Raw genomic sequence first — 113,602 nt, 5'->3', positions numbered from 1 at the left:
TTCGCCCTCGCCGACCGTTATATGCGCCTCGCCGCGACCGATCTCGTCGCGGAGATCGTCGATTCGGCCGAGATCGGTTCGGATTCGGGCCGGCAATTGCTGGCGGCCGGACTGTTCAACTATGCGGCGGGCGCGCTGCTGATGCCCTATGAGGCATTCCGGGCCGCCGCGCGCGCGATGCGGCACGATATCGACCGGCTGCGCCGGCGGTTCGGCACCAGCTTCGAGCAGACCTGCCACCGTCTCTCGACGCTGCAACGGCCCGGCGCGCTCGGCATTCCGTTCTTCTTCTGCCGGGTCGACATGGCGGGCAACATCACCAAGCGCCATTCGGCGACACGGCTCAAATTCGCCCGGTTCGGCGGCGCCTGTCCGCTGTGGATCGTCCACGAAGCGGTGGCGATCCCCGACCGCATCCTTGTCCAGCTCGCCGAAACCCCGGACGGGGTGCGCTATATCTCGATCGCGCGCGGGCTGGTGAAGCCGACCGAGGATTACGGCCGGCTGCCGCGACGCTACGCGCTGGCGCTCGGATGCGAGGCGTCGTTCGCAGCCGACTTCGTCTATGCCGATGGCCTGCGCATCGACGGCGCCGCGACACCGATCGGCACATCTTGTCGGATCTGCACCCGCCGCGACTGCGAGCAGCGCGCCTTCCCGCCCGCCGCCGGGCGGATCGTGGTCGATCAGGACCGGCGCGGCGCGGTATCGTACGAACTGGAATGATCCGGAGCCTTGCCAGGCTTTCGCGGCGAACGGGTCGGCGCGTACGCGGCACTCCTTGACCCTCGTCGTGCGCCTCGCGCATAGCGGCGCGATGGATCGCCCGATTGAAGACCTGACGTTCGAGGACGCGCTGCGCGAGCTCGAAACCATCGTGTCGCAGCTAGAGACCGGAACCGCGCCGCTCGACGAGGCGATCCGCCTCTACGAGCGCGGCGATCGGCTGCGCCGCCGCTGCGCCGAGCGGCTCGATGCCGCGCAGGCCCGGATCGAGGCGATTCGGCTCGACGCGGAAGGGCGACCCGCCGCCGTGCAACCCTTTGCCGCGAGTTGACGATGACCGCGCTTACCCCGCTTTCGCTCCGCGACGCGCTCACCCACGTCAGCGCCGATATCGACGCGCGCTTCGACGTGCTGCTCGCCCTGCCCGACGATCCCCGCCGCGACCTGTATGCGGCGATGCGCCATGCCGCGATCGGCGGCGGCAAGCGGCTGCGCCCGCTGCTGACCTATGCCACGTCGCGGCTGTTCGGCGTCGATCGCGATTGCGCGGGCCGTGCCGGTCTCGCGATCGAATGTATCCACGTCTATTCGCTGATCCACGATGATCTGCCCGCGATGGACGATGACGACATGCGCCGTGGCAAGCCGACCGTCCACAAGCTCTACGACGAAGCGACTGCGATCCTCGCGGGCGATTCGCTCCACGCACTCGCCTTTGAGGTACTGGCCGATCCCGCGACCCATGCAGATCCGTTCGTGCGCAGCGAACTCGTGCTCGATCTCGCCCGCGCCGCTGGCCCCGCCGGGATGGCGGGCGGGCAGATGATGGATATCGAGGCGGAGAAATCGAGCTTCGACCTGCCGACCATCACCCGCTTGCAGGCGCTGAAGACCGGCGCGCTGATCGCCTGTTCGGTCGAGGCGGGCGCGATCCTCGGGCGGCTGCCCGCCGAGGGCCGCGCGCACCTGCGCGGCTATGCGCGCGACATCGGCCTCGCCTTCCAGATCGCGGACGATATCCTCGATGTCGAGGGCGACGAGGCGGCGGTCGGCAAGAAGCTCGGCAAGGATGGCGAGGCCGGCAAGGAGACGTTCCTGTCGCTGCTCGGCCTGCCGCGCGCGCGCGAACAGGCGCGCATCCTGGTCGATCAGGCGGTGGCGCATCTGAACAGCTATGGCACGGAGGCCGATCTGCTGCGCGACATCGCGCGCTTCATCCTCGAAAGGGATCGGTGATTCACCGCCGCCCCGGCCTGCGCCGGGGCGACGCGCCTGTCGCATCCCCTGTCCTCCTACCCACGGAGCACACCATGACTCTCCGCACTGGCGTCTATCCCGGCACATTCGATCCGATCACGCTCGGCCATATGGACATCATCCGGCGCGGCGCGAAGCTGGTCGACCGGCTCGTCATCGGTGTCACCACCAATGCGTCCAAATCGCCGATGTTCAGCCTGAACGAGCGGCTGGCGATGGTGGAGCGCGAGGTCGCGCAGATCGAAGGCGACGTCCAGGTCGTCAGCTTCGATTCGCTGCTGATGGATTTCGCCGAGCGCGAGGGCGCGCGCGTGATCGTGCGCGGCCTGCGCGCCGTCGCCGATTTCGAATATGAATATCAGATGGCGGGGATGAACCAGCAGATCAACCCGCGCATCGAGACGGTATTCCTGATGGCCGACGTATCGCTCCAGCCGATCGCCAGCCGGCTCGTCAAGGAGATCGCGCTGTACGGCGGGCCAATCGGACGGTTCGTGACGCCCACCGTGGCCGCCGAAGTGGCGGCGCGGGTGGAGAAGATCGGCCGCAAGGGTTCGTGATCGCCGCTCCGGCGCCCGGCGGACGCGCCACAGGTTCAGATTGGCGCAAGCTGGGATTTGCTCTAAGCGCTTGGCCGCACTCATCTGCCTATCGCGGGGACATAATGCGTTTTCTTGTTCGGTTCGTCGTGTTCCTGCTCGCCATGCTCGCCGGCCCCGCCTTCGCGCAGATCATCGACACCCCCATTGCCGGCCGCCCGCCCATCCCCTCGCCGACCGATCCCGAGAACCTCTGGTATCTCGACCTGTCGACCGGCGGGCGCGTCGTCATCTGGCTGCGGCCCGACGCCGCGCCGAAGATGGTCGAGCGCGTCAAGATCCTCACGCGCCAGCATTTCTATGACGGCCTGCCGTTCCACCGCGTGATCGAGGGCTTCATGGCGCAGGGCGGCGACCCCAAGGGCGACGGCACCGGTGGCTCGACGCTCCCCGATCTCAAGGCCGAGTTCAACTGGCTGCCGCACGTGCGCGGCGCGGTCTCGGCCGCGCGCGCGGAAAAGGAGGACAGCGCCAACAGCCAGTTCTTCATCGTGTTCGATCCCAAGCTGACGCTCGACAAGAAATACACGGTGTTCGGCCGCGTGATCGACGGCATGCAATATGTCGACGCGATCACGCGCGGCGAGCCACCGGCGAACCCCTCGCGGATCGTCCACGCCTATATCGCCGCCGACAATCCGCCCGCCTATGTGCCCGCCCCGCCCGCTCCCGCCGCGACGCTGTCGCCGAGCAGCCTCGGCGGCGCGTTCCTGACGCCGCGTGCGCCCGCCAAGCCGATGAGGGCGCCCGCCGCCGTCAAGCCGACAGCGAAGGCCAAGTAACGCCGCCCGGCGCACCGTCATGAAAGTCGATCTGTTCGATTTCACGCTGCCGCCCGAGCGGATCGCGCTGCGCCCGGCCAACCCGCGCGATTCGGCGCGGCTGCTGGTGCTCGATGGCGACGCGACGCGCGATCTCGCCGTCACCGATCTGCCCGGTCAGCTTCGCGCCGGCGACATGCTGGTGTTCAACGACACGCGCGTCATCCCCGCCCAACTGGAGGGGACGCGCGGCGCCTCCGGCGATGATCCGCGAGGCGGAACGGGCGCCAAGATCGGCGCGACGCTCCACAAGCGCGAGGGGCCGCGTCGCTGGCGCGCGTTCATCCGCAATGCGCGGCGCATCCGCGACGGCGAGGCGATCGACTTCGGTGGCGGCGTCGCGGCCATCGCGAGCGAACGCCAGGAGGATGGCAGCTTCGCGCTGACCTTCGCTGGCGACGAACCGGTCGAACTGCTGCTCGAACGCGCCGGCCGCATGCCGCTGCCGCCGTATATCGCCTCGAAGCGCGCCGCCGACGCTCGCGACCTCGACGATTATCAGACGATGTTCGCGGCCGAGAAAGGCGCGGTCGCCGCCCCGACCGCCGCGTTGCACTTCACGCCCGGCCTGATGGCGGCGCTCGACGCGGCCGGCATCGGCCACGCGACGCTGACGCTGCATGTCGGGGCGGGCACCTTCCTGCCGGTGAAGGCGGAGGACACCGCCGCCCACCGCATGCACACCGAATGGGGCCGCATCGACCCCGCCACCGCCGCGCGGCTCAACGCCGTGCGTGCCGCCGGGGGTCGCGTCATCGCGGTGGGCACCACCAGCCTGCGCCTGATCGAAAGCGCCGCCGACCGCGACGGCCTCATCCAGCCGTTCGAGGGCGACACGGCGATCTTCATCACGCCCGGCTATCGCTTCAAGGGCATCGACGGGCTGATGACCAACTTCCATCTGCCGCGCTCGACACTGTTCATGCTGGTCTCGGCACTGATGGGGCTGGATCGGATGAAGGCCGCCTATGCTCATGCCATCGCCGACGGCTATCGATTCTATTCCTACGGGGATGCGTCCCTGCTGCTGCCGTAACGGCTTCGGGTCCGTAAATGGTGCGGGCGGTCGGGGTCGAACCGACACTCCTTTCGGAACGGGATTTTGAGTCCCGCGCGTCTACCAATTTCACCACGCCCGCACGGCATCCGGCGAAGCCGGTCAGCGAAGGCATGCGCTATATGCAAGCGCGACTAGGATTTCCAGACCGGAATTCGCGCTGGGGACGTAAATCCGGGCGGGCGCCTGATGAGCGGCTCCGCTACCCGCGTGCGCCTTCGCGCAGCAAATCCAGTAGCAGCGCGAACGCCGGGGTCGGCTGGCGCCGGCTGGGATAATAGAGATGATAGCCCGCGAAGGGCGGACACCAATCCTCCAGCACGCGCACCAGCGCGCCGCTGGCGACATCCTCATGGACATATTGATCGGGCAGAAAGGCGATGCCGAAGCCGGCACGCGCGGCGCGCAGGATCATCGGCACATGGTTGGAGGTGAATTGCCCGTCGACCCGCAGCCGCAGATGCTGGTCGTCGCGGTCGAGCTCCCACGCATAGAGATCGCCGAGCGTGGAAAGCCGCAGGTTGATGCAGCGATGCGCGGCGAGATCCTGCGGGCTGGCGGGCGCGGGATGGCGCGCGAAATAGTCGGGCGCGCCGACCGCCGCCATGCGCAGATCCGGCCCGATCCGCACCGCGATCATGTCCGCCGCGACGCGCTCGCTGAGCCGCACCCCGGCGTCGAACCGCTCGGCAACGATATCGCGCAGGCCCGAATCGACGCTGATCTCGACCTTCACCTCGGGATAGTCGGCCATCAGCGCGCTGACGGCCGGCCACAACACCGTTTCGGCGGAATGCTGGGTCGCGGTGATGCGGATCGTGCCCGCTGGCCGTTCACGCAACGCGCCGAGCGCGGAGAGTTGCCCCTCGATTTCGTCGAACGCCGGGCCGAGCTTGGCGACCAGCCGCTCGCCCGCCTCGGTCGGAGCGACGCTGCGCGTGGTGCGCGACAGCAGCCGCACGCCGAGCCGCGTCTCCAGCCGGCGCACCGTATGGCTGAGCGCCGATTGCGACACGCCGAGCCGCGCGGCGGCGCGGGTGAAGCTGCGCTCCTCGGCCACGGCCAGAAAAGCGTTGAGATCGACGAGATCGTCGCGGCGCATTGATGAACCCTCATCATGAAATCAGGCGAAGGTACCGCCGGATCGTCATGAGGGAAACCGGCGATACCGCGTCGCTAGAACTTCATCCCGCCGCGCAGGCCGATGGTTCGCGGCGTGCTGGTGACGACATAGGGGCGCTGCGTACAGACGCCGCAGACCTGAAAACGTGAAAGCTGCGCGCGTTCGTCCCACAGGTTCTGCGCAAACACCTCCAGGCTGAACGTCGCCCATTCCGCGCCGACCGCGAGATCGCCGGTGGTATATTGCTTCAGCCGCCCCTGCGTCGCCGCGTAAGCGACGCGGATGTCCGACGACGCGGAACTCTGATGCGCGACGAGCATCTGCGCATAGGCTTTGGCCTCGCCCAGCGGCACGGTGTAGCGCGCGGTGCCGTTGATCTTGAAGCGCGGCGTGATCGGCAGGCGCGTGCCGGTCGGCGCGAGCACGTCGTCGCCGCTACAGGTTGAGACGGCGGTGGTGCAAAGCGTGCTGGTCGTCTTAGCATCGGCATAGGCTCCTGCCGCCGTCAACGAGAGGCCGCCGAGCGTGAGCGCCGCGTCCGCCTCGACCCCGCGGATGCGTGCGTTCGGGCCGTTGTTGATGATCGTGAAGCTGTTCGGCCCGAGGAAGCTGAACTGGAACTTGTCCCAATTCTGCTGGTAGATCGCCGCGTTTACGCGCAGCTTGCCGCCGAACAGCGTGGTCTTCGCGCCGATCTCGTAATTGGTCAGGTAATCGGGGTTGTACGGCGGGATGTCGCCGCGACGGTTGATGCCGCCGGGGCGGAAGCCGCGCGACCAGGTGCCGTAGAGCAGGAACTCCTTGCTCGGCTTCCAGGTGAGGTTGAGCTTGTGGGTGAAGCCCTGCCCGGACGCCTTGATCGGCTCGAGCCCGCGCCCGACGACGTAATTGGCGAGGTTGGTGCAAGGCCCGCCCGCCACCGCTGCCGGCAACAGCACGCGCGTCGTGCTGCTCGGCTGGTCGCCGTAGCCCGTCAGCCGCAGCCCGTCGGTCGCGAAACAGCGCACCACGCCGGTGCCCGAACTGAGCGCGCCGTTATACGGCTCGGCGGTATAGCCATCGCCGGGATTGCGGCCGAAACCATAGAAGCCGATCAGTGAGTTATCGTAGATGAAGCCGCGGCCGCCGGCGGTGAAGGTCAACGTCGGCAGGATATCGAAGGAGGCTTCGCCGAAGATCGCATAATCCTTGTCGACGCGGTGCTGCTGGGTGAGCCAGAGCGTGCCAGGGTGGCCGTTCACCGACAGATCGGGCGCGAGATCATCGACCTTGTAGTCTTGGTGGATGAGGTTGCTCTGCCGCTGGTAGAACAGGCCGGAGACGACACGGAAGCGCTCGTCCTGGGGCGACTGGACGCGGAATTCCTGGCTCATCTTCTTGAAATGGTCGGTGCCGACGATGCGCTGGCGCGGATCGATCTGATTGCCCGCGGCGTTGCTGTAGTCGCCGTAATAGAAGATGCCGCCGACATTGTGGTAGATCTGGTCGTAGGCCTCGGCATAGTCGGTATAGTCGCTCGACTGCTGATCCTGCCGGTCGAGATAGGCGCCGGCATAGGTCACGTCCCAATTGCCGATCTTGCCTTCGATCGTCAGTGCCGCCTGGATGAAGCGATCGTGGCGATATTCCTGGAAGAAGCGCTGCACCTGCAGATCGCCGACCTGCGGGTCCATCGCATAGGCGCCGTGATATTTCGCCTCCTGGTAGAGAACGGTCGGCGTCGCGGTCCAACTATCGTCGAGGTCGATCTTGAGCGCGGCGCGGCCGCCCCACAGGTCGGACTCGTTATAGTCTTTCTTGACGAACGCCTTGTTGTTGACGGTGAGACCCGGCTGGCAGCCGATCCCATTGCCGTCGGCATCGTTGATGACCGCGCCGCAGAAGGTGCGCGAGCCGGGTACGTTGTCGATGAAGCCCGCATCGCGTTCGTAGAAGCCCGAGACGCGCAGCGCCATGATCGGGTTGAGCGGCGCATTGACCATCCCTTCGATCTTGCCGCCGACGCCGCCCTTGTGAACCGTGTTCACCTCGCCATCGACGCGACCGTAGAAGTGGCTCAGTTCGGGCTTGTTGGTGATGATGCGGACGGTGCCCGCTTCGGACGAAGCTCCGTAGAGCGTGCCCTGTGGACCGGCGAGGCTCTCGATGCGCGCGATATCGTAGATGTGGATGTCGAGCGTGCCGCCGATCGTGGTGATCGGCTGTTCGTCGAGATAGAAGCCGACCGAGGGCAGCGACCCCGAATGGTTGCCGTCCCCGCCCGAGGCGACACCGCGCATATAGACGGTGGTCGAACCCGGCTGGGTCGTCTGGAACGACACCGAAGGCAGCAACTGGGTATATTGGTTGAAGTTGCTGATGTTGAGCTGGTCGAGCTTCTTGGTGCCGATCGCCTGGATGCTGATCGGCACGCTCGACAGGCTTTCCTCACGCTTCTGCGCGGTGACGACGATGTCGCCATTGTCGGGCTGCTGATCGGCGGCAGGCGCGGACTCCGGCGCACTTTGCGCCTCGGCGAGGGCGGGAAGGAACGCCGACGACGCGAGCAATACCGACGCGACCGCGCGAACCCCGAACTTCATTCCCCATTCCCCCCAGGAAGCAAGCGTTCCCGACAGGGTGTTCCGCGCCGCAACAATCGTCAATCGGGTCCGTCACGGTTCCGGCATTTCGGCACAGACGCGTGGCAGATTTGCAACGTTATGTGTCCGGTCGTGGACGACCATCGGTCTGCACGCGCATACCATCAGCTCGACACGCCCACGCGGGGGTGGAGGTGCTACGGCGCGACCTCGGGATAAGTGGGCAACACGTCGCCTAGCGCGCCCTTGAGCGGACCGAGCCACGGATCGAACGGCAACCAGGCGGACTTGCCCTCGCTGAAGATCGGGCGCCGGACCTGTTCGGAACTGGCGGTACGCACCGCGCGCTCGGTTTCGTGGAACGCGAGACAGGCGGGTTCGAACGCCAGCCCGCAGGCGGCGAGGAGCGCGCGGACCTGCGCCTCGGTATCGTCGACCATCGCCTCATAGAAGACGCGGTGCGGCGGGCGCGGCATCGCGGTGTCGAGATGCGCCATCAACCGTACGTAATCGCGATAATAGCGCCCCATCTCGGCGAGATCGTAGCTGAACGCCTGACCGCGCGCGAAATGCTGCTTGAAGTTGGAGAAGCAGCAGCCGAGCGGATGGCGGCGCGCGTCGATGATCGTGGCGTTGGGAAGGATGAGCCGGATTAGCCCGGCGCGAATCCAGTTGTTGGGCAGCTTGTCGATGAAGAACGGCTTGTCGGTGCGCCGTTGCACCGCCGCTCGGCGCAGGTATTCCGCGCCCAGTTCGGCGAGCCGATCGGCGGAGAGCGCGGCGACGCCGGCCGGATAGCCTTCGATGCCGCGGGCGACCGCGGGCAGATCAGGCAGTTCGGACGTGCCTTCGACGAGGCTGTGGCTCGACAGGATCTGCTCGATCAAGGTCGAGCCGGCGCGTGGCATGCCGAGGATGAAGATCGGATCGGGCGCGGGATGCCCCTGCCCGGCCCGCGCGGCGAACAGATCGGGCGTGAAGGTGGCGATGCTGCGATCGACGTAGCGCTCGGTCTCGTCAGGGTCATATTGGACGGAGTGGCGCCGCAGCGCATTGCCGGCGGCATAATGCGCGAACGCGCGCCCGGCCTGGCGGCGATCCTCATAGGCCTTGCCGAGCGCGAAATCGAGATGGAAGCGATCCTCGTCGGAGAGCTCCGGCCACGCCAGCGCCGACTCCATCGCCGCGATGTCGGCATCGTCGAACCGGATTGTCTTGAGGTTGGCGAGGCTCCACCATACCTCGCCGAGCGCCGGTGCGAGATCGAGCGCGCGACGATAGGCGGCGATGCCGTCGGCCTGCCGCCCGACCGTCTTGAGCATGTGGCCGTAGCTCATCCAGATGCGCGGCTGGTTCGGCATCTTCGCGAGCACCTGCCCGTACAGCGCGATCGCCTCGTCGAACCCGCCGAGCCGGCCGAGCGCCGCCGCCTTGAGGTTGGCGTGGCCGGGATGATCGGGTTCGTCGATCGTGACGAGATCGAGCTGCTCGATCGCCTCGACCGGACGGTTGAGCCGGTGGAGCACGACCGCGAGGTCGGCGCGCGCGGCGGTGAAGCCCGGCGCCAGTTCGAGCGCGCGGCGCAGCAGCGCCTCGGCGTCACGGTAGCGCCCGATCCGCCCGGCGAGTTCCGCCATCATGCGGATCGCCGCGACATCGAACGGATCTTCCTTGAGGTGCGCGCGGAGCCTTGGCTCGGCATCGGCCAACCGATTGTCGTGCAGGGCGAGCGCCGCCTCGACGAGACGCCGTGGCCAGCGCGAGTTGGTCGGTTCGGCGGCGTTGAGATCGGGCATCATCGCGCGCGATCCTAGCCGCTAACGGCGGGCGTCGGCCAGCCTGATCGCGCGGCTGCGACTCGGGTTGCGAATCCCCGATCGCGGTGGGGGCGGTGAGTCGGCAAAGCACGCGACTCGCTCCCGACACGCTCAGAGCGGCCAAGCGAGCCGTCGACGAGACGAACCGAAAATAAATATATCGCTCGGGTGTGGCAGCGCAAAATGGGTAGGGGGGCTCAGGCTCGCTCCGAAATCGCCGTAATCGGCTGTTTCAAAGCGAAGAAAGCCTGACATAGGTACTTAACCTCATCCTTTACGCTGCACCGCAATAAAAGTGAGCAAAAGCAGCACCTTCTCCGTAGATTGACGGGCGATCCCGCTCAGTACAGATTTCGAACTGTAATGATATCCACCCCCAAGGTCGCTCCAATGAAATATCTCAACAGCTCCAATTCGGCTGAATATTCCTCGCTCCCCGCCCGGATCACCCGCCGTGCGCGCCGCTCGGTCTGGACCTCCGCGCCCGTCGCCACTTCGGAGGCCGCGTTCGACCTCAGCCACGAGACCGAGGTGGTGCGCGCGCTTTCGCTCGCGGTGCCGATTTCGCTGTTGCTGTGGGCGCCGCTGATCTGGTTGGCGGCGAACTGCCTCTAGGCGCTGGCGCGGGCGCAACGGCAAGCCGCGCCCCCGCCCCTGCCGCTACTTGGACAGATCGGTGAACACCGAGAGATAATAGCGGATCGACGGCGCGATGTTGGCGATCGGCGTGCGCTCGTTCAGGCCGTGGCTGAATTCGTCCGACGCCTTGATGAACACCGGGCTGGCGCCATAGCTGTCCACGCCCTTGGCGCGGAACCACATGCTGTCGCTCGCCCCTGACGACTGGCTCGGAAACACCGGCACGCCGGGATAGACCTGCCCCATAGCCTTCGTCACCGCCTGAACGAAATCGGCGCGCATCGACGAGGCCGGCGTGGCGACCGAGCCCTCCGTCACATCCTTGAACGTCACCGCCGGGTCCGCGGCGACGCGTGCCAGTTCGGCCATGATGTCGGCGGGCTTGTGGCCGGGGAAGATGCGGCAGTTGATGTTGGCGGTGGCGCGCTGCGGCAGCGCGTTTTCGGCATGACCGCCGCTCACGAGGGTCGCGACACAGGTCGTGCCGATCTTACCGATCGTCGCGGGGTTGGCGGTGAGCGTCGCGATCGCGCCCCTGTCGGCCGGATTGGCCGCGAAGGCGCGCATCGCCGCGGCGGTTTCGGGGCTCTCGTAGCGCGCCGCCTGGACGAAATAGGCGCGCGTCAGATCGCTGACCTCGGGCTTGAACTGATACTGGCCGATCCGCACCAGCGCGACGGCGAGCTGGTTGATCGCATTGTCCTTGCGCGGCGCCGAGGAATGCCCGCCCGGATTGGTGACGGTGAGCTGGAAATCCGCATAGCTCTTCTCGGCGCCCTGCCAGGTGAAATAGAGCGGCTTGCCGCTTTTCTCATCGAGCGCGCCGCCGCCGCCGTCGATGTTGAGCACGATATCCGCGTTGGCGAGCTTGGCGGCGATGATCTCGCTGGTCTTCATCACCGTTTCCTCGTCGCCCGAGAATTCGATGACGATGTCACGGCGCGGCCGAAAGCCTTCGCGCTTCAGCTCGAGCAGGGCGGCGATCGCGATCGTGCCGTCGAGCTTCATGTCCGTGGCGCCGCGCCCGAAGAGATAGCCGTTCTCGACGACGGGCGTGAACGGATCGCGCTGCCAGTCGGCGGGCTTGGCCTCGACCACGTCCATATGCCCCGAGATGACGAGCGGCTTGGCCTTGCGGTCGCTGCCCGGCCAGCGCGCGATCATGTACGCGGTGTCGTCGACCGGGGTGATCTCGACATCGTCGGCCTTGAAGCCGCCCGCGACGAGTTGCTCTTTCAGATAGGCGAGGAGTTGCGGGGTCTGGTTGCCGGGGCCCCGCACCGAGCGGAAGGCGATCGCCTTCTTGGCCATGTCGAGCGCCTGCGCCTCGGCGACCGGGTGCGCCCCCGCCCCCATCTGCGCCCTCGCCTGCGCCGGGGCGAGTGCCGTCGCCGCCATCATCGAAACCACCGCCACGCCGCGCACTACCGCCACCCGCATTCTCCCTGTCGAAGCGTGCAAGCTATGCGCCTGCCGCGGCGCGTCAATCGGAAAGCGGCGCCGCGGGCGGGAGCGGCTCGGCACGCAGCAGCGCGTCGAGGTCCGCGAGCGTTTGCCCGCAGGCGGCATCGGCGAGCGCGGTCTCCAGCGCGCGATAGGCGGCCAGAACCGTGGCGCCGGTTTCGGTGAGCCGCGCGCCGCGCGCTTTGCCGCCGCCGGGCATCGTCTCGACCAGCCGGTCGCGCCAGCAGCGGTTCATCTCATCGACGAGCAGCCAGGTACGGCGATAGCTCATCCCCATCGCGCGACCAGCGGCGGAGATCGACCCCTCGCGCGCGATCGCCTCGAGCAGATCGGCCTTGCCCGGCCCCATCGCCAGCGCCTCGCCGCAGTAAAGCTGCGCTTTCAGCTTGAGCGCGCCGATCCTCATCCGTGGCTCCATTCCCCGCGCCGCGACGTTTAGCACGCGTGGCAATCATGCGCGAAGGCGTTTAGGACGCGAACCTATGGCGAATACACATCCGTTTCTCTCGATCCACCGTCATCAGATGATCCGCGCGGGCGCCTGCACGCCGCGCGCGAGCGTCGGCGATCCCGCCGCCAACGCCGACGCGACGATCGCACTCGCCCGCGCGGGGGATGCCGAGGGCGCGGACCTGCTCGTCTTCCCCGAACTGAACGTCACCTCCTATGCGATCGACGATCTGCATTTGCAGGACGCGCTCCAGCGGGCCACCGATGCGGCGCTGGCGACGATCGTCGCGGCGAGCGCGACGCTGCGCCCCGTGCTGATCGCGGGCGCGGCGCTGGTGCGCGACGCCCGGCTGTACAATTGCGCAATCGTGATCGCGCGCGGGCGCGTGCTGGGGGTGGTGCCGAAGACGTTCCTGCCCAATTACCGCGAATATTATGAGAAGCGCTGGTTTGCGAGCGGGGCCGGTCTTACCGGGCTGGAGATCGCGGTCGCCGGACAGACCGCGCCGTTCGGCACCGACCTGATCTTCGCCGCGAGCGACCTGCCGCATTTCCTGTTCCATGCCGAGATCTGCGAGGATTATTGGGCACCCACCCCGCCCTCCACGATGGGTGCGCTCGCGGGCGCGCTGATCTGCTGCAACCTTTCCGCCTCGAACATCGTGATCGGCAAGGCGCGCGAGCGCGCGATGCTATGCGCCTCGCAAAGCGCGCGCGCGGTGTGCGGTTACGTCTATTCGGCCGCCGGGCCGGGCGAAAGCACCACCGATCTCGCCTGGGACGGCCAAGGCATGATCCACGAACTCGGCGAACTGCTGGTCGAATCGGCGCGTTTCGCGGCGGCGGACGGGGCGGTCTATGCCGATATCGACTGCGGGCGGCTGATCCAGGAACGGTTGCGCGCGCCGACCTTCAACGATTCGAGCCTTCTCGCCGGCCGGCCCGAGGCGCGTTTCCGGCGGATCGGGTTCGAGCATCGCCCTGACTACGCGGACGTGGGCTCGCGGCGCGAGATCCGGCGCTTTCCGTTCGTGCCGAACACGCCCGAGCGGCTCGACGAGGATTGTTACGAGGCGTTCAACATCCAGGTGCAAGGGATCGCGAAGCGCCTGGAGGCGGCCGGGGCGCAGCGGCTTGTCATCGGCATTTCGGGCGGGCTCGATTCGACGCACGCGCTGATCGTCGCCGCCAAGGCGCTCGACCGGCTCGGGCGGCCGCGCACCGACATCCTGGGCTATACGATGCCCGGCTTCGCCACGAGCGAGGGCACTAAGGGCAACGCCTGGGCGCTGATGCGCGCGCTCGGCATCACCGCGCAGGAGATCGACATCCGTCCGGCCGCGCATCAGATGCTCGGCGATCTCGGCCATCCGTTCGCGCAGGGGCAGCCGGTGTATGACGTGACCTTCGAGAACGTGCAGGCGGGCTTGCGCACCGATTATCTCTTCCGGCTGGCCAACCACAACAACGGGCTGGTGGTCGGCACCGGCGATTTGTCCGAACTGGCGCTGGGCTGGTGTACCTACGGCGTGGGCGACCAGATGAGCCACTATGCCGTCAACGCCGGCGTGCCCAAGACGCTAATCCAATTCCTGATCCGCTGGTGCATCGCGAGCAACCAGTTCGACGCGCAGACCGATACGGTCCTGGCGGCGATCCTCGATACCGAGATTTCCCCCGAACTGGTGCCGGCGGGCGCGGACGGCGCGATCCAGAGCACCGAATCGAAGATCGGGCCATATGCGCTCAACGACTTCTTCACGCATTATGCCGTGCGGCACGGCATGGCGCCTTCGAAAATCGCCTTCCTCGCGTGGCACGCGTGGCGCGACGCGGCGGCGGGGCGCTGGCCCCGCGACGTACCGGAGGCAGCACGCGTGGCGTATGATCTCCCGACGATTCGCGAATGGCTGGAGAAGTTTCTCGTCCGCTTTTTCGCGACCAGCCAGTTCAAACGCTCAGCGATTCCTAACGGGCCGAAGGTCTCGGCGGGCGGCGCCTTGTCGCCACGCGGCGATTGGCGCGCGCCATCGGACGGAACCGCGGCAGTGTGGCTCAAAGAACTGGCGGACGCGCTGCCCTAACCACGTCGTCCGGCGAAGGCCGGGCCGCTGCGTGGCTGGTCCGACGGCTCGCCCAGCAACGAGCCGGCCCCGGCCTTCGCCGGGGCGACGACAGGGTTATTTCTTGCGAGCTTTCCGCGCCGCGTACTTCGCGTCGCGCGCGGCCTTTTTCTCGGCCTCAGTCATCTGCGCCTTCTTGGCGGCTTCCTCGATCGCGCGCTTGGCCTCTTCCGCCTTGGCGATCTTGTCGAGCTTGGCCTGTTCGATCGCGGCCTTCTTCTCGGCGCGCTTCTGCGCCTCGGCGGCTTCCTTCGCCTCGCGGGCGGCGATGCGTTCGGCAACGACGGCCGGATCGAGCACCGGCTTGGCTTTCAGTTTCTCAAGCGCACGCTGCTTCGCGTCGGCGGAAAGCGCGGCGCGATCCCGGAAAGTCGGTTCCTTATAGGCCATGCGGCGGTCTTACGATCCTATGTGACGAAAGGAAATGGCGGAGAGGGTGGGATTCGAACCCACGGTGAGCTTGCACCCACGCCGCATTTCGAGTGCGGTACATTCGACCACTCTGCCACCTCTCCGCGAGGTCTTATGATGCGCGTTCGCGGCGATACCGCGAACCCGCACCGGTCGGTGAGCGGGCGCCTCTAACGCAACACCGTTCAGGATACAAGACCGATCGTCGCTATCTTCTTGTGCGCCCGCGAACACGCCCTAGATTGGCATCATGCACCGCACCACCCTTTCGGTTCCGCCGTTCGATTCGGCGACTCCCCTGCCCCCGGTCGCGCATGCCCGCTTCGCCATCGGCGATGTCGTGCGCCACCGCAGCTTCGATTTCCGCGGCGTGATCTTCGATGTCGATCCGATCTTCGCCAATAGCGACGAGTGGTACGAGTCGATCCCCGAGAGCGTACGCCCGCGCAAGGACCAGCCGTTTTACCATCTGCTCGCCGAGAATATGGAATCGACCTACGTCGCTTATGTCAGCCAGCAGAATCTGGTGGCGGACGACACCGACGAACCGGTCGACCACCCCGCGATTCCGGGGCTGTTCACCGACTTCGCCGACGGCCGCTATACGCTCCGGCGCGAGCATCGGCATTGATGCGTCGTGATTGAGGCCATCGACTGATTCCATCAGGGCGCGCCGTTCTCGGTCGGCCGCGGCGACATCGCGGGACCGAAAACACGCGCAGGCACCGCATAGCCGCCGTTTGATATCAAGACGGGATCTTCGCGAAAGCGGGCCGCCGTCGCGGCGGCCCGCCCACCACATCACCAGGTCAGGTTCAACCGCGCGTAATAATAGCCGCCATTGATGCCGAACGGCGAGAACAGCGGATATTTGTCGGTCGAATAGCCGCGTTCGTTGTTCTTCAACTCGGCGTCGCGGATGAGCGCCTTGCTGCGCTGGGTCGGATATTTGTTGAACAGATTGTTCGCGCCGAACGAGATCTTGATAGGCTTCGCGATCTGGTAGCCGACCTCCAGATCGGTGAGGAACGAGTCTTTCACCGGCACCTTGAACAGCGAGCCGGCGGCGATGTTGCCCACCGTGGTGCGCGCCGTTTCAAGCGCATAGACCTCCGAATAAAAGCTCTCGCGCAGATTCACGCTGAAGCCGCCGAGCTGCCAATAGCCGTTGAGCGTGCCACGGAATTTCGGCGTGCTGTTTTCGAGCTGCGTCACGTCGCTGGTGGCGATGAGCTGCGTCAGACCCGGGTTCTGCGTGCTCGAATAGAGCGCGGAAGGCAGCGGGTTGATCTTGAGCACCTTGTTTTCGTTGTAATTGCCCGTGAACGTCAGATCGAGGCTGCCGAAATCCCCGAGATCGAACGGATAGTTGATGACCATGTCGACGCCGCGCGTGCGCATCTTCACGCCGTTGACGAAGCTCTGCACGGCGACGGTGCCGTCGGTCGCGCGATCGACGCCGTTGGGGGCGTACAGCACATAGACTGGGATCGCGGTCGCCTGCGCCAGCGAGGTCAAGTTGCCGCTTCCGCCGAGCGCGGTGTTGACCGCCGAGAGCACGGCGAGCTGGTTGTTGATGTTGTACAGATCCTGATCGAACGGGAGGCAAGCGGCGGCGTTCGAACCGTTATACCCCTGCGGGCAGCGGTTGCCGGTGAAGCCCGCGAAACCCGACGAGATCATGATGCGGTTGCGGATCGTGATCTGATAGGCATCGACCGTCATGCTGAGCTTCGGCACGGGATGGAAGACGAAGCCCGCGCTGAAGTTGGTCGATTTTTCAGGTTTCAGCCCGCCGAAGCCGAGCGAGGCGGCGCCCGCCGAGGACGGCGGCAGCACGCCGCTGATCGAACTCGGGCCGACGTTGAGGCCGGAGTAGCCGCCTTCCGCGAGCGTCGGCGCGCGGAAGCCGGTGCTGACCGTGCCGCGTAGCGCGAACGCCGCCGAAAAGTCGTAGCGGGTGGTCAGCTTGAAGACGGTGGTGTCGCCGAAATCGCTGTAATGCTCGTGGCGGACGGCGCCGTCGATCAACCAGGCGTCGATCGGCTTGACGCTGACATCGAGATATTGCGAGAAGTTGTCGCGCTTGTACTTGCCGGCGTCCTTGGGGCTGTAGCCGAAGAACGATTGCGTGCCGCCACCGTAATAAGACGCCGGATCGCCCGCGCGAATGCCATATTCCTCGTGGCGGAATTCGAGACCGCCCGCGACGTTGACCGGGCCGGCGAGGCCGATGTCGAAGGGGTGCGTCAGGTCGAGCGTGTTGGTCCACTGGGTGTTGTAGAACGAACCGTCGTGGATGTTGGTCGGCGTGTAGCCGGTATCGCGATAGAGCTGGGCGTTGGCGGTGTTGATGATATCGACGCTGATATCGTCGTTGCCGTATGTGCTCGCGATATCGAAGGTCGTGTCGCCCACGCTGCCGCTGAAGCCGCCGGTGAACGAGTAATCGGTCTCGTCGATCGTCTCCTGCGGCTGGAAGCCGCCGGGGTAGAAGGGCACGCCGGCCACGCCGCCGGCCGCCGTGGTGCCGGCACCGCTCACCACCGTCGTCGGCGGGCGCGTGTTCTCATAGGCCTTGGCCTTCTTGTGGCCGTAGCTGCCGAAGCTGTAGAGCTTGAAATCGCCGAACTCATAGCCGGCATTGTAGCTGACGACGGTCTGTTCGATCTTCGGATCGCCGATGATCCGGTTGGTGTACGGATAGCCGGGCAGATCCTTGATCGCCGGATATTTGGTCGAGAGGCTGGTCGCCTGCGGGTTGATGTCGCCGCGGAAGCTGTAATTCTTGTATTTCTTCTGCGCCGCGACGTTGAAATAGGCGCCGTCGAATGGCGCGATGCCGATATTGCCGCCGACCGCATAGGTCTGGCCACCTTCATCGTAATATTTGCCGCCGGTCGCATCGAGCGAGCCGCCGTGGTCCGATTTCTTCTGGATGAAGTTGATGACGCCAGCGATCGCGTCGGTGCCGTATTGTGCGGCGGCGCCATCCTGCAACACTTCGACGTGGTCGATCGATTCGGGAACGATGAAGCTGATGTCGGGCGCGGCGCTGCCGCCAAAGGGGCCGCCCGCAACCGAAACGTTGGCGGTACCGTGGCGGCGCTTGCCATTGACGAGGATCAGCGTGTGATTGGGGCTGAGACCGCGCAGCTTCATCTGCAGCGTGTGCGCCTGAAGATCGCTGCCGAACGATTGCGCCTGGATAGAGGGCAATTGCTGGGCGAGGCTTTGCAACAGGTCGGGCGAGCCGGTGTGCGAGAGCGCGTCCGCGCCCAGGATCTGGATCGGCGCGGGGCTGTCCGCCGCGCGCATGCCGGTGGTACGCGTGCCGGTCACGATGATGTCGGTGCCGCCCTCCTCGGCCTGCGGCGCGGGATCGGCCAGCGGCGCCGGTGCCGGCTCGGTTGCGGCGAGCACGGGTACGCTCCAGGCGCTGGCGACGGCCAGCGCGAACAACGAAATCGAGTTCCTTACCATTGATCTCAGTCCCCCAGGTGAATCCGTAACAATCAGACATCCGCTCCCAGTATTTTCCCCTACCTGCCTGTAACCGCCGGCTTGCTTGACCGTATCGGTTCCGACCGGACGCACGCACGCCTCCCTGCCGCAAAGCAGCATTCAAAGACGTACGACGCTTGACCTTACACCCCTTCGACGAGCCAGCCTGATTACGGAGCGACTCGCCTGCCGGACTTACCGCCCCGGACCGGAGACTTGCCCCGGCGGTATGCGAACCCTGCCGACGACATGAAGACGCCATAACCTTCCCCGCATTGCAACATAAACTTCATGTCTGAACGCGACTATCGTCAGGAAACTCGTTTTCGTGTTGATGTGGTGCATCGATGCAACGCTTTCGCGCGCGCGGCTTACCGCGTTCCGGGCTACGCATCGGCGCGCGCTTCTGCGGTTGACAGCGGAGCCACCTTCGCATAGCTGGCGGCTCTTTCCCGCGCCGGGCATGCCTGAGCGTGGGACACCGCTGTTTTGAAAGTGATGAGGGCCATGTTCGCAATCGTGCGCACGGGCGGCAAGCAATACCGGGTTGCCGCTGGAGACAAGATCGTCGTCGAGAAGCTCGACGGCGAAGCCGGTTCGTCGATTACGCTCGGCGACATCCTGCTCGCGGGCGAAGGCTCGGAGCTGAAGTCGGTCGAGGGGCTGACGGTCTCCGCCGAAATCATCGCGCAGGCGAAGGCCGAGAAGGTCATCGTCTTCAAGAAGCGTCGTCGTCACAACTATCGCCGCAAGAACGGGCATCGTCAGCAGCACACGATCCTGAAGATCACCGCCATCGGCGGCGAGTCGGCGCAGGCGTAAGGAGTCTCACGAGATGGCACATAAGAAAGCAGGCGGTTCGTCGCGAAACGGTCGTGATTCGGCCGGCCGTCGTCTTGGCGTGAAGAAGTTCGGTGGCGAGATCGCCATTCCGGGCAACATTCTCGTGCGCCAGCGCGGCACCAAATTCTACCCGGGCACCAACGTCGGCATGGGCAAGGATCACACCCTGTTCGCGCTCGTCGAAGGCCGCGTGACCTTCAAGGAAGGCAAGCTCGGCCGCAAGTTCTGCTCGGTGGAAGCGCTGGCGCAAGCCGCCGAATAACGGGCGACCGGCCGGGTCGCCCACCAGGGTGATCCGGGTGTCCGAAAGGATGCCGAAACAAGGGAGACGGGTCGCCCCGGCTCCCTTTTTTCATGCTCCCTCCACGGCGTTGTCGCCCCCATGTCATCCCGGCATGGCAAGGTGACCGCGCGACGACGAGGAGAGTTTTCGAAATGTTCGCCCGGACTCCCAGATTGACGCTGCGCCCCGGCTGGCCGGAAGATGCCGCCGCCGTGACGCAGGCGCTCGCCCATGAGAGCGTCGTGATGAACCTTTCGCGCGTGCCGTGGCCCTACATGCCGGCCGATGCGCGCGATTGGCTGGCGATCCCGCGTGGTTCCACCGACGTGACGCTGCTGATCCACGCGCATGATGGCCCCGCCCCGGGCCGAAGCTGTCCGCGGCTGATCGGCACGATCTCGCTCGATCGCGAAAGGGGCGATGCGCCGGAGCTCGGCTATTGGCTGACGCCGTCCGCCTGGGGACGCGGCTATGCGACCGAAGCCGGACGCGCGGTGCTGCACATGGCGCGCCATTCGCTCGGGCTCAAGCGGCTGCGGGCGCGACATTTCGTGGACAACCCCGCCTCGGGCCGGGTGCTCGGCAAGCTGGGGTTTCATGAGACCGGGCGCGGAACGACCTTCTCACGCGCGCGCGGACGCGAAGTGGCGAGCGTGATGCTCGCGTGCGACCTGGAGGATGCGCGAATCGGGGACCAAGCGCTCAGCCTCGCCGCCTAAACACGTCTCGCGACATCTGACACGCATGATAGCGCAGCGGCCCCGGCCTGCGCCGGGGCGACGGCTATGCTGGCAGCACCGCCGCCGCGTAGTCGCTCTCCGCGCGCGAGATCAGCTTACGGTCGTCGTGCCGCCACGGATGAAAGCCCGGCAGGAAATAGCTGATCCACGCGCCGAGTACCTTACGCACCATGCCGGGGCGCACGAAGGCATAGTGCAGCACGCCGAGATGCGCGCGCAGGCCGGTGATACCATCCTGACGCAGCAGTTCGATGGTGCCGAGGTAGCGACCGCTGAGAAACTTGCGCGTCGTGGTCAGCATCACCAGCGCCTTGACGGCCCAACGCCGCAAACGCGGCCAGTCGCGCGTGGCATGGAGCCATGTGTCATAGGCGACCCCCTTGTGCTCGATCTCCTCGATCGCATGCCAGCGCCACATCGCCGCCGCCTCCAGCTCCGCACCCGCGAGGTGGCGCGGCGCGGCGAGCAGTTCGTGCGCGAGGATCGCGGTGAAATGTTCGAGCGCCATCGTCGCGGCGAGCCGCGCGATCGCCGGCTTGCCCTCGGTCAGCGCGATCGCCTCGTCGACATGCCGGTCGAGCAGAGACACGTCATAGCCCTGATCGGTGACGTGGCGGTTGAACGCGACATGCTCGCGCGTGTGCATCACCTCCTGCTTGATGAAGGCGTTGATCTCGGCGTTCAGACGCGACGGCGTACCGGCGCGAAACGCGCGCACGCTATCGATGAAAAAGCCTTCGCCCTTCGGGAAGGTCACCGACAGCGCGTTGTAGAAGGCGGTCGCGATCGGATCATTGTTCATCCACCAGCGCGCGCGGCGCACGCCCCGGCCAAACCGCAAGTCGCGCGGGGTGATCGTCAGATCGGTAGGCGTGGTTGCTTTCGTCATGGAAACCTCCAGACAGCTTCTGCGGGACAGTGAAATAGGCGTTACTTACAATCGTGTCAATAACACCAAAACGACTAAGCCCCGAACGCTCGCGCGTCGCCGCGATCGAAGCCGCGCGCGATATCCTCATCCACGACGGCCCGCAGGCGGTGACGCTCAAGGCGGTGGCGCAGCGGATCGGGCGCACGCACGCCAATCTGCTCCACCATTTCGGCAGCGCGGGCGGGCTGCAGAGCGCGCTCATCACGCACCTGGCCGACACAATCACCGCACGGATCAGCGACGCCGCCAAACGCGCCCGCGCCGGCGAGGCCGATCCGCGCGAGGTGGTCGATCTGACCTTTGACGCCTTCGCGCAGGGCGCCGGCGCGATGGCGAGTTGGATGATCCTGTCGGGCAATCACGACGCGCTTGATCCGGTGTTGAGCGCGATCCACCGGTTGGTCGATGATCTCGCCGCGGACGAGGCCGATCAGGCGACGCACATCCGCGAGGAGACGCTTCGGCTCGTACTCGTCGCGATGGGCGATGCGCTGCTGGGACCGGCGATGGCCAAGGCGCTCGGGTTGCCACGCGAAACCGCGCGCGGGCTGGCGACCGACGCGTTGGTCGCGGCGCGGGCTACGGCGGTGAAGGGGGCTGGCGGCTGATCCCCAGGCGGCGCGGCAAAGCCGCGCCGTCGGCCCTCGCCCGGTGGCGAGGCCGGCCGGCGCGCTCTGGCCTCGCTTTAGCTGTGCTAAAGCGTTAGAGCGCGCCATGCATTTTCTCGATCAAGCCAAAATCTTCGTCCGTTCGGGCGCGGGCGGCCCCGGCGCCGTCAGCTTCCGGCGCGAGAAGTTCATCGAATATGGCGGCCCCGACGGCGGCAACGGCGGCAAGGGCGGCGACATCATCTTCGAGGCGGTCGCCGGCCTCAACACGCTGATCGACTTCCGCTACACGCAGCATTTCCGTGCGCCGCGCGGCCACGGCGGGTCAGGCAGCAACCGCACCGGTGCGGGCGGCGACGATCTCGTCATCAAAGTGCCGGTCGGCACGCAGATCATGGACGAGGAGCGCGAGGAGGTACTGCTCGACTTCACCCGCGCCGGCCAGCGCGAGGTGTTCCTGCGCGGCGGCGACGGTGGACGCGGCAACGCCAGCTACAAGACCTCGACCAACCGCGCGCCGCGCCAGCACGGCACTGGCTGGCCGTATCAGGAAGCGTGGGTGTGGCTGCGCTTGAAGCTGCTCGCTGACGCCGGGTTGGTCGGGCTGCCCAATGCCGGTAAATCGACCTTCATCAACGCCGTCACCAACGCGCAGGCCAAGGTCGGCGCCTATGCGTTTACGACGACGCGCCCGCAGCTTGGCGTGGTGCGCCACCACAACCGCGAGTTCGTGATCGCCGACATCCCGGGCTTGATTGAAGGCGCGGCGGACGGCGCGGGGATCGGCGACCGCTTCCTCGGCCATATCGAACGCTGCAAGGTGCTGCTCCACCTCGTCGATGCCAATGACGACGATGTCGCGGAGAGCTACCGCATCGTCCGCGACGAGCTGGAAAATTACGGCGGCGGGCTCACCGACAAGCCGGTGGTGGTCGCGCTCAACAAGATAGACACGCTCGACGACGAACTGATCGCGGCGCTGCTCGCCGAACTCGAGGAAGCCAGCGGCGAGGAAGTCATCGCCATCTCGGGCGCCGCCGGCACCGGCACCGACTGGGCGCTCGATCGGCTGCTCGAGGCGATCGGTCCGGAAGCGGCGACGGTCGATGAAGACGACGAGGGCGAGGACTCGATCGAATGGTCGCCGGTTTAAGCGACTCGCGCGCTCTGTTATGAGCGCACCATGCTGTCGCCAGTCGAGTATCCGCTGCTGAGCGCCGAGGATTTCCTCGACATCAATTTGGTGATCGGAAGGCTGAGCTGGATAACGGTGTTATCCGCATGATGGCTGGTGGAACGGCGCGCCACGTGCTGGTGCAAGGGAACATCCTCGTCGCTTTGGCATCACGCCTTCGCGATTCGGACTGCACGCCTTTCACCTCGATAATGGCAGCGCAGACCCACGCCTATTCCGTTCGCTATCCAGACGTAACGATCTACCGCAGCGGCAGCGGTAGAGAGCATGACGATGCGAGAGCGTTCGACGATCCCGTGGCCATTTTCGAGGTGATGTCCGCAGGCACCTCGCGAACTAATCTCATCGTCAAACTGGAAGAGCATACAGCACTCGAAAGTGTCGATACCATCGTTTTCGTGGACATCGCGAGAGAACGTCTCCGCGTTATCCAGCGCACGGGTGTCGGCGCCTGGACGGACGTCGCCTATCGGGAACCGGTCGATCTGGCCCTGCCCTCCGTACGTACTGAACTGACGCATGCCGAGATTTTCGCCCGCTGATTTGGTTGGCGGATCGCCCGCCCCGCGCTAAGCGCCGCCCCGATGCATCTGTTTCCGCCCGCCACCTGCCCGCGCCTGATCGTCAAGATCGGCTCGGCGCTGCTCGTCGATCCCGACGGCGGCGTGCGGCGTGCGTGGCTCGCCGGGATCGTCGCTAACATCGCCGAACGTGCCCGCGCCGGGCAACAGGTCGCGGTGGTGTCGTCGGGCGCGATCGCGCTCGGCGCGCGGCGGCTCGGGCTGCCCAAGGGCGGGCGCGCCAGCCTCGAGGATGCGCAGGCCGCCGCCGCGACGGGGCAGATCGCGCTCAGCCAGGTCTGGGCCGAGACGCTTGGCGCGGAAGGTCTGACCGCCGCGCAAATCCTCGTCACGCTTGACGATCTTGAGGATCGCCGCCGCTATCTCAACGCCGCCGCCACGCTCGACCGGCTGCTCGGCCTCGGCGTGGTGCCGGTGCTCAACGAGAATGACAGCGTCGCGACGGCGGAAATCCGCTTCGGTGACAACGACCGCCTCGCCGCGCGCGTCGCGCAGGCGGCGGGCGCACAGGGCGTCGTGCTGCTCTCCGACATCGACGGACTGTACGATCGCAACCCCGCCCTACCCGGCGCGGCGCACATCGCGCGCGTCGAGCGGATCGACGCGCGCATCGAGGCGATGGCGGATCGCGGCTCCGCCTCGGGCATGGGGTCGGGCGGGATGGTCTCGAAGATCGCCGCCGCGCGCATCGCCAATGCGGCGGGCGCGAACCTCGCGATCGCGAGCGGCCGGATCGAGCAGCCGCTCTCGACGGCGGCGCGCCACACGCTGTTCGTCGCCGAGAAGTCTGCGCCCGCGCGCAAGGCGTGGCTGGCGGGCGGGCTGACCGCGCGCGGCACGATCCATGTCGATGCCGGCGCCGCCAGCGCGCTACGTGGCGGCGCGAGCCTGCTCGCGGCGGGCGCGACCCGTGTCGAGGGCGGTTTTCGACGCGGCGACCTCGTCACGATCTGCGCCGACGATGGCCGCACCCTGGCGCGCGGACTCGCCGAATATGATGCCGACGAGGCGGAACGGATCACCGGCAAGCGCAGCGGCGAACTTGCCGACATCCTCGGCTACGCGCCCCGCGCCGCGCTGGTCCATCGCAACCACATGGCGCTGTTGTGAGCGCCCGCCACGCACGCAACCTGCTCCCCTCCCTGGAAGGGAGCGGCACCGCGCGAGACGCGACCGCAGCGTTCCCCAGGAACCCCTCGCAATGACCACGCTCGCCATCACCGGCGGCACCGGCTTCGTCGGCAAGCGGCTGATCGCACAGGCGCTCGCCGCCGGCTATCAGGTCCGCGCGCTCACCCGCCGCACGCAGCCGCCGCGCGACGGCGTGACCTGGATCGCCGGCGCGCTCGACGATGCGCCGGCGCTCGCCGAGATAGTCGCCGGCGCGGATGTCGTCATCCACGTCGCCGGGGTCGTCAACACGCCGACGCGGGCGGGATTTATCGCAGGCAACATCACCGGCACGCAGGCGGTGGTGGATGCCGCGCGCGCAGCCGGCGTGCGCCGCTTCGTCCACGTCTCCTCGCTCGCCGCGCGCGAGCCGGCGCTTTCCACCTACGGCTGGTCGAAGCACGGCGCGGAGGAGGTGGTCGCCGCCTCCGGTCTCGACTGGACGATGGTGCGCCCCTCCGGCGTGTTCGGCCCCGGCGACACCGACTGGCTCGATATGTTCCGCGCGGCCAAGCACGGGCTCGCGCTGCTGCCGCCGCCCGGCAAGCTCGCGGTGATCCATGTCGACGATCTCGCCCGGCTGCTGCTCGCGGTGGTCGCGACCAACCCCGGCCCGGTCATCTACGAAGCCGATGACGGCCGCCCCGGCGGCTGGACGCACCGCGCGTTCGCACGTGCGATCGGCGCGGCGGTCGGCCGGCGCGTGCTGGCGATCGACCTGCCCAAGCCGGTGATGCTCGCCGCCGCGCGCATCGACCGGCTGATGCGTGGCGACAAGGCCAAGCTCACCCGCGACCGGGTCGGCTATTTCTGCCATTCCGACTGGACGATCGATCCGGCCCGCGCGCCCGATCCCGCGCTGTGGCGCGCACAAATTCCGACTGAGGAAGGTCTCGCCGCGACGGCGGCATGGTATCGCGACCACAGCCTGCTATAGAATCGTCCGAATGCCGCCGCATTTGCTTGGCAACGATCGTGCGGCCCCACTCCCGAAGGATTTCCATGAGCGACCGCGCCACCGTTTTCGAAACCGTTACCCGCCAGATCGAACCGTTCAACAAGAAGCAGGTCGCGCTGACCGAGGCGACCACCTTCCAAGGCGATCTCGAGTGGGACAGCTTGACGGTGATGGATTTCGTCGCCGCGATCGAGGACGAGTTCGACATCATCATCACCATGAACATGCAGGCCGAGATCGAGACGATCGGCCAGCTCGTCGATGCCGTGATGAGCCTCAAGGCCTGATCCCAACCTCCGTTCGTCCCGAGCGAAGTCGAGGGACGCGAACGGTCTAGGAATGAATGACATGACCGAAGCCGCTGCCACCGCCGACGCCCTGCCCGCCTCGCCCACCGAGGTTGCGCCGGAACGCGACCTGTTTTCCAAGTTCGACGCGCTGATCGCCGAGCGCGAGGCGCTGATGGCGACTGGCGTGCGCGATCCGTTCGCGATCGTGATGGACGAGGTGAAATCGCCCACGCTCGCGGTCATCAAGGGCAAGGAGACGATCCTGCTCGGAACCTACAATTACATGGGCATGACGTTCGATCCGGACGTCGTGCGTGCCGGCAAGGACGCGCTCGACGCGTTCGGATCGGGCACCACAGGCAGCCGCGTGCTCAACGGCACCTATTCGCCGCACAAGGATTGCGAGGAGGCGCTCAAGGAGTTTTACGGCACATCCCACGCGATGGTGTTCTCGACCGGATATCAGGCCAATCTCGGCATGATCTCGACGCTCGCCGGCAAGGGCGAATATGTCATCCTCGACGCAGACAGCCACGCCTCGATCTACGATGGCTGCGCGCTCGGCAATGCCGAGATCGTGCGCTTCCGCCACAATTCGGTCGAGGATCTCGACAAGCGGCTCGGGCGCCTGCCGAAGGAGCCGGGCAAGCTCGTCGTGCTCGAAGGCGTCTATTCGATGCTCGGCGATATCGCGCCGCTGCCCGAAATGGTCGCGGTCGCCAAGAAGCACGGCGCGATGGTGCTGGTCGACGAGGCGCACGGCATGGGCTTCTTCGGCCCCAACGGGCGCGGCGTGTACGAGGAACAGGGCGTCGAGGATCAGGTGGATTTCGTCGTCGGCACCTTCTCCAAGTCGGTCGGCACGGTCGGCGGGTTCTGCGCGTCGAACCATCCCAAGTTCGACGTGATGCGGCTGGTGTGCCGCCCCTATGTCTTCACCGCCTCGCTGCCGCCTTCGGTGGTGGCGACTGCGGCGACCTCGATCCGCAAGCTGATGCACGCCGGCGAGAAGCGCGCGCATCTGTGGGCGAATTCGAAGCGGCTCCACGGCGGGCTCAAGGAGATGGGCTACACGCTCGGCACCGACACGCCGCAATCGGCGATCATCGCGGTGATCCTCAAGGATCAGACCCAAGCGGTCGCCCTGTGGCAGTCGCTGCTCGAGGGTGGCCTGTACGTCAACATGGCGCGGCCGCCCGCAACGCCGGCCGGTACATATCTGCTGCGCTGCTCGCTCTGCGCGGAGCATAGCGCCGCGCAGGTCGAGACGATCCTCGCCATGTTCAAGGCGTCGGGCCAGGCGGTGGGCGCGATCGATTAACGGAACGTCGCGCCTTTCCTCGATTCCCGCACCATAGTAACATGACCGCCATGAGCGGGACCGAGGGCGACGCGGCGGCGGAACGGGGGGCGGAGCACACCTTCGGCGCGGCATGGCGGACCATCATGCTGGGCATGATGGCGCTGTTGGGCGTGTCCGTGCTCATCGCACTGATTCTCACGCTGTCGGGCGCCAACCGCCAGCGCGACGAAGCGCAGCAGCGCGAGCGGCATAGCTATGAGGTGATGATCCTCACGCGGACGCTCGCGGGCACGATCGCCGACGCGGAGGCGGCGCTCGGCCGCTACGTCATAAGCGGCGACCGCGTGCTCGGCGCGCGCTATGCGGAGCGATGGCAGATCGCCGGCTCGCAGATCGACAAGCTGCGGCGCGACACCGCCGACAACCCCGAACAGGCGCGCGCGATCGCCGGCCTCGCCCAGGCATATGATGCGCGCGGCGCCGAACTCGAACTGATCGCGCTGAGCACACGCTACAAGAAGAACACGCAGGCGCTCGGTCTATATTACCGTGCCGGCACCTCGCCCCGCCTCGCCCGGATCAACGCGCTGCTGAACGAGATTTCGGCGCGGGAACATGCGCTGCTCGACCGGCGCACCGCCGGCGCGATCGCGGCGGTCGCGCATTCGAACGATGTCGCGAAAGTGCTGGCGGTGTTCGGTGTGTTGATCGTCATCGGCGCGATCCTGCTCGGCTGGATGATGGTGCAGGCGCTGCGTTCCGAAGCGATCGCGCATGCCGAGACCGCCGCCGAACGCGCGCGCGCCGAAGACCTGAGCGCCGCCGTCGCCGCCGCGGCCGCCGAACTCCGCGCGCAGGAAGCGCAACTCCGCCAGATTCAGAAAATGGAGGCGATCGGCCAGCTCACCGGCGGCATCGCGCACGATTTCAACAATATGCTCGCAGTGGTGCTCGGCGGGCTCGAACTGGCGCGACGGCAGATCGCGCTCGATCCGGCCGCCGCCAACCGCCATATCGACAGCGCGACCGAGGGCGCGAAACGCGCTGCCGAACTGACCCGGCGGCTGCTCGCCTTCTCGCGCGAAGACGCGCTGAACACCGAGCCGGTCGAGCCGGGAGCGCTGGTCGCTGGCATGTCGGACCTGCTCGACCGCACGCTGGGCGACACCATCACGGTGACGGTGCGCGACGCGGGCAGCGGCTGGCATACGCGGGTCGACAAGCACCAGCTCGAAAACGTCATCCTCAATCTTGCGGTCAACGCGCGCGACGCGATGGAAGGGCGCGGCCAGCTCACCATCACCACGGCGGGGACCGCGCTGTCGCAGGGCGCGGTAGGCGCGTGTCCGGCGGGCGAATATGTCAGCATCGCTGTCTCCGACACCGGCAGCGGCATGACGCCCGAGGTGATGGAGCGCGTGTTCGAGCCGTTCTTCACCACCAAGCCGGTCGGCAAGGGCACCGGCCTCGGCTTGAGCCAGGTGTTCAGCTTCGTTCGCCAAGCGGAGGGCGAGGTCGCTTTGCGCTCGGCACCCGGCGAAGGAACCACGGTGACGCTGTACCTGCCGCGTCATGCCGACGCGGCCGCGCCCGCCCCGCCCGCCCCCGCGCTCCCTGTCGGCATGACACCCGCAGCGCGCGATATCCTGGTCGTCGAGGATGATCCGCGCGTGCTTGCCGCGACGATGGGCGCGCTGGAGGAACTCGGCCACCGCGCGGTCGCCTGCGGCGACCCCCTCGCCGCGCCGGCATTGCTCGCCGCCAACCCTGGCGTGACCATGGTGATTTCCGACGTGCTGATGCCGGGCCAGACCGGGCCGGAGATGGTCGCCGCGCTGTTGCTGCGCCGGCCCGATCTTGCCGTATTGTTCGTTACGGGATTCGCCGGCGATGCCGCCGAGGCCGAGTTCGGCGGCCATGTCGTGCTGCGCAAGCCGTTCACCATCGCCGGGCTGGAAGCCGCGATTCACGATGCGGCCGCTACGCCGGGCGGCATCGAGGACCACATCGCCGCGGAATGATTTCGTAGCTGACGCGCGCGGTATAGGCCGATATAGCCCGCGCTTCGGTCTCCAACTCCCCAGACCGCCCCAAGCAGAAGGCCGCCAAAGCCCGCCCATGAAGTCCATCGACCGTTACATGGCCCGGCTGATCGCTGTGCCGCTGTTCTCGACCCTGATCATCTCGGCGATGCTGCTGGTGCTCGACCGGATGCTGCGCCTGTTCGATTTCGTCGCGACCGAGGGCGGGCCGATCAGCGTGGTGTGGCGGATGCTCGCCAACCTGCTGCCCGAATATCTCGGGCTCGGCATTCCGATCGGGCTGCTGCTCGGCGTGCTGCTCGCCTTCCGGCGGCTCGCCACGTCGTCCGAGCTCGACGTGATGCGCGCGGTCGGCATGAGCTATCCGCGTCTGCTCTACGTGCCCTTCCTGTACGCGGCGGCGCTGGCGGCGGTGAATCTCGCGATCGTGGGCTTCATCCAGCCGGATGCGCGCTATTCCTATGAGAAGCTGCGCTTCGAGCTGCGCACCGGCGCGCTCGGCGCCTCGATCAAGGTCGGCGAGTTCACCCACTTCCCTAACGGCGGCACGGTGCGGATCGAGCACAGCCGCGACAACGGTCGCAAGCTCTCGGGCATCTTCGTGCAATATGCCGACAAGAAGGGCGACTGGTACGCCGTGACCGCGCAGAGCGGGCAGTTCCTCGCCACCGACAACCCGGACGAGATCATCTTCCGGCTGACCAAGGGCACGCTCGTCAACAAGGCGCCCAATTTCGCGACGCCGCGCGTGCTGACCTTCACCTCACACGACCTGCCGATCGCGCTGCCCAAATACGAGAGCTTCCGTACCCAGGGCAGCAGCAACCTGGAGATGACGTTGCCGACGCTCGCGCGGCTTGGCCACGACCACCATGCCGACAAGGAAACCCGCGACACGAGCCGCGCCGCATTCCACTTCCGCATCGTCGAGGTCTGTACGATGTTCCTGTTGCCGATGCTCGGCCTCGCGCTCGGCGTGCCGCCGAAGCGATCGTCCTCGGCGATCGGCGTGTTCCTCGGCATCATCATGATCGTGGCGTATCATAAGGTGAACGAATACGGCATGGCGGTCGGCGGTCTCGGCAGGATCGACCCGATCATCGCCTTGTGGGTGCCCTTCGCCGTGTTCGCCAGCCTAGTGCTGTGGATGTTCTACACGATCGCGTTCGTCCCCGGCGGGCAGCCGATCGGCGCGCTGGAACGCGCCGCATCCAAGGCGGCCAAGGCGATCGGCCGGCTGTTGCCGCGCCGCGGCCGGGAGGCGCGGGCATGACGGCAATGTTCCCGTCGCGCACCGTCGCGTTCTACATGGCGAGGATGTTCCTGATCCGCACTTTCGCCATCCTCGGCGTGCTGGTGCTGGTGCTGCAATCGCTCGACCTGCTCACCGAATCGGGCAAGATCCTCGCCTATGCCGGCAATGGCGACGCGCAAATCTGGCATTACGTCGGCCTGCGCGTGCCGCAGATCATTTCGACCTTCCTGCCCTATTCGGTGCTGCTCGGCGCGATCATCACGCTGACGACGCTCAACCAGAACAGCGAGGTCATCGCGCTCAAGGCGTCGGGCTTGTCGGCGCACCAGATCCTCGCGCCGCTGATCGTGGCGAGCTTCGGCGTCGCGCTGCTGTCGTTCAGCTTCAACGATCGCATTGTCGCGCGCGCCACCGCGACGCTCGATCAGTGGCAGAAGGTCAATTACGGTCCGCTGCCGATCGACCGGGGCGACCGGTCCGACGTGTGGGTGCGTGACGGCGACGATCTCATCCAGGTCGACCAGATCAAAGGACGCGGCGACGCGGCGATCCTGGGCGGCGTGACCCTGTTCGACCGCGAGGGCGGCTCGCTCAGCACGATCACCAAGGCGCCGCATGGCAAGCGCGAGGGGGACGGCTGGCGGATCTGGCCGGCGACGCGGTTCGATCTCGCCGCCGACAAGGTCACACAGGCCGGCTCGATCGTGATCGGCCGCGGCGTGCGCCCCGATCAATTCTCGCTGTCGAGCGTCGATGCGGACGGGCTGTCATTTAGCGATCTTCGCTCCGCGATCGCCGACCTCGCCGCCGCCGGACGGCCGACCGCTTCGCTGGAAGGCACGCTCTGGCACAAGCTGTCGGGGCCGCTGTCCGCGATGCTGATGCCGCTGCTCGGCGCGGTCGCCGCGTTCGGCATCGCGCGATCGGGCAAGCTGTTCATCCGCGCGGTGATCGGCATGGGGCTCGGCTTCCTGTATTTCGTCGCCGACAATTTCGCGCTGGCAATGGGCAATCTCGGCGCCTACCCGCCATTCCTCGCCGCGTGGGGCGCGTTCCTGCTGTTCCTGATGATTGGCGAGACCGTGCTGATCCGCACCGAGGAGTGACGCGCATGCTACTGATCGCCGGCACGATCCGCCTGCCCGCCGAAAACGTCGCCGCCGCGCGCGACGCGATCGCCGCTGTGGTCACGGCCACCCGCGCCGAGGACGGTTGCCTCGAATATCGCTTCGCCGAGGACGTGCTCGATCCCGGCCTGATCCACATCACCGAGCGCTGGCGTGATCGCGCCGCGCTCGACGCGCATTTCGGCACGCCGCACATCGCGGCATGGCGCGCGGCGGGCGCGGCGCTCGGGATCGGCGGCCGCGCGCTGATGCTGTACGAGGTGGGCGCGGGCGAAGCTATCTAAGAGCGTTCCCCCTCGGTAGAGCGGGCCCGCGCGCTTAGCGAAGCCTGGTCGTGCTACGCACCAGCCGCGCGACCAGCGGCGCGAGGCCGGGATGGTTGCCGTCGTGATAGGGCGAGGCGGTGTCCAGCGTCGCGACGAGCCGGCGATGCGCCTCGCCCAGCGCGTGATACGGCACGCTCGGCACGAGGTGGTGGAGCGCGTGGTAGCGCAGGCCCACCGGTGCCCAGAGGAACGGCAGATAGCTTGGCGGCGGCACGTTGACGCTGTCGAGATATTGCGCGGTGACGCTCATCGGCTCGCCTTCATTCTCCCACAAATGCGCGACCAAGGTGCGGATCTGGTTGAGCAGCGTCGAGACGGCGTAGATGCCGAGGAAGATCGCGGCGGCGCGCAGCGGAATCACGCCGCTCGCCACCAGAGCAACCAAAGCGATCGCCCAGACGCTGGTCGCGCCCTCCAGCCACAGCCAGCGGGTGCGCAGCTCGCCCTCGGGGGGACGGCGGCGGAAGGCGGGGTTGATTGCCAGCGACGACGCCTGCTCGACCAGCCAGGTCCGCACCTGCGGGATCACCAGCGAGAGCGGCACCAGCACAGCATAGCGCACGACGAGAGCGATCGGGGCGAGCAGCGCGGTCAGCACGAACAGCGGCAGGGTCCACGGCTTCATCAGCGCGAGCGGCAGATATTCGGGATCCTCGACCGTACCATAGCGCGTGCGGGTGTGGTGGATGGTGTGCACGCCTTCGTACATGAAGGACGGCACCATCATCGGAATGCCAAACAGCAGGTTCCAGCCCAGGCGGAAGCCGGGCACCGCGCTCGGCTTCATATGGGTGATCTCGTGGATGAAGCTGCCGGCGCGATAGAGCGCGAGCGCGGCGACGGCCCCGGCGAGGACCGCCCAGGGCGACACCCACAGCATCGCCACCGCGAGTGCGGCATAGCCTGTCACCGCCGAGGCGAGGAAATCCACCCAGTAGATCGTCGGATTGGGTGTATGCAGATCCCGCGTCAGTTCGGCGGCGGCGCGCAACATCGCCTTGTCATCGGCCTTGCGGTCGATCGGCGCGCGCGCGGCGACGCCGGTGTCGGCGGTGCTGCGCCGGGCGAAGGTCATGCTCGTCATGGGGCTTTCCATTGCCCTAACATAGTGGCCGCATGGTGGCAGTAACAGGAGGGCAAATTGTCCAACGCCGGGCGTGCCACCAAACACTCGCGCCCTTACGCCTGCAACACGTAACCGCTTGACGCGCCGCGCGCGCTGCGGCTTGTGCGCTGCGCGCGACGGAGTGCGCGACGCTTAGCGAGAGGCTTATCCACCGTGGCGACTCAAGATTTCACGATCCGGCCAATCGAGAGCAAGGCCGATCGCAAGAAGTTCATCGAACTGCCGTTCCGGCTCTATGCCAACGATCCGAACTGGGTGCCGCCGCTGAAAGGTGAAGCGCTCGGGCTGGTCACCCCCGAAAAGAACGGCTGGTTCAGCCACGCCAAGGCGCAACTGTTCCTCGCCGAGCGGAACGGCGCGGTGGTGGGGCGGGTTTCGGCGCATATCGACACGCTCGCGCTGGAGATGCCGAACGATCAGGGGTTCGGCCCCGGCTGCGGACAGTTCGGCCTGCTCGACGCCGAGGACGGGGTGATCGCCGCCGCGCTCATCAAGACCGCCGAGGCGTGGCTGCGCGGCCAGGGCATGAACCGCGTGCTCGGGCCGATCAGCATGTCGATCTGGGAAGAACCCGGATTGCTGATCGAGGGCTATGACCATCCGCCGACGATCATGATGGGCCATGCGAAGCCCGAATATCGCGGCTGGATCGAGGGCGCGGGGTACCGTCCGGTCAAGCAATTGCTGACCTACGAACTGGACATCACCAAGCAATTTCCCCCGATCGTCCAGCGCATCATCGCATCGGGCGAGAAAAATCCGCGCATCGTCATACGCGAGGTGAACAAGAAGAAGTTCGACGAGGAAGCGGCGATCATCCTCGCCATCCTCAACGATGCATGGTCGGACAATTGGGGCTTCGTTCCGCTCACCCCGCCCGAGATCAAGGACGTCGGCGTCAAGCTCAAGCCGATCGTGTTCAACGACCTGATCCGCATCGCCGAGCTCGACGGCCGGCCGGTCGCGTTCATGATCACGCTCCCAGATCTCAACGAGGCGATCATGCCCTTCAAGGGCAATCTGTTCCCGTTCAACGTGCTCAAACTGCTGTGGTGGCTGCGCAAGCCCAAGGTGAAGACGATGCGCGTGCCGCTGATGGGCGTGGTAAAGGAATTGCAGGCATCGCGCATGGCGAGCCAGTTGGCGTTCATGATGATCGAATATATCCGCCGCACATCGGTCGCGAATTATGGCGCGACGCGCGGCGAAATCGGCTGGATCCTTGACGACAATCAGGGGATGCGCTCGATCGCCGAGACGATCAATTGCGACATCAACAAAGTGTATCAGGTGTACGAAAAGGCGCTCTGAACGCGGGAGACGCGGCGCGCGGGGTGTTCCGCGCGCCGCAGCGCCCCCGTTCGGGTTCAGTTCTTCTCGAGCGGGTCGCGGCCGGTCAGGTCGATCCAGTCCTTGCGCGTGTGGCAAACCTTGCGCGGGATGATCGAGCCGGTGATCGTATCGACGACACAGTAGCGGGTCTCGCGCTTGGCGGGCGCGGCGGCGATCGGCGCGGTATTGGCCTCGATGCGCGCGCCGTCCGGGGTGCCGGCGGGAGTGGCGATCGACGGGGTCGCGAGCAGCGCGGTCGAGGCGGCGGCGGCGAACAGGGCGGTCTTGAACATGGCGTAATCTCCGATGGTGAGCGGCTCGTTGCGCCGCGCCAACGGTATTGCATCCACCGTGCCAACTTATTTTATACCGCTAAAACAATGACATGATCCGATCGATCACGCTGCCAGGCGGCATACCAAACCAACACACCGGATAATACGCCAAGCTGTGGCGCAATTTCCCGATCAGAAGAGCCGCGAAATTCCGAGGTACACTTCGGCGTCGGGCGCGTCGCGATTGAGCCCGGCGATACCGCCGATATCGAGCTGCACCGCCTTGCCGACCATCCAGGCGAGCGACAGCGCGCCGAACGTCTGGGTGGTATCTTCGTCGGGATCGTCGTCGCGCAGCACCTGTGCCTCGATCGTGGCGGTCAGCGCCTTGGTGAGTTCGACGCCGAGCCCCAGCGTGCCGCTCGCCGCGAAGTGTCGGCCGTGCCCGTCCTTGTCGACCGCCGCCTCGACTTCGGGCGTGGCCTGTAGCTTGAAGGTCTCGTTCAGTTCGTAGGAGACGGGTGCGGTCATCCCCGCGCCCCAATCCCCGAAGCCCACCGGCATCCGGCCGACCGGCACGGTCACGAAGGGGCGCACGGCGGCGGACAGGCCCTTGCCGTCGGGATTGTGCAGGTTGACCTTCGCGCCGAGCGTCACGTCGCCGGCACGCGCGCGGTTCTCGACCATGCCGCTCGCGCTGTCACGGGCGCGGACGTGGCCATAGGGCGTCCAGCCCACCTGCGCCTCGACCGTGTCGCTCAACCCGACTCGCACCAGCGTGTCGGCGATCAGCACCGTGTCGGTGCGGCCGTCCGAGTCCTTTTCGAGCGTCCAGTCGGCGAGCGCGGTCTCCACCGAGACGCGGCCGGATGCGATCGTACAGGGCGGCCGGCCGAGATCAGGGCGCGACGGACAATATTCGCGGTCCTCGGCAAGAGCCGGGGCGGCGGCGAGCGTCGCCGCCAGAAACAGGATGGTGCGCATGAAGTCCCCTTTTCATGCGCAACCCCGAATCGACGGTTCCGTTCCTTAGCGGACGCGCGGGCCACCGAAGGGCAGCGGCGGCGGCGGACGGCGGTCGCGGCGGGGGAGCTGCGCCTGATAGGCGTGCCCGCAATGCGCGACGCAATACGGGAAGCCGGGGTTCACCTTTTCGCCGCAAAAATGGAAATCGGGTTCGCCTGGGTGGCCGAGCGGCCATTTGCAGATACGGTCGCTGAGGTCGAGCAAGGTGGTCTTGCCCGCCATGTCGGCCGAGGGCTTGGCCGGGACCAGCCGGCGTGGCGGCGCGGGTGTGATCGGCGCCTGCTGTTCGCCTGGCGACTGGCGCAGGAATCCGCCCGGACCGACCGAGCGCAGGATCGGCTGCGGCGGCGTGGCCGGCGCGGGCGCGGCGACGGGCTCGGGTGAAATTTCAGCATCCTCGTCCTCATCGGCCTCAAAAACCGGGTCGGCGGGGGCGGCGGCGACGACTTCCACGGGCTGGAACGCGGCCGGCGGCACGGCCGGAGCGGGCTTGGGCGCGGGTGCCTCGACGACGGGCTTGGCGGCGACCTCGGCGGTGACGTCGTTGGGCTTCACCGGGGACGGGCGCGATTGCAGGCCGAGCCGATGTGCCTTGCCGATCACGGCGTTGCGGCTGACCTGCCCGAGCGCTTCGGCGATCTGGCTGGCGGTCTGACCGTCCTCCCACATCTTCTTGAGCGTATCGATCCGTTCGTCGGTCCAGGCCATGAAATCTATCTTCCCTACATGCCGGGTTGCGGGCGGTGGCGGCAGCGACTAACCGATCGCGCCATGAGCAGCCACCCCCCATCCGGCGAAATCCAGTCGGCGGTCCGCAACGCTCCCGGCGTTCCCGTCATCAAGGACGTGAACTGGGGCGGCCTGCGAACGCTCTATATCAAGGAGGTGCGCCGTTTCTTCAAGGTCCACCTGCAGACGATCTGGGCGCCGGCGATCACGACGCTGCTGTTCCTGATCGTCTTCACGATCGCGACCGGCGCGAAACGGCCGGTGCATGTCGGCGGAATCGACATCCCGTTCGCCGATTTCATCGCCCCCGGACTCATCATCAGCCAGGGCATGATGGGGCCGGCGTTCGCCAATGCCAGCTTCTCGCTGCTCGCGGGCAAGATCCAGGGCACGATCGTCGATTACCTGATGCCGCCGCTCTCGACGCTGGAGGTGCTCGCCGCGCTGCTCGGCGGCGCGATGACGCGTGCGTTCCTCGTCGGCTTCGTGGTTTGGCTGGCCATGCTGCTGTATCCGGGCGTGCATGTGACGCCCTCGCACCCGGTCGCCGTGGTGTGGTTCGGCTTCCTCGGCGCGCTGTTCCTGTCGCTGCTGGGCGTGCTGACCTCGATCTGGGCGCAGAAGTTCGACCATGCCGCCGCCGTGACCAATTTCGTGGTGGCGCCGCTGTCGCTGCTGTCGGGCACCTTCTATTCGGTCGACCGACTCGCGCCCGCGTTCCGCGCGTTCAGCCACGCCAACCCGTTCTTCTACATCATCTCGGGGTTTCGCTACGGCTTCCTCGGAACCGCCGACTCGCCGGTGCTGGTCGGCAGCATCGTGGTGCTGGGCGTCGACGTGGTGCTGTTCGTATTGTGCTATCAATTGCTGGCGCGCGGCTGGCGGCTGAAGAGCTGAAGCGCGATGGCAGTACCCCCACCCGTTCGTGCTGAGTAGGGATCGAGTAGGCGCTTGCGCCGTATCGAGATGAGCAGGTGAATATGCCCCCGGCATGTTCAGGATCGTCCGGGGGACGATCCGACCTGCTCATCGTATCGAAGCACAGGTGGCGCATGGGGCCTGTCCTTCGATACGCTACCTCGATACGCCCTTCGGGCTACTCGGCAGTTACTCAGGACGAACGGAGCGACTTGAGTCCAAGCCGGCAGGAAGCCGGTCAGGCCGGCTTGCGGAACACGGGGTTGCGATACAGCGTCGTGCCGAGCTTGCCGTTGCGCGGATAGAGCGCGCGACGCACGCGGTTGGACTGGTTGCCGCCCAGCACGAGCAATTTCGCGCCCTGATCGTCGAGCAGATACGAGACGTGGCCGAGCGTCTTGCCCCCGACGATACGCTCCCACACCACGACGCTGCCCCGGCCGGGCGTCGGATCCTCGACGCCCCACCCTCGCCAATCGAGCGCCCAGGCCGAGTCGGTGCCTTTCTCGCCCGCGCTCACCATGCACCAGTTGACGAAGGCCGAGCACCAGGCGGTATCGTCATCATTGCGTTGCGCCGCGCTCAAGCCCTTACAGGTCGCGAGATATTCGACGATGCGGGGATTGCTGCCGGGATTATATTCGGCGACGCCGGCATCCTCCTCGCGCAAGGCGAGCGAAAGCCAGAGCGGATCGCCTTCGGCGGCGGTCTCGGTCGCAGCGCCGACCAGCAGCGCGCTCCGGTCGCTGCCGTCGGGCAGAACGATCTGCTGGCCGGAGCGAATCAGGTTGGGATTGGTGATCTGCGGGTTCAGGGCGAGCACGTCCTTGGCCGATACCTTCAACCCGCGCGCGATGGCTCCGATCGTATCTCCGGGCCGCACGGTGTAGATCTTCTTCATGAGACTTGCTCCCAGGCCGGCAATCCTTCCTGGCACCAGACTATATGGCGCTCCCGGCGTGCTCTAGGGTAAAACCGACTTGCGGCGGCGGTGAGCGTTGCCCGGGCCTTCAGGCCGAGGTTGACGCTCAGCGTTCACACCACGTAGATATCCGCTCCGGCGGCCCAAGCACGGGCCGCCGTTTTTGTTTCTGCTAGGAGCGCGTCATCATGCCGATCACCCCACTCATGCCAGTGTACCCGCGCTGCGGCGTGCGCCCGGTGCGAGGCGAGGGCTGCTATCTGATCGGCGAGCAGGGCGAGCGGTATCTCGATTTCGCCGCGGGCATCGCGGTCAACGCGCTCGGCCACGGGCACCCGCATCTGGTCAAGGCGATCGCCGATCAGGCGGCGACGCTGATGCACGTCTCCAACCTGTACGGCAGCCCGCAGGGCGAGCATCTCGCGCAGCGCATCGTCGACACCAGCTTCGCCGACACGGTGTTCTTCACCAATTCGGGCACCGAGGCGGTCGAATGCGCGATCAAGACCGCGCGGCGCTATCATTTCGTCAACGGCAATCCCGAACGCACCACGCTCATCACCTTCAACAACGCCTTCCACGGGCGGACGATGGGGGCGATCAGCGCGACCAACCAGCCCAAGATGCGCGACGGGTTCGAACCGCTGCTGCCCGGCTTCGCCTATGCGCCGTTCAACGATCTCGCCGCCGCGCTCGCGCTGATCGACGAGACCACCGCCGGCTTCATGGTCGAGACGATCCAGGGCGAAGGCGGCGTCTCGGCGGGTACGCCCGAGTTCATCCGGGGCCTGCGCGAGGCGTGCGACGAACACGGGCTGCTGCTGGTGCTCGACGAGGTGCAGTGCGGCTATGGGCGCACCGGCAAGATGTGGGCCTATGAGCATTACGGCATCACCCCCGATATCATGTCGGTCGCCAAGGGGATCGGCGGCGGCTTCCCGCTCGGCGCGTGCCTCGCCACCGAGGAGGCTGCGAAGGGCATGGTGTTCGGCACGCATGGCTCGACCTATGGCGGCAATCCGCTGGCGATGGCCGCGGGCGAAGCGGTGCTCGACGTGATGCTCGAACCGGGCTTCCTCGAGAATGTCACGGCGATGGGCGAGCGGCTCCGCGGTGCGCTCGAACAGATGATCCCCAACCACGACACCGTGTTCGACAGCGTGCGCGGCAAGGGACTGATGCTCGGCATCAAGCTCAAGGACACGGCGGTGGCGCGCGATTTCGTCGCGCACGCGCGCGACGCGCATGGGCTGCTCACCGTGTCGGCGGGCGAGAACGTGGTGCGCGTGCTGCCGCCGCTGGTGATCGAGGAAAGCCATATCGCCGAGGCGATCGAGAAACTGAGCGAGGCGGCGCGGACCTACGCGCCGGTCGCGGCGTGAGCTCCCTCTCCCTTCGGGAGAGGGAAGGGGCCCGCCCGGCGAAGCCGGGTGGGAAGGGTGAGGGCGACTGCCGCATCACCCTCACCCTTCCGGCGCTTCGCGCCTCCTTCCCTCTCCCACAGGGAGAGGGATTGATCCTCCCCGGCGCGGGGAGGATTTAATGCGCCATTTCCTCAACCTTTCGGATGCGGGCGCGGACGGCATCGCGGCGATGTTGGCCGATGCGCTCGACCGCAAGGCGGCGCGAGGCGGCTGGCCCAAGGGCAAGGCCGATGCCGATGCGCCGCTCGCCGGGCACACGCTGGCGATGGTGTTCGAGAAGAACTCGACCCGCACGCGCGTCAGCTTCGATATGGCGATCCGCCAGCTCGGCGGGTCTTCGATCGTGCTCGACGCGGGGACGACCCAGCTCGGACGCGGCGAGACGGTGGCGGATACCGCGCGCGTGCTGTCGGGCTATTGCGACGCGATCATGCTGCGCACCGACGACCACGACAAGGTCGAGGAGATGGCGCGCCATGCGAGCGTGCCGGTCATCAACGGCCTCACCGATGCGTCGCATCCGTGCCAGATCATGGCCGATCTGCTGACCATCCTGGAGAGCGGCAAGGCGCTGCCCGGCCTCAAGGTCGCGTGGCTGGGCGACGGCAACAACGTGCTCGCCTCGATCATCGAGGCGGCCGGGCTGATGCGGTTCGATGTGGTGGCGGCGTGCCCGCAAGGCTTCATGCCGCCCGAAAGCGACCTCGCGCTCGGCAAGGGCCGGGCGCGTGTGGTCGGCGATCCGCGCGAGGCGGTCGAGGGCGCGGACATCATCGTCACCGACACGTGGATCTCGATGGGACAGGCACACGCCGAGACCAAGCTCGCCGCGATGATGCCGTTCCAGGTGACGGAAGCGCTGATGGCGCGCGCCAAGCCCGACGCCAGGTTCCTCCACTGCCTGCCCGCGCACCGCGGCGAGGAAGTGACCGACGCGGTGATCGACGGGCCGCAATCCTTGATCTGGCCCGAGGCGGAGAACCGGCTGCACGCGCAGAAATCGGTGCTGCGCTGGTGCTTCGGGCAGATCGGTTGATCCGGCCGGCGCGCTTCCCCACATAGCCGTCTCTCATCGCACCCTGCCCCGTCACCCCAGCGCAAGCTAAGGTCTCGCGGACGTCCGGAGCGACCTTGCCGCGAAAGACCCCAGCTTTCGCTGGGGTGACGATTGTGGCTGGGGTGCTGAAAGACGTTGATGCCTGACACCTCCCCCGATCTCGATCTCGCGCTCGGTTTCACCATTCCCGGCCGCCACGCGCGCGGGCGGATCGTGCGGCTCGGCCCGGTGATCGACCGTATCCTCTCCGCGCACGCCTATCCCGCCCCGATCGAGGCGTTGCTCGCCGAGGCGCTGACGCTGACCGCTCTGATCGGCTCGACGCTGAAGGACGCGGGTGGCCAGCTCACGCTGCAGGCGCAGACCGAGACCGGCATCGTCAGCCTGCTGGTGTGCGATTATCGCGGCGGCGAGCTGCGCGGCTATGTGCAATATGACGCGGGCCGCCTCGCCGACGCGCCGCTCGCGCCGAGCCTGTTCGCGTTGTTCGGCACCGGCTATCTCGCGATCACCTTCGACCAGGCGACGACGGGCGAGCGCTATCAGGGGATCGTGCCGCTCGACGGCGAATCGCTTGCCGATGCGGCGGCGACCTATTTCCTCCAGTCCGAGCAGATTCCGACGCTGATCCGGCTCGGCATTGCGCCCGGCAACCGCGTGACCGGCGGGCTGTTCCTCCAGCATCTGCCCGAGGGCGAGGAAGGCCGCGAGCGGCTGCACGTGCGGCAGGACCATCCCGAATGGGAGCATGTCGCGCTGCTCGGCCAGACGATGGGCGCGGACGAACTGACCGACACCACGCTGCCGCTGGAGACTCTGGTGTGGCGGCTGTTCAACGAAGAAAGCGAGGTCCGCGTGCTCGCCCGCCAGCCGATCGTGCGCGGGTGCCGCTGCTCGCCCGACTATATCGCGCAGGTGCTCGCCAAGTTTTCCGACGAGGACCAGCGCGAAATGGCCGACGAATCGGGGGTGATCACCGTCGATTGCGCGTTCTGCGCGCAGAAGTTCCCGGTATCGGTCGGGAATCGTTGCGATTCCTGAACGACATTGAATCTCGCGACACGATCCCCCACTTTCTGTACCGAGCGGTCACGCTCACGGCGGTGGGGCGTGGACTTGGGGAACCGAAATGATGCGGCGTTGGCGGATGATATGCGCGGGTGTGGCCGCGCTGGCAGGAACAGGCGCCATCACGGCGGCGGTGCCCGATCCGGGCGCGTCGGTGGCGTTGTCGCGGATCGAGCGCGGGCAGTATGAGATCAAGGTGGTCGGTTCGGAGGCGCCCGGGCGGTCGGTGTGCATCGCCGATGCGGCGATGCTGCTCCAGATGCAGCATCCCGGCGCCGCCTGCACGCGGCTGGTGATGGCTGACAGCCCCGACAGCACGACGGTCAACTACACCTGTTCGAGCGGCGGGCATGGGCGCACCGTGGTGACGATCACCACGCCCAGATCGTTCGATATTGATACACAGGGCATCGCCAGCGGCGCACCTTTCGACTTGAATTATCAGGGACGTCGTGTCGGCCCTTGCCCGGCACGCTCCACCGCATCGCGTTAACCCTTTGCGAAGACGGTGTGATTAAGGTGATTCGAGTGTGCTTTGGCATGCTTTTTCCCAATTGCCCGGTAACGGGCGACCGCTGGGCCGCCCAAGGGCGGCCCGTTTTTTCACAGCGGATTGCGCGGGATGCCCCCCGCCCCTAGACATGGGACGATCATGACACGCGGCAACACCCTGGCGGTCGCCCTCATTTCTGGCGGCCTCGATTCGATGGTTTCGGCGGCGCGCGCGCGCGAGGACGGGCACCGGCTGCTCGCGCTGTCGATCGATTACAACCAGCGCCACCAGATCGAACTGGCCGCGGCGCGGCGGATCGCGGCCATGCTCGGCGCGGAACGCCATGTCGTGCTGCCGCTCGATCTGTCGGCGTTCGGCGGATCGGCGCTGACCGCCGATATCGCGGTGCCCAAGGATGGCGTCGGCGACGGCATACCCGTCACCTACGTGCCGGCGCGCAACACGATCTTCCTCAGCCTCGCGCTCGGCTGGGCCGAGGCGGCGGGCGCGCGCGACCTGTATATCGGCGTCAACGCGCTCGATTACTCGGGCTATCCCGATTGCCGGCCCGAGTTCATCGCCGCGTTCGAGGACATGGCCGAGGTCGCGACCAAGGCCGGCGTCGAGGGCGAGCGCTTCCGCGTCCGCGCGCCGCTCCAGCATATGACCAAGGCCGACATCGTGCGCGAGGCGGCGCGACTCGGACTCGACGCGGGGATGAGCTGGTCGTGCTACGATCCCGCGCCCGGTGGGGTGCATTGCGGCCAGTGCGATAGCTGCCGGCTGCGCGCCAAGGGATTCGCCGAGGCGGGGTTGCCCGACCCCACCGTTTACGCGATCTGATGTCCTACGCGGTCAAGGAGATGTTCCTCACGCTGCAAGGCGAGGGGGTGAATGCGGGCGCCCGCGCGGTGTTCGTGCGGTTCGCCGGGTGCAACCTCTGGTCGGGGCGCGAGGAGGATCGCGGCACTGCGGTGTGCCGGTTTTGCGATACCGATTTCGTCGGGATCAACGGGCTGGGCGGTGGGCGCTTCGCCGATGCGGGCGCGCTCGCGGCGGCGGTGGCGCGCTTCTGGGGCGACGGCCGCGAGTCGCGCTTCGTCGTGCTGACCGGCGGCGAGCCGATGTTGCAGGTGGACGACGCTCTGGTCGACGCGCTGCACGCGGCGGACTTCCGAATCGCAATCGAGACCAACGGCACCCTGCCCGTCCACCCCGGCATCGACTGGGTGTGCGTCAGCCCCAAGGCGGGCAGCGTGGTGGTGCAGCGCTCCGGCGACGAACTAAAACTGGTGTGGCCGCAGGCGGGCAGCGACCCCGAAGCGCTGGAACGCTGGGATTTCGCCAACTTCCTCGTCCAACCGATGGATGATGCGACGGCGGTCGACAATCAGGCGGCCGCGATCGCGCTGGCGATGGCGCGACCCAAGTGGCGGCTGAGCCTGCAAACGCACAAGTTTCTGGGATTGCGGTGATTTCCTTCTCCCCTCCCTGGAAGGGAGGGGTTGGGGGTGGGTTGGCCCGAGAGGGAACGGCGCGCGTGCCACAAGCCTACCGACCCCCGGCCCCTCCCTTTCAGGGAGGAGAGCAGGTGGGGCGAGCTCTTGCGCTTGCGAAATCACTCAATATCTTTGCACTGATCGTTCTACTCGATCGGTCAGAACGAACTTCCCAATTTCCCGTGGGCGGGCGATTCGCCTATATCCGCCTCGTCCACTGCAAAGGAGAAAATTGCATGTCGATCATCGGCAAGACGATCAAACCGTTCACCGCGACCGCGTATAAGGAAGGCAAGTTCGTCGACGTCACCGATGCGGACGTCAAGGGCAAGTGGTCAGTATTCTTCTTCTACCCTGCGGACTTCACCTTCGTTTGCCCGACCGAACTCGAAGACCTCGCCGATATCTACCCGACGCTGCAGAAGATGGGTGTCGAAGTGTATTCGGTCTCGACCGACACGCATTTCAGCCATAAGGCATGGCACGACACCTCGCCGGCGATCAGCAAGATCAACTATTACATGCTGGGCGACCAGAACCACGTGATCTCGAACAATTTCGACATCCTGCGTGAAGGCGTCGGCCTCGCCGATCGCGGCACCTTCGTCGCCGATCCGGACGGCGTGGTGCAGCTCGTCGAGATCACGCCCGAGGGCGTGGGCCGCAACGCCGCCGAACTGCTGCGCAAGATCAAGGCCGCGCAATATTGGGCGTCGCACCCCGGCGAAGTGTGCCCGGCCAAGTGGGAAGAGGGTGAGACCACGCTCGCCCCGTCGCTCGATCTCGTCGGCAAGATCTAACCGATAGCCCCTGGGGTCGCACGTGGCCCGGGGTGGATGACCGTCCGCCCCGGGCCATTTGTCTTTAAGTAGAACCGCATGTCCGTTCGTCCCGCGCGCAGCCGAGGGACATCAAATCTCCCAGTGTCTCGACTTCGCTCGACACGAACGGGGTAGCGGTACTCATCCAATGAGGAGTTTCACCCATGCTCGACGCAAATCTGACGCAGCAGCTCAAGGCCTATCTCGTCAACATCAAGCAGCCGATCGAGCTGGTCGCCTCGCTCGGCGACGATGCCAAGTCGCGCGAGATGGGCGAGCTTCTGAACGAGATCGCCGCGCTCTCCGACAAGATCGCGGTCGTCGACGGCATCGACGCGCGCAAGCCCAGCTTCATGATCCGCCGCGTCGGCACCGATATCGGCGTGCGCTTCGCCGGCCTGCCGATGGGGCATGAGTTCACCAGCCTCGTGCTCGCGCTGCTGCAGGTCGGCGGGCATCCGTCGAAGGCGGCGGCCGAGCTGATCGAACAGGTCAAGAATCTCGACGGCGATTTCAGCTTCGAGACCTATTTTTCGCTGACCTGTCAGAACTGCCCGGACGTCGTGCAGGCGCTCAACCTGATGGCGGTGCTCAACCCGCGCATCAAGCACACCGCGATTGACGGCGCGCTGTTCCAGGCCGAGGTCGAAGAGCGCAAGGTGATGGCGGTGCCGACCGTGTTCCTGAACGGCGAACCGTTCGCGAGCGGCCGCATGGAGCTCGAACAGATCGTCGCCAAGATCGATACCGCCGCGGAAAGCCGCGCCGCCGAGAAGATCAAGGGCAAGGCGCCGTTCGACGTGCTCATCATCGGCGGCGGCCCCGCCGGTGCCGCCGCCGCGATCTACACCGCGCGCAAGGGCATCCGCACGGGCATCGCCGCCGAGCGGTTCGGCGGGCAGGTGCTCGACACGATGGCGATCGAGAATTTCGCCTCGGTGCCGCACACCGAAGGGCCGAAGTTCGCCGCCGATCTCGAACGCCACGTGCGCGACTATGATGTCGACATCATGAACCTGCAGCGCGCCGAGAAGGTGATCCCGGCGAGCGAGGCCGGCGGTCTCCACGAGGTGCGTCTCGCCAACGGCGCGAGCCTCAGGACGCGCACGTTGATCCTCTCGACCGGCGCGCGCTGGCGGCAGATGAACGTGCCCGGCGAGGACACGTACAAGAACAAGGGTGTCGCTTATTGCCCGCATTGCGACGGCCCGCTCTACAAGGGCAAGCGCGTCGCGGTGATCGGCGGCGGCAATTCGGGCGTCGAGGCCGCGATCGACCTCGCCGGCATCGTCGCGCACGTCACGCTGATCGAATATGACAGCGATCTGCGCGCCGACGCGGTGCTCCAGCGCAAGCTCGCCAGCCTGCCCAACGTCAAGATCATCACCTCGGCGCTCACCACCGAGGTGCTCGGCGACGGCGAGAAGGTGTCGGGGCTGATCTACAAGGATCGCAACCACGACACGCATCACGAGATCGAACTGGAGGGGATCTTCGTCCAGATCGGGCTGGTGCCGAACACCGAGTTCCTGCGCGACACCGTCGCCTTGTCGCCGCGCGGCGAGATCGAGGTCGATCATCGCGGCGAGACCTCGCGCCCCGGCATCTTCGCCGCCGGCGACGCGACGACGGTGCCGTACAAGCAGATCGTGATTGCGGCGGGGGACGGCGCTAAGGCGGCACTGAGCGCGTTCGACTATCTGATCCGCAACGAGCCGGTCGATGCGGCGGAGCAGGAGCTGGTCGCGGCGTAAAGACGCTGCGTTCCCCGCACGGGCGGGGGTCTGGAGCCGCGAGCGTCTCGCCTGCGGCCCTGGACTCCCGCTTGCGCTGGGGTGACGGTGTCGCGAAGCGTCGCCCCGGCGCAGGCCGGGGCCGGTGCGTAATCTGGCGGCGGGTCGCCCCCACCCAGCGGCCCCGCCTGCGCCGGGGCAACGGACATTATGGAGCACTGCACTGGCCGCCACCTATCTCCCCACGCTGAAACAGCTCCAGTATCTGGTCGCGCTTCAGGACAGCGGCCATTTCGGGCGCGCGGCGGATGCGTGTTTCGTCACGCAATCAACGCTCTCTGCGGGAATACGCGAGCTTGAGACGCTGATCGGCGTGGTGCTGGTCGAGCGGACCCGGCGCGTGGTGCGTTTCACGCCGCTCGGCGACCGTATCGCCGAGAAGGCGCGGCGCGTGCTGCGCGAGGCGGAGGAACTGGGCGACATGGCGCGTGCCGCCGGGCGGCCGCTGTCGGGCGACATGCGGATGAGCGTGATCCCGACGATCGCGCCGTTCATGCTGCCGCGTATCCTGCCCCGGCTGCGGCGCGACTATCCCGAACTGCGGCTATTCCTGCGCGAAGAGGCGAGCGGCCCGGCGTGCGAAAGCCTGAGCCAGGGCCGCGCCGACTGCGTGCTGCTCGCGCTGCCCTATGCGTGCGGCGAGGTGACAGCGCAGGTGCTGTTCGAGGACCGGCTGTTCCTCGCCGGGCCAGAAGCGGAGATCGGCGCGGGCGGCGCGAGCGTCAGCGCCGACGCGATCGACGAGACGCGGCTGCTGCTGCTGGAGGACGGGCATTGCCTCAAGGACCATGCGCTCGCCGCATGCAACCGCCCCGAGCTGCGCGCCGAGGCGACGATGCTCGGCACGTCGCTCCATACGATCGTGCAGATGGTCGACAACGGCCTGGGTGTGACGATGCTGCCCGAAATGGCGCTCAACGCGGGCATTCTCGACCATACGCACCTCGTCGCGCGGCCGCTGTCGGCGGCGAATCCGTCGCGCAAGATCGCGCTCGTGTGGCGGCGCGCATCCCCGCGCGAGAAGGATTTCCAGTTGCTCGCCGACGCTCTGACCGAGGTACATTAAAGAGGCGGACGAAACCATTTCGGTCCTGATCCGTATTTCCACGGAGCGCCCGCGACGGCGCCACCCGTAACGCTTGGAGAATTCGATGATCCGCACCACCACTGCTTCGCTCGCCGCGATCGCCGCGCTGATGGTCGCCACGAGCGGCTCCGCCCAGACGGCGGGCCAGACCATGCCGCAGACCGGCACGGCCCAGCCCGGAACGGCACAGCCCGGCACTGCCCAGCCCGGCACCGCAACGCCGGGGGCGCCGGCGACGGGCGCGGCGCCCGCCGATCAGGCCGCGGCCCCCAACCCGACCGTCGGCGGCGCGGCGATGGACGCGAGCAAGCCGATTCCGGTCAACGCGGCGGCGGCCCCCACCCTGTCGACTCTGGTGAAGGCGGTGACCGCCGCCGGGCTCGTCCCCACGCTCTCGGGCCCAGGGCCGTTCACCGTGTTCGCGCCGACCGACGATGCGTTCGGGCGGCTCGCGCCTGGGACGGTCGATACTTTGCTCAAGCCCGCCAACAAGGCGACGCTGACCAAGGTGCTGACCTATCACGTCGTTCCCGGCAAGATCACGATCGCTCAGTTGCAGGCACAGGCCACCGCCGCCGGCGGCAGCACCACGCTGACCACGGTCGAGGGCGAGCCGCTCAAGGTGACGGTCAACAACAACGTGATCGAACTGTCCGACGTCAACGGCAACAAGAGCTATATCTCGACCGGTGACGTGATGCAGTCGAACGGCGTGGTGCATGTCGTCAACGGCGTGCTGCTGCCGAAGCTGGGCTAACGCGCAACTGCCTTTCGTGCTGAGCGAAGTCGAAGCACGTGCCACTGGCGGTATCGCTTGCGGCACGCTCTTCGACAAGTTCAGGGCGAACGGCGGTAGATTTTAAGCCCGTACCCCGTTCGTGTCGAGCGAAGTCGAGACACCTGTCACTCCGGGCTGTCCCTCGACTGCGCTCGGGACGAACGGGTGTGTTTAGGGCCGCCACCGCGCAGCGGCGGCGTCGTCGCTGTCGCGTGGTTCCACCCAGCGCTCGGCGCCGGCGAGGGTTTCCTTTTTCCAGAACGGCGCGTCGGTCTTGAGCCGGTCGATCAGGAAGGCGCAGGCCTCCAGCGCGGCGGCGCGGTGGCGGGCGGCGGTGGCGACGAACACCACCGTGTCACCGGGGACCATCCGCCCGACGCGGTGCGTGATCCGCGCCGCACTCAGCGCCCAGCGCGCGGCCGCCGCCTCGGCGAGCGCCACCAGAGCCGCCTCGGTCGCGCCGGGATAATGTTCGAGCGTCAGCGCCGTGACGCCGTCGTCGGCGCGGACCAGCCCGGCGAAGGTGGCGATGCCCCCTGCCCCATCCACCGCGATCGCGGCATATTCCGCGCCGATGTCGATCGGTGTGGGATCGACCATGACCGCAATCATCCGCCCGTCACCGGCGGGAAGATCGCGACTTCGCGCGGCCGGCCGAGCGGCGCGTCGAGCGCGACGAAATTCTGGTCGAGCGCCGCGCGCAACCGGGTGGGATCGGCGAAGGCTTCGGCGTGGCCGGGGCTGCGCCCCGCGAGCCACGCGACCAGATCGGCCACGGTCGCGAGGCCGGCGGGAAGATCGAGCGTCTCGGCGCCGGTGCCGATCTTCTCGCGCACCCAGGCGAAATAGAGGATCTCGGTCGTCATCAGTCCATGTGCTTCAGGCCGACGCGGAGATAATCCCAGCCGGTGACGAGGGTGAGCGCGGCCGCACCCCACAAAGCGACGAGGCTGATCGTCTGCAGCCACGGCCACCCCGGCAAAGCCCCGGCGAGGATCAGCCCGCCGAGCGCGACGAGTTGCAGCGTCGTCTTCCACTTGGCGAGCCGCGATACCGGCACCGAGACCTGCAGTTGCGCGAGGAATTCGCGCAAGCCCGATACCGCGATCTCGCGCAGCAGGATGACGAGCCCGGCGATCAGGTTCACCCCGGCGATATCGTGATCGGCGACGAGCAGCAGCACCACCGCCGCGACCATGATCTTGTCCGCGATCGGATCGAGGAAGATGCCGAGCTTCGAGACCGTGCCTTGCGCGCGGGCGAGATAGCCGTCGAAATAATCGGTGATGCCCATCAGGCAATAGAGCGCGAAGCCGATCGCGTAACCGGTCGCCCAGGCCGGCCACCACAGCGCCCAGACGAGCAACGGCACCGCGACGATTCGCGACAAGGTGAGCAGGTTCGGCAGGGTCAGCATCGGTGCCGCTCTACCCTCCTCACCCTCTCAGCGAAAGCCGTGGATGACAAGTAGGTTGCCGCTCCCTTGCCGCCTCGTCTATGCGTTGCCATCTTTTCGCCATTCACTGACCACGGACCCTAACATGCTCAACGCGCTCGGCTTGCTGAAAGAGCGCCGGTTCCTGCCGCTTTTCACGACGCAGTTTCTGGGAGCATTCAACGACAATCTGTTCAAGACGGCGATGGTGCTGTTCGCCACCTATCAGATTTTCCACAATCCATCGGGCGAGCAGAATTTCAACGCGCTCGCCACCGCGATCGGCATCATCCCGTTCTTTCTGCTGTCGGCGCTGTCGGGGCAATTGGCGGATACGCACGACAAGGCGAGCATCATCCGCATCGTCAAGACCGCGGAGGTCGGCATCATGCTGCTCGGCGCGGGCGGCCTCTTGGTGGCGAGTTCGGGGCTGACCACGCTCGGGCTGGTCATGATGCTGTCGGCGGTGCTGTGCCTGGGCGTGCATTCGGCATTCTTCGGGCCGATCAAATATGCGATCCTGCCGCAGCATCTCGAGGATGACGAGGTGCTCGGCGGCACCGGACTCGTCGAGGCGGCGACCTATCTCGCGATCCTGATGGGCACGGTCGCGGCCGGGCTGCTGTCGGTGCGCGGCACCGCGATCACGGTGTTGGTGGTGGCCGCGATCGGCTGGCTGATGGCGCTGCTGGTGCCGCCCGCGCCGCGCATGGGGCCGAAGCTGACGGTCAACTTCAACCCGTTCACCTCGTCGTGGCGGCTCATCAACGCGACGATGCACATCCCGCGGCTGTTCCTCGCGATCTGCGCGATCAGCTTCTTCTGGACGATGGGCGCGGTGCTCATCATCATCTTTCCGCCGCTGGTGAAGAACGTGCTGACCGCCGACAAGCAGGTCTCGACCTTCGTGATCGCGCTGTTCTCGGTCGGCGTGGCGATCGGTTCGGTGGCGATCAACGCGCTGCTGCGCGGGCATACCAGCGCCAAGTTCGGCCCGTTCTGCGTGCTCGCGATGGGCGCGTGCATCGTCGTCTTTTCGCTGCTGACGCGCACCTTCCCGCATGCGCCGGCGGGCACGCTGTATGATCTGACGACGTTCCTCGAAATCCCCCACGGCGTGCTGATCGTCGTCGTGCTGATGGCGGTGGCGGTGACCGGCGGGATGTTCGTGGTGCCGCTCTACGCGTTCCTGACGACGACCGTGACCAAGGACCAGACCGCGCGGACCGTGGCGGCGAACAACGTCGTCAATTCGGGCGCGATGGTGGTCGGCGCGGTGATGGTGCAGGGGCTGGCGTCGGCCGGCGTGACGCCAGAGGACATGCTGTTCGTGGTGGCCGCGATGTCGCCGGTGTCGGCCTGGCTCGCGCAGAAGCTGCATCTGGCCTGCGATTGACGGGGTTCTGACAAGCCCGCCTCAACAGCGGCGCTTCAGAAAATCAGCGTGTAGAAGCAGATGAAGAAGGCGGTGAAGCTCAGCACGAAGAGCTTGATGTCATCGTCCTCGCCGCGATCGGCGCGGGACGCGTGCGCCCGCGCGACCGATTGGCGGAACGGGTGACGCGGCACCCTGGCGACGCTGCGGTGACGACTCCTCATGGCACGAGGTTAACGCGCGGCTTACGATCTCAGCCATCACATTTGTAAGGTTAACGCCCGTCCCGTTTCGGGGCAGACCCGGCAGTTAGGCCGTCGCCTCGTGCGGCGTCGCCTCGAGCATGTCGGTGAAGCGGCGGCGCCACCAGAACACGTCCTGCTGTTCGATCGTGTCCATCATCGCGCGCCAGCGCTTCACCCGTTCCTCCAGCGGCATCGCCAGCGCGGTGGCGATCGCATCGGAGACTTCCTCGGGGCTGTGGGGGTTGACGAGCAAAGCATCGGTCAGTTGCTCGGCCGCGCCGGCGAAGCGCGACAGGATCAACACGCCGGGATCGGCCTGGTCCTGCGCGGCGACATATTCCTTGGCGACGAGGTTCATGCCATCGCGCAGCGGCGTGACCAGCGCCACCCGCGCGGCCCGGTACATGCCGGCGAGCTGCTCGCGTGGATAGCCTTTGTTCACGTAGCGGATCGGCACCCATTCCACGTTGGAGAACTCGCCGTTGATCCGCCCCGACAGCGAATCGAGCGTCGCGCGGATTTCCTGGTAGCTCTGCACCTCCCCGCGCGAGGGCGGCGCGATCTGCAGCAGAAACACCTCGCCCTGCTGGTCCGGGTTGGCCGACAAGAAGCGCTCATAGCCCAGGAAGCGCTCCTGCAGGCCCTTCGAATAATCGAGCCGATCAACCCCGATCATCATCGTGCGGCCGTCCGCGCTCTCGCGCATCCGGGCGAACCGCTCGCGGGCGGTCTCGCTGGTGGCGCTCGCGCGGAAATCGGCGGTGTCGATGCCGATCGGATCGGCGATCAGGCGGACGCTGTGCCCCTCATAGGTCATCACGCCGGCATCATCGATCTCGGCCTCGAACTGCGAGCGCGCATAATCCCGGAACGCATCGAGCGAGTCCTCGGTCTGGAAGCCGATCACGTCATAGGCGAAAAGGGATTCGACCAGTTCGCGGTGGCTCGGCAGCGACATCAGCAGCCGCGTCGGCGGCCAGGGGATGTGGAGGAAGAAGCCAATCCTGTTCTCGCAGCCGCGCTTGCGCAGTTCGCGCCCGAGCGGGATGAGGTGGTAATCGTTGACCCAGACGAGATCCTCCTCCTCGATCAGCGGCACCACCGTCTCGGCGAAGCGCGCGTTGACGCGCTCATACCCGCCGGCGAAGCCGCGCTCATATTCGGCGAGATCGATCCGGTAGTGGAACAGCGGCCACAGCGTGCGGTTGGCGAAGCCGTTGTAATATTCGTCGATATCCTGCGCCTCCAGGTCGATCGTCGCGGTGGCGACACCCTGGTTGCGCTGGAAGTTGATGTTGCCGGTGAAGGTCTCGATCTCCTCGCCCGACCAGCCGAACCAGATGCCGTTGCTTTCGCGCAGTGCAGCCGACAGCGCGACCGCGAGGCCGCCCTGCGCGCCGCCGCCGCTGGGCGCGGAGACGCGGTTGGAAATGATGACGAGCCTGCTCATCGTACGGAACTCCAGGGTTTACTGAGCAAGCCGGCGCAATTGATGAGGCCGACCAGCGAATAGGTCTGCGGATAATTGCCCCACAATTCGCCGCTGACCGGATCGATATCCTCGGACAGCAGACCGGCGGCGGTGCAGCGCGACACCATCTCTTCGAACAGCGCGCGCGCATCGGCATCGCGGCCAGTCGCGTGGAGCGCCTCGATCAGCCAGAAGGTGCAGACGTTGAACGCGGTCTCGGGCAGGCCGAAATCATCCTCGGTGTCATAGCGCAGCATGTTCGAGCCGCGCCGCAGCCCGACCTCGACCGCTTCAAGCGTGCTGCGGAACCGCGGATCGTCGGGTGCCAGGAAGCGCAGGTCGAGAAGCTGGATCAGGCTCGCGTCGAGATCGTCGCCGCCAAACGTGGCGGAGAGGCGCCGGGTGTTCTCGCGCCACGCCGCTTTCTCGATCGTGTCGCGCATGATGTTGGCACGGTCGCACCAGAAGGCGCGGCGCTCCTCGAGGCCGAGCGCCCAGGCGGCGTTGGCGAGCCGGTCGCACGCCGCCCAGCACATCGCCGCCGAATAGGTGTGGACGTGGCTGCGCGTGCGCAGTTCCCAAAGCCCCGCATCGGGCTTGTCATAGGCTTCCCAGGCGCGTTCGCCGACCATCTCCAGCGCGCGGAAATCCTCGACCGTGGCGACCCGGAACAACCGCTGGTCGAAGAACGCCTGCGCGTTGCACAGGATGATCTGGCCATAGGCATCGTGCTGGACCTGCTCATAGGCCTGGTTGCCGACCCGCACCGGCCCCATGCCGCGATAGCCATTGAGGCCGGGCGCGACGCGCTCCTCAAGCGTCGCCTCGCCGCCGACCCCGTAGAGCGGCTGGATGTGGCCGCCGCGCGCGCTGTCGACGATGTTGCGGAGATATTCGAGATACCCCTCCAGCACGTCGAGCGCGCCGAGCCTGTTGAGCGCCTGCACCGTGTAATAGGCGTCGCGGATCCAGCAGTAGCGATAATCCCAGTTGCGCTCGCTATTGGCATGTTCGGGGATCGAGGTGGTGAGCGCGGCGACGATCGCGCCGGTTTCCTCGTGCTGACATAGCTTGAGCGTGATCGCCGAGCGGATCACCGCTTCCTGCCATTCGAGCGGCGTGGCGAGACCACGCACCCAATGCCGCCATTCGGCGGCGGTGCGGTCCAGCATCATCTCGATCGTTGCGGAGAGCTCACCGCTGAAACTCTCGTCGGGGCCGAGGAAGAAATAGAGCGGGCGTTCGATGCGGAACAGCCGCTCTTCCTGAATCCAGCCGACCGGCGCGTTGGTGCTCAGCCGCAGCGTCATCGCATTGTTGAGATAGCGGATGTGGTTGGAGCCTTGCGTGCGCTCGGTGTCGGCGCTGCCCCAGTCACGCGCCGGGCGCAGGCGCGTGCGCATCCGCGGGCTGCCCGCCACGGGGCGGACGATGCGAACGAACGCGACCGGGCGATAGGTGCGTCCTTCTCGCACATAGCGAGGGCAGAAATCCGTGACCTCGATCGCGTTGCCCGCGTCATCCTCGTGCCGGGTGACGAGGATCGGCGTGTTGCGCATGTAGCGCTGCGTCGTCTTGGTGCCGTTTTCGAGATCGATTTCCCAGAAGCCGCGCGCGCCCTCCCCGCCCCTCGGCGCGTCATCGAGCAGCGAGCAGAACACCGGATCGCCGTCGACCCGCGGGACGCAGCCCCAGGAGAAACGCCCGGCGCGATCGACCAGCGCGGACACCTGGCAATTGCCGATCGGCCAGAGATCGAGCGTCGCGGTCATGCATGTTCCTCCAAAAGCCACGCCCGCACGGCGGCGGGATCGGGCAAGCCATAATCGGCCGCGCTCGCGCGGGGTTCGCCGACGAGAATGGCGTGCCCGCCCGAATCGCGCGCGGCGACGAACGCGGGTTCGTCGGTGAGATCGTCGCCGATGAAGATCGGCCGGGTTCCGGCCATGTCGGGCCGTTCCATCAGCCGCGCGACCGCGACGCCCTTGTCGCTGCCGGGCACGCGCAGCTCGATCATCATCTTGCCGTGCTGGATCGCGAGATCATGGTGCGCCGCGAGCCGCTCGGCGAGCGAAAGCGCTTCCGCCCCGAAACCCGGCGCGAGCCGGTAATGGAGCGCGACGCCGAAGCTCTTCTCCTCGACGATCACGCCGTCCTGTCCGGCGGCGGCGGCGTGCATCGCCTCGGCGACATGGTCGAGGCTGTCGGGCCGCTCGGGCCGCGCGGTGGCGCCGTGCCAGCGATGCTCGCAGCCGTGGCTGCCCGACAGCGCCAGCGTCCGCGCGACCGGGCCGAGCAGCGCGTCGAGCTGCGCGAGCGAGCGCCCGCTGACGATCGCGACGCGGCCGTCGAGCCGCCGGGCGAGGCCGGCGAGCAGATCGGTGAGGCCGGCATCGACCGAAACGCCGTCGGGGCGATCGGCAAGATCGACCAGAGTGCCGTCGAAATCGAGGAACAGGCTGGCGGACTCGAGCAGAGTCGGCGGCGGCGCGGGCAAGATCACTGCGTCCGTGGCGGCGGACATTCGGTTCTCCTTCGGGATCGGCACGAAACACCCGTTAGCATGTCGTTACGCTGCGGACACGAGGCGCTCCACCCGTTGGACGTGCGAATCGGTCAAAGGGTTCCCCCGGCGCGATGCAAAAGCCGGCGCGGGCGTGCGCTGGCGTCGGCGCGAGGCTTGTCCTATGCCGGCCGCGCCACTCCCCGTCACGCAGAGTAACCTCATGGCGTTAGTCAAGAAATCGACCCTCAGCGCACGCGGCGCGCCGGCGCCGGCTCCGACCACACCGGCGCCTGAGCCGGCCCCGCCGGCGGCCCCGCGCACGCTGACTGGCGCATCGGCAGTGGAGCGGATCGACCGCGCGGCGCAGGATCTCGCCAGCGGCATCGGCGAAGCCGCCGCCGCCGCCGCCGAACTGCAACGCGCGATGGACCAGATCGCGAGCGGCGCCGAAGAGGCCGCCGGGGCCGCGCAGGAATCGCTCGGGCTGATCGGCGCGCTCGCGGGCGGCTTTCGCGACGCGCGCGCGCGCGCCGAGGCGTCGCGTCGCCAGACCGACGCGGTGCAGAGCGCCTTCGTCGAAGTGGGCGCGCAGATCGACGGATCGGTGACCGCGATCGAGCGGAACGCGCGGCGTCAGCTCGCCACGGTCGAGATCATCGGCGCGCTGGAGGATGCGGCGACGCGGATCGACGGCATCGGCGGCGCGATCACCGACATTTCCGACCAGACCAGCCTGCTCGCGCTCAACGCGACGATCGAGGCGGCGCGCGCGAGCGATGACGGCCGGGGCTTCGCGGTCGTCGCCGACGAGGTGCGCGCGCTCGCGGAAACCTCCGAGGCGAGCGCGGGCGAGATGCGGACGCTCGCGGGCGAGGTGACGCTCGCGGTGCGCGACATCGCCGCGCGCGTCCGCTCGGGCGCGGCGCTCGCCGTCGGCGAGGCCGAGACCGGGCGGCAGGTCACCGCACAGCTCGACGAGGCCCGCGGCGACCTCGCGACGCTGGGCGAGGGCGTGCGCGAGATGGTCGATGCGTCGATCGAGGCCGAGGGCGCGCTGGGCGAGGCCGAGCGCGGCTCCGAGCAGGTCGCCAGCGCCGCCGAGCAGCAATCGGCCGCAGCCGCGCAGGCGCAACAGGCGCTCGAACAGCAAAGCGCCGCGCTGGAGGAGAGCCAGCAGACCGCCGAGCAACTGGGCGTCCTGACGCGGGATCTGCGCGCGGACGCGACCGACACGCTCGCGATCGAGCAGGTCGCGAGCGCCGCCGAACAATTGTCCGCGACGGTACAGGAGCTTTCGGGCGCGTCGGGCGAAATCATGGTCGCGATCGAGCAGATCGGGCGCGGGGCGCAGGCGCAGGCGGCGGCGACGCTCCAGTCGAGCACGGCGATGGCGCAGATCGAGAAGACCGCCGACCTGGCCCGCGCCCGCGCACGCGCCGCCCTGGAGCGGATCGTCGCGGTGTCGGAATCGGTGGCCGCAGGGCGCAAGGTGGTCGAGCGGCTGATCGACGGCGTGGCCGCCTCGGTCGCCGAGGTGCGCGCGGTGCTCGAGCTGCTCGGCACGCTCGGCGGGACGGCGCGGCGGATCGAGAAGATCACCGACGGGCTCGCGCTCATCGCCGTGCAGACCAGCATGCTCGCGGTGAGCGGCGCGGTCGAGGCGACGCGCGCGGGCGACGCGGGGCGCGGTTTCGCCAACGTCTCGGGCGATATCCGGACATTGTCGCGCGATTCGGCGGCGGCCGGCGATCGCGCCAAGGATGTCGTGCGCGTGATCCAGGATCAGGTCGATGCGGTGCGGCGCGATCTCGATCAGGTCATCGCCACCGCCGAGACCGAGATGGGGCGCAGCCGCGTCGTGATCGAACGCACGCGCACGATCGCGGACGACCTCGATGCCGCGCGCTTGGCCAACGAGGCGATCCTGACCGGCGCCGAGGCGATCCTGCTGTCGGCGCGCGAGGTGCGCGGCGGCACCGACCAGATCGCGCGGGCCGCCGAGCTTTCCGCCGGCGCCAGCCGCGAGGCGGGCGCGGCGGCGCGCCAGCAGTCGCAAGGTGCCGAGATGCTCGCGGCGGCGATCGAGGAGATCGCGTCGCTCGCCGCCGCGCTGGTCGATTCGGCCGGATAGCGGATGGCCGGACCAAGCCTGACGTTCCGGGCCGGCGGCGCGCGCTTCGCGGTTCCGGCGGCGAGCGTACGCGAGGTCGCGCGCGTCCCGCGCCTCACGCGCGTGCCGCACGCGCCGCCGAGCCTGATCGGGCTCGGCAACTTCCGGGGCACCGTGCTGCCGGTGCTGTCGCTCGCGGCGTTGCTCGCGCGGCCGAGCGGCGACGAGGCGCACGTCCTGCTGGTCGAGGACGGCGAGCGCGTCGGGATCGCGGTCGATGTGGTCGAGGGGATCGCGCGCGCGGCCGACGCCGCCGAACCCGTGGCGCTGGCGTCGCTGATCGCGGCGGGCTTCGCGCGCGTCGAACGCCGCGCCGGGCGCGCGATCGTGGCGGGCGCACGGACCGCCGGGCGGCGCGACGAGATCCCGCTGCTCGTCTTCGCGGTCGGAGGGCAGGACTTCGCCCTGCCGATCGGTGCGGTCGAAGCGGTGCTGCGGCTGCCGCACGACGTGACCGTGCTTCCGCAGGCCGAGGCGGCGGTGGTCGGCAGCATGTCGGTGCGGAACCGCCTGCTGCCGCTGCTCTCGCTCGCCGCGCTGCTCGGCCTGGGCGCCACCGCCGCCGGCGCGCGAACGCCGGTGATCGTCGTGCGGATCGGCGCGCACCGCTTCGGCCTCGTCGTCGATGCGATGCGGGCGATCGCGCGCGTGCCCGAAAGCGACCTGGACGCGGTGCCCGCCGTGTTCAACCGGGGCGGGGCGGAAGCGCGTATCCAGGCGATCGGTCGGCTGGATGGCGGGCGGCGGCTGGTCTCGGTGCTCGCCGTGGAGCATCTGCTGAGTGACACGCTGACGGCGCGGCTGTTGCGATCGAGCGGGGAAATGCCGGACGCGGCGCCTGCGACCGACGCGCCGGCCGAGCGATTTCTGGCGTTCCGCGTCGGCGACGGGGCGTTCGGCCTGCCCGTCGCGGCGATCGACGAGGTGGTACCGGTGCCCGAGCGGCTGACGCGGCTGCCCAACGCGCCGGCCTTCGTGCAGGGCGTGATGAACCTGCGCGGCGCCGTGGTGCCGGTGGTCGATCAGGTCCGGCGGTTCGACGGAGTGGCGGCGCGGGGCGCCAAGCGGCGGATCATCGTCGTCCGGGCTGGCGCAACGCGGATCGGCTTCATCGTCGATGCCGCGCCCGAGGTGTTGCGCGTGTCGGCATCGGCGCTGCGCGACGCGCCCGAGCTCGGCGGCGCGGAGACCCGGGTGTTCGAGCGGGTTGCAGCCCTCAACGACGACGCGCGGATCGTCCTGATCCTGTCGCCGCGCGAACTGCTCGACGGCGCCGAGCGGGACATGCTCGCGGCACTTCGGCCGGACGGCACGGCGGCGCAATCGTGACCAGATTGCTGATCGTCGACGATTCGCCGCTGATGCGGCGGCTGCTGGGCGACATCTTCGCGAGCGCCGGCGATTTCGAGGTCGCGGTCGCGCGCTCGGGCGCCGAGGCGCTGGCGCTGCTGACCGCATTCGCGCCCGACGTCATCACGCTCGACATCCACATGCCGGAGATGGACGGACTCGCCTGTCTCGACCGGATCATGCTGCTGCGCCCCTGCCCGGTGGTGATGGTCTCGACGCTCACCGCCGAGGGCGCGAACGAGACGCTGGAGGCGATGGCGCTCGGCGCGGTCGATTTCATCGCCAAGCCGCGCGGCGCGATCTCGCTCGAGATCGACGCGCTCGCGCCGGTGCTGGTCGACCGGGTTCGCGCCGCCGCCGGCGCTCGCATCTCGCGCGCAACGCGGCTGACCGAGCGCGTGCGCGCCCGCGCCTGCGCCGGTCGCCGGTCTGACCGCGCGCCGCATCCGCAGGCCGCCGGCCCCCGGCCGGTGACGCGCGCCGCCGCGCCAGCCGGGCTGGTGCTGGTCGGCTGCTCGACCGGCGGACCGCCGGCGCTCGACGCGCTGCTCGGCGGACTGGCGGCGGACTTCCCCTGGCCGATCATGGTCGCCCAGCACATGCCCGCGAGCTTCACCGGCGCGCTGGCGCGCCGGCTCGACCGGATCTGCGCGCTCGACGTGATCGAGGTGTCGGGCGCGGTGCCGCTCGAACCGGGGCGCGCCTATATCGGGCGCGGCGATGCCGACGTGATCGTCTCGCGGCGCGGCGGCGCGGTGGTGGCGATGTCCGCGCCGAACGATCCCGCGCGGCTATGGCACCCGAGCGTCGATCGCCTCGTCGAAAGCGCCGCCGCCGTGCTCGCCCCCGAACGCCTGGTCGGGGTGTTGATGACCGGCATGGGCAATGACGGCGCGACCGCGATGGCCGACCTGCATCGTCGCGGCGGCCACACCATCGCCGAAAGCGCCGAGACGGCGATCGTCTGGGGCATGCCCGGCGCGCTGGTCGCGGCGGGGGGTGCCGGCGAGACCGTGCCGCTCGAGCGCATCGCGCCCGCGCTGACCGCGTTGTTCGCGGCATGAACGACGCCCCCGCCCATCTCGCCGACGCGGATCTCGCCCACATCAGCGCACTGATCCACCGCTGGACCGGCATGACCTTCGGCGAGACCAAGCGCTATTATATCGAACGACGCGTCGCCGAGCGGATGAAGCGCACCGGGCACGGCACCGCGCGCGCGTATCTCGCCTTCGCCGCCGCCGATCCCGGTGAGCGCGAGGCGCTCATCAACGCCTTCACGATCAACGAAACCTATTTCTACCGCGAGGAGCATCATTTCGCGGCGCTCGCCCGGCAGATCCTGCCCGCCGTGGTGGCGGATCGCCGGCCCGGCGACCGCATCCGCATCTGGTCGATGCCGTGCTCGACCGGCGAGGAGGCGTATTCGATCGCGATCTGGCTGCTGGAGAACTGGCGGCTCGTCGATGCCTATAACATCGAGATCGTCGGATCGGACATCGACACGCACGCGCTCGCGCGGGCCCGCGAGGGCCGCTACGCGCCGCGCGCGCTGGCGCGGCTGCCGGCGCCGCTGATCGCCACCTATTTCGAGGCCGAACATCGCCACACGCGCCGCATCATCGCCGATCTGCGCGAATCGGTGCATTTCACCGTCGCCAACCTCGTCGATCGCGCGACGCTGGTCGATCAGGGCATGTTCGACGTGATCCTGTGCCGCAACCTGCTGATCTATTTCGACGACGCGATGCGGGCCATCGCGGCGGACAATCTGTTCGAGCGGCTCAACCCCGGCGGCTATCTCGCGCTGGGGCACAGCGAATCGATGGCGCGCATCTCGGACAGGTTCACCACGACTCGCCTTGACGACGCGATCGTCTATCGTCGGCCGTGATGGACGACCTGCTCGAACACTTCCTGATCGAAGGCCGCGATCTCGTCGCGCAGGGCCAGGCCGATCTCGCGGCACTGGCGCGGAACCCGGCCGACGCGCGCGCGATCGACGGCGCGTTTCGCGCTGTCCACACGCTGAAAGGGTCGGTCGGGCTGTTCGACATGGCGCCCGCCGAAACCCTGCTCCACGCCGCCGAGGACATGCTGGAGCGCGCGCGCAAGGGCGTTTCGGCGCTCGATGCCGATATGGTGGCGCGGCTGGTCGCGACGCTCGACCAGACCGATCGCTGGATCGACGCGCTCGAACGCGGCGAGCCGATCGTGGCCACGGCGCCGCAGGAGACGCCGGGCACCGACACCGCGCCGGAAGCCGAGTGGGCCGGGGCGCTATATGCCACCGCGCGGCTGGCCGGGGACGCCGTGCCGCGCACCGCGTTCCGCTACACACCCGATGCCGATTGTTTCTTTCGCGGCGACGATCCGCTCGCGATCGTCGCCGCGGTGCCCGATCTGCTTGCCCTCACCGCCAGCCCGCTGGCGGGCGCGTGGCCCGCGCTCGACGGTTTCGAGCCGTTCCAGTGCGTCACTCGGCTTGAGGGGCTGAGCGCCGCGCCGGTCGCGGCGGTGCGCGCCGCCTTCCGGCTGGTTTCCGATCAGGTCGAACTTGCCGCCGTCACGCCGCGCGCGGCGTCGGTCACCGCCGCCGAAAGCTCTGCCGCCAGCACGACATCGCTGCGCGTCGATCCCGCGCGGATCGACACGCTGGGGGATGATCTCGGCGAACTGGTGGTGGCCGCCAACGCGCTCGCGCCGCTCGCGGCGCGGCTCGAGCGCATCGATGCCGCCGCCGCGCTGGAGGTGCGTACGGCGCAGGCGCGGATCGGCCGCTCGGTCGCGGCGTTGCTGCGCACCGTGTCGGCGGTGCGGATGGTGCCGCTCGAACCGACCCTGCGTCGCCTGCCCCGGCTGGTCCGCGAGATCGCCGAGCAGCTCGGCAAGACCGTGCGCTTCGACATGCGCGGGCAGGCCACCGAAGTCGATCGGCAGATCGCCGAGGGGCTGTTCGAACCGCTGCTCCACCTCGTCCGCAACGCGATCGACCACGGCATCGAGGCGGCGCCCGCGCGCGCCGCCGCGGGCAAGCCCGCCGAGGGCACGTTGTCGCTCGGCGTCGCGCGCGAGGGCGGACAGGTCATCGTGACGCTCGGCGACGACGGCGCGGGCATCGACCCCGTGCGCATCCGCGCGACGGCGGTCGCGCGCGGGCTGATCGACGCCGAAGCGGCTCAGGCGCTGAGCGACGCGCAGGCGATCCGACTGATCTTCCGGCCCGGTTTCTCGACCGCCGCCGCCGTCACCGGCGTGTCGGGGCGCGGCGTCGGCATGGACGCCGCGCTCGCCGCGATCGAACGGCTGCGCGGCACGATCGAGATCGACAGCGCGCCCGGCGCGGGGACGCGCTTCCGGCTGCGGCTGCCGGCGCACGCCATCACCACGCGCATCCTCGTCGTCGAGGCCGGGGGCGATCGCTACGGCGTCCCGCTCGACCAGATCGTCGAGACGGTGCGCGTCGCCGTGGACGACCTGCGGCCGCTCGGCACCGGCACCGCCGTCGTGCTGCGCGACCGCACCGTGCCGGTGCTCGATCTCGCCACGCTGCTCGGCGGTGCATCGGGCGGCGGCGGCACGCGGCTGCTCGTCACCGAGGCGGACGGTGCCCCGGTGGCCGTCCGCATCGATGGCTTCGGCGAACGGATCGACACGCTGGTGCGCCCGGCCAGCGGCGTGCTCGCGGCGGTGCCCGGCGTCAGCGGCACCACGCTCACCGGCGGCGGCGACGTGCTGCTGGTGCTCGACCTGCCCGAGCTGCTGGCATGAGTATCCGCGTCGAAGCCGGGGTGATCCACCTCGAAGGCCGTTGCCTGGTCGAGGATGCCGAACCGCTGCTGCTCGCGTTGCAGGACGATGCCGGTGCGACCGTGTCACTCGCGGGCGCGACACGGCTGCACATGGCGGTCGTGCAGGTCTTGCTCGCCGCCCGCGCGCCGCTGACCGACGTCCCGGCCGATCTCACCGTGGCGCGGTTTCTTCTCGCACCTTGACCTGGATCAGTCCATCCCGTCACGACTTTGTCCTAGACCGGCGCGCTGTATAAGCGTGCCGTGCGCCCCTCCGGGCGCTTTGGAGTTCCCGATGCCCGTAACCGTCCTGATCGTCGATGACAGCAAGCTCGCGCGGATCGTCGCCGCCAAGGCGCTCGCCGCGCTCCAGCCTGACTGGTCGAAGATCGAGGCGGGCGGCGGTGCGCAGGCGCTCGAACTCGTCGATCGGACCCCGGTCGATCTCGCGCTGATCGATTACAACATGACCGAGATGGACGGGCTCGAACTCGCCGGCGCGTTGCGGTCGCGCTTCCCGGACATGCCGATCGCGATCATCACCGCCAACATCCAGGACGAGATCGTCGCACGCGCGCGCGAGATCGGCGCGGCGTTCGTCGCCAAGCCGGTGACGCCCGAGGGCCTGGAAGGCTTCCTGTCGGGTGCCGCGCTGCGGCTGCGCGCGGCGCGATCGTGATGGCGGACGGGGTCGCGCTCGGAGATCTGGAACGCGACGCGCTGACCGAGGTCGTCAACATCGGCGTCAGCCGCGCCGCCTCCAACCTGCGCAAGATGATCGGCGACCATGTCATCCTGTCGGTGCCGTCGATCGACGTGGTCAGCCAGCGGCGGGCGGCACGCCTCATCACCGAACGCGAGGCGGCCGATCTGATCGCGGTCCGGCAGGATTTCACCGGGCCATTCAGCGGCCGCGCGCTGCTGATCTTCCCCGAGGCCAACAGCCTCGAACTGGTGCGCGCGGTGACGCAGGGCGAGCTTTCGGCCGACGAGGTGATCGAGATCGAGCGCGAAGCGCTCGTCGAGACCGGCAACGTGATCCTCAATTCGTGCCTGGCGACGATGGCCAACCTGCTCAGAAGTTCATTGTCGATGACGATCCCCGAGGTGATGCGCGGCTCGGGCGCGACGCTGTTCGAGGTCGAGGACGCGTCGCCGAGCGACGGGCTGGTCCTGTTCCTGTACATCGATTTCGCGGTGCGGCGCCTCGACATCCGCGGCTATATCGCGATGATCATGGACCTGCCGGCGCTGGAGACGCTGCGCACCTTGCTCGGCGACTTCATCGCGCGCGTGGTCGGCGACGATGGCTGACGCCACCGCCGAGGCGGACCGGCTGCTCGCGATGCTTGCCGCGGCGGGGGCGAGCGGGACATGGGACTGGGACATCGCCGCGGACCGGCTGCGCGTCGACCGGCGCTTCGCGGAATTATATGGCTTCGATCCGGCCGAGGGGTTGAGCGACCTGCCGACCGCGCGTTTCTTCGCCGCGATCCACCCCGATGACCGCGCGCGCATGCGGATCGCGGTGGCGGCGATCCTCGCCGGGGCCGAGCTGTTCTCCAAGGAGTTCCGCATCGTCACCCCCGCCGGCACGACGCTGTGGATGCACGCGCGCGGGCAGAGCCACCTCGACGCGCATGACGAGCCGGTGCGCTTCACCGGGCTGCTCGTCGACGTCACCGAACGCAAGCGCGCCGAGGAGCGGTTGCGCATCGCGCAATCGGCGGGCGGCGTCGGCAGCTTCGAATATAGCGACGGTTTCGCCACCGCGACCGTTTCCGAGGAATTCTGCCGGCTGCTGGGGCTGCATCCGGCGCAGGCGCTGCCGGTGCGCACGATCAACGGCGTGCTCGCCGATGGCGGCGTGCCGCTGATCCCGGAACCCAGCCGCGAACCGCCGCCCGAGACGCTCGACCACGTCTTCCGCGTGCGGCGCGCGGACGACGGCGACGAACGCTGGATCGCGCGGCGCGGCGAAATCCTGCCCGAAGGCTCGGGCTATCGACTGGTCGGGGTGATCTACGACGTCACCCAGGCCAAGGAACAGGAAGCGCGGCTGCGCGAGCTCAACGAAACGCTCGAGATGCGCGTCGCGAGCGCAGTGGCCGAGCGGCAGGAGGCCGAAGACGCGCTGCGCCAGGCGCAGAAGATGGAAGCGGTGGGCCAGCTCACCGGCGGCATCGCGCATGATTTCAACAATCTGCTGACGATCATCATCGGCAATATCGACACGGTGCTCCGGCGATTCGATTCGGCCGCCGATCCCCGTGCGCGGCGCTCGCTCGAAAACGCGCTGAAGGGCGCCGAGCGGGCCGCATCGCTCACGCAGCGGCTGCTCGCCTTCTCGCGCCGCCAGCCGCTCGACCCCAAACGCATCGATCTCGACCGGCTGCTCTCGGGCATGTCCGATCTGCTGACGCGTTCGATCCCGGAGGCGATCGCGATCCAACTCGCCCCCGCCGCCGACCTTTGGAGCATCGAAGCCGATCCGCATCAGCTCGAGAACGTCATCCTCAACCTCGCGGTCAACGCGCGCGACGCAATGCCCGACGGCGGATCGCTGACCATCACCGCGCGCAACGTCACCGCCGGCCCCGACGCCGAACGGATCGCGGGCGTGCCCGACGGCGCCTATGTGCTGATCCAGGTGACCGACACCGGCATCGGCATGACCGCGGATACGATCGCCAAGGTGTTCGATCCGTTCTTCACCACCAAGGAAGTCGGCAAGGGCACCGGGCTCGGGCTGTCGATGGTCTATGGCTTCGTCAAGCAGAGCGGCGGCCATATCGAGATCGATTCGACGCCGGGCAAGGGCACATGCGTGTCGATCTTCCTGCAACGCCAACATCCTGGCGCCCCCGAAGGCAATGAGGATATCGAGACGCCGGCCGCGCGGCCGGGCAAGCTCTCCGAAACGATTCTCGTCGTCGAGGATGACGACGATGTCCGCGCCTATACCGTCAGCATCCTGCGCGAACTCGGCTATCGCGCGGTCGAGGCGCATGACGGCGCGACCGCGCTGCGGCTGCTCGAACGGCAGGAAACACCGATCGCGCTGCTGCTGACCGACGTGGTGATGCCGCAGATGTCGGGCCAGGAACTCGCGAACCGCGTGCGTGCGATGCAGGGCGACATCCGGGTGCTCTACACGTCGGGCTATACGCGCGAGGCGATCATGCGCGATGGGCGGCTGGAGCCGGGGGTCGACCTGATCTCCAAGCCGTTCACCTACCACATGCTCGCCGCCAAGGTGCGCGATCTGCTCGACCGGGCGCAATAGGCGCGAAGACGCCCGCCATCCCGTTCGCGCTGGGCTTGTCCAAGCACGAACGGGGCGGAGGCGAGTTGCCTCAATTCGTGACCGGCACCTTCGGCAGCGAAGCCGGATCGGCCAAAGATTGCGCGGCGCGCAGCACGCGCAACGCGTTGCCGCCCCAGATCTTGCCGATGTCGGCCGGGGTGTAGCCCGCCTTGAGCAGCGCCGCCGTCACCTTGGGGTAGGCGGTGACATCCTCCAGACCATCGAGGCCGCCGCCGCCATCGAAATCGCCGCTGATGCCGACATGATCGATCCCGACGACTTTGATCGCATGGAGCAGGTGCTGCATGAACATGTCGAAGGTCGCGCGCGGCGCGGGGAATTGCGCTTCGATCGCCTTGCGGCGGGCGATCAGCGCGCGGCGTTCGGCGACGGTCATCGTATCGGCCTTCTCGTAGCTCGCCGCCAGTTCCTTCATCGCGGCAGCCCGCGCGGCGCTGGCGGCGGGAGGATCGACCATATAGCCGCTATAGGCGTTGATCTGGATGACGCCGCCCTTCGCGGCGACCAGCTTGGCATCCTCGTCGGACACGTTGCGCGGGTGGTTATGGATCGCACGCATCCCCGAATGCGACAGGATGATCGGGGCGCTCGACAACAGGACGGTCTGGCGCAGCACGTCGTCCGACGCGTGGCTGACGTCGATCACCACGCCCAGCTTGTTGGCTTCCGCAACGGCTTCCTTGCCCTTGGGCGACAAGCCGTGCCATTCGGGCGTGTCGGTCGCGCTGTCGGCGAGATCGTTGTTCTTGAAGTGGACGAGACCCATCATCGTCACGCCGAGGCCGCGGAAGGTCCGCATCAGCGTGAGATCGCCCTCGAACGGATAGCCGTTCTCCATGCTGAGGAACACGAAGCGCTTATGCGCCGCCACCGCCTTCGCCGCATCATCGGCGGTGAGCGCGAGCGCGAACACATCGCTGTGCCTGGCCACCATCTCGCGGATCTGCACCGCGCGCTGGATGCCGAAATCGCGTGCGGTGCGATCCCCCACCGGCGTGCGCGGGCCCGAGGGCGTGTAGATCGCGAAGAAACCGCCATCGACGCCGCCCTGCACCATGCGCGGATAATCGACCTGATCGCCATCGGTGGCGGTGGCGTGCCGGTCCATGATGCTCCAGCCGGGGCGACCGAGGTTGGCGGGCGTGTCGAAATGCGTGTCGAGCACGATCAGCTTCTCATGAACAGCGCGCGCCGGGTCGGCGGGGGCCTTCCTGCTCGCGGCGTAGCCGGCGCCGCCGATCAGCAGGGCGCCGCTCGCGAGCAGCGCCATTACGCGATTTCGTCCGTCGATCACAGCGACCCCTTTATGTTTGCACGTGCAGCATCGTCGGGGCGGCGGCGCGGTTCGTCAAGCGGTGGATCGTTCGCTTCACGCGTCGAGCCGCATCACCCCGATGCCGGGATCGGTCTTGCGGCCGCTCGCGAGACGCCCGGCGAAACGACGCAGGAAGGTGCCGTCGCCCTCGCACCTGACGCTGAGATCGTACCAGCCGTCGCTCGCGGCCAGACTCCAGCGATCGACGGCGCGCTTGCCGGGCGCGAGCGTGATGCGGCGTGTGCGCTCGGCGCCGGGATAGGCGGGATCGAGCGCGATCACGAACACGCATGCCGCGTCCCCGTGGTTGGCGAAGATGAGTTCGACGGAGGTCGCGCGCCGCCGCAGCGTCACCTCGCCGGTCGCGACACGGGTGCCGGCGAAGCGGCGATAGAAGCCGTCCGGGCCATGCACCGTCAGGTCGTACGCGGTGTCGGCGGGCGCGTGCCAGTCATCGGCGGCGTGGCGGGCGCCCGCCCCGATCGTGAAATGCCACGGCGATTGCACGTCATGATTGTCGTGGACCGAGAACACCGCGCCGGTGCCGCCGGCATTGACCATGTCGATCCTCAGCCGTCCGTCCGACAAGGCGGCGTTGACGTCGAGCGCATAGGGAAGCGGGCGCGCGGGGCGTTGGCCGGGCATCTGCCGCGCCGGGGTTTGCACGGGCGGGATGGTGAGCGCGGTGCCGGCCTTGGAGCGGGCGATGCGGTCGAGAAAGTCGCGGGTCGGTGGGAGGCCGGGCGCGGCCGGGTCGGCGCCGGTGAAATCGAATGCCGAGGTGAGATCACCACACACCGCGCGGCGCCACGCGCTGATATTGGGTTCGGCGACGCCGAAGCGCTTCTCCATGAAGCGCAGCACCGAGGTGTGATCGAACAGCTCCGAGCAGACGTGGCCGCCACGTGTCCAAGGCGAGACGATGATGGTGGGCACGCGGATGCCCAGACCGATCGGATGCGTGCCCGTGTTGGCGAGCGGCCCCTGCCCCCAATCCTTGGTCTCGCCGTCGATCGGCACGGTCGAATGGCCGCGATAGCCCGCGACCGGTGGCACCGGCGGAGCGACGTGATCGTAGAAGCCGCCGGCCTCGTCGTAGGTGATGATGAACGCGGTCTTGGCGAACATCTCAGGGTTGTCGACCAGCGCGGCGATCAGTTCGGCCGCGACATGCTCGCCGCGCGACGGCTCGGCAGCGGGATGTTCGGACAAAGCCGCAGCGGTGACGATCCACGAGATTTGCGGCAGCGTGCCGTTCGCGAGATCGTCGCGGAAGGCGGCGACGAGCTGCTCGCCGTCCGAGCGGGTGCGATCCGCGCCGGTCTTGTGTTCGCTGACCCACGCGCGGCCGCGCCGGTAGAGCGGCGATTCGGGCGGGCACGGGCGGAAGGCGGGGAACACCGACAGCAGATTGTCGCCGAAATTGTCGTACTCCTGATAGACCTTCCAGCTTACCCCCGCCTGTTCCAGTCGCTCGGCATAGGTGGTCCAGCGATAGGCGTCGGGGCGGAGCGGCTTGTCCTCGCGCATGTCGGCGCTCGGGGTTTCGTCCTCGCCATAATTGTGCATCTGCGGATCGCCGCCGACCGTGCCGCCGCCGTTGCAGCCGGTGAACAGATGCAGCCGGTTGGGATAGGTCTGCGTCATCGTCGAGCAATGATAGGCGTCGCAGACCGTGAAGGCGTCGGCGAGCGCGTAATAGAAGGGCAGATCGCCCGCGGTATAATGCAGCATGCGGTTGTGGAGTTCGCCGCTCGCGCCCCAGCGGTCGTAGCGACCCCGGTTGAAGATCGTCATGTTGCCCTGATGCGACTGATCGGCGCCATCGACGAGGAACGACCGGCTGACCTTCGAATCGCCGTGATAGGGCATGACATAGCCGTCGGGATGCTCATGCGAGGGCTGGCGCCACACGCTCGCGCCGCCGCTCAGCCGGAGCGGACGCGGATCGCCGAAGCCACGCACGCCGCTCAGCATGCCGAAATAATGATCGAACGCGCGGTTCTCCTGCATGAACACGACGATATGCTCGACATCGCGGATCGAGCGGGTGCGATGGTTGGCCGGAATCGCCAGTGCGCGGCCGATCAGCCCCGGTAGCGACGCCGCCGCCGCGCCGGCCCCCGCCATGCGCAGGAAATCGCGTTTCGACCTGTCCATGCTTTTGCCTTTTCAGCCTCGATCTTTGCCGCTATCGGCGCATTTCTCTGGTATAGTCCAATAGTGACAAAACCGCGACATTGGGGACGGCACCACCCGCCGCAGCCCTCTTCGGCCATTCGAGGACGATGATGACGACACAGGTGATCGACGAGATTTACGCGCTGTTCGCGGCGGCGGGCGACGAATATTACGGCGAGAACGCCACCCAGTTGCAGCACGCGCTCCAGGTCGCCGAACTCGTGCGCCGCGCGGGCGGCGACGCGGCGCTGATCGCCGCCGGGCTGCTCCACGATGTCGGCCAGCTCATCGACGACGCCGGCCATGCCGCCGAGCGCCACGGCACCGACATGCGCCACGAGATGCTCGGCAATGCGTTGTTGAAGGCACATTTCCCGCCCGCCTTGACCGAGCCGGTGCGGCTTCACGTCGATGCCAAACGCTATCTGTGCGCGGTCGAGCCGGGCTATCAGGCGTCGCTCAGCGCGGCGTCGTTGCTGAGCCTGCGCTTGCAGGGCGGCGCGCTCTACGCGGAAGGCCGCGCCGCGTTCGAGGCCGAGCCGTATTTCGCCGAAGCCGTGCTGCTGCGCCGCTGCGACGACGGTGGCAAGCGCAAGGATTGGGTGGTGCCGACGCTGGAATCCTACCGGCCGCTGCTCGAGGCGCTGGTGGTTTCGCGGCCGTGACCGCCGCCCTGTGAGCCCCTACCCCGCGCGCCATTCGCCGGGCGCGAGGCCGGCGACGGTCCAGTCGCCGATGCTCCAGCGGATCAGCCGCAGCGTGGGATGACCGACCGCCGCCGTCATGCGGCGGACCTGCCGGTTGCGACCTTCCCGGATCGTCAGCCGCAGCCAGCAATCAGGGATGTTCGCGCGGACGCGGATCGGCGGATCGCGCGGCCAAAGCGCCGGGTCCGCGATCCGCGCCACCTCGGCGGGCCGGGTCGGGCCGTCCTTCAGCATCACGCCGACGCGCAGCCGTTCGAGCGCATCGGCGCCGACCTCGCCCTCGACCTGCACGAGGTAGGTCTTGGGCAGCTTGAACTTCGGATCGGCGATCCGCGCCTGGAGACGGCCGTCGTCGGTCAGCACCAGCAGCCCCTCGCTGTCGCGATCCAGCCGCCCCGCCGGATAAACGCCGGGCAGATCGATGAACGCCGACAGCGTCGCGCGCGCGTCGGCCGTGCCGCGATCGGTGAACTGGCTCAGCGTGCCATACGGTTTGTTGAACAGAATCAGCCGCGCCATCCCGCCGCCTTTAGGACGATGCCGGCGGCACGGCGAGTCGATCGGTGCGTTGAGGCTTCCTCAAATTATTTCGCATGACGGCGTGGTTGTAACCGAGCCGTCATCACATCTGGTTTAGACCAGTCGTGGCCTGAGGAGCCGACTCGCCCGGCCCGCCGGGACAGGGATCAGACCGCCGCTTCGCCCCGCAGACGTGCCCGCGTCGGCGGCCGCGGCGGTGTCTGCGCCCGGTCGGTGCCCGGCCCGAGCTTGATATTCTCACATCCCGAAGGGGGGACATGATGACGATGCCGTTCCACAGCGCGCGCCGGGCGCGCGCGCTCCGATCCGCCGCCCTACCCGCGTTGGCCACCGCGCTGGCCACCACTTTGCTCGCGCCCGCCACGGCACGCGCCGATGCCGTCGCACCGCCCGCCGCCGACGATGCCGGCGCGGACACGTCCAACGATGTCGTCGTGAGCGGCCAGCGGCTCAGCACCGCGCGCGCGCTCGAGGACAAGCGCGCGTCCGACCGGGTGATCGACGTGATCTCGGCCGACGATCTCGGCAAGCTGCCCGATGCGACCGTGGCGGATTCGCTGGCGCGCATCCCGGGCGTCTCGACGATCGTCAATCAGGACACCGGCGAGGGCCAATATGTCACCGTGCGCGGCCTGTCCGGCACGTACAACGCGGTGATGATCAACGGCGTGCGCGTGGCCAACACCGATCCCAGCACGCGCGACGTGTCGCTCACCGTGCTGCCGCCTTATGGTCTCGCCTCGGTGACCGTCACCAAGACGCTGACCCCCGACCAGGATGGCGATGCGATCGGCGGGACGATCGACTTCCGCACGCCGACCGCGTTCGACTTCAAGAACCGCACGACATTCCGCCTTTACGGCAGCGGCGGCTTCAACGACCGCGCGAAATCGGCCGATCTGCCGGCGGAGAATTACAATTTCCAAGGCGATTTCGCGCATCGCTTCGCCGATGACCGCTTCGGCGTGTTCGCATCGGCCAATTACGGCGTCACACACGGCGACGGACAGGAAACCGAGAATGACGGCGAGTGGGAGCCGAACCAGTGGCGCGCCAATTCGACCGAGGTGATCGACCAGCGCAACATGCACCTGCCGGGAATCGATCTCGATTTCCGTCGCGTCAAGAACACGCGCTACGGCGGCAACGTCTCGCTCGACTGGCATGGCGACACCACGCGGCTGTACCTGCGCGGCCAGATCTCGCGGCAGGAGCAGCGCGGCAGCAACGACGTGACCGACTATCGCAGCCGCACCACCGCGCGGCTGACCCAGGTCGACAAGAACGATACCAGCCTCGTGCAGCCCGATCGCAACGTGATCGGCACGGTCACCATCGGCGGCAAGACCTATAGCCGTTATGGTTACACCACGTCGCAGATCGTGGACGCCGACGGCGACGGCATCATCACCGGGCACGACGCCAATTCGAACCAATATTGGTCGCTCAACGGCCGGTCGGGGATCTGGAACCCGCAGGCGTTCCAGTTCGCGCGCAACTTCGGCACGATCAACTCGAACCAGACGCTCGCGACGGTGAGCGGCGGCGGACACAGCGATTTCGAGCGGCTGCATGTCGATTACCAGGGCAGCTACAGCTACGGCGTGCGCGAAAACCCGGACAGCTATTCGATCTCCTACAATTGCGACAAATGCGCGCCCGCGCTGCTGTCGCAGGGGCTCGACTGGGTATCGGCCGATCCGCGCTTCCCGCAGGCCAGCCCGACCGGCGCGGCCGCCAACGTCCAATACGACCCGACCCTGCTGCCGTTCGACGGCGCCAGCCACAACCGCGACAAGCAGACCGACAACCGCATCAGCGCCAAGCTCGACGTACGTTATGATTTCGACGGATGGCTGGAATATCTGAAGGCAGGCGCGCAGTTCAACCGGTCACATCGCGTCTATGATTACACGCCGCTGTGGAGCGGCGACTTCACCGGCACCACGCTCGACGGCAAGAGCCTCGCCGCGTCGGGGCTGATCCAGCGCGACGTGACCGACATTCTGCACGGCGAATATTATTATGGCGCGATCTTCGATCCCGCCAAGGTGCGCGCGGCGATCGACGCGGCGCAGGCGCTCGGCAACAACGGCCTGCCCTCGGCGACCGACCGGCTCTCCAGCGACAACAAGAACACCGAGAAGGTCACGGCGGGCTATCTGCTCGCGCATCTCCGGCAGGGCGCGGTGCAGGCGACGATCGGTGTGCGCGCCGAACACCGCGAGACGAAGAACGTGTTCTGGTCCGACGATGGCGACAACAGTGGCTTCGACAGCACCAGCAACAGCTATACGGTGGTATTGCCGAGCGCGAACCTGATCTGGCGGCCGAGCGACAAGCAGGTCTATCACTTCGCGCTCTGGACCGGCTATTCGCCGCCCGAATATGGCTATCTCTCGGGTGGCCAGAGCGTCGCGCGCAACGCGCAGAACGAGATCATCGCGATCAGCCGGGGCAACCCCGATCTGAAGGCGGCGCGCGCGGTCAATCTCGACGTTTCGGCGGAATATTACCCCGATCGCACGAGCATCGTCAGCATCGCGGGCTATTACAAGTCGATCAGCAACTTCATCTTCACCAACGGCAGCCAGGTCAATGCAGACACCTCGGTCGGCACGGTCGAGATCAGCCAGCCGCAGAACGGCAAGGACGCGATCGTCTACGGGTTCGAGGCGGCGATCGTGAAGCAGTTCCAGGGGCTGCCCGCGCCGTTCGACGGGTTCGGCTTCGAGGGCAACGTCACCATCCAGCATAGCGAGGGCGACACCGGGCAGGCCTATCGGATGGGCAAGAAGATCCCGCTCATCAATACGCCGGGGGTGCTCTACAACGCCTCGCTTACGTATCAGAAATACGGGTTCGAGGCGAAGCTGTCGTACAATTATCGCGGCAAGTACATCGAGAGCCTGCGCGACAACGCCGTCGACAAATGGGTGCAGCACAATCGCAGCGTCGATCTGCACACGCGCTACAACATCAACGACCGCTTCGCGATCGACGTCGATGTCAGCAACCTGCTCGACGACTGGAAATATTGGACCACCAAGGGCGACAACCCGAGCTACCTCAAGGACTATATGGAGCCGGGCCGCAACGTGATCGTCCGCGCGAGCGCACGGTTCTGATCCCGCCACCGCCGCCCCGGCCCCGCGCCGGGGCGGCGATATCGGCGTGCCATCATATCGCGGTTGCCTCCCGCCGCCGCCCCGCCCAAGATCACCGGCATGGCTCGCCTCGACAGCATGATCCCGCTCGCCCCGCCTGGGGGCGCAGGCCCGCATTACATCGCGCTGCGCGACCAGATCGCGACCAGCATCGAGGCGGGGCAGCTCGCCGCCGATGCCAAGCTCCCCTCCGAACGACAGCTACAGACCGGCGCGGGCACCGCGCGCGGCACCGTGCGCGAGGCGCTGTTCCAGTTGGAGGCGGAGGGGCTGATCTACCGGCGCGAGCGCAGCGGCTGGTACGTCTCGCCGCCCGCCGTCACATATGATCCGACGCGGTGGAGCGGCTTCATGACCTATGTCGCGGAGCAGGGCCGCCGCCCGGCGACGCGCACGGTGAGCAAGGACAGCGTGCCCGCCACCGCCGCCGTTTCTGATATCTTCCGCGTGGCGCCCGGCACCCCGCTGTACGTGATCGGCCGGTTGCGCTCGATCGACGGGCGGCCGGTGCTGATCGAGAAGATCACGGTCGATCCCGCGCTCGCGCCCGGGCTGCTCGACCACTCGCTCGACGGATCGCTGACGCAGGTGCTGACGCGCGAATATGGCGCCACGGTGGTCCGCAACCGCGTCGATATGCGCCCGTGCGCGCTCATCAAAACGGTGGCGGACGAACTCGGCGTCAAATCGGGCACGCCGGGGCTGCTCGTGGTGCGCACCAGCTTCGATTCGGCCGGGCGCGTGGTCGAATACGACCAGGAATATTGGCGCCACGACGCGATCCGCGTGCATGTCGATCTGAGCGTGCGGGGGTAATATATAAGTTCCTGCCGTCCGCGCTAGGATGCCGGCTGCAGCGTCAGCGCCCGCTCCCGCGCCTGCGTCGTGTGGCGGAATGCCGCCGCCCCGAAAGCGGTGCCGGCCAGCCCCAGGCCGCAGGCGGCGTAGCAGACCGCGCACAGGAAGTTGCTCCAGTCGAGCGAGACGTGCGCGAAGCTGCGGAACAGCAGCAGCGCGACGCTGCCGACATAGCCGCACGCATCGGCGACGTAGATCAGGAAACCGGCATTGCCCGGCACCGACGCGGTCGCCATCAGCCGATCGAACAATAGGGCGTTGAACGGTGTATAGGCAAAATAGAGGCCCGCGCCGATCACGATCATCCACGCGACCGCGCCGATCAGGCCGAGCTGGAACGCGGCGGTGGCAAGGCCGAGCAGCGCGAAGCCCAGCGCGATCAGCGCGAGGTTCCAGAACACCGCCGCGCGATTGTCACGGACGCGGATCAGCATCCCCATCGACACCAGCACCACCACCGCGACGGGCAGTTCGGAGACGGTGAAAATCCCGGCTTCACCCGCGAAGCCCAGTTCGCGCCAGATCTCGGCGGCGAAATTGTCGCGGAAATCGCGTAAGGCGGTGAGCATCACATAGACGCCGATCAACGCGGTCAGCGACGGGGCATAGGCGGCGAACAGGCGCGCGCGCTGCTCGCGGCCCATCGGCACGCGCGGGGCGCGCTCGGCCTCGTCGCGGGAGTCCGGCGGCGGCAGTTGCGCGAGCGCCCAGACCGAAGCGAGCAGCAGCGGCGTGAACGCGAGGCCGGTCGCGGCGGGCATCCAGCGCTCGCTCGCCCAGCCCGCCAGCATCAGCGCCTCGCCGGCCGATTTGACCAGCCCCGAGGACAGGATGAAGCTCGCGCACAGCATCGCGCCGAGCACCTCGGACAGCCGCCGCCCTTCGAGGAAGCCGAACACCAGCCCCCAGATCATGCCGAGCATCAGCCCGTTGAGGAACAGCGCGGCGATCCCCGCCAGCGCCGGCAGGGTCGCGAACCCGATCAATGCGAGCTCCGCCACGCCGATCAGCGCAAGGATGGCCGCCGCCCGGCGCGCGGGCGGCATCTCGGAAACGACCTTGATGCCGATCACCTTCGACATCGCATAACCAGCCACCTGCGCGATGACGAGCGCGACCTTGAAGTCAATCGCGAAGGGCCAGCCGGCGACATGCTCGAAGCTCGCGGCGGTGAAGGGTTTGCGGAAGGCGTACATCGCCGAATAGGCGGCGAATCCGGCAAGCCCGCCGTAGAGCGCGAACAGGAAGGGCGGCGCGGTGCGCAGCCAGCGCGTCACCGCGCTTTCGCGGGGGCTCATGCCGGTTTTTCGCCGGCGCCGACGCGGACCGAGATTTGCTCGATCACCGGCCACAGATCGGCGACGCTGTCGGTCACATAGTCGGCGCCCGCCGCGTAGAGCGCGTCCGCTGCGTCGACGATCCGGCGCGCGCGCGCATCGGCGGGAAGCGCGGCGAGTTCGGCGGCATCCAGCCCGACGCCATTGCCCGATGCGGCCAGCCCGACCGTCCACATACCCGCCTCGCGCCCCTCGCGGATGCCGACCGTCGCGTCGTCGATCTTGACGCACGCCGACGACGGCCACACGCCGAGTTCGACGAGCGCCTTCCACGCCATCAGCGGTGACGGGCGGCCTTCGGCCGTCTCCCCCGAACAGACCACCACCTCGGGCGCGTACCCCTGATCGGCCGCGCGCGGCAGGATGTCGGCCATCATCGCGCGCGTGTAACCGGTGCAGGAGCCGATCCGCACACCCTCCCCGCGCAGCCGCGCCGCGATCTGCGCCGCGCCGGGCACCAGCGCCGCACAATCGGCGGCGGCGGCGCGCATGATCGGCTCGACCGCGTCATGCAGCCGCGACACATCCGCCTCGCCCGGCGGCGCATCGTACACCGCCCGCCAACCCGCCGCGATATGCGGCACCGCGAGGATGGCGCGGATATGGTCTCGCTTGGCACGCCCCATGTCAGCGCGCGCCTCCGCCTCGGTGATCGGCACGCCGGCATCCTCGAACAGCCGCAACAGCGCGATGACCGGCGCGCGCGACCCGAAATCGATCATCGTGCCGGCCCAGTCGAAAATCACGGCCTTGATCGTGAGACTCATGCGGAAGCTCCCAGTCGAACGGTGGCGAGGTCGCCGATCACCTCCTCGGCGAGCGCGAAGGCGGTCGATGCGCCGGTGCCGCTGGTGACGACGACCAGCCGCACGCGCTCCATCGGCGTCTCGACGAGGCTGTGCCCGGACGCGGACGCATAGGTGCCGGTCCAGCGTTCGAGTACCGGCGGCACGAGGCCGAACACGGCGGCGAATTCATCGAGGATCAGCGCATCGACCGCGCTCGACCCGAACGGATCGGGCGTGGCGGCATAATGGTGGCTGTCGCCGACCACCAGACTGCCGTCGGCGCTTTGCGCGACGATGAGGTGGACGCCGTTGGCGAGGTGACCGGGCTGCTCCACCTTCAGGCGCGCTTCGAGCGCGGCGGCGGCGGGCAGCGCCGCATAGCCGCGATAGCGCACCAGCCCGAGATCGGACATCACCGCCGAGGGCAGCCGAAAGCCGGGATCGGCCAGCCGCAGCATCTGCAGCTTGCAGCGGGTCACGCCGGCGCGCGCCAGCGCATCGGGGAACAAGGTGGCGAGATCATCGCCGGGGCACACGATAACCGCGTCGGCGGCGACCGTTCCGGCACTCGTCGCCACCCGCCCGGTCTCGACCGCGTGGACCGCGACGCCGTACCGGAACGCGACACCGTGACGCTCGGCCAGCCACGCGGCGAGCCGGGGGATGGCGGTGCGCGATTCGACGCGCAGGTCGATGCCGCTGAACAGGGCGCCGGCCAGCTCGCGCGGGCGCACGCCGCCGAGCCGGGCGCGGGCGGCGGAAGCCGCCAGCAGATCGCAGCCCTCAGCCATGTCGGTCGCCATGAAGGCTTCGAGCACCGCCAGCGCCTCGGGCCGCTGCGCGACCATCGCGAGGCCGGTCTGTTCGATCGCGATGCCGGCTTGCGGCGCGATCTGCGCCCATATGTCGCGCGATCGCCGTGCGCGGCGCCACGGCGCGCCCGAGTCCTGCCCGGTGACCGTGACGAAGCCGAAGTTGCGGACGGACGCGCCGTTCGCCCGCGCGTCGCGGTCGATCACCGCCACGCGAAGCCCCGCGCGTACGGCGGCGAGCGCGTGCGCCAGCCCGACGATCCCCGCGCCGACGATGGCGATGTCAAATCGGTCTTCGACCAAAGATCGGCTCCCCCGCGAACAGGGGATCGCCCTCGCGCGGAAATGCCGGGCGGGGCCAAGCGTTTGCTTGAATGCGCCCCATAGGTGAAACCTATGACTGCGCGGCGGAATCGTCACGCAACCGTCACCAGCCTAGGCTAGGCGGAAGTCCCGATGGCAGCGAATCATCAGCATCTGCGCGCGTTCCACGCGATCGCGGTGGAAGGCGGCGTGTCGCGGGCGGCGCGGCGGCTCAACGTGTCTCAGCCGACCCTGTCGCAGCAGCTCAAGGCGCTCGAAAGCCGCTACGGCGTGACGTTGTTCGAAAGCCGCAAGGCGCCGCTGCGGCTCTCGCCCGCCGGGCGCGACCTGCTCGCGCTGACGCGCAAATTGTTCGCGACCGCCGCCGATATCGACGATCTGCTCGGCGATACCGCCGATCCCGCCGGCGGCGCGCTCCGGCTCGGTTCGGATTCGCCACGCTACGCGGCGCAACTCGTCGAGCAATTTCACCGCCGCCACCCCGATACCGGCATCCAGATCCGCATGGGCAACGCGCGCGAGGTGATGCGCTGGCTCGACGAGGCCGAGATCGACGCCGCCGTTGCCAGCGACCCCCCCGCCCAAGGCGCTTTCAGCTACGATCCCTTGTTCACCGATCGGCTCGCCTGCGCGATGCGCAACGATCACCCGCTCGCGCGCCACCCGACCGTGCCGATCCGCGCGCTCGCCGACGAGACGCTGATCCTGCGCGAGCCGACCTCCAAGACACGCGCCTTCACCGAACGCGCGCTCGGCGATGCAGAAGTGCGGCCGCGCGCGACGCTCGAATTGCAGAGCCGCGAGACGATCCGCGAGGGGATCGCGCTCGGGCTCGGCATCAGCGTCTTCCTCACCTCGGAATGCCCTCCGGACCCGCGGATCACGTATCGGCCGCTCGATACCGGCGCGCGCGACTATCGGCTGCGCAGCTATCTGGTCTGCCAGAGCGACCGCCGCCGCAGCGCGATGATGCGCGCGCTGCGCGAGATCGCGCTGGAGATGCGGGCGGCGGATGAGGGGGATGTCGCCGCCCCGGAGCTCATGCCGGCGGGCGCCGACACCCCCCGGTGAGTCCAAGCCGGTGAGCCCAAGCCCGCGAGGTCAGCCCGGCCGCCGCGCCAGCACCGAGCAACTGATCGACAATTTGTGCTTCTCCGCGCGCGCCAGCGTGGTGCCCGACATCGGGAAGGCGGCCGCGTCGATCACCTCCAGCCCGGCCTCGCGCGCGATCGCCTGCGCATGATCGAGACCTTCGAACAGGAAGATGTGATCGGGCGCGGGGCTGTTCGCGGGAACGTTGATCCACAGCAACCCGCCGGGGACGAGCCAGCGCGCCGCCGATGCGAGCGCGGCGACCGGCTGTTCGAGATGTTCGAGGATCTCGCTCATGACGATGCCGTCGAACAAGGCGTCCTCATCGGGCGCGGCGGCGGCGAACAGATTCTGCAGCGTCAATTCCACCGGCGCGGTGACGCCGAGCAGATCGAGCGCGTGACGGGTCTTGGCGATGCTGGTCGGGCTGACATCCCACGCGGCGATCCGGGACGCGCGTCCTGAGGCGGCGGCGAAATAGAGCAGCAGGCCGTGACCGGGGCCGATCTCCAGATGCCGGCCGCCGGCGGGCAGGCGCGGCAGATAGTGATCGACGAAATAGGCGAAGGCGTGCGCATGGTTCGACCACAAGACGTCGGACAGGAGCAGCCCGTTCATGTAGCGGTTCATGAACGGCGCGTTGGCATAGCATTCGCGTTCGGCGTCCTCGAAGCGGCTGAGCCGGTAGCTGTCGTGCCGGCGGAAATGGATCTCCTCGGGCAGCACGATCTCTTCGCACAGGAAACGGTAATCTGCGGCGAGCGCGGACAAGCCGCCGTCGATACCGGGCGCGAGCTTGAGAATTGCGTCGCTCAACCGCTCGGACACGTCGAGCACCGCGTCGGACCGGCCGGCGAGGCTCTTGGCGATGAAGCCGGCATGGTCTGGCCACGCGGCGGCGACGGTATCCGCGATCGTGCGCAGCGCAACCCGTAAGCCGGTCTCGGTCATGTCATCTCCACACGCCGGGCGCGCGCCTCGCGGGCTCGACGGGGCGTTATAGTCATGCTGCATCGCAGCCGGCAATCTCGCCGCATCGCGGAAATCTGAGGCCGCGCGGCTGGACAAATCCCGCGCTTGGCCGCACCACGGCGCCCGGGGGCCGACGGATCGTAAGGTCAACGCGGCCGAGGCGGTCACAAAGCTTGGCGGGCGGCGCAATCCATGTTGTTCAATTCGGCCGGTTTTTTGCTGCTGTTTCTACCGGCCGCCCTGATTCTCCATCATCTCGTCTGCGCGTTGGCGGCACGCTGGCGCCAGCCGTTCCTGATCGCGCTGACGATTCTTTTCTACACGATCGGCGGCAAAAAATTCATTTTGTTGCTGCTGGTCTCGGTTGCGGTGAATTACGCAGCGGCGCGCTGGATCGCGGCGCGGCGCCGGAGCGGCCGATCGGCGCGCTGGCCGCTGGCGGCGGGGATCGGCTTCGATCTCGCTTTGCTGTTCTATTTCAAATATTCGGCGGCGGTGATCGTCGGTGCGGGCGGGCTGTTCGGGCTGAACCTGCCGCTTCGCCACATCGCGCTGCCGCTGGGCATCTCGTTCTTCACCTTCCAGCAGATCGGCTTCCTCGTCGATCTCGCGCGCGGCCGCTTCGAGATGAAACGCGCGCTCGATTATGCGGGGTTCGTGCTGTTCTTCCCGCAACTGCTCGCCGGGCCGATCGTGCGGTACGAGGAACTGGTGCCGCAGTTGCGCGACCGGCCGCCGGGTGCGGCGAGCAGCAACATCCTGATCGGGCTGACGATCTTCGCGATCGGGCTGTTCAAGAAAGTGGCGATCGCCGATACCGTCGCGACGCTGGCCGCGCCCGCATTCGATGCCGCGGCCGCTGGCGCGACGCCGGGCATGGCGGCGTGCTGGATCGCGGCCTTCGCCTATACCGCGCAAATCTACTTCGATTTCTCGGGCTATTCGGACATGGCGATCGGCACCGCGCGGATGTTCGGCGTGGTGCTGCCGCTCAATTTCCATTCGCCGCTGCGCGCGTCCAGCATCATTGAGCTTTGGCGGCGCTGGCACGTCACGCTCAGCCGCTGGGCGCAAAGCTATATCTTCCAGCCGCTGACGATCCCGCTCGCGCGGTTCTCGGCGGATCACGCGGCGGGCAAGCTCGCCAGTTTCCTGCTGTCGTTCGCGGTGCCGACGCTGCTGTCGATGGTGGTGATCGGCGTGTGGCACGGCGCGGGTTGGACGTTCGTGCTGTTCGGCGTGTTACAGGGCCTCTACATGGCGGTGAACGAATATTGGCGGATGGCGCATCGCAAGGCCCGCAAGGCGCGCAAGGGGCCGCCGCCCTTCTACGTCGAGCCGATGTACCGCGCGCTGACGCTAATCGCCTTCGTGGTCGCGGTGGTGGCGTTCCGCGCGCCGTCGCTCGACGTGGTGTGGCGGATGTACGGGGCGATGGTCGGCCTGGGCGGCGGTGCCCCCGTCGCGTGGCCGGGCGGCCTCGGCGCCGCGCTCGCGATCCTCGCGGTCATCTACGCGATCATCTACCTCGCCCCCAACACGCAGGCGATCCTGGCGCGGTATGAGCCGGTGCTGGAATGGGCGAAGTGGCGCAAGATCGATCCGCCGCGTATCGCCGTCGAATGGCGGCTCACCGTCGGCTGGACGATCGCCTCGGCGGTGCTGTTGTTCGCCGGTTTCGTGCTGGTGATGCGCGGGACCACCAACTTCATCTACTTCAACTTCTGAGCAGGATCGTGGCGCAGCCGACCGACACCGTGAGCGCGACATTGGCGACCTTCCCGGCGCGGCGCGGGTTGCTCGCGCTGTTCGTGATCGTCTTCCTAGCCTGTTGCGTCGGCGCGACCTTGCTGCCGCACGACCGCCATATCCGCTACCAGCAGTTCGGCGGCACGGCGATGCTGCCGCTCGGCTGGGTCTATGACCGGCTCCATTATGACCGCACGCCAATCGACATCGCGATCATCGGCGCGTCGCGCACCGAAGTCGGGGTCAGTGGCCCGCAGGTCGAGGCGATCCTCACTGCGAAGCTTGGGCGGACGGTGCATGTCGCCAACCTGTCCCTGCCGCAGGACGGCCGCAACCTCCATTACGAGATGACGAAGGAGCTGCTGGCGACGCACCCCGAGGTCAGGCTGATCCTCTATTCGCTGATCGAACATGCCTCACGCACCGGACACCCCGCGTTTCGCGACGTCGCGGACACCAGCGACGTGCTGCGCGCGCCCATCCTGCTCAACCCGAAGTATTTCGACAATCTCGCCTATCAGCCGTATCGCCAACTTTCGCTATTCCTTCAGACGCAGATGCCCGGGCTGTTCGGGGTGCATCGCGACTTCGACCCGAAACGCTATGCCGGCCCCGACCATGACGGGACGCTGAGCCACTGGTCGGTCCGTGGCAATTGGGTCGATCGCGACACGATTCACTCTGCGGCCGAACTGGCGAAAGCGGCGAAGGGCAAGGTCGCGCGGCGCAGCCCGGTTTTCCTGGGTACGCGGTTCCGCGAATATGAATATGTCGTCGAGCGCCATTACACGCGCGCGACGATCGCGCTGGCGCACGCGCATCATGTCGAAACCGGCTTTCTGTATCTCCCGATCTACGCGCACGACCAGCCGATCGCCGACGCCGATTTCTACCGCGCGCGCGGTTTCGTCCTGAACGCGGGCGCGATCGGGAACGACGCGCGCAATTATTCGGATTACGCGCATCTCAATCGCGTCGGGTCGGGGAAGGTGTCGCGTTGGCTGGCCGGTTGGCTGGCATCTGGCGAGCGGCGCGGCCAACTCCATTTCCTGCCGGATGATCGGGCGCGCTGATGTTCGAAGCCTATACTCTGCACCATGTCGGCATCATCTGCCCGGATCTCGCCGATGCGGAGGCGTTCATGGCGAAGATGGGGCTCGCCGAGAGCTATCGCGGCCATGTCGCGCGCTGGGGATGCTGGTGCCTCTTCACCGTTGCCGCCTCGGGCGCGGTGATCGAACTGGTCGTGCCCGACGACGGCAGCGTGCTGGCGAAGTTCAACAAGGGCGCGGGCGGCGTCCACCATTTCGCCTATCAGGTGGACGATCTGCGCGCGACGATGGACTGGTGCGCGACCCGCGGGCTGCGCATGCTGGAGCCGGAGCCCGTGAAGGGCGCGGGGGATTTCCTGTGCAACTTCGTCAACCCGGTCGATACGCGCGGGATTCAGATCGAATTCGTCCAGCCGCTCGCGTCATGACGCGCGGGCGAGCCTCCGAAGTCAAAAAACGAAGAAGCTGACGATCCCTGCCCAGATCACCAGGCTGATCGCGCCGCCGAGGACCACGCCGCCGAGAACGCTGGCACCAGCCAGTTGATCCGGTGCCAATTCCACGGGCGACTCTTCCCCACGACCCATAGCACTCTCCTAATCGACCCGCCGATGGCGAGTCCGCCGATCGACGATTGTTTTATATCGCGCCGCTTATAACACGGCTTGAACGTCCGGGTGACGCCCAGCTTCATGAAGAAACGTACATGCGCGATTAAGGTTCCGCGAAAAACGCAATATTTCCCGTGAATTAGAGACGCTTACGAACCTCAGCGGGCGGCACCGAGCCCCTGCGCGGGCCGGTCGGGGGTCATGCTGGCGGGAAGCAGCGGTTCCAGAGACCAGCCATCGCACTGGGGGTCTCCGCAGCGGCAGATGCTCGCCGCCCAATGTGTCCGCCCGATGCGGACGGTGTCGCCCGAAATCGAGAAGTTATCGATCGACATCGATCGAAGATGTGCTGCCAGCGAATCGCGAACCGTCTCGACCATCGCGGGATGATCCGTCTTTTCACCATCCGTTGCAATATCTTTGTCGCAGCGAACTTCAACTGTAGTTTGTCCGACATGCCGTAGTCTATTGTCCGAGAATATTATGGGAGCGCTACCGTCATCCTGACGTCGCGATGATACCGGCACGCATGGACGGACAAGCTTCTGTTTGTTGCGGCCGCGTGACGCGCAGTGCATGGGCGGACCGACATTTCTGAGGCTCGCGCATGATTCTTGCCGGTATCAACCCGCTCTATTCCGTCGCCGGCCTCGCGATCGGCACGCTCGTCGGGCTGACGGGGGTAGGCGGCGGATCGCTGATGACGCCGCTGCTGGTGCTGCTGTTCAACTTCCATCCCGTCACCGCGGTCGGCACCGATCTGCTTTACGCCTCCGCGACCAAGAGCGTGGGGACCGGCGTCCACGGCTTCAACCGCACCGTCGACTGGCGGGTGGTGCGCCTGCTCGCCTTCGGCAGCGTGCCCGCCACGGTCCTGACGCTGATCGCACTCGGCTATGCCGGCAAACATTATGGCGGCATGGTCGATGTCGTCACGATCGTCCTCGGCCTGACGCTGATCGCGACGGCGATCGCGATGCTGCTTCGCCGGCAAATCGTCGCGCGGATCGCGCCGGCGATCAACGCGCTCAGCATGCGCCGTGTCGCCGAGTTGACGGTCGCGCTCGGCGTGCTGCTGGGGGTGCTGGTCTCGCTCACCTCGGTCGGCGCGGGCGCGATCGGCATGACCGCGCTGCTCGCGCTCTACCCGCATCTGCCGACCAATCGGCTGGTCGGATCGGACATCGCGCATGCCGTGCCGCTGACGTTGATCGCCGGGATCGGCCATTGGGTGATGGGCGCGGTCGATTTCGGTCTGCTCGGCAGCCTGCTGATCGGATCGGTGCCGGGCATCGTCATCGGCAGCCTGCTGTCGGCGCGCGTGCCCGATGGCGTGCTGCGCGCGATCCTCGCGCTGACTTTGCTCGTGGTGGGCGGCAAGCTCCTGTTCTAAAGGCCGTCGAGCCGTGGTAGCGCCCCATGTGCGGAGCGGAGGGGTTTTCACAAGAATGCGGTTCGAACATCGCGCGGTGCCGATCGTGCTGGCGGCCGTGCTGATCGACACGATCGGCTTCGGCATCGTGATGCCGGTGCTGCCGACGCTGATCGTGCAGTTGAAAGGCGGCAGCCTCTCGGACGCGGCGCGCACCGGCGGTGCGTTGCTGATCGCGTTCGCCGCCGCGCAATTCGTCGCGGGGCCGGTCTTCGGCAGCCTCGGCGATCGTTTCGGGCGGCGCCCCGTGCTGCTCGCGGCGATGATCGCCTTCGCGGTCGATTACGCGCTGATGGCGTTCGCGCCGACGGTGGGCTGGCTGTTCCTGGGCCGCGTCGTCGCCGGGGTCGCGGGCGCGATCTACGGCCCCGCCAACGCCGTGCTCGCCGACGTGACGCCGGCCGAGAAGCGGGGTGAGGTGTTCGGGCTGATGGGCGCGGCGTTCGGCGCCGGGTTCATCATCGGCCCGGCGATCGGCGGGTTGCTCGTCGGGTTCGGGCCGCGCGCGCCGTTCGTCGTCGCGGGCGCGCTGGCGGTGCTCAACGCGGTCTGGATGGCGGTCGCGATGCCCGAGACGCTCGCGCCCGCCGACCGCCGCGCGTTCGACTGGCGCCGCGCCAACGCGTTCGGCGCGTTCAAGCCGGTGTTCCACGCCGGCGGCGCGACGCCGCTGCTGATCGTCGCATTCTGCTGGCAGATCGGCCAGATGGTGTATCCGGCGACCTGGGCGTTCTGGTGCGAGATCCGCTTCGGCTGGAGCCCGCACATGATCGGGCTGTCGCTCGCCGCGTCCGGCATCACGATGGCGCTGACCCAGGTGTTCGTCACCGGCCGTGTGATCCGGCGCTTCGGCGAGGCGCGCACGGTGATGATCGGCATGGTCGTGGCGGTGATCACCTTCGTCGCGATCAACTTCGCGACCGCGGGCTGGATGGTGTTCGCGCTGATCGCGCTCGGATCGCTGACCGGGCTGGTCTTTCCCGGCATCAACGCGCTGCTCTCGCGCAGCGTCGATGCGGCGAACCAGGGCGCGCTCCAGGGCGGCATGGCGAGTCTGGGCAGCGTCGCCGAGGTGATCGGCCCGCTCGCGATGACGCAGACGCTCGCGTTCGGCACCGAGCATGGCACACCGGGCGCGGCGTTCCTGCTGGCCGCCGCGCTGGCCGGGGTCGCGGCGGTGATCGTCGCGACGCGGCTGGTGCGATGGGAGCGTGTCGCGCCGGCGTGAGTGGGCCGGCCAAACATGGCTAACGTGACCCACCGAGCGCACGGTACGGGCAGTGTCACTTTTGGCACGCAGACCGCGCGCACGCGCCCGGCCGGCCGCGAACGCGGGCTGGGACGATCGGCGCGGATGCGGACGACGGGCATGGCGCGGAGTATGGCGATGGCGGCGGCTGTAGGACAGGGTTGGCCTGGACGCGGTGGCTTAGATATCGCCAACCAGTGAAACGACCGTATACCAACCGATCTTATTCTTAAGACGAGAAACAGGGCCACCACACTTGATGACACTCGCACAGGCGCTCGCCACGGCCCGAACCGAGGAGGACGTCAAGGACGCCTACATAGCGGCCTTGGGTCTCAAAGGCGTTTCCAAAAACCTAGTCGATATCCAGACGCAGGAGGTCTGGTTCGAAGCGAAAGCGGTTTCGACCCCGCCGATCATCATGTTCGCACAACTGATGTTCTACGTCCGCGCGGCGAAGAAGCGGGGCGAACCGATCCCAGCTTTCCTTGCCGTGATCGACCGCGACAAGGCCGCGATTATGCCAACCGAGAAGGCCCTGCCCTTGCTCGACGACAAGAGCATTGTCTGGCCGAAATCCGGATCGGGCGCGGGCAAGGAACTGGGCGCGCAGATCGCGCCCTACGTCCAGACGCACATCGTCGAATATGAGATCGCGCATGACGAGGCGGCGTTCATCCGGGCGGTGAAGGACGCGATCAAACAACGGCGCATCATCCGCACGCCCATCACGCCCGACAATCTGCGACAGGTGTTCGATCGCTGGGTCGCGATGATCGGGCAGGAATTGGGCGTAAAAGCGCAGGCGGATTATGCTGTGCTCTTCTTCGCTGACATCATGCACGACGGCGAGCACGAGGCGATGCACAACCTGCCTGCGCGGCTGCTGATGACTGCCGACGGGCCGATCTTTCTGCTTAATGGTGAAACCTTCGAACTGGCCAACGATCGCGGCTATCGTAATTTCTGGGCAATATACCACCGGCCGCCCGAGCAGAAGCACCGCCACTATCTGCTCGAACGGCGCGACAGCCTGCTCCCGGTGGACGAACAGAAGTTCAAGGGCGCCTATTACACACCGCTGCACATCGTCGACAAAGCCTATGATCAGTTGCGCGCCACACTGGGCGAGAACTGGCAGAACCGCTACTTGGTATGGGACATGTGCGCGGGCGTCGGTAATCTCGAGGCTAAGCACAGCAACCTGCGCAACGTCTTCATGTCGACGCTCGACAAGGCGGATGTAACGATCATGAAATCAAATCCTGCTTTCGCGGGAGCGGAAATTTTCCAGTACGATTATCTTAACGACGACGTCACAGATTTCGGCGAGATTGACCACAGTCTGTCGAACAAGCTGCCGATCGCGCTGCGGAAGGCGATCGCTGATGCGAAAGAGAGCAAGACGGGCGCGAAGCAAATTTTAGTGCTTATCAATCCGCCTTATGCGGAAACTGGCTCCGGGATCGGACGCGGGAACAATAACAAGAAGGGTGTCGAAAACACACGTGCTCAAAGGATGATGGAGCGCGTTAGCGCCGGTTTCGCAAGTAAGGAGCTTTTCGTCCAGTTCCTTGTTCGCATTCAGCAGGAAATGCCATCCGCCACGCTAGCAATGTTCAGCAAGCTAAAGTATGTTAACTCTCCAAATTTTGAGAAATTCCGACAAGGCTGGAGAGCAAAATTTATTGGAGGCTATGTAGTTCCGAGCCGGGTTTTTGATAAATTGAAGGGAAATTTCCCTATTGGCTTCTTGGTTTGGGATCAAAGTCAGAAAGAGAATATTACTGAAACGCCGGTTGCTGTCTTGAATCGGGCGGGAGCGGTCATCGGCGAAAAAATTTATCGGACCGCGCCTACCAATCAGCTTTTAAATGTCTGGATAAATAGACCTGTGGCACGCGGCGCACCAGCTTTACCGCTCTCTAATGCGCTCAAGGTTTCTGACAATCCTCGTCCAAAGAGGCAGTGCGAAAATGCGATTGGTTTTCTCTATGCCAGCAACAACGATTTACAGCATGCTCAACTAGAAACACTTATCACTTCTTCAATATTTACAGGTGGCAATGGTGGCGGCTATTACATACTGGTCGAAAACCTATGGCAAGCGGCCATCGTCTTCAGCGTCCGCCGCTTGATTAAGCCGACTTGGCTCAACGACCGCGACCAGTTCCTGCAACCAAGCGAACGGCTGACTGACGAGTTCAAGTCGGACTGCCTCGTTTGGATGCTGTTCAATGGCAGCAACCTGACCGCCGGGGCTGACGGCCTGCGCTGGAACGATCGCGACTGGAGCCTCGTCAATCACTTCATCCCCTTCACCGAGGCCGAAGTCGGCGCGAAGGGGCGGTTCGAGAGCGACTTCATGGTCCGCTACATCGCAGGCATGGCCTTTTCGCCCGAGGCGCGTGCAGTGCTCGACACGAGCCGCACGCTCTGGAAGCGCTTCCACGCCACCAGCTTCCCGCGCAAGATACGCGACGAGTACAAGCTCGGGCGGCCCGACGCCGGATGGTATCAGATTCGCCGCGCGCTGGAAGCCCATGGCGACACCGAACTGACCGACTTCGATCCGTTCAAAACAGCCTATGCCGCGCTGACCGCCAAACTGCGCCCGAGCGTTTATGCTTTGGGCTTCCTGCCTGAGTGACGAGCCTTTCCTCTCGATAGCAATGTCAGCTTAGGGGTCGGTCATCGCCGAGAGGGCGATCATCCAGCGACGCGACACATTGCGACAGTTTCGGGGCGAACTGACATAGCCGCGGTACAGACGCGGCCTAAATCCTCACGGATGATCCGGGATGGCCGGGTCCATCGATGAGGACGATCACGATGAAGATGCTCTTTCTCGCCACCGCGCTCGCCGGGACGGTCCTGGCCGGTGTGCCGGTCGTGGCGCAGGGTCCGGGCGGCGGGATGATGATGCGCGCCGACACCAACGGCGATGGCGTCATCACCCGCGACGAGTTTCTGGCGCAGTCCGCCGAGCGGTTCCAGCGGATGGATGCCAATCACGACGGCAAGCTCGCCGGCGACGAGCTGCGCGGGCGGATGGCGGAGCGCGCGCAGGGCGGCACGATCACGCGCGAGGCGTTCATGGCCGAGGCGGAGGCGCGCTTCCAGCGGCTCGACGCCAACCACGACGGCAAGATCACCAAGGACGAGATGGCGGCGCTCGGCGCGCGCGGCGGCGCGGGCATGGCTCCGCCGGCGGGCGGGATGCCGGGGCCGCATGGCCATGGCGACTGGTTCGACAAGATCGACACCAACCATGACGGCCGCATCAGCCGCGAGGAGATGCGGGCGCAGGCGGACGCGCATTTCGCCAAGCTCGACACCAACCACGACGGCTTCGTCGACAAGGCCGAGCTGAACGCCGCGCACATGCACCACCGCCACGGCGGCATGCCGGCGCCGGGCGCCGACGCCGGCCAATAGGACCGGCCGCCGGGCGGCGCGCGCCCTCGCCCGCCCGGCGACCTTGGCAGGATGACGCTTTATGCTAAGCCCAGACCCCATGGGTGACACACCGCATCTGCTGCTCGTCGACGACGAGCGCTCGATCCGCGAACCGCTCGCGCAATTCCTGACGAAGCAGGGCTTCCGCGTGACCCAGGCGGGCGACGCCGAGGGCGCGCGGATGCGGCTGGCGGCCTATGCGATCGACCTCGTCATCCTCGACATCATGATGCCGGGCGAGGACGGTCTCAGCCTGTGCCGCCATATCCGCGCGACCGGCGACACCCCGGTCATCCTGCTCACCGCCAAGACCGAGGAGACCGACCGGATCGTCGGGCTGGAGATCGGCGCCGACGATTATGTCGTCAAGCCCTTCTCCCCGCGCGAGCTGACCGCGCGGATCAAGGTGATCCTGCGCCGTGCCGCCGGCGGCGGGGTGCGCCAGCATGCGCCCGCCGCCGGATCGTTCGCCTTCGCCGGCTGGGTGCTCAAATCGGGCGAGCGTGCCCTGGTCGATCACGACGGGGTATCGGTGCCGCTCTCGACGGGCGAGTATAATCTGCTGCACGCGCTGGTGACGCGCCCGCGCCAGGTGCTGACGCGCGACCAGTTGCTCGATCTGACCCAGGGGCGCGAGGCGGCGGCGTTCGACCGCGCGATCGACAATCAGGTCAGCCGGCTGCGCCGCAAGATCGAGGCCGACCCCAAGAACCCCGAACTCATCAAGACCGTGTGGGGCGGCGGCTATACGCTCGCGGCCGAGGTCACGCGGCTTTGACGCTGCGCCCGCGCCTGTGGCCACGGAGCCTTTCCGGGCAGATGGCGCTGGTGATCGCGGTCGCGCTGTTCGTCGCGCAGGCGATCAACTTCACGCTGTTGTTGCAGGAGCGCCAGCGCGCGCGCATCGAGGGCGCGACCGGGCCGGTGGTCGGGCGCATCGCCGACGCGATCGAGCGCAACACGTTCGGCGACCCGAGGCGGTCCGATCGCGGCCGCGTGCGCAGCCTCGCGCTGTCCCCGGTCGCGCCGCAGGGCGAGCATCGGCCCGATATCGAACGCAGCCTGCGCGCCGCGCTCGCCGAGGCGGGGATCAAGGCCGGGCGGGTCGAGACCGAGGTACGCACGCTGACGCCCGACGACCCACGGCTGCGCTTCACCGGCAAGGAACGCCGCGAACGGTTTCGCCGCGCCGGCGGCGAGCTGATGATCGCGATCGAACGGCCGGGCCGCGACTGGCTGGTGCTGTCGGTGCCGTGGTTCCGCGGCGAGGACATGATCTTCTGGCATCTCGTCTCGCAGACGATCATCCTGTATGTCGTCGTGCTGGTGCCGGTGCTGGTCGCGGCGCGGCAGATCTCCAAGCCGCTGCGCACCTTGGCGGGCGCGGCGCGCGGCTTCCGCCCCGGCGAGCCGACCGAGCCGATCGAGGGGCGCGGACCGCAGGACGTGCGCGACGTGATCGCGGCGTTCAACGCGCTGCGGCTGCGCGTGACCGCGATGCTCGACGAGAAGGACCGGATGCTCGGCGCGATCGGGCACGACCTGCGCACCCCCCTCGCCGCGCTGCGCGTCCGCATCGAATCGGTCGACGACGATACAGACCGCGCGCGCATGGCCGAGACGATCGACGAGATGAACCGCACGCTCGACGACATTCTCTCGCTCGCCCGGCTCGGGCGGCCGAGCGAACCGCCGACCGAGGTCGATCTCGCCGCGCTGGTCGAGGCGGTGGTGGACGATTTCCTCGATCTGGGTGAGGAGGTCGCGTTCGAGGAGCGGGCGCGGCTGCGGATGCGGCTGCGGCCCTCGCTGATGCGCCGGGCGTTGCGCAACCTGATCGAGAATGCGTTGAAATACGCGCGCGATGTCGAGGTGCAGCTCGCCGAGACGCCGCAGCAGGTGCGGATCGCGGTGTGCGACCGCGGCCCCGGCATCCCGGAGGATCGCCTGAACGACGTGTTCGAGGCGTTCACGCGGCTCGAACATTCGCGCAACAGGGATACCGGCGGCATCGGCCTGGGCCTCGCGCTGGCGCGCGCGATCGTGCGCGAGGCGGGCGGCGACATCGTGCTCGCCAACCGCACGGAGGGCGGCCTGAGCGCGACGATCACGCTGCCGCGCTAGGCCGCCCGTCGTGCCGGTTACGCGAGAGCCGGGGCGAAATGCGCGTCGTTGCGGGTCGCCACGCGGAAGCCGTCGTCGATCCGGGTACGATCGGTGCGGCGGCGCAGCTTCTCCGCGATCACCCGGCCGACCAGTTCATGATCCGCGCGAAAATAGATAACACCGTTCATCGTTCGCTCCTCATATCCGTGCGGAGAGAGGTCATTTTTCGACTCACCGTCGGTTATCCACGATTCAACGCATGCGGCCGCGATATGTTCCACAGCTTCGCCGTCGACGCCGAGAGGTGACGAATGCTGCACCGCATGGTAAGCGCGCGCGTTATGCTCAATATCAACGGTATCACGGTGCGCCTTGGCGGGCGGACGATCCTCGACAACGCCTCGGCGGCGCTGCCCGGCAAGAGCCGCGTCGGGCTGATCGGCCGCAACGGCGCGGGTAAATCGACGCTGATGAAGGTGATGATCGGCTCGATCGACCCGGATACCGGCGAGATCGAGATGCCGCGCAAGACGCGGATCGGCTATCTCAAGCAGGACGCACCGCAGGGCACCGCGACGCCGATCGAAACCGTGCTCGCCGCCGATGTCGAGCGCGCCGCGCTGCTGACCGAATCGGAAACCTGCGAGGATGCCGATCGGCTCGGCGAGATCTACGAGCGGCTGGGCGCGATCGACGCCTATACCGCGCCGGCGCGCGCCTCCTCGATCCTGGTCGGCCTCGGTTTCGACGAGGAGATGCAGAACCGCCCGCTCGACAGCTATTCGGGCGGCTGGAAGATGCGCGTCGCGCTGGCGGCGTTGCTGTTCTCCGAACCCGATCTGCTGCTGCTCGACGAGCCTTCGAACCACCTCGATCTCGAAGCGACCTTGTGGCTGGAGAACTTCCTCAAGTCATACCCCAACATGATGGTCGTCATCAGCCACGAGCGCGACCTGCTCAACAACGTCGTCGACACGATCCTCCACGTCGAGGGCGGGCGCGTCGCGATGTACACGGGCAATTACGACAGCTTCGAGCGGCAACGTGCCGAGCGGGCGGCGCAGCTCGCCGCCGCCAAGGCCAACCAGGACGCGCAGCGCGCCAAGCTGCAGGATTATATCGCGCGCAATTCGGCGCGCGCATCGACCGCGAAACAGGCGCAGTCGCGCCAGAAGATGCTCGCCAAGATGCAGCCGATCGCGGCGATGGCCGAAGATCCGTCGCTGTCGTTCGAATTCCCCAGCCCCGACGAGCTGAAGCCGCCGCTCATCACGCTCGATCTCGCCACGGTCGGCTATGGCGAGACGCCGATCCTCCAGCGGCTCAACCTGCGGATCGACCCCAATGACCGTGTCGCGCTGCTCGGCCGCAACGGCAACGGCAAGACCACGCTCGCCCGGCTGCTCGCCGCGCAGCTCGCGCCGATGCACGGCGCGATGAACGCGAGCGGCAAGATGCGCGTCGGCTATTTCACCCAATATCAGGTCGAGGAACTCGACGGCGACGACACACCGCTCGAAACCATGATCCGGGTGATGCCGGGCAAGACCCCGGCCTCGGTGCGCGCGCAGCTTGGCCGGTTCGGCTTCCAGGGCGACAAGGCCATCACCAAGGTCGGCAAGCTTTCGGGCGGCGAGCGCGCGCGGCTCGCGCTCGCGCTCATCACCCGCGATGCGCCGCACATGCTGATCCTCGACGAGCCGACCAACCACCTCGATGTCGATGCGCGCGAGGCGCTGGTGCAGGCGCTCAACGCCTATGACGGCGCGGTCATCCTCGTCAGCCACGATCGCCATATGGTCGAGCTGACCGCCGACCGGCTGGTGCTGGTCGATAACGGCACCGCGCGCGAATATGACGGCAGCATGGAGGACTATATCGCCTTCGTGCTCGCCGGCGACCCCGCCGCCGCCGAGGCCAAGAGCAAGGCGAAAGCCAAGGACAAGGCCGCCGACGCCGCGCGCGAGCAGGCCAATGCGCTGCAGAAGCGCGCGCACGAGGCCGAGGCGCTGGTCGCCAAGCTCACCCGCCAGCGCGACGCAATCGACCGCGCGATCGCCGATCCGTCGGTGGCGGAACCGTGGCTCGCGCGGATGAACCCGCACGCGCGGGCGAAGGAACGCGCGACGGTGGCGAAGAAGCTCGAAGCGGCCGAGGCGGTGTGGTTCGAGATCAGCGAATCGCTTGAGGGAATCGCGGCCTAGAACCAACCCGTTCGTGCCGAGCAAAGTCGAGGGACATGCCCAAAAGCGCACCGCATGGTGTCTCGACTTCGCTCGACACGAACGGTTTGGGATGCAAGTTCGGAACCCGGCACGATGACTCTCACCTCCGTTCGTGTCGAGCGAAGTCGAGACACGCTGCAATGCTTGTGATGTCTACCCCTCGACTACGCTCGGGGCGAACGGGGGTTGGGGACGCACTTTCGGAACCTTCGACCATGATACACACCACCCCCCGCATCCTCGTCGATGGCGATGCCTGCCCGGTCAAGGAGGAGATCTACAAGGTCGCCTATCGCCGTGCCGTGCCGGTGATCGTCGTCAGCAACAGTCCGTTCCGCATTCCGCAGCATCCGCTGGTCAGCCGCGTGGTGGTGTCGGACGGGTTCGACGCCGCCGACGACTGGATCGCCGAACGCGCCGATGCGGGCGCGGTCGTCGTCACGGCCGACATCCTGCTCGCCGACCGCTGCCTCAAGGCCGGCGCCACCGTGCTCGCGCCGACCGGCAAGCCGTTCACCGCCAGTTCGATCGGCGGGGCGATCGCGACGCGCGCGATCATGGCCGATCTGCGCGCGGGTGGCGACGTGATCGGCGGGCCCGCGCCGTTCGCCAAGGCCGACCGCTCGCGCTTCCTGCAAGCGCTCGACACCGCGCTGGTGAAGCGCGCGCGATGAGCGCCGATCTCGCCATCCGCCTGCGCCGCGCGGCGTTCAACCGCGCGCTCGCCGAGGGCGATCTCGCCGCGATCGGGCCGTTGCTCGCGATCGACGCGGTGCTCGTCACCGGCACCGACAGCGCGGTGCTGAACGGGCGCAAGGCGCAGCTCGCGGCGTGGCGGCGCGAGTTCGCCGCCGCGCCGCGCACCGTCTATACGCGCACGCCCGAGACGATCGTGGCCTCGCCGGTCGAGCCGATCGCGTTCGAACACGGCCGCTGGCAGGGCGTCGTCGCGGGCGTGACGAACGCCTCGGGCGCCTACACCGCCAAGTGGCGCGAGACCGGCGGCCTGTGGGTGATCGAGGCGGAAATCTACCTCACGCTTGCGTGAAGTGCGTCCGGGGCGATCCTTCGGCTCGAACGGAAAGCGGCGCCTAAGCGTTTCCGGCGCCGTTCTTGCGCAAAGCGACGTTCAGGCCGCCATCTTTGCGTTCGCGAGCGCGCGGCGCGCGATGCTCGCGGCGAACAGCGGCGTCTCGCGGCTGTTGTGGTCGCCGCCGGCATCCTGACGCGCCTTGGCCGCGTCCTCATAAGCGATGCCGTGCGCGGCGATGAAGTCCATGAAGGCGTCGGTCGGATGCGCGGTCACGGCATTGGTGTAGCGGGTACGGCCGCCGTCGATGCGCTCGGCCTTGAGCTCCCAGATCACGTTGACCTGCGTGCGGCCGTTGGCGGTGAACACGTCCGAGATCGAGTTCATGCGGCAATAGGTCGGGCCTGCTTCTTCGGCGACATAGTGCTGGACGACCAGACCGGTGCCGATCATCTCGACGTTGATCGACATCAGCCGGCCATCGTCGGTGTGGGTGGTGGCGGCGGCGATGTGATCGGGCGGGCAGCAGCGCTGATATTCCGCCTCGGCTAGGTTGAACAGCCAATCGGCGATGTCGATCTTCTCGATCGGAACGTCGATGTCCGCCGAGAAGGCCGATTTCGACAGGATGATGTCCGTCAGTACCTTCATGATGCTATCCTTTTCGTCTTGCAGGGGTGGTCGGGAGGAAAACGGGTGGCCAGCCGTCCCCGACCGGCGCGGAGGGTTCGCGCGGGGGGCGGTGTCGCTCGTGGGGAGGCGTCGAACCGGGGCGGTTCGAGGATCGTCAGCCGTCGCCGAGCGGCCCGAGCGTCTCGGCGGCGCGGACCGACGCGGAGATCGCGGCCGGGAAGCCGGCGTAGAAGGCGAGATGCGTGATGAGTTCGCTGAACGCGCGCGTGTCGACGCCATTTTCGACACCGCGGCGAAGATGCGCCGGCAGTTCGTCCAGCGCGCGCAGCGCGACGAGCGCGGCGACGGTGGCGATGCTGCGCTCGCGCTTGCTCAGGCCGCCGCGCTCCCACACCTGCGCATACAGAGGATTTTCGACATAGCGGCTAAGCTCGGGCGTGAAGGCGCGCGCCGCCTCGCGCGGGCTGGTGAAGTCGGGTCCGCTCATGCTGCACTCCTTCGCGATGCGGCGGCGCGGACATCGTGTTCGCCGCCGCCGATGCACCGGATATCGGGGCAGACGGGGCGCGGCGGCAGACATACCTAGGTTTCTACCGGTGTTTTGTGGGGGGTTAGCGGGTCTTGGCGGGGGAGGTGCGGGCGGGCGGGGGGGACGGGGGCGCGAGGAGTGGCGGCGTGGCTCGACTTTTTACGCAGGGACGAGCGGGGGCGACGATCGGCGACGGGTGCCGGGAGTTGGAAAGAAGCGGACGATGCAGATGCGTTACTTAAATGACAGCTTCCGGCGAAGTCAGATGTCATGGCTTCTTGTGGGTATAATCTTCGAGCGTGTAAGATGGCCCCGCCAGGGATAACCTAGACAGACGTGCCGGCCTGCTGATCCGAGTCGGGTTCGGATCCATATCCGGCGCCGGTCTCGTCTACCTGTTCAATGATGCTTTCCCATGGCCACTTTGCCGTTGCGTACTGCCGATAGAAGAATAACTGCTTGTCGACTACGAAAACCTCATCCTTTTGCTCATCATACGATATAACGAGCCCCCTACCCTCATCATCAACCTGTAAACCGTTAATTTTTAAAAGTATTTGACGTAAATTAGGTTTCTGAATACGCGGCTCCCGCCGAAATGCTAGGCGATATATCTGATCCCTTGGCAAACCATTAGAGAGATCGACAACTGATGCCTCCATAACCACTTTGAGCATGTGAGCATAGATGCCTGTAGCATTTGTCCGCTTGCGAATGCCTGTAGCTACACGAGCAGCAAAAGTTTGATACTGCGCATTGAGTTGGTCTGCGTAAACCATCGCAGCGCTCTCATACGCACCCTCGTCGGATATCTCTCGACGAAACGATTGGCGCTCCCCGATATTAATCTCGTCCAAGATTCCCAACGCAAGCGTCTGCAAGATGCCAACTGTTCCGTAAGAATCATTGATGAGACGGCTGCAAATCTGCCTAGCGAATGCGACATTCAGTGCATCCGAACCTTGGTCCAATACCAATTTCAAATCCTCCGCGGACCAGAATATCGATATCTCACGCACTCTCCCTGTGAGGTCAGCATTCAGATGCAGGAGAAGATTATTCTCTGACCAGATACCAATGATTATAACGTACGTCCTGTAATCCCATAACGCTTTCAAATCGAAAGCAAAAGCTTTCCTCGCACTATGAGGAAGGTAGTGAAAGTCTTCAATAACAAGCCTTCGTCCAGATGCATTGATAATCTCTGAAATGAATCTAAGATCATCCAAGCCCCTGCCAACCGGTATAGACTTTTTAGATGCCTTAAACTCCCCTTCCAATCCGAGCTTTATCGCGATCTTCCCGAGAAGCGTGATCGCAACCTCACCGGACGCCTCAAGCTGAGCTTTAACACTTTTGTCCGTTGTCTGCTCCGTGATTAACTGAAGCCCAAGTTGAGCCAGTGCATCCGTGTAAAGATCGCGCACCTCTTTGCCGAGTCGACACTGAACCGTGATTGCGTCGGGGATATTTTTCTGTCTTAGCCAACTCTTCCCGCACTTTGATTCACCGCGAAGGGCAATGTGCGTATCGCGGCCAAGTAGCTTCTGAATCTGCGCGTCCAACCCGCCGCGATTAACATACGAGGGCGCAAGGATTTCAGTCGTGACACCAAACACCTCATGGGATCGATACTGCTTCTCAAACATGGAAATCCCCGATAACCATCAACCCCGACACTTGCAGAATGGCGGAGACTCGACAAGATGCTTGGCGCGCGTCAGTTCCGAAGATGGCGGGGGGGGGGGGGGGGGAGAACTTCAAGCTTCCAAGGCTCGCAGAATTCTTCGGTTCTCCACGGTCGAGAGCCGTTAGAGCTGAGGCGCGCCTTCGGTATGCACGACGAGATGCCCGAACGACCTAGATAGATCGAAGTGTCTATCAGCCGCTTTGCGAAGCCTGGTTAGCGATACTCAACAAAGCCGGACCTGGCTGGAGCGGAGCTAAACGATTGATTGTGTTCGGAAAGCAATCGTCACCCAACAGTGCCACACGGAAACCCCACCCCTTCCCCCCAAAACACCCCCTCTTTGCCCGCCCACCGAAAGGCGGTAGCACGCTGCGATGATCCCGACCCTCATCGCGCTCGCCGCCGCGCCGCTTGCCGCCCCGGCGGCGGCGCCCGCCACGATCCTCACCACGCCCGAGGCGAAGGACACCCTTTCCTTCGCCGAGCCGGAAAAGGCGCGGGTGACGCATGTCGATCTCGATCTCACCGCCGATTTCACCACGCAGCGGCTGCGCGGCACCGCGACGCTCGACATCCTTGCCAAGCCGGGCGTCGGCACGATCGTGCTCGACGACGACGGGCTCGTTATCGCGCGGATCACCGACGCGAAGGGGCGTGCGCTGAAATACACCGTCGGCGCGGTGGTGCCCGACAAGGGCGCGCCGCTCACCGTCGCGATCGGTGACGCGCGGCGGATCGTCGTCACCTATACCTCCGCGCCCAAGGCGAGCGCGCTGCAATGGCTGCCGCCGTCGCTCACCGCCGGCAAGACCAAGCCATTCCTGTTCAGCCAGGGCGAGCCGACCAACAACCGGAGCTGGATCCCGACGCAGGACAGCCCCGGCATCCGCCAGAGCTGGTCGGCGCACCTCACCGTCCCCGCCGACATGATCGCGGTGATGAGCGCGAACCGGCTCACCCCCAAGGGCGAACCCGCCGCCAACGGCCGCAAGCGCTTCGCGTTCGACATGCCGCATGCGGTGCCGCCGTATCTGATCGCGTTCGCGGTCGGCGATCTCGCGTTCAAGCCGCTCGGCCCCACCACCGGCGTCTATGCCGAGCCGGCTACACTCGCGCGCGCCGCCGCCGAGCTCGACGACACCGAGAAGATGGTCGCGGCGGCGAGCGCGCTCTACGGGCCGTATCGCTGGGGGCGCTACGACATTCTGATGCTGCCGCCGTCCTTCCCTTATGGCGGGATGGAGAACCCGACGCTCACCTTCGCAACGCCGACGATCCTGACCGGCGACAAATCCAACGTCGATGTGATCGCGCACGAGCTCGCGCATAGCTGGTCGGGCAATCTCGTCACCAATGCGACCTGGTCGGATGCGTGGCTCAACGAGGGCTTCACCACCTATTTCGAGAACCGCATCGACGAGGCGGTCTATGGCAAGGAGCGCGCGGCGACGCTCGCCGATCTGAGCTGGGACAATCTCCAGCGCGACCTCACGGCCGCCGGGGCGGAGTCGGGTGCGACGCGGCTGCACGGCGATCCGGGCGGCACCTATGGCGAGCTCGATTACAACAAGGGCGCGACCTTCCTGCGTACGATCGAATATCGCGTCGGGCGGGCGCGCTGGGATGCGTATCTGCGCGGCTATTTCGATCGCCACGCCTTCCAGCCGCAGACCACCGCCGGCTTCCTCGCCGATCTGCGCGCCAATCTCATCAAGGGCGATGCGGCGCTCGAAAAGGATCTGGAGCTCGACCGCTGGGCGTATCAGCCGGGGCTGCCCGACAATGCCGTGCATGTCCGCTCGGCGACGCTGGCCGCGATCGACACCAAAATCACCGCGTTCGCCGGCGGCGCGGCGGCGTCCTCGATCGACACCGCCAAGTGGAGCACGCAGGAATGGCTGCGCTTCCTCAACGGCCTGCCGCGCCAGCAGACGGCGGCGCGACTGGCGGAAATGGACTCGGCCTGGGGGCTGTCGAAATCGCCGAGCGCCTATATCGGCTTCGCGTGGTTCAGCCTCGCCATCGCCAACCACTATGATCCGGTGGTGCCGGCGCTCGACCACTATCTGCACACGATCGGGCGCGGGCTGTTCGTCTATCCGCTCTATCGCGCGCTGATGGCGCAAGGGCCGTGGGGCCAGCCGATCGCGCGGCGCATCTATGCGAGCGCGCGCGCGACCTATCACCCGACGGTGGCGGCGACGCTCGACGGGGTGGTCAAATAGGTGGCGAAGCTCCCCTCGCGGCTGCGGCGGCTCGACGACATCCTCTACGATCTGCCCGATGACGCGATGCTGCTCTCCGAGCTGGACGGCTATCTCGCCGGCATCGCCACAGCGCCCGAGCCGATCGCGCCGGCGGAATGGCTGCCGCCGATCTGGGGCGGGCTGTATGGCGAGGCGGCGCCGTTCGACGATCCGCTCGACGCGGACCTGTTCGCCGACATGGTGGTGGCGCGCCATGGCGAGATCCTGCGCGATCTCGGGCGCGGCAAGCTCCAGCCGATCTTCGACGTGGACGACCGCAACGGCGAGGTGCTGTGGGAGATCTGGATCGCGGGCTTCGCCGAGGCGATGGCGCTGCGCGACGGCGCGTGGCGCGCGGCCAGTGGCGACGACGCAGCCGCGCTCTCCTATCTGCGGACGCTTGCGGACATCGCCGACAACACGACGGCGCTGACCAGCATCGAGGTCAACGCGATCAGCGATGCCGCGCCGGGCAAGATCGCCGGACAGGTGCTGCGGCTGTACGCGGCGCGGCGTGGCGCGGGCGGGGCGCTGCCGGAAACCGGCGCGCGCGCGGCCAAGGTCGGCCGCAACGATCCGTGCCCGTGCGGATCGGGGAAGAAGTTCAAGAAGTGCTGCGCCGCGTAGTGAGAGCGTGCTCGTTCGGCCGTTCGCGCTGAGCGCAGGCGAAGCAGGTGCCCGCGAGCGCTGCGCCGGGGGCACGCCCTTCGACTGCGCTCAGGGCGAACGGATTGGGTTCGCGCGGGGCGAAGGGGGTGGATGTGGCGCCGCGACGCCGGGGCCGGGGGTGCCGGCCGCCGGCGGCGCGACGCGCGGTACCGTCAGTCCTTCTTCGCGGTGAGATGCGCGCTGAGGTGCTTGTTCATCTCGAACATGCTGACCGACTTCTTACCGAAGATCTTCTGCAATTTGTCGTCGCCGTTGATCTGGCGACGGTCCTTCGCGTCCTGCAGATCGTGCTTCTTGATATAGTCCCAGACCTTCTTGACGACGTCGCTGCGCGGCAGATCCTTCTTGCCGACGATCTCGGCGAGATCATCCGACGGGGTGACGGGGGCGGTGATGCCGCCGCGCGCGCCGCCGGCGGGCTTGCCGGTCGCCTTGACCTTCTTCTCGGCGGCCGCCGTCTCGTCCTTGCCGCGCTTCTCTGCCGTTCGTGCCATCATGCTCTCCGTGCTTGCCCGTTCGAGCGGAATGCTCCCTGCCAGGCATATACGTCGCTCGTCCGTCTTCGTTGCCGGCATGCCCCCGTTTTGACACGGTTGCGCCCCGTTTATGCGACGGAACCGCCCCCGGTCTTGGAAAAATGCGCCGACATCGCCCGCGAGCGGCGGCGCCATCATCCGCGCGACGGCGAAAAAGGGCAAGTGGGCTGATCGCGAGCCTCCGCACCGCGCGCGGCGCGGCGCGGCGCGGAGGCTCGCGCGGCGCGCGGCTAGATCTGCGTCATGCCGCCATCGACGAACAATTCGATGCCGTTGATGAAGCTGGCATCGTCCGAGGCGAGGAACAGCACCGCCTTGGCGACTTCCTCGGGCTCGCCGACGCGGCCGCTCGGGATCATCTGGGTAAGTTGCGCCTTCACGCCGTCCGCCTGTTCGCCGCCGCCGAACAGCTCGTTGAGGCCGGCGGTGTCGATCGGGCCGGGGCTGACCGCGTTGACGCGGATGTGCCGGTCCTTGAGATCGAGCACCCAGTTGCGCGCGAAGCTGCGCACCGCCGCCTTGGTCGCGCCATAGACGCTGAACGCGGGCGTGCCCGATACGCCGGCGGTCGAGGCCGTCAGCACGATCGCGCCGCCGTCGCGCAGCAGCGGCAGCGCCTTCTGCACGGTGAAGAGCGTGCCCTTGACGTTGGTGGCGAAGGTCGATTCATACTGGTCCTCGGTGATCGCGCCGAGCGGGGCGAAGGTGCCGCCGCCGGCATTGGCGAACACCACGTCGATCTGGGCATGCTGCTGCTGGACCGCGTCATACAGCCGGTCGATGTCGGCGAGCACGCTCATGTCGCCGCGCACGCCGGTCACGCGGCCGCCGATCGTCTTGACCGCCGCGTCGAGCGCATCCTGACGGCGGCCGGTGACGAATACCGATGCGCCCGCGTCCGCAAACGCCTTGGCGGTGGCGAGGCCGATGCCGCTGGTGCCGCCGGTGACGACGACGACCTTGTCTTGAAAATCCGTGCGCATTCTATGTCTCCTGTCCGGCGACGCGACCCGTTCGCGTCGGCTGCACGGGAGATGGATCGGCAACGCCGAAGCGGGTAGATGACGATTTCGGCCCTTAGCGTTCTATCAGAGGAACGATGAACGACCTCAACGACTATGTCTTTTTCGCGCGCGTGGTCGAACACGGCGGGTTCGCCGCCGCCGGGCGCGCGCTCGGCCAGCCCAAGTCCAAGCTCAGCCGGCGCGTCGCCGCGCTGGAGGCGCGGCTGGGGGTCCGGCTGATCGAGCGCTCCTCGCGCCGCTTCCGCGTCACCGAGACCGGCCAGGCGTTCTACGAACGGTGCCGCGCGATGCTGCTGGAGGCCGAACAGGCCGAGGCGATCGTCGCCAGCGCGCAGGCCGAGCCGCAAGGGCTGGTGCGCTTCTCCTGCCCGACGGGGCTGCTCGAAACGCTTGCGCCGGTGATCGGGAGGTTCCTCGCACGCTATCCGCGCGTGCGGCTGCATGTGCTCGCGGTCGATCGGCCGGTCGACCTGATCGGCGAGGGCATCGACATCGCGCTCCGGGTGCGCGTCACGCTGACCAGCGACGCGGCGCTGACGATGCGCAGCTTCGGCGTGTCGCGGCGCATCCTCGTCGCGAGCCCGGCGCTGGCGAACGGGCTCGGCGACGACGTCGCGGCGCTGGCCGGCTATCCGACGCTCAGTTCCGCCGACGTGCCCGGCGAGGTGACGTGGGAGTTGCACGCGGCGGATGGCGCGGTGTGGCGCTGGCGGCACGAGCCGCGCATGACCTGCGGCGACTTCGGGGCGCTGCGCGAGGCGGCGATCGCCGGCCTCGGCATCGCGCTGCTGCCCGACCATAGCTGCGCCGCCGCGCTCGCCGCGGGCACATTGGTGCAGGTCGTGCCCGATTGGGCGGCCGCGGCGGGGATCGTCCATATCGTCTTCACCACGCGGCGCGGGCTGCCGCCGGCGGTGCGCGCGTTCATCGACCATCTCGCCGCCTGCTTCCCGCGCGAGGTCGCCACCCGCGCGTGACCGGGCCGTCGCCGCGTGGCATGGTGCGGCACGCAAGACAGGAGCAACCGCATGACCGATCCGCTGCCCGGCGGCGCCATCGCCGAGGAAACCGGCACCAGCCGCTTCCAGATCCGCATCCAGACGGGGGACACGACGATCCTCGCCGACGAGCCGGTCGCGGCGGGTGGTCTTGGCAGCGGACCCACGCCCTATGAATTGCTGTGCTCGGCGCTCGCGGCCTGCACGACGATGACGCTGCGGCTGTACGCGGCGCAAAAGGGCTGGCCGGTCGGCGCGATCCGCACGCAGGTCGGCCATCGCCGCGAGACCGGCACGACCCCGCCCGATCTGTTCACCCGCCGCATCGCGATCGAGGGTGATCTCGACGCGGCGCAGCGCGCACGGCTGATCGAGATCGCCGATCGCTGCCCGGTCCATCGCACGCTGACCGGCGGCGCCCGCGTCGAGACGCAGGCGAGCGCGGCGACCCCGCCATGCGAGCCGGCGGTGACGCACATGGCGGACATGGAGGCGCTGATCGCGGTCGGCCGGGGATCGTTCGACTTCGCGGAGCATTGAGCGCGCGGCCGGCGCGGCCATGTCGAAAATCGCCAATCCTTTGCCGGCGACCTCGTTCTAGGGTATGTTTTTCCAACACCGATCGGGGGCGGTTGGGGGGAGCATATGGCGACGACGGCACTATCGCGCGATCCGGTCTCGGCGGAGCGGGCGTTCTTCTTCCGCATGGCGATCGCCTTCGCGGCGACGGTCGTGGTGGGATTCTCGTTGAGCTACGCGCGGATGACGCAGCCGCCGAGCACGCTGCCGATCCAGATCCACCTGCACGCGATGGTGTTCGTATCCTGGGTGGGCTTCTATCTGGTCCAGAACGGGCTGGTCGCGACCGGGTCGATCGCGATCCACCGGCGGGTGGGCGCGGTCGGCGGCGTGCTCGCGGCGCTGATGGTGGTGCTGGGGATCGTCGTCACGGTGATGTGCCTGCGCCGTGGCGCGGTGCCGTTCTTCTTCACGCCGGGCGTGTTCCTGCTGCTCGATGTGCTGGGCGTGGCGCTGTTCGCCGCGCTGGTCGGCGCCGCGATCGGGCGGCGCAACCGGCCCGACTGGCACAAGCGGCTGATGCTGTGCGCGATGGCGGTGGTGATCTCGCCCGCGCTCGGGCGTATCCTGCCGATGCCGCTGTTCGGCATCTGGTCGCCGGTTGTGGTCTATGTGGCGTCGATGCTCTATATCGTCGCGGCGATGGTGTATGACGTGCGCGCGCGCGGCTCGATCCATCCCGCCTATTGGTGGGGCACCGCCGGGCAGACGGTGTTCGTCGTGATCGTGATGCTCGGCGGGTTCAGCGCGCCGGTGATCGCGCTGGCCGACTGGATCGCGCGGGCCTGATCGCCGCGCCTGGGTTCACGCCGGCGCGCCATCGAGCACGAAGGCGACGCTGCGCGCGGGCACCGTCCTCGGCGGATCGGCGAAGGCGACCGCCGCGTCGGTGCGGTTGAACAGCACGCTGACCCCGTTCAGCCGCATCGCGACCGCGCCCGCATCGGGCACGTTCCAGTCCGCGTCCTCGAAATGCCCGCCATCGGGACGCAGCCACGCGACATCGGGGCCGGTGAGCATCGCCGGATCGGACAGATGCGGGCTGCGCGCGCGCAGGGCCGCGAGGCCGGCGGTGAAATCCTCCAGATCGGTGTCGCGGTTCGCCCAGTCGAGCCAGGTGATCGCATTGTCCTGGCAATAGGCGTTGTTGTTGCCACGCTGGGTACGGCCGAACTCGTCGCCGGCGGTGAGCATGATCGTGCCGCGCGTGGCGAACACCGTGGCGAGCAACGCCTTCACGTCGCGGCGCCGCGCGTCGCGGATCGCGGGATCGTCGCTCGGCCCCTCGACGCCGTTGTTCCACGAGAAATTGGGATCGTGGCCGTCGCGATTGCCTTCGCCATTCGCCTCGTTGTGCTTGACCGCGTATGCGACGAGATCGCCGAGCGCGAAGCCGTCGTGCGAGGCGACCGCGCTGACCGATCGCGTCGCGGCGCCGGTGAACACGTCGGACGATCCGGCGACGCGCGTGACGAAATCGCCGAGCCGGTGCGCGTCGCCGCGCCAGAAGCGGCGCACGTCGTCACGGTAGCGATCGTTCCATTCGAGCCAGTTGGCGGGGAAATTGCCGAGCTGATAGCCGCCGGGGCCGAGATCCCACGGTTCGGCGATCATCACCCGATCGGCGAGCACCGGATCGGCGGCGATCGCGGCGAACAGGGGCGCCTGCGGATCGAAGCCGCCCGCCCCGCGCCCGAGCACCGGCGCGAGATCGAAGCGGAAGCCGTCGACGCCGGCGTTGATGACGAAATGGCGCAGCGTATCGAGGATCAGCCGCCGCATCGGCGCGCCTTCACACGCGAGCGTGTTGCCACAGCCGGTATCGTTGACGAGCATGCCGTCAGCCATGCGGAAATAGGCCGCGCCGTCGATGCCGCGCAGCGACAGCGTGCCGCCCATCGCGTCGCTCTCGCCGCTGTGGTTGAACACCATGTCGAGGATCACGCCGATGCCGGCGGCGTGCAGCCGCTCCACCGCATCCTGCAACTCGCCGATGCCGCCCGGCGCGATGCGCGGGTCGAGCGCCATGAAGGGCACGCTGTTGTAGCCCCAGCCGTTGCGCAGCCACAGCGGCGGCAGGTGGCGCTCGTCGATCCACGCCGCGATCGGCATCAGTTCGATGGCGGCGACGCCGATCTTCTTGAGGTGCGCGATCACCGCCGGATGGCCGAGCGCGGCGATGGTGCCGCGCTGCGCCTCGGGCACGTCGGGGTGGAGCATCGTGAACGGACGCACCGCGACTTCGTAGATCAATCCGCCCGGCGCGAAGCGCGGCGGCTCGGGGAAGCCCGGCTCGGGCAGCGCGGTGACGATCGCCTTGGGAACGAGCGCGGCGGTATCATAGCCGCGCTGGCCGAGCCTTGGGTCTTGCACGAACGGGCGGTCGACCGCGAGCGCATACGGATCGACCAGCAGCTTGGCGGGATCGTACCAGAGCCCGGCGGACGGCTCGTAGCGCCCGGTCATGCGATAGCCGTAACGCGCGCCCGGCTCGACCGTCTCGACGAAGACATGGTGCCAGCCGCCCTGCCCGGCCTCGAGCCGCTGCCGCCCGATCTCGGCGTCGTCCGCGCCGAACAGCACGACATCGACCGTCTCGGCATGGTCCGACCAGATCGTGAAATGGGTGCCATCCTCCTGCGGATAGGCACCGGGCGGGAACGGCGGCTCCATCAGGTGACGACGTCGGGCTGGCTGCGGCCGGTGTGGCGCGTGATGCCGGCGACCGCCTCGGCCGCCGCGATCAGCGGCGCGAGCGCCTGCGGCGTGTCCTGCGCGAGATCGCCGTCGGCGGGTTCGTAGCGCTCGATATAGACGCGCAGCGTCGCGCCCGAGGTGCCGGTGCCCGACAGGCGGAACACCACGCGCGAGCCGCCTTCGAAGCCGATGCGGATGCCCTGTTTCGCGCTGACCGAGCCGTCGACCGGATCGGTATAGGCGAAATCGTCGGCGCTCGCGATCTTCAGCCCCGCCGCCTCGGTGCCGGGCAGCGCCGCGAGTTGGCCGCGCAGCTCGGCCATCAGCGCGTCGGCGGCGGCGGTGTCGATGCCTTCGTAATCGTGGCGGGCATAGTAATTGCGGCCGTAGGTCGCCCAATGCTGCCGGGCGATCGCGGCGACGCTTTCGCGGCGCGCGGCGAGGATGTTGAGCCACAGCAGCACCGCCCACAGCCCGTCCTTCTCGCGGACGTGATCCGATCCGGTGCCGGCGCTTTCCTCGCCGCAGATCGTGGCCATGCCGGCATCGAGCAAATTGCCGAAGAACTTCCAGCCGGTCGGCGTCTCGTAGAGCGGGATGCCGAGCTTTTCCGCGACGCGGTCGGCGGCACCACTGGTCGGCATCGAGCGGGCGATGCCCTTGAGACCGGCGGCATAGCCCGGCGCGAGATGCGCGTTGGCGGCGAGCATCGCCAGCGAATCCGAGGGCGTGATGAAGATGTGCTTGCCGATGATGAGGTTGCGGTCGCCATCGCCGTCCGAGGCGGCGCCGAAATCGGGCGCATCGGGGGCCATCAGCCGATCGTACAGATCGTGCGCGTGGACGAGGTTGGGATCGGGATGGTGCCCGCCGAAATCGGGCAGCGGCACGCCGTTGAAGATCGCATCCTCGCCCGCGCCGAGCCGGCGGCCGATGATCTCCAGCGCATAGGGGCCGGTGACCGCGCTCATCGCATCGAACACGACGCGGAAACCCGAGCCGATCAGATCACGGATCGCGCCGAAATCGAACAGGGTCTCCATCAGCGCGGCGTAATCGGCGACCGAATCGATCACCTGCACCGACATGCCTTCGATGAAGCTCTCTCCGATCGTGTCGATGTCGACATCGGGCGCGGTGACGGTCTTGTAGGCGTCGATCACCTTGGTGCGCGCGTAGATCGCGTCGGTGACGCCCTCGGGCGCGGGGCCGCCGTTGGCGATATTGTACTTGATCCCGAAATCTTCGTCCGGGCCGCCGGGATTGTGGCTCGCCGAGAGGATGATGCCGCCGAACGCCTCGTATTTGCGGATGACGTTGCTCGCCGCCGGGGTCGAGAGGATGCCGCCCTGCCCGACCAGCACGCGGCCGAAGCCGTTCGCCGCCGCCATGCGCAGCACGACCTGGATCACCTCGCGGTTGTGAAACCGGCCGTCGCCGCCGAGCACCAGGGTCTGTCCTTCGAAGCCTTCGAGGCTGTCGAAGATCGCCTGGACGAAGTTCTCGATATAGTTGGGCTGCTGGAAGTGGCGAACCTTCTTGCGCAGCCCGGACGTACCGGGCTTCTGGTCCTGATAGGGCGTCGTCGGCACGGTCTCGATCATGCTGGCGTCCGTTCTTGGAGGAGCGAATGGTACAAAGCCGCATAGCGCGCCGCGCTCTGCCGCCAAGAGAAATCGGCGCGCATGCCGGCGCGTTGCATCGTCGCCCATGTCTCGCGCTGGCGATAGAGCGCGATCGTGCGGTGGATGCCCGAGTGGAGCGCCTCGCGCGTGCCGGGATCATGCACCACCCCGGTCGCCACGCCGGCGGCGAGCGCGGCCTGATTCGCGTCGATCACGGTATCGCCGAGGCCGCCGGTATGCGCGACCACCGGGATGCAGCCGTAGCGCAGCGCATAGAGCTGGGTGAGGCCGCAGGGTTCGAAGCGCGAGGGGATGAGGATCGCGTCGGCGCCCGCCTGGACGAGATGCGACAGGCTCTCGTCGAAGCCGGTGAGCACGCCGACCCGCCCGCGGTGGCGCGCGGCGGCATCGAGCATCGCCGCCTCGATCCCCCGGTCGCCCGAACCGAGCACCGCGAGGCGCCCCCCCATCGCGACGAGGCCGTCGATCTCGTCGGCGAGGATATCCATGCCCTTCTGCCACGTCAGCCGGCTCACCACCGCGAACAACGGCCCGTCCGAGGGCGCGATGCCGAAGCGCTTCTCGACCGCGCGGCGGTTGCGGCGGCGTTCGGCGAGGCCGCGCGGGCCATAGTGGACAGGCACGTGCGGATCGGTCGTCGAATCCCATTCGGCGGTGTCGATGCCGTTGAGGATGCCGTGCAGCCGCCCGCGCCGCGCGGCGAGCAGCCCGTCTAGCCCCATGCCGTGGGTCGGCGTCAGGATCTCGTCGGCATAAGCGGGGCTGACCGTGGTGATCGCGTCGGCATAATAGAGGCCGGCCTTGAGGTAGCCGACGCCGCCGTAATATTCGACGCCTTCGGTCGCGAAGGCGCCGCCGGGCAGGCCAAGCGCCGGGAAGATGCCGGCATCGAACCGGCCCTGGAAGGCGAGGTTGTGGATCGTCGTCACCGTCGGCAGATCGGCGCGGCGGCCGTGGCGCACATAAGCGTGCGTCAGCGCCGCCTGCCAATCATGCGCGTGGACGATATCGGGCGCATAGCCCTTGATCGCGCCGCCCGCGATATCCGCCGCGACCGAGGACAGCGCCGCGAAGCGCCGCCAATTGTCGGGCCATTCGCGGCCCGTGGTGTCGCCGTAGATGCCGCCGTCGCGCTGGAAATGCAGCGGCGCATCGAGCACGAGCAGCGCCGCCTCGCCGAGCTTCGCGCGCAGCACGCGCGCCGGGCCGCCGAAAAGATCGGGATAGCGCGCCACCGTGCGCGTGCCGGCGAGCGCCGCGAGCACGGCGGGATAGCCCGGCAGGATCGTGGTGACGCGCACGCCATAGGGCGCGAGCGCCGCCGGCAGCGCGCCGACCACATCGGCGAGGCCGCCGGTCTTGACCAGCGGGTGCATTTCGGAAGCGACGGCGAGAACGTCCAGCATGCCGTCAGTCGCCCAGCCGGTCGATCATCGGCTGGGTGATGAGCACCACGCCCTGTTCGGTACGGCGGAAACGCTCGGCATCCGCGACCGGATCTTCGCCGACGATCAGCCCGCCGGGGATCTTGACGTGCGAATCGACCACGACCTTGGTCAATCGCGCGCCGCGCCCGATCTCGCAATAGGGCATCACCACCGCTTCGGTGATCGACGAATAGCTGTGCGCGCGAACCCCGGTGAAGATCAGGCTCTTGTGGAGCGCCGACCCCGAGATGATGCACCCGCCCGCGACCAGCGACGAGATCGCGCTGCCGCGCCGCCCCTCGTAATCAAGGACGAATTTGGCGGGCGGGTTGATCTCCGAATAGGTCCACAGCGGCCAGGCGCGATCGTAGATGTCGAGTTCCGGGATGACATCGGTGAGGTCGATATTCGCCTCCCAATAGGCGTCGATCGTGCCGACATCGCGCCAATACGCCTTTTGCTCGAGCTTCGAACGCACGCAGCTCGCCGCGAAACGGTGCGCGACGGCTTTGCCGTGTTCGACGACGTACGGGATGATATCGCCGCCGAAATCATGCTTCGACGCCGGATTGGCGGCGTCGCGCCGGAGCAGATCGGCGAGGAAGCTCGTGCGGAAGACGTAAATGCCCATCGATGCGAGCGCGAGCTCCGGCTGCGCGGGGATGCCGGGCGGATCGGCGGGCTTTTCGACGAAGGCGATGATGCGGTCGGCCTCGTCGACGTGCATCACGCCGAACGCGGTCGCGTCCATGCGCGGCACCTCGAGACAGCCGACCGTCACGTCCGCGCCCGAATCGACGTGCTGTTGCAACATCAATTCATAGTCCATCTTATAGACGTGATCGCCCGCGAGGATGACCATGAATTCGGGCGCGTAATTCTCGATCACGTCGAGATTCTGGTACACCGCGTCGGCGGTGCCCGAATACCAGCCATATTCCTCCTGCCGCTGGCTGGCGGGGAGGATGTCGAAACTCTCGTTGCGCTCGGGCCGGAAGAAGTTCCAGCCGCGCTGGAGATGGCGGATCAGCGAATGCGCCTTGTACTGGGTCGCCACGCCGATCCGGCGGATGCCCGAGTTGAGCGCGTTGGACAGCGCGAAATCGATGATCCGTGCCTTGCCGCCGAAATAGACGGCGGGCTTGGCGCGCACATCGGTCAATTCCCACAGCCGGCTGCCGCGGCCGCCGGCCAGCACATAGGCCATCGCATCGCGGGCTAGCGGTGCGCCTCTCCGTTCGACCATGACTGCATCTCTCCCGTTAAATGGTATGTTCGAACATGAGCGTGGCGAGCGGCGGGACGGTGATGACCGCCGCGCCGTCCTCGGCCGCCTCGATCCCGCCGAGATTGCCCGCGCCGGTGCCGCCGTAGCCTTGCGCATCGGTGTTGAGGATCTCGCGCCACCGCCCGCCCGCGGGCAGCGTCAGCCGGTAGCCGGTGAGCACCTGCGGGGTGAAGTTGGTGACGACGACGACCGGTGCTTCGCCGGGCGCGCGGCGCACCCAGGCGAACACTGAATTGGCGCGATCGTCGGCGACGACCCACGCGAACCCCTCGCCTTCGCAATCGCGCGCGTGGAGCGCGGGCGTGTCGCGATAGACGCGGTTGAGATCGCGCACGAGGCAGCGCACGCCGTCGTGCGCGGGGGCCTGGAGCAAGTCCCAGTCGAGCTGGCGGCTCTCGCTCCATTCGCGGCGCTGGGCGAATTCCTGCCCCATGAACAGCAGCTTCTTGCCGGGATAGCCCCACATGAAACCGTAATAGGCGCGCAGCGTCGCGAACTGCTGCCAGTCGTCGCCCGCCATCTTGGTGAGCAAGGTGCCCTTGCCGTGGACGACCTCGTCATGGCTCAGCGGCAGCACGAAATTCTCGGAAAAGGCATAGACGAGTCCGAACAGGATCTCGTCATGATGCCACTGCCGGTACAGCGGATCGCGCGCCAGATAGGCGAGCGTATCGTGCATGAAGCCCATGTTCCATTTGAAGCCGAAGCCGAGCCCGCCTTCGTGGGCCGGCTTGCTGACGCCGGGCCAGGAGGTCGATTCCTCGGCGATCGTCATCATGCCGGGGTGCGCGCCGTACACCGCGATGTTCATGCGCTGGAGGAATTGAACCGCCGCCCAATTCTCGCGCCCGCCCTGTTCGTTGGGCACCCATTCGCCGGGTTGCCGCGAATAATCGAGGTACAGCATCGAGGCGACCGCATCGACGCGCAGGCCGTCGAGGTGGAACTTCTCGGTCCAATAGAGCGCGCTGTTGACGAGGAACGCCGACACTTCGCGCCGCCCGAAATTGTAGATCGCGGTGTTCCAGTCGGGGTGGAAGCCCTGACGCGGATCGGCATGTTCGTAGAGCGCGGTGCCGTCGAAATGTTCGAGCCCGAACGCGTCGGTCGGAAAATGGGCGGGCACCCAATCGAGGATCACGCCGATGCCGGCGCGGTGGCAGCCATCGACGAAGCGCGCGAACCCCTCGCCATCGCCGAAGCGCGAGGTCGGCGCGAACATGCCGGTGGTCTGGTAGCCCCAGCTCGGATCATAGGGATGTTCGGTGATCGGCATCAGCTCGATATGGGTGAAGCCCATCTCGACGACATAGGGGATGAGCTGTCCGCCCAGTTCGTCCCAGGTGAGGAAATTGCCGTGCCAGTCGCGCCGCCACGATCCGGCGTGAACCTCGTAGATCGAGATCGGCTGACGGCGCGCATCGGCCTTCGCCCAGAAGGCGCGGTGCTCGGCATCGCCCCATGCGTGCGCGAGCGGCGCGGTGGTGACCGAGGCGGTCGCCGGGCGAAGCTCGGCGTGGAAGGCGAATGGATCGGCCTTGAGCGGCAGCGGCGTGCCATCGGCGGCGAGAATCTCGAACTTGTACGGCTCGCCGGTGCCGATGCCGGGCACGAAAATCTCCCAGATGCCGGTGTCGCGGCGGTGGCGCATGACGTGCCGCCGCCCGTCCCAATGGTTGAATGCGCCGACCACCGACACGCGCCGCGCGTTGGGCGCCCACACCGCGAAATGGATGCCGTCGCTGCCCTCGTGGTGGAGCGGATGCGCGCCGAGCTTGTCGAACAGCCGCAGATGCGTGCCCTCGGCGATATAATAATCGTCCATCGGGCCGAGCACGGGGCCGTAGGCGTAGGGATCGTCGACCCACCAGTCACCGCCGGCGTTGCGCGCGTGGTAGCGCAGCGGCTGCGGCGCCTTGAGCGCGACCTTGCCCGCGAACAGCCCGTCCGGGCCGGCGGACGCGAGCGCGCCGAGCGCGGTGCCGTCGGGCGTGAACGCCTCGACGCTTTCCGCACCCGGGATGTAGCAGCGTGCGACGATGGCCTTGCCGTCGCGGTGCACGCCCAGCACCGCGAACGGATCACCATGCGTACCCGCGACGATCGCTTCCGCTTCGCCGGGTTTCACCGCGCACTCCTTCTCACAAAGATCGGGCTATGGAAGAACGCCCCAGATTTCGCTCGCATATTGTCGGATGGTCCTGTCGGAGGAGAACCAGCCAACGCGCGCGGTGTTCCGAATGGTTTTCGAATACCATGCGGCTTCATCGCCCCAGAGCGTGTCGATCGCGCGCTGCGTGGCGTGATAGGCATCGAAATCGGCCGCGACCATGAACCAGTCGCGATCATAGATGCCGCCGATCAGATCGCGGTAGCGGTCGCGGTCGTC

106 protein-coding genes and 2 tRNA genes (2 of these 108 only partly in view) are annotated in these 113,602 nt (G+C 67.3%); 66 read left to right on the top strand and 42 right to left on the bottom strand.

What is annotated here, in order from left to right:
* From PX554_RS17155 to queA, 6 genes are all read left to right on the top strand, one after another.
* Window positions 1-726, top strand: the 3' portion of a protein-coding gene (locus PX554_RS17155) for a helix-turn-helix domain-containing protein (protein ID WP_275503787.1). It extends 672 nt beyond the left edge of the window; only the last 726 of its 1,398 coding nucleotides appear in the window; the start codon falls outside the window, past its left edge; it ends in the stop codon at window positions 724-726.
* A gap of 91 nt (window positions 727-817) precedes the next feature.
* Window positions 818-1,057, top strand: coding sequence for an exodeoxyribonuclease VII small subunit (locus PX554_RS17150; protein WP_093224720.1), 240 nt, complete (start codon window positions 818-820; stop codon window positions 1,055-1,057).
* Between the two features lie 2 nt (window positions 1,058-1,059).
* Complete coding sequence (locus PX554_RS17145; protein WP_275503786.1) at window positions 1,060-1,962, top strand: polyprenyl synthetase family protein; 903 nt, start codon at window positions 1,060-1,062, stop codon at window positions 1,960-1,962.
* A gap of 74 nt (window positions 1,963-2,036) precedes the next feature.
* Window positions 2,037-2,543: a pantetheine-phosphate adenylyltransferase gene (gene coaD / locus PX554_RS17140; protein ID WP_093224586.1), complete on the top strand. Its 507-nt coding sequence runs from the start codon at window positions 2,037-2,039 to the stop codon at window positions 2,541-2,543.
* A 104-nt stretch (window positions 2,544-2,647) separates the two neighbouring features.
* The gene (locus PX554_RS17135) at window positions 2,648-3,364 is read left to right on the top strand and encodes a peptidylprolyl isomerase (RefSeq protein WP_093224585.1); all 717 of its coding nucleotides are present in this window, start codon (window positions 2,648-2,650) and stop codon (window positions 3,362-3,364) included.
* A 19-nt stretch (window positions 3,365-3,383) separates the two neighbouring features.
* Window positions 3,384-4,439: a tRNA preQ1(34) S-adenosylmethionine ribosyltransferase-isomerase QueA gene (gene queA, locus PX554_RS17130; protein WP_093224583.1), complete on the top strand. Its 1,056-nt coding sequence runs from the start codon at window positions 3,384-3,386 to the stop codon at window positions 4,437-4,439.
* Between the two features lie 18 nt (window positions 4,440-4,457).
* Here queA and PX554_RS17125 read toward each other — a convergent pair.
* The 4 genes from PX554_RS17125 to PX554_RS17110 form a co-directional block, all read right to left on the bottom strand.
* Window positions 4,458-4,542: transfer RNA gene (locus PX554_RS17125), tRNA-Leu, on the bottom strand.
* 120 nt (window positions 4,543-4,662) lie between these two features.
* The gene (locus PX554_RS17120; protein ID WP_275503785.1) at window positions 4,663-5,562 is read right to left on the bottom strand and encodes a LysR family transcriptional regulator; all 900 of its coding nucleotides are present in this window, start codon (window positions 5,560-5,562) and stop codon (window positions 4,663-4,665) included.
* A gap of 74 nt (window positions 5,563-5,636) precedes the next feature.
* Window positions 5,637-8,165 carry a TonB-dependent receptor gene (locus tag PX554_RS17115; RefSeq protein WP_275503784.1) on the bottom strand — a complete coding sequence of 843 codons (2,529 nt, stop codon included), beginning with the start codon at window positions 8,163-8,165 and terminating at the stop codon, window positions 5,637-5,639.
* 197 nt (window positions 8,166-8,362) lie between these two features.
* Entirely contained in the window at window positions 8,363-9,964 is a 1,602-nt protein-coding gene (locus PX554_RS17110) for a tetratricopeptide repeat-containing sulfotransferase family protein (RefSeq protein ID WP_420833462.1), read from the bottom strand.
* 408 nt (window positions 9,965-10,372) lie between these two features.
* On the opposite strand from PX554_RS17110, the gene PX554_RS17105 reads away from it, so the two are divergent.
* Window positions 10,373-10,597: a hypothetical protein gene (locus PX554_RS17105; protein WP_275503783.1), complete on the top strand. Its 225-nt coding sequence runs from the start codon at window positions 10,373-10,375 to the stop codon at window positions 10,595-10,597.
* 45 nt (window positions 10,598-10,642) lie between these two features.
* Here the strand turns inward: PX554_RS17105 and PX554_RS17100 are convergent, their stop codons facing one another.
* A complete protein-coding gene (locus PX554_RS17100; protein ID WP_275503782.1) occupies window positions 10,643-12,061 on the bottom strand; it encodes a M20/M25/M40 family metallo-hydrolase in 1,419 nt (472 codons plus the stop codon).
* 43 nt (window positions 12,062-12,104) lie between these two features.
* Window positions 12,105-12,491 carry a winged helix-turn-helix domain-containing protein gene (locus tag PX554_RS17095; protein WP_093224717.1) on the bottom strand — a complete coding sequence of 129 codons (387 nt, stop codon included), beginning with the start codon at window positions 12,489-12,491 and terminating at the stop codon, window positions 12,105-12,107.
* Window positions 12,492-12,567: 76 nt separating this feature from the next.
* On the opposite strand from PX554_RS17095, the gene PX554_RS17090 reads away from it, so the two are divergent.
* Entirely contained in the window at window positions 12,568-14,619 is a 2,052-nt protein-coding gene (locus PX554_RS17090) for an NAD(+) synthase (protein WP_275503781.1), read from the top strand.
* A 96-nt stretch (window positions 14,620-14,715) separates the two neighbouring features.
* On the opposite strand, the gene PX554_RS17085 is transcribed toward PX554_RS17090, so the two are convergent.
* Both PX554_RS17085 and PX554_RS17080 read right to left on the bottom strand, forming a co-directional pair.
* Window positions 14,716-15,048: a DUF6481 family protein gene (locus tag PX554_RS17085; protein WP_093224574.1), complete on the bottom strand. Its 333-nt coding sequence runs from the start codon at window positions 15,046-15,048 to the stop codon at window positions 14,716-14,718.
* Between the two features lie 35 nt (window positions 15,049-15,083).
* Window positions 15,084-15,173: transfer RNA gene (locus tag PX554_RS17080), tRNA-Ser, on the bottom strand.
* Window positions 15,174-15,319: 146 nt separating this feature from the next.
* Here PX554_RS17080 and hspQ point away from each other — a divergent pair.
* A complete protein-coding gene (hspQ, locus tag PX554_RS17075) occupies window positions 15,320-15,700 on the top strand; it encodes a heat shock protein HspQ (protein ID WP_093224573.1) in 381 nt (126 codons plus the stop codon).
* A 170-nt stretch (window positions 15,701-15,870) separates the two neighbouring features.
* On the opposite strand, the gene PX554_RS17070 is transcribed toward hspQ, so the two are convergent.
* The gene (locus tag PX554_RS17070) at window positions 15,871-18,531 is read right to left on the bottom strand and encodes a TonB-dependent receptor plug domain-containing protein (RefSeq protein ID WP_275503780.1); all 2,661 of its coding nucleotides are present in this window, start codon (window positions 18,529-18,531) and stop codon (window positions 15,871-15,873) included.
* Between the two features lie 549 nt (window positions 18,532-19,080).
* On the opposite strand from PX554_RS17070, the gene rplU reads away from it, so the two are divergent.
* The 3 genes from rplU (at window position 19,081) to PX554_RS17055 (ending at window position 20,418) form a co-directional block, all read left to right on the top strand.
* Window positions 19,081-19,395 (top strand): 50S ribosomal protein L21, encoded by a 315-nt coding sequence (gene rplU, locus PX554_RS17065; protein WP_069204590.1) that lies wholly within the window; start codon window positions 19,081-19,083, stop codon window positions 19,393-19,395.
* A gap of 13 nt (window positions 19,396-19,408) precedes the next feature.
* Window positions 19,409-19,678 carry a 50S ribosomal protein L27 gene (rpmA, locus tag PX554_RS17060; RefSeq protein ID WP_093224571.1) on the top strand — a complete coding sequence of 90 codons (270 nt, stop codon included), beginning with the start codon at window positions 19,409-19,411 and terminating at the stop codon, window positions 19,676-19,678.
* Window positions 19,679-19,851: 173 nt separating this feature from the next.
* Complete coding sequence (locus PX554_RS17055; protein ID WP_176787166.1) at window positions 19,852-20,418, top strand: GNAT family N-acetyltransferase; 567 nt, start codon at window positions 19,852-19,854, stop codon at window positions 20,416-20,418.
* Between the two features lie 64 nt (window positions 20,419-20,482).
* Here PX554_RS17055 and PX554_RS17050 read toward each other — a convergent pair whose 3' ends face one another.
* Window positions 20,483-21,328 carry a metal-dependent hydrolase gene (locus PX554_RS17050; protein ID WP_093224568.1) on the bottom strand — a complete coding sequence of 282 codons (846 nt, stop codon included), beginning with the start codon at window positions 21,326-21,328 and terminating at the stop codon, window positions 20,483-20,485.
* Between the two features lie 53 nt (window positions 21,329-21,381).
* On the opposite strand from PX554_RS17050, the gene PX554_RS17045 reads away from it, so the two are divergent.
* From PX554_RS17045 to PX554_RS16995, 11 genes are all read left to right on the top strand, one after another.
* Entirely contained in the window at window positions 21,382-21,978 is a 597-nt protein-coding gene (locus PX554_RS17045) for a TetR family transcriptional regulator (RefSeq protein WP_093224567.1), read from the top strand.
* 106 nt (window positions 21,979-22,084) lie between these two features.
* Window positions 22,085-23,131 carry a GTPase ObgE gene (gene obgE / locus PX554_RS17040; RefSeq protein ID WP_275503779.1) on the top strand — a complete coding sequence of 349 codons (1,047 nt, stop codon included), beginning with the start codon at window positions 22,085-22,087 and terminating at the stop codon, window positions 23,129-23,131.
* Between the two features lie 128 nt (window positions 23,132-23,259).
* Entirely contained in the window at window positions 23,260-23,715 is a 456-nt protein-coding gene (locus tag PX554_RS17035; RefSeq protein ID WP_275503778.1) for a Uma2 family endonuclease, read from the top strand.
* 42 nt (window positions 23,716-23,757) lie between these two features.
* On the top strand, window positions 23,758-24,864 hold the full coding sequence (proB, locus tag PX554_RS17030) for a glutamate 5-kinase (protein ID WP_275503777.1): 1,107 nt from the start codon (window positions 23,758-23,760) through the stop codon (window positions 24,862-24,864).
* Between the two features lie 91 nt (window positions 24,865-24,955).
* A complete protein-coding gene (locus PX554_RS17025) occupies window positions 24,956-25,861 on the top strand; it encodes an NAD-dependent epimerase/dehydratase family protein (RefSeq protein ID WP_275503776.1) in 906 nt (301 codons plus the stop codon).
* A 65-nt stretch (window positions 25,862-25,926) separates the two neighbouring features.
* A complete protein-coding gene (locus PX554_RS17020; protein ID WP_093224561.1) occupies window positions 25,927-26,169 on the top strand; it encodes an acyl carrier protein in 243 nt (80 codons plus the stop codon).
* A 61-nt stretch (window positions 26,170-26,230) separates the two neighbouring features.
* Window positions 26,231-27,493 (top strand): serine palmitoyltransferase, encoded by a 1,263-nt coding sequence (spt, locus tag PX554_RS17015; RefSeq protein WP_275503775.1) that lies wholly within the window; start codon window positions 26,231-26,233, stop codon window positions 27,491-27,493.
* 50 nt (window positions 27,494-27,543) lie between these two features.
* Window positions 27,544-29,496: an ATP-binding protein gene (locus tag PX554_RS17010; protein WP_275503774.1), complete on the top strand. Its 1,953-nt coding sequence runs from the start codon at window positions 27,544-27,546 to the stop codon at window positions 29,494-29,496.
* Window positions 29,497-29,593: 97 nt separating this feature from the next.
* Window positions 29,594-30,790 carry an LPS export ABC transporter permease LptF gene (lptF, locus tag PX554_RS17005; protein ID WP_275503773.1) on the top strand — a complete coding sequence of 399 codons (1,197 nt, stop codon included), beginning with the start codon at window positions 29,594-29,596 and terminating at the stop codon, window positions 30,788-30,790.
* A complete protein-coding gene (gene lptG / locus PX554_RS17000; RefSeq protein ID WP_093224558.1) occupies window positions 30,787-31,878 on the top strand; it encodes an LPS export ABC transporter permease LptG in 1,092 nt (363 codons plus the stop codon). The genes lptF and lptG overlap by 4 nt, the downstream gene beginning before the upstream one ends.
* 5 nt (window positions 31,879-31,883) lie before the next feature.
* Entirely contained in the window at window positions 31,884-32,183 is a 300-nt protein-coding gene (locus PX554_RS16995; protein WP_275503768.1) for a putative quinol monooxygenase, read from the top strand.
* Between the two features lie 34 nt (window positions 32,184-32,217).
* On the opposite strand, the gene PX554_RS16990 is transcribed toward PX554_RS16995, so the two are convergent.
* Window positions 32,218-33,309, bottom strand: coding sequence for a fatty acid desaturase family protein (locus PX554_RS16990; protein ID WP_275503765.1), 1,092 nt, complete (start codon window positions 33,307-33,309; stop codon window positions 32,218-32,220).
* A gap of 195 nt (window positions 33,310-33,504) precedes the next feature.
* Here PX554_RS16990 and PX554_RS16985 point away from each other — a divergent pair, with 195 nt between their 5' ends.
* Entirely contained in the window at window positions 33,505-34,662 is a 1,158-nt protein-coding gene (locus PX554_RS16985) for an N-acetyltransferase (protein ID WP_275503764.1), read from the top strand.
* A 56-nt stretch (window positions 34,663-34,718) separates the two neighbouring features.
* On the opposite strand, the gene PX554_RS16980 is transcribed toward PX554_RS16985, so the two are convergent.
* From PX554_RS16980 to PX554_RS16970, 3 genes are all read right to left on the bottom strand, one after another.
* Window positions 34,719-34,976: a hypothetical protein gene (locus tag PX554_RS16980; protein ID WP_275503762.1), complete on the bottom strand. Its 258-nt coding sequence runs from the start codon at window positions 34,974-34,976 to the stop codon at window positions 34,719-34,721.
* 174 nt (window positions 34,977-35,150) lie between these two features.
* On the bottom strand, window positions 35,151-35,942 hold the full coding sequence (locus PX554_RS16975; protein ID WP_275503759.1) for a transporter: 792 nt from the start codon (window positions 35,940-35,942) through the stop codon (window positions 35,151-35,153).
* 45 nt (window positions 35,943-35,987) lie between these two features.
* Complete coding sequence (locus PX554_RS16970) at window positions 35,988-36,692, bottom strand: GcrA family cell cycle regulator (protein ID WP_275503758.1); 705 nt, start codon at window positions 36,690-36,692, stop codon at window positions 35,988-35,990.
* A gap of 63 nt (window positions 36,693-36,755) precedes the next feature.
* On the opposite strand from PX554_RS16970, the gene PX554_RS16965 reads away from it, so the two are divergent.
* On the top strand, window positions 36,756-37,610 hold the full coding sequence (locus PX554_RS16965; protein ID WP_275503756.1) for an ABC transporter permease: 855 nt from the start codon (window positions 36,756-36,758) through the stop codon (window positions 37,608-37,610).
* Window positions 37,611-37,869: 259 nt separating this feature from the next.
* On the opposite strand, the gene PX554_RS16960 is transcribed toward PX554_RS16965, so the two are convergent.
* Window positions 37,870-38,532 (bottom strand): C40 family peptidase, encoded by a 663-nt coding sequence (locus PX554_RS16960; RefSeq protein WP_275503755.1) that lies wholly within the window; start codon window positions 38,530-38,532, stop codon window positions 37,870-37,872.
* Between the two features lie 209 nt (window positions 38,533-38,741).
* Here PX554_RS16960 and PX554_RS16955 point away from each other — a divergent pair, with 209 nt between their 5' ends.
* From PX554_RS16955 to PX554_RS16910, 10 genes are all read left to right on the top strand, one after another.
* Window positions 38,742-39,935, top strand: coding sequence for an aspartate aminotransferase family protein (locus tag PX554_RS16955; protein WP_275503752.1), 1,194 nt, complete (start codon window positions 38,742-38,744; stop codon window positions 39,933-39,935).
* A gap of 160 nt (window positions 39,936-40,095) precedes the next feature.
* Window positions 40,096-41,013, top strand: a complete 918-nt coding sequence (gene argF, locus PX554_RS16950) for an ornithine carbamoyltransferase (protein ID WP_275503749.1) — start codon at window positions 40,096-40,098, stop codon at window positions 41,011-41,013.
* A 159-nt stretch (window positions 41,014-41,172) separates the two neighbouring features.
* Complete coding sequence (hslO, locus tag PX554_RS16945) at window positions 41,173-42,075, top strand: Hsp33 family molecular chaperone HslO (protein WP_275503747.1); 903 nt, start codon at window positions 41,173-41,175, stop codon at window positions 42,073-42,075.
* An 88-nt stretch (window positions 42,076-42,163) separates the two neighbouring features.
* Window positions 42,164-42,595 (top strand): DUF3617 domain-containing protein, encoded by a 432-nt coding sequence (locus PX554_RS16940; RefSeq protein WP_275503746.1) that lies wholly within the window; start codon window positions 42,164-42,166, stop codon window positions 42,593-42,595.
* Window positions 42,596-42,754: 159 nt separating this feature from the next.
* Entirely contained in the window at window positions 42,755-43,438 is a 684-nt protein-coding gene (queC, locus tag PX554_RS16935) for a 7-cyano-7-deazaguanine synthase QueC (protein ID WP_275503744.1), read from the top strand.
* Complete coding sequence (gene queE / locus PX554_RS16930; RefSeq protein WP_093224539.1) at window positions 43,438-44,070, top strand: 7-carboxy-7-deazaguanine synthase; 633 nt, start codon at window positions 43,438-43,440, stop codon at window positions 44,068-44,070. Before queC ends, queE begins: the two co-directional genes overlap by 1 nt.
* A gap of 260 nt (window positions 44,071-44,330) precedes the next feature.
* Window positions 44,331-44,894: an alkyl hydroperoxide reductase subunit C gene (gene ahpC, locus PX554_RS16925; RefSeq protein WP_275503741.1), complete on the top strand. Its 564-nt coding sequence runs from the start codon at window positions 44,331-44,333 to the stop codon at window positions 44,892-44,894.
* 185 nt (window positions 44,895-45,079) lie between these two features.
* Window positions 45,080-46,669: an alkyl hydroperoxide reductase subunit F gene (ahpF, locus tag PX554_RS16920; protein WP_093224536.1), complete on the top strand. Its 1,590-nt coding sequence runs from the start codon at window positions 45,080-45,082 to the stop codon at window positions 46,667-46,669.
* A gap of 202 nt (window positions 46,670-46,871) precedes the next feature.
* Window positions 46,872-47,774, top strand: coding sequence for a hydrogen peroxide-inducible genes activator (locus tag PX554_RS16915; RefSeq protein ID WP_275503840.1), 903 nt, complete (start codon window positions 46,872-46,874; stop codon window positions 47,772-47,774).
* 85 nt (window positions 47,775-47,859) lie between these two features.
* Window positions 47,860-48,552 (top strand): fasciclin domain-containing protein, encoded by a 693-nt coding sequence (locus tag PX554_RS16910; protein ID WP_093224708.1) that lies wholly within the window; start codon window positions 47,860-47,862, stop codon window positions 48,550-48,552.
* Window positions 48,553-48,744: 192 nt separating this feature from the next.
* On the opposite strand, the gene PX554_RS16905 is transcribed toward PX554_RS16910, so the two are convergent.
* The 3 genes from PX554_RS16905 to pgsA are packed head-to-tail and all read right to left on the bottom strand — an operon-like array spanning window position 48,745 to window position 49,990.
* On the bottom strand, window positions 48,745-49,185 hold the full coding sequence (locus tag PX554_RS16905; RefSeq protein ID WP_093224533.1) for a molybdenum cofactor biosynthesis protein MoaE: 441 nt from the start codon (window positions 49,183-49,185) through the stop codon (window positions 48,745-48,747).
* Entirely contained in the window at window positions 49,182-49,439 is a 258-nt protein-coding gene (gene moaD, locus PX554_RS16900; protein WP_093224531.1) for a molybdopterin converting factor subunit 1, read from the bottom strand. Before moaD ends, PX554_RS16905 begins: the two co-directional genes overlap by 4 nt.
* The gene (gene pgsA / locus PX554_RS16895; RefSeq protein ID WP_093224530.1) at window positions 49,439-49,990 is read right to left on the bottom strand and encodes a CDP-diacylglycerol--glycerol-3-phosphate 3-phosphatidyltransferase; all 552 of its coding nucleotides are present in this window, start codon (window positions 49,988-49,990) and stop codon (window positions 49,439-49,441) included. The genes moaD and pgsA overlap by 1 nt, the downstream gene beginning before the upstream one ends.
* 124 nt (window positions 49,991-50,114) lie before the next feature.
* On the opposite strand from pgsA, the gene PX554_RS16890 reads away from it, so the two are divergent.
* A complete protein-coding gene (locus tag PX554_RS16890) occupies window positions 50,115-51,404 on the top strand; it encodes an MFS transporter (protein WP_093224528.1) in 1,290 nt (429 codons plus the stop codon).
* Window positions 51,405-51,439: 35 nt separating this feature from the next.
* Here the strand turns inward: PX554_RS16890 and PX554_RS16885 are convergent, their stop codons facing one another.
* The 4 genes from PX554_RS16885 to otsB form a co-directional block, all read right to left on the bottom strand.
* A complete protein-coding gene (locus tag PX554_RS16885; protein WP_176787164.1) occupies window positions 51,440-51,607 on the bottom strand; it encodes a hypothetical protein in 168 nt (55 codons plus the stop codon).
* Between the two features lie 85 nt (window positions 51,608-51,692).
* Window positions 51,693-53,078: an alpha,alpha-trehalose-phosphate synthase (UDP-forming) gene (gene otsA / locus PX554_RS16880; RefSeq protein ID WP_093224527.1), complete on the bottom strand. Its 1,386-nt coding sequence runs from the start codon at window positions 53,076-53,078 to the stop codon at window positions 51,693-51,695.
* A complete protein-coding gene (locus PX554_RS16875; protein WP_093224525.1) occupies window positions 53,075-54,871 on the bottom strand; it encodes a glycoside hydrolase family 15 protein in 1,797 nt (598 codons plus the stop codon). The genes otsA and PX554_RS16875 overlap by 4 nt, the downstream gene beginning before the upstream one ends.
* A complete protein-coding gene (gene otsB / locus PX554_RS16870; protein ID WP_093224524.1) occupies window positions 54,868-55,623 on the bottom strand; it encodes a trehalose-phosphatase in 756 nt (251 codons plus the stop codon). The genes PX554_RS16875 and otsB overlap by 4 nt, the downstream gene beginning before the upstream one ends.
* Window positions 55,624-55,825: 202 nt before the next feature.
* On the opposite strand from otsB, the gene PX554_RS16865 reads away from it, so the two are divergent.
* The 9 genes from PX554_RS16865 to PX554_RS16825 all read left to right on the top strand — a co-directional run bounded on the left by PX554_RS16865 (window position 55,826) and on the right by PX554_RS16825 (window position 66,202).
* A complete protein-coding gene (locus PX554_RS16865) occupies window positions 55,826-57,736 on the top strand; it encodes a methyl-accepting chemotaxis protein (RefSeq protein ID WP_275503701.1) in 1,911 nt (636 codons plus the stop codon).
* A gap of 3 nt (window positions 57,737-57,739) precedes the next feature.
* Entirely contained in the window at window positions 57,740-59,104 is a 1,365-nt protein-coding gene (locus tag PX554_RS16860; RefSeq protein WP_275503699.1) for a chemotaxis protein CheW, read from the top strand.
* Complete coding sequence (gene cheB, locus PX554_RS16855) at window positions 59,101-60,189, top strand: chemotaxis-specific protein-glutamate methyltransferase CheB (RefSeq protein ID WP_275503698.1); 1,089 nt, start codon at window positions 59,101-59,103, stop codon at window positions 60,187-60,189. Before PX554_RS16860 ends, cheB begins: the two co-directional genes overlap by 4 nt.
* Window positions 60,186-61,019, top strand: a complete 834-nt coding sequence (locus tag PX554_RS16850; RefSeq protein ID WP_275503695.1) for a CheR family methyltransferase — start codon at window positions 60,186-60,188, stop codon at window positions 61,017-61,019. Before cheB ends, PX554_RS16850 begins: the two co-directional genes overlap by 4 nt.
* Window positions 61,019-62,896, top strand: coding sequence for a chemotaxis protein CheA (locus PX554_RS16845; protein WP_275503694.1), 1,878 nt, complete (start codon window positions 61,019-61,021; stop codon window positions 62,894-62,896). Before PX554_RS16850 ends, PX554_RS16845 begins: the two co-directional genes overlap by 1 nt.
* Window positions 62,893-63,120 carry a hypothetical protein gene (locus PX554_RS16840; protein ID WP_275503692.1) on the top strand — a complete coding sequence of 76 codons (228 nt, stop codon included), beginning with the start codon at window positions 62,893-62,895 and terminating at the stop codon, window positions 63,118-63,120. The genes PX554_RS16845 and PX554_RS16840 overlap by 4 nt, the downstream gene beginning before the upstream one ends.
* Window positions 63,121-63,211: 91 nt before the next feature.
* Window positions 63,212-63,595, top strand: a complete 384-nt coding sequence (locus PX554_RS16835; protein WP_275503690.1) for a response regulator — start codon at window positions 63,212-63,214, stop codon at window positions 63,593-63,595.
* Window positions 63,595-64,230, top strand: coding sequence for a chemotaxis protein CheX (locus tag PX554_RS16830; RefSeq protein WP_275503686.1), 636 nt, complete (start codon window positions 63,595-63,597; stop codon window positions 64,228-64,230). The genes PX554_RS16835 and PX554_RS16830 overlap by 1 nt, the downstream gene beginning before the upstream one ends.
* Window positions 64,223-66,202 carry a hybrid sensor histidine kinase/response regulator gene (locus tag PX554_RS16825; RefSeq protein ID WP_275503684.1) on the top strand — a complete coding sequence of 660 codons (1,980 nt, stop codon included), beginning with the start codon at window positions 64,223-64,225 and terminating at the stop codon, window positions 66,200-66,202. Before PX554_RS16830 ends, PX554_RS16825 begins: the two co-directional genes overlap by 8 nt.
* A gap of 70 nt (window positions 66,203-66,272) precedes the next feature.
* Here the strand turns inward: PX554_RS16825 and PX554_RS16820 are convergent, their stop codons facing one another.
* Window positions 66,273-67,538: a dipeptidase gene (locus PX554_RS16820; RefSeq protein ID WP_256326229.1), complete on the bottom strand. Its 1,266-nt coding sequence runs from the start codon at window positions 67,536-67,538 to the stop codon at window positions 66,273-66,275.
* Window positions 67,539-67,613: 75 nt separating this feature from the next.
* Complete coding sequence (locus tag PX554_RS16815; protein ID WP_275503681.1) at window positions 67,614-69,719, bottom strand: phosphocholine-specific phospholipase C; 2,106 nt, start codon at window positions 69,717-69,719, stop codon at window positions 67,614-67,616.
* A gap of 128 nt (window positions 69,720-69,847) precedes the next feature.
* Here PX554_RS16815 and PX554_RS16810 point away from each other — a divergent pair, with 128 nt between their 5' ends.
* Entirely contained in the window at window positions 69,848-70,405 is a 558-nt protein-coding gene (locus tag PX554_RS16810; RefSeq protein WP_275503679.1) for an HD domain-containing protein, read from the top strand.
* A gap of 18 nt (window positions 70,406-70,423) precedes the next feature.
* Here the strand turns inward: PX554_RS16810 and PX554_RS16805 are convergent, their stop codons facing one another.
* Window positions 70,424-70,966, bottom strand: coding sequence for a pseudouridine synthase (locus PX554_RS16805; RefSeq protein WP_275503677.1), 543 nt, complete (start codon window positions 70,964-70,966; stop codon window positions 70,424-70,426).
* A 281-nt stretch (window positions 70,967-71,247) separates the two neighbouring features.
* Between PX554_RS16805 and PX554_RS16800 the strand changes: the two genes are divergently transcribed.
* Entirely contained in the window at window positions 71,248-74,115 is a 2,868-nt protein-coding gene (locus PX554_RS16800) for a TonB-dependent receptor (protein WP_275503674.1), read from the top strand.
* Between the two features lie 99 nt (window positions 74,116-74,214).
* Window positions 74,215-74,970: a UTRA domain-containing protein gene (locus tag PX554_RS16795; RefSeq protein WP_275503672.1), complete on the top strand. Its 756-nt coding sequence runs from the start codon at window positions 74,215-74,217 to the stop codon at window positions 74,968-74,970.
* 23 nt (window positions 74,971-74,993) lie between these two features.
* On the opposite strand, the gene PX554_RS16790 is transcribed toward PX554_RS16795, so the two are convergent.
* The 3 genes from PX554_RS16790 to PX554_RS16780 are packed head-to-tail and all read right to left on the bottom strand — an operon-like array spanning window position 74,994 to window position 78,252.
* A complete protein-coding gene (locus PX554_RS16790; RefSeq protein ID WP_275503670.1) occupies window positions 74,994-76,310 on the bottom strand; it encodes a DUF5690 family protein in 1,317 nt (438 codons plus the stop codon).
* Window positions 76,307-77,116 (bottom strand): phosphonoacetaldehyde hydrolase, encoded by an 810-nt coding sequence (phnX, locus tag PX554_RS16785; RefSeq protein WP_275503668.1) that lies wholly within the window; start codon window positions 77,114-77,116, stop codon window positions 76,307-76,309. Before phnX ends, PX554_RS16790 begins: the two co-directional genes overlap by 4 nt.
* On the bottom strand, window positions 77,113-78,252 hold the full coding sequence (locus tag PX554_RS16780) for a TIGR03364 family FAD-dependent oxidoreductase (RefSeq protein WP_275503666.1): 1,140 nt from the start codon (window positions 78,250-78,252) through the stop codon (window positions 77,113-77,115). The genes phnX and PX554_RS16780 overlap by 4 nt, the downstream gene beginning before the upstream one ends.
* A gap of 153 nt (window positions 78,253-78,405) precedes the next feature.
* Between PX554_RS16780 and PX554_RS16775 the strand changes: the two genes are divergently transcribed.
* Window positions 78,406-79,344 carry a LysR substrate-binding domain-containing protein gene (locus PX554_RS16775; RefSeq protein ID WP_093224498.1) on the top strand — a complete coding sequence of 313 codons (939 nt, stop codon included), beginning with the start codon at window positions 78,406-78,408 and terminating at the stop codon, window positions 79,342-79,344.
* Window positions 79,345-79,374: 30 nt separating this feature from the next.
* Here the strand turns inward: PX554_RS16775 and PX554_RS16770 are convergent, their stop codons facing one another.
* Window positions 79,375-80,316, bottom strand: coding sequence for a class I SAM-dependent methyltransferase (locus PX554_RS16770; protein WP_176787163.1), 942 nt, complete (start codon window positions 80,314-80,316; stop codon window positions 79,375-79,377).
* A gap of 213 nt (window positions 80,317-80,529) precedes the next feature.
* Here PX554_RS16770 and PX554_RS16765 point away from each other — a divergent pair, with 213 nt between their 5' ends.
* Genes PX554_RS16765 through PX554_RS16755 form a run of 3 tightly spaced genes read left to right on the top strand, consistent with a single transcriptional unit; the run spans window position 80,530 to window position 83,566 of the window.
* Window positions 80,530-82,065 carry an MBOAT family O-acyltransferase gene (locus tag PX554_RS16765; RefSeq protein ID WP_275503663.1) on the top strand — a complete coding sequence of 512 codons (1,536 nt, stop codon included), beginning with the start codon at window positions 80,530-80,532 and terminating at the stop codon, window positions 82,063-82,065.
* An 8-nt stretch (window positions 82,066-82,073) separates the two neighbouring features.
* Entirely contained in the window at window positions 82,074-83,159 is a 1,086-nt protein-coding gene (locus tag PX554_RS16760) for a hypothetical protein (protein ID WP_275503660.1), read from the top strand.
* On the top strand, window positions 83,159-83,566 hold the full coding sequence (locus PX554_RS16755) for a VOC family protein (protein WP_275503657.1): 408 nt from the start codon (window positions 83,159-83,161) through the stop codon (window positions 83,564-83,566). The genes PX554_RS16760 and PX554_RS16755 overlap by 1 nt, the downstream gene beginning before the upstream one ends.
* Window positions 83,567-83,907: 341 nt before the next feature.
* On the opposite strand, the gene PX554_RS16750 is transcribed toward PX554_RS16755, so the two are convergent.
* On the bottom strand, window positions 83,908-84,129 hold the full coding sequence (locus PX554_RS16750; RefSeq protein WP_093224490.1) for a hypothetical protein: 222 nt from the start codon (window positions 84,127-84,129) through the stop codon (window positions 83,908-83,910).
* 227 nt (window positions 84,130-84,356) lie between these two features.
* On the opposite strand from PX554_RS16750, the gene PX554_RS16745 reads away from it, so the two are divergent.
* The 6 genes from PX554_RS16745 (at window position 84,357) to PX554_RS16720 (ending at window position 92,013) form a co-directional block, all read left to right on the top strand.
* Window positions 84,357-85,142 carry a sulfite exporter TauE/SafE family protein gene (locus PX554_RS16745; protein ID WP_275503654.1) on the top strand — a complete coding sequence of 262 codons (786 nt, stop codon included), beginning with the start codon at window positions 84,357-84,359 and terminating at the stop codon, window positions 85,140-85,142.
* Between the two features lie 55 nt (window positions 85,143-85,197).
* A complete protein-coding gene (locus PX554_RS16740; protein WP_275503652.1) occupies window positions 85,198-86,409 on the top strand; it encodes a TCR/Tet family MFS transporter in 1,212 nt (403 codons plus the stop codon).
* Between the two features lie 280 nt (window positions 86,410-86,689).
* Window positions 86,690-89,080 (top strand): hypothetical protein, encoded by a 2,391-nt coding sequence (locus PX554_RS16735; protein WP_093224487.1) that lies wholly within the window; start codon window positions 86,690-86,692, stop codon window positions 89,078-89,080.
* Window positions 89,081-89,262: 182 nt separating this feature from the next.
* The gene (locus PX554_RS16730; RefSeq protein WP_176787160.1) at window positions 89,263-89,868 is read left to right on the top strand and encodes an EF-hand domain-containing protein; all 606 of its coding nucleotides are present in this window, start codon (window positions 89,263-89,265) and stop codon (window positions 89,866-89,868) included.
* A gap of 79 nt (window positions 89,869-89,947) precedes the next feature.
* The gene (locus PX554_RS16725; RefSeq protein WP_093224484.1) at window positions 89,948-90,667 is read left to right on the top strand and encodes a response regulator; all 720 of its coding nucleotides are present in this window, start codon (window positions 89,948-89,950) and stop codon (window positions 90,665-90,667) included.
* Window positions 90,668-90,708: 41 nt separating this feature from the next.
* Window positions 90,709-92,013, top strand: coding sequence for a sensor histidine kinase (locus PX554_RS16720; protein ID WP_275503644.1), 1,305 nt, complete (start codon window positions 90,709-90,711; stop codon window positions 92,011-92,013).
* Between the two features lie 17 nt (window positions 92,014-92,030).
* On the opposite strand, the gene PX554_RS16715 is transcribed toward PX554_RS16720, so the two are convergent.
* Window positions 92,031-92,183, bottom strand: coding sequence for a hypothetical protein (locus tag PX554_RS16715; protein WP_176787155.1), 153 nt, complete (start codon window positions 92,181-92,183; stop codon window positions 92,031-92,033).
* Window positions 92,184-92,336: 153 nt separating this feature from the next.
* Between PX554_RS16715 and PX554_RS16710 the strand changes: the two genes are divergently transcribed.
* The 3 genes from PX554_RS16710 to PX554_RS16700 all read left to right on the top strand — a co-directional run bounded on the left by PX554_RS16710 (window position 92,337) and on the right by PX554_RS16700 (window position 95,268).
* A complete protein-coding gene (locus PX554_RS16710; protein WP_275503642.1) occupies window positions 92,337-94,199 on the top strand; it encodes an ABC-F family ATP-binding cassette domain-containing protein in 1,863 nt (620 codons plus the stop codon).
* 236 nt (window positions 94,200-94,435) lie between these two features.
* Window positions 94,436-94,894, top strand: coding sequence for a YaiI/YqxD family protein (locus PX554_RS16705; RefSeq protein WP_275503640.1), 459 nt, complete (start codon window positions 94,436-94,438; stop codon window positions 94,892-94,894).
* On the top strand, window positions 94,891-95,268 hold the full coding sequence (locus PX554_RS16700; protein ID WP_275503638.1) for a nuclear transport factor 2 family protein: 378 nt from the start codon (window positions 94,891-94,893) through the stop codon (window positions 95,266-95,268). The genes PX554_RS16705 and PX554_RS16700 overlap by 4 nt, the downstream gene beginning before the upstream one ends.
* A gap of 81 nt (window positions 95,269-95,349) precedes the next feature.
* Here PX554_RS16700 and PX554_RS16695 read toward each other — a convergent pair whose 3' ends face one another.
* The 3 genes from PX554_RS16695 to PX554_RS16685 form a co-directional block, all read right to left on the bottom strand.
* Entirely contained in the window at window positions 95,350-95,901 is a 552-nt protein-coding gene (locus PX554_RS16695; RefSeq protein WP_275503636.1) for a hypothetical protein, read from the bottom strand.
* A gap of 136 nt (window positions 95,902-96,037) precedes the next feature.
* Entirely contained in the window at window positions 96,038-96,370 is a 333-nt protein-coding gene (locus PX554_RS16690) for a carboxymuconolactone decarboxylase family protein (protein ID WP_275503635.1), read from the bottom strand.
* Between the two features lie 368 nt (window positions 96,371-96,738).
* The gene (locus tag PX554_RS16685) at window positions 96,739-98,061 is read right to left on the bottom strand and encodes a hypothetical protein (protein ID WP_275503633.1); all 1,323 of its coding nucleotides are present in this window, start codon (window positions 98,059-98,061) and stop codon (window positions 96,739-96,741) included.
* Between the two features lie 415 nt (window positions 98,062-98,476).
* On the opposite strand from PX554_RS16685, the gene PX554_RS16680 reads away from it, so the two are divergent.
* Together PX554_RS16680 and PX554_RS16675 are read left to right on the top strand one after the other, a co-directional pair.
* Complete coding sequence (locus PX554_RS16680) at window positions 98,477-100,327, top strand: M1 family metallopeptidase (protein ID WP_275503631.1); 1,851 nt, start codon at window positions 98,477-98,479, stop codon at window positions 100,325-100,327.
* Window positions 100,328-100,975, top strand: a complete 648-nt coding sequence (locus tag PX554_RS16675; RefSeq protein ID WP_275503628.1) for a UPF0149 family protein — start codon at window positions 100,328-100,330, stop codon at window positions 100,973-100,975.
* Between the two features lie 194 nt (window positions 100,976-101,169).
* On the opposite strand, the gene PX554_RS16670 is transcribed toward PX554_RS16675, so the two are convergent.
* Both PX554_RS16670 and PX554_RS16665 read right to left on the bottom strand, forming a co-directional pair.
* Complete coding sequence (locus tag PX554_RS16670) at window positions 101,170-101,511, bottom strand: SWIB/MDM2 domain-containing protein (protein ID WP_176787159.1); 342 nt, start codon at window positions 101,509-101,511, stop codon at window positions 101,170-101,172.
* Between the two features lie 272 nt (window positions 101,512-101,783).
* Window positions 101,784-102,536, bottom strand: a complete 753-nt coding sequence (locus PX554_RS16665) for an SDR family NAD(P)-dependent oxidoreductase (RefSeq protein ID WP_093224474.1) — start codon at window positions 102,534-102,536, stop codon at window positions 101,784-101,786.
* Window positions 102,537-102,652: 116 nt separating this feature from the next.
* Between PX554_RS16665 and PX554_RS16660 the strand changes: the two genes are divergently transcribed.
* The 3 genes from PX554_RS16660 to PX554_RS16650 all read left to right on the top strand — a co-directional run bounded on the left by PX554_RS16660 (window position 102,653) and on the right by PX554_RS16650 (window position 104,944).
* Window positions 102,653-103,555, top strand: a complete 903-nt coding sequence (locus PX554_RS16660; protein ID WP_093224472.1) for a LysR substrate-binding domain-containing protein — start codon at window positions 102,653-102,655, stop codon at window positions 103,553-103,555.
* Window positions 103,556-103,606: 51 nt separating this feature from the next.
* Window positions 103,607-104,116, top strand: a complete 510-nt coding sequence (locus PX554_RS16655) for an OsmC family protein (RefSeq protein ID WP_093224471.1) — start codon at window positions 103,607-103,609, stop codon at window positions 104,114-104,116.
* Window positions 104,117-104,221: 105 nt separating this feature from the next.
* Window positions 104,222-104,944 (top strand): hypothetical protein, encoded by a 723-nt coding sequence (locus PX554_RS16650; RefSeq protein ID WP_275503620.1) that lies wholly within the window; start codon window positions 104,222-104,224, stop codon window positions 104,942-104,944.
* Window positions 104,945-104,959: 15 nt separating this feature from the next.
* Here PX554_RS16650 and glgX read toward each other — a convergent pair whose 3' ends face one another.
* The 6 genes in view from glgX to PX554_RS16620 are tightly spaced (at most 27 nt apart) and all read right to left on the bottom strand, a layout consistent with a single transcriptional unit that may run on beyond the window.
* Complete coding sequence (glgX, locus tag PX554_RS16645; protein WP_275503619.1) at window positions 104,960-106,828, bottom strand: glycogen debranching protein GlgX; 1,869 nt, start codon at window positions 106,826-106,828, stop codon at window positions 104,960-104,962.
* A complete protein-coding gene (locus PX554_RS16640) occupies window positions 106,828-108,456 on the bottom strand; it encodes an alpha-D-glucose phosphate-specific phosphoglucomutase (protein WP_275503616.1) in 1,629 nt (542 codons plus the stop codon). The genes glgX and PX554_RS16640 overlap by 1 nt, the downstream gene beginning before the upstream one ends.
* Window positions 108,453-109,904 (bottom strand): glycogen synthase GlgA, encoded by a 1,452-nt coding sequence (gene glgA / locus PX554_RS16635; RefSeq protein ID WP_275503614.1) that lies wholly within the window; start codon window positions 109,902-109,904, stop codon window positions 108,453-108,455. Before glgA ends, PX554_RS16640 begins: the two co-directional genes overlap by 4 nt.
* A gap of 4 nt (window positions 109,905-109,908) precedes the next feature.
* Window positions 109,909-111,171 carry a glucose-1-phosphate adenylyltransferase gene (gene glgC, locus PX554_RS16630; RefSeq protein WP_275503613.1) on the bottom strand — a complete coding sequence of 421 codons (1,263 nt, stop codon included), beginning with the start codon at window positions 111,169-111,171 and terminating at the stop codon, window positions 109,909-109,911.
* A gap of 16 nt (window positions 111,172-111,187) precedes the next feature.
* Complete coding sequence (gene glgB / locus PX554_RS16625) at window positions 111,188-113,341, bottom strand: 1,4-alpha-glucan branching protein GlgB (protein WP_275503612.1); 2,154 nt, start codon at window positions 113,339-113,341, stop codon at window positions 111,188-111,190.
* A 27-nt stretch (window positions 113,342-113,368) separates the two neighbouring features.
* Window positions 113,369-113,602, bottom strand: partial view of a glycogen/starch/alpha-glucan phosphorylase gene (locus PX554_RS16620; protein ID WP_275503610.1) — the 3' portion only. 2,223 nt of this gene lie beyond the right edge of the window; 234 of the gene's 2,457 nt are visible here — the last part of the coding sequence; its start codon lies off the right edge, out of view; its stop codon occupies window positions 113,369-113,371.

Source organism: Sphingomonas pollutisoli (genome assembly GCF_029167165.1).
Classification (GTDB): domain Bacteria; phylum Pseudomonadota; class Alphaproteobacteria; order Sphingomonadales; family Sphingomonadaceae; genus Sphingomonas; species Sphingomonas pollutisoli.
Note: the sequence above shows the minus strand (reverse complement) of the source record. Positions and strands in the feature narration are given on the sequence as shown.

Coding starts and splice junctions, on each gene's coding strand:
- PX554_RS17150 (WP_093224720.1), top strand. CDS start 818: ATGGATCGCCCGATTGAAGACCTGACGTTCGAGGACGCGCTGCGCGAG.
- PX554_RS17145 (WP_275503786.1), top strand. CDS start 1,060: ATGACCGCGCTTACCCCGCTTTCGCTCCGCGACGCGCTCACCCACGTC.
- coaD (WP_093224586.1), top strand. CDS start 2,037: ATGACTCTCCGCACTGGCGTCTATCCCGGCACATTCGATCCGATCACG.
- PX554_RS17135 (WP_093224585.1), top strand. CDS start 2,648: ATGCGTTTTCTTGTTCGGTTCGTCGTGTTCCTGCTCGCCATGCTCGCC.
- queA (WP_093224583.1), top strand. CDS start 3,384: ATGAAAGTCGATCTGTTCGATTTCACGCTGCCGCCCGAGCGGATCGCG.
- PX554_RS17120 (WP_275503785.1), bottom strand. CDS start 5,562: ATGCGCCGCGACGATCTCGTCGATCTCAACGCTTTTCTGGCCGTGGCC.
- PX554_RS17115 (WP_275503784.1), bottom strand. CDS start 8,165: ATGAAGTTCGGGGTTCGCGCGGTCGCGTCGGTATTGCTCGCGTCGTCG.
- PX554_RS17110 (WP_420833462.1), bottom strand. CDS start 9,964: ATGATGCCCGATCTCAACGCCGCCGAACCGACCAACTCGCGCTGGCCA.
- PX554_RS17105 (WP_275503783.1), top strand. CDS start 10,373: ATGAAATATCTCAACAGCTCCAATTCGGCTGAATATTCCTCGCTCCCC.
- PX554_RS17100 (WP_275503782.1), bottom strand. CDS start 12,061: ATGCGGGTGGCGGTAGTGCGCGGCGTGGCGGTGGTTTCGATGATGGCG.
- PX554_RS17095 (WP_093224717.1), bottom strand. CDS start 12,491: ATGAGGATCGGCGCGCTCAAGCTGAAAGCGCAGCTTTACTGCGGCGAG.
- PX554_RS17090 (WP_275503781.1), top strand. CDS start 12,568: ATGGCGAATACACATCCGTTTCTCTCGATCCACCGTCATCAGATGATC.
- PX554_RS17085 (WP_093224574.1), bottom strand. CDS start 15,048: ATGGCCTATAAGGAACCGACTTTCCGGGATCGCGCCGCGCTTTCCGCC.
- hspQ (WP_093224573.1), top strand. CDS start 15,320: ATGCACCGCACCACCCTTTCGGTTCCGCCGTTCGATTCGGCGACTCCC.
- rplU (WP_069204590.1), top strand. CDS start 19,081: ATGTTCGCAATCGTGCGCACGGGCGGCAAGCAATACCGGGTTGCCGCT.
- rpmA (WP_093224571.1), top strand. CDS start 19,409: ATGGCACATAAGAAAGCAGGCGGTTCGTCGCGAAACGGTCGTGATTCG.
- PX554_RS17055 (WP_176787166.1), top strand. CDS start 19,852: ATGTTCGCCCGGACTCCCAGATTGACGCTGCGCCCCGGCTGGCCGGAA.
- PX554_RS17050 (WP_093224568.1), bottom strand. CDS start 21,328: ATGACGAAAGCAACCACGCCTACCGATCTGACGATCACCCCGCGCGAC.
- obgE (WP_275503779.1), top strand. CDS start 22,085: ATGCATTTTCTCGATCAAGCCAAAATCTTCGTCCGTTCGGGCGCGGGC.
- PX554_RS17035 (WP_275503778.1), top strand. CDS start 23,260: ATGATGGCTGGTGGAACGGCGCGCCACGTGCTGGTGCAAGGGAACATC.
- proB (WP_275503777.1), top strand. CDS start 23,758: ATGCATCTGTTTCCGCCCGCCACCTGCCCGCGCCTGATCGTCAAGATC.
- PX554_RS17025 (WP_275503776.1), top strand. CDS start 24,956: ATGACCACGCTCGCCATCACCGGCGGCACCGGCTTCGTCGGCAAGCGG.
- PX554_RS17020 (WP_093224561.1), top strand. CDS start 25,927: ATGAGCGACCGCGCCACCGTTTTCGAAACCGTTACCCGCCAGATCGAA.
- spt (WP_275503775.1), top strand. CDS start 26,231: ATGACCGAAGCCGCTGCCACCGCCGACGCCCTGCCCGCCTCGCCCACC.
- PX554_RS17010 (WP_275503774.1), top strand. CDS start 27,544: ATGAGCGGGACCGAGGGCGACGCGGCGGCGGAACGGGGGGCGGAGCAC.
- lptF (WP_275503773.1), top strand. CDS start 29,594: ATGAAGTCCATCGACCGTTACATGGCCCGGCTGATCGCTGTGCCGCTG.
- lptG (WP_093224558.1), top strand. CDS start 30,787: ATGACGGCAATGTTCCCGTCGCGCACCGTCGCGTTCTACATGGCGAGG.
- PX554_RS16995 (WP_275503768.1), top strand. CDS start 31,884: ATGCTACTGATCGCCGGCACGATCCGCCTGCCCGCCGAAAACGTCGCC.
- PX554_RS16990 (WP_275503765.1), bottom strand. CDS start 33,309: ATGACGAGCATGACCTTCGCCCGGCGCAGCACCGCCGACACCGGCGTC.
- PX554_RS16980 (WP_275503762.1), bottom strand. CDS start 34,976: ATGTTCAAGACCGCCCTGTTCGCCGCCGCCGCCTCGACCGCGCTGCTC.
- PX554_RS16975 (WP_275503759.1), bottom strand. CDS start 35,942: ATGCGCACCATCCTGTTTCTGGCGGCGACGCTCGCCGCCGCCCCGGCT.
- PX554_RS16970 (WP_275503758.1), bottom strand. CDS start 36,692: ATGGCCTGGACCGACGAACGGATCGATACGCTCAAGAAGATGTGGGAG.
- PX554_RS16965 (WP_275503756.1), top strand. CDS start 36,756: ATGAGCAGCCACCCCCCATCCGGCGAAATCCAGTCGGCGGTCCGCAAC.
- PX554_RS16960 (WP_275503755.1), bottom strand. CDS start 38,532: ATGAAGAAGATCTACACCGTGCGGCCCGGAGATACGATCGGAGCCATC.
- PX554_RS16955 (WP_275503752.1), top strand. CDS start 38,742: ATGCCGATCACCCCACTCATGCCAGTGTACCCGCGCTGCGGCGTGCGC.
- argF (WP_275503749.1), top strand. CDS start 40,096: ATGCGCCATTTCCTCAACCTTTCGGATGCGGGCGCGGACGGCATCGCG.
- hslO (WP_275503747.1), top strand. CDS start 41,173: ATGCCTGACACCTCCCCCGATCTCGATCTCGCGCTCGGTTTCACCATT.
- PX554_RS16940 (WP_275503746.1), top strand. CDS start 42,164: ATGATGCGGCGTTGGCGGATGATATGCGCGGGTGTGGCCGCGCTGGCA.
- queC (WP_275503744.1), top strand. CDS start 42,755: ATGACACGCGGCAACACCCTGGCGGTCGCCCTCATTTCTGGCGGCCTC.
- queE (WP_093224539.1), top strand. CDS start 43,438: ATGTCCTACGCGGTCAAGGAGATGTTCCTCACGCTGCAAGGCGAGGGG.
- ahpC (WP_275503741.1), top strand. CDS start 44,331: ATGTCGATCATCGGCAAGACGATCAAACCGTTCACCGCGACCGCGTAT.
- ahpF (WP_093224536.1), top strand. CDS start 45,080: ATGCTCGACGCAAATCTGACGCAGCAGCTCAAGGCCTATCTCGTCAAC.
- PX554_RS16910 (WP_093224708.1), top strand. CDS start 47,860: ATGATCCGCACCACCACTGCTTCGCTCGCCGCGATCGCCGCGCTGATG.
- PX554_RS16905 (WP_093224533.1), bottom strand. CDS start 49,185: ATGATTGCGGTCATGGTCGATCCCACACCGATCGACATCGGCGCGGAA.
- moaD (WP_093224531.1), bottom strand. CDS start 49,439: ATGACGACCGAGATCCTCTATTTCGCCTGGGTGCGCGAGAAGATCGGC.
- pgsA (WP_093224530.1), bottom strand. CDS start 49,990: ATGCTGACCCTGCCGAACCTGCTCACCTTGTCGCGAATCGTCGCGGTG.
- PX554_RS16890 (WP_093224528.1), top strand. CDS start 50,115: ATGCTCAACGCGCTCGGCTTGCTGAAAGAGCGCCGGTTCCTGCCGCTT.
- PX554_RS16885 (WP_176787164.1), bottom strand. CDS start 51,607: ATGAGGAGTCGTCACCGCAGCGTCGCCAGGGTGCCGCGTCACCCGTTC.
- otsA (WP_093224527.1), bottom strand. CDS start 53,078: ATGAGCAGGCTCGTCATCATTTCCAACCGCGTCTCCGCGCCCAGCGGC.
- PX554_RS16875 (WP_093224525.1), bottom strand. CDS start 54,871: ATGACCGCGACGCTCGATCTCTGGCCGATCGGCAATTGCCAGGTGTCC.
- otsB (WP_093224524.1), bottom strand. CDS start 55,623: ATGTCCGCCGCCACGGACGCAGTGATCTTGCCCGCGCCGCCGCCGACT.
- PX554_RS16865 (WP_275503701.1), top strand. CDS start 55,826: ATGGCGTTAGTCAAGAAATCGACCCTCAGCGCACGCGGCGCGCCGGCG.
- PX554_RS16860 (WP_275503699.1), top strand. CDS start 57,740: ATGGCCGGACCAAGCCTGACGTTCCGGGCCGGCGGCGCGCGCTTCGCG.
- PX554_RS16850 (WP_275503695.1), top strand. CDS start 60,186: ATGAACGACGCCCCCGCCCATCTCGCCGACGCGGATCTCGCCCACATC.
- PX554_RS16845 (WP_275503694.1), top strand. CDS start 61,019: ATGGACGACCTGCTCGAACACTTCCTGATCGAAGGCCGCGATCTCGTC.
- PX554_RS16840 (WP_275503692.1), top strand. CDS start 62,893: ATGAGTATCCGCGTCGAAGCCGGGGTGATCCACCTCGAAGGCCGTTGC.
- PX554_RS16835 (WP_275503690.1), top strand. CDS start 63,212: ATGCCCGTAACCGTCCTGATCGTCGATGACAGCAAGCTCGCGCGGATC.
- PX554_RS16830 (WP_275503686.1), top strand. CDS start 63,595: ATGGCGGACGGGGTCGCGCTCGGAGATCTGGAACGCGACGCGCTGACC.
- PX554_RS16825 (WP_275503684.1), top strand. CDS start 64,223: ATGGCTGACGCCACCGCCGAGGCGGACCGGCTGCTCGCGATGCTTGCC.
- PX554_RS16815 (WP_275503681.1), bottom strand. CDS start 69,719: ATGGACAGGTCGAAACGCGATTTCCTGCGCATGGCGGGGGCCGGCGCG.
- PX554_RS16810 (WP_275503679.1), top strand. CDS start 69,848: ATGATGACGACACAGGTGATCGACGAGATTTACGCGCTGTTCGCGGCG.
- PX554_RS16805 (WP_275503677.1), bottom strand. CDS start 70,966: ATGGCGCGGCTGATTCTGTTCAACAAACCGTATGGCACGCTGAGCCAG.
- PX554_RS16800 (WP_275503674.1), top strand. CDS start 71,248: ATGACGATGCCGTTCCACAGCGCGCGCCGGGCGCGCGCGCTCCGATCC.
- PX554_RS16795 (WP_275503672.1), top strand. CDS start 74,215: ATGGCTCGCCTCGACAGCATGATCCCGCTCGCCCCGCCTGGGGGCGCA.
- PX554_RS16790 (WP_275503670.1), bottom strand. CDS start 76,310: ATGAGCCCCCGCGAAAGCGCGGTGACGCGCTGGCTGCGCACCGCGCCG.
- phnX (WP_275503668.1), bottom strand. CDS start 77,116: ATGAGTCTCACGATCAAGGCCGTGATTTTCGACTGGGCCGGCACGATG.
- PX554_RS16775 (WP_093224498.1), top strand. CDS start 78,406: ATGGCAGCGAATCATCAGCATCTGCGCGCGTTCCACGCGATCGCGGTG.
- PX554_RS16770 (WP_176787163.1), bottom strand. CDS start 80,316: ATGACCGAGACCGGCTTACGGGTTGCGCTGCGCACGATCGCGGATACC.
- PX554_RS16765 (WP_275503663.1), top strand. CDS start 80,530: ATGTTGTTCAATTCGGCCGGTTTTTTGCTGCTGTTTCTACCGGCCGCC.
- PX554_RS16755 (WP_275503657.1), top strand. CDS start 83,159: ATGTTCGAAGCCTATACTCTGCACCATGTCGGCATCATCTGCCCGGAT.
- PX554_RS16750 (WP_093224490.1), bottom strand. CDS start 84,129: ATGGTCGAGACGGTTCGCGATTCGCTGGCAGCACATCTTCGATCGATG.
- PX554_RS16745 (WP_275503654.1), top strand. CDS start 84,357: ATGATTCTTGCCGGTATCAACCCGCTCTATTCCGTCGCCGGCCTCGCG.
- PX554_RS16740 (WP_275503652.1), top strand. CDS start 85,198: ATGCGGTTCGAACATCGCGCGGTGCCGATCGTGCTGGCGGCCGTGCTG.
- PX554_RS16735 (WP_093224487.1), top strand. CDS start 86,690: ATGACACTCGCACAGGCGCTCGCCACGGCCCGAACCGAGGAGGACGTC.
- PX554_RS16730 (WP_176787160.1), top strand. CDS start 89,263: ATGAAGATGCTCTTTCTCGCCACCGCGCTCGCCGGGACGGTCCTGGCC.
- PX554_RS16725 (WP_093224484.1), top strand. CDS start 89,948: ATGGGTGACACACCGCATCTGCTGCTCGTCGACGACGAGCGCTCGATC.
- PX554_RS16720 (WP_275503644.1), top strand. CDS start 90,709: ATGGCGCTGGTGATCGCGGTCGCGCTGTTCGTCGCGCAGGCGATCAAC.
- PX554_RS16715 (WP_176787155.1), bottom strand. CDS start 92,183: ATGAACGGTGTTATCTATTTTCGCGCGGATCATGAACTGGTCGGCCGG.
- PX554_RS16710 (WP_275503642.1), top strand. CDS start 92,337: ATGCTCAATATCAACGGTATCACGGTGCGCCTTGGCGGGCGGACGATC.
- PX554_RS16705 (WP_275503640.1), top strand. CDS start 94,436: ATGATACACACCACCCCCCGCATCCTCGTCGATGGCGATGCCTGCCCG.
- PX554_RS16700 (WP_275503638.1), top strand. CDS start 94,891: ATGAGCGCCGATCTCGCCATCCGCCTGCGCCGCGCGGCGTTCAACCGC.
- PX554_RS16695 (WP_275503636.1), bottom strand. CDS start 95,901: ATGAAGGTACTGACGGACATCATCCTGTCGAAATCGGCCTTCTCGGCG.
- PX554_RS16690 (WP_275503635.1), bottom strand. CDS start 96,370: ATGAGCGGACCCGACTTCACCAGCCCGCGCGAGGCGGCGCGCGCCTTC.
- PX554_RS16685 (WP_275503633.1), bottom strand. CDS start 98,061: ATGTTTGAGAAGCAGTATCGATCCCATGAGGTGTTTGGTGTCACGACT.
- PX554_RS16680 (WP_275503631.1), top strand. CDS start 98,477: ATGATCCCGACCCTCATCGCGCTCGCCGCCGCGCCGCTTGCCGCCCCG.
- PX554_RS16670 (WP_176787159.1), bottom strand. CDS start 101,511: ATGGCACGAACGGCAGAGAAGCGCGGCAAGGACGAGACGGCGGCCGCC.
- PX554_RS16665 (WP_093224474.1), bottom strand. CDS start 102,536: ATGCGCACGGATTTTCAAGACAAGGTCGTCGTCGTCACCGGCGGCACC.
- PX554_RS16660 (WP_093224472.1), top strand. CDS start 102,653: ATGAACGACCTCAACGACTATGTCTTTTTCGCGCGCGTGGTCGAACAC.
- PX554_RS16655 (WP_093224471.1), top strand. CDS start 103,607: ATGACCGATCCGCTGCCCGGCGGCGCCATCGCCGAGGAAACCGGCACC.
- PX554_RS16650 (WP_275503620.1), top strand. CDS start 104,222: ATGGCGACGACGGCACTATCGCGCGATCCGGTCTCGGCGGAGCGGGCG.
- glgX (WP_275503619.1), bottom strand. CDS start 106,828: ATGGAGCCGCCGTTCCCGCCCGGTGCCTATCCGCAGGAGGATGGCACC.
- PX554_RS16640 (WP_275503616.1), bottom strand. CDS start 108,456: ATGATCGAGACCGTGCCGACGACGCCCTATCAGGACCAGAAGCCCGGT.
- glgA (WP_275503614.1), bottom strand. CDS start 109,904: ATGCTGGACGTTCTCGCCGTCGCTTCCGAAATGCACCCGCTGGTCAAG.
- glgC (WP_275503613.1), bottom strand. CDS start 111,171: ATGGTCGAACGGAGAGGCGCACCGCTAGCCCGCGATGCGATGGCCTAT.